106 protein-coding genes (1 of these 106 cut by a window edge) are annotated in these 111,643 nt (G+C 64.9%); 54 read left to right on the top strand and 52 right to left on the bottom strand.

Features of this window, described 5'->3' with window-relative positions:
• Positions 1-8, top strand: partial view of a Crp/Fnr family transcriptional regulator gene (locus tag ACFW0B_RS12975; RefSeq protein WP_449148717.1) — the final stretch only. It extends 637 nt beyond the left edge of the window; the window shows 8 of its 645 coding nt (coding positions 638-645); its start codon lies beyond the left edge, outside the window; the stop codon is at positions 6-8.
• A 133-nt stretch (positions 9-141) separates the two neighbouring features.
• On the opposite strand, the gene ACFW0B_RS12970 is transcribed toward ACFW0B_RS12975, so the two are convergent.
• Together ACFW0B_RS12970 and ACFW0B_RS12965 are read right to left on the bottom strand one after the other, a co-directional pair.
• A complete protein-coding gene (locus ACFW0B_RS12970; protein WP_190827933.1) occupies positions 142-318 on the bottom strand; it encodes a hypothetical protein in 177 nt (58 codons plus the stop codon).
• Positions 311-1,321, bottom strand: coding sequence for a TerC family protein (locus ACFW0B_RS12965; protein ID WP_449148715.1), 1,011 nt, complete (start codon positions 1,319-1,321; stop codon positions 311-313). Before ACFW0B_RS12965 ends, ACFW0B_RS12970 begins: the two co-directional genes overlap by 8 nt.
• 421 nt (positions 1,322-1,742) lie before the next feature.
• Here ACFW0B_RS12965 and ACFW0B_RS12960 point away from each other — a divergent pair, with 421 nt between their 5' ends.
• Entirely contained in the window at positions 1,743-2,072 is a 330-nt protein-coding gene (locus ACFW0B_RS12960; protein WP_449148713.1) for a YegP family protein, read from the top strand.
• 76 nt (positions 2,073-2,148) lie between these two features.
• Here ACFW0B_RS12960 and xthA read toward each other — a convergent pair whose 3' ends face one another.
• The gene (gene xthA, locus ACFW0B_RS12955; protein ID WP_449148711.1) at positions 2,149-2,961 is read right to left on the bottom strand and encodes an exodeoxyribonuclease III; all 813 of its coding nucleotides are present in this window, start codon (positions 2,959-2,961) and stop codon (positions 2,149-2,151) included.
• 132 nt (positions 2,962-3,093) lie between these two features.
• Here xthA and ACFW0B_RS12950 point away from each other — a divergent pair, with 132 nt between their 5' ends.
• The 4 genes from ACFW0B_RS12950 to ACFW0B_RS12935 all read left to right on the top strand — a co-directional run bounded on the left by ACFW0B_RS12950 (position 3,094) and on the right by ACFW0B_RS12935 (position 9,922).
• Entirely contained in the window at positions 3,094-3,747 is a 654-nt protein-coding gene (locus ACFW0B_RS12950) for a GNAT family N-acetyltransferase (RefSeq protein WP_449148709.1), read from the top strand.
• A 48-nt stretch (positions 3,748-3,795) separates the two neighbouring features.
• Entirely contained in the window at positions 3,796-5,526 is a 1,731-nt protein-coding gene (locus ACFW0B_RS12945; RefSeq protein ID WP_449148707.1) for an autotransporter assembly complex protein TamA, read from the top strand.
• Positions 5,523-9,170: a translocation/assembly module TamB domain-containing protein gene (locus tag ACFW0B_RS12940; protein WP_449148705.1), complete on the top strand. Its 3,648-nt coding sequence runs from the start codon at positions 5,523-5,525 to the stop codon at positions 9,168-9,170. The genes ACFW0B_RS12945 and ACFW0B_RS12940 overlap by 4 nt, the downstream gene beginning before the upstream one ends.
• A 299-nt stretch (positions 9,171-9,469) precedes the next feature.
• Positions 9,470-9,922: a hypothetical protein gene (locus ACFW0B_RS12935; protein ID WP_449148703.1), complete on the top strand. Its 453-nt coding sequence runs from the start codon at positions 9,470-9,472 to the stop codon at positions 9,920-9,922.
• 205 nt (positions 9,923-10,127) lie between these two features.
• Here the strand turns inward: ACFW0B_RS12935 and ACFW0B_RS12930 are convergent, their stop codons facing one another.
• The gene (locus tag ACFW0B_RS12930; protein WP_459251709.1) at positions 10,128-15,650 is read right to left on the bottom strand and encodes a peroxidase family protein; all 5,523 of its coding nucleotides are present in this window, start codon (positions 15,648-15,650) and stop codon (positions 10,128-10,130) included.
• A gap of 1,037 nt (positions 15,651-16,687) precedes the next feature.
• On the opposite strand from ACFW0B_RS12930, the gene ACFW0B_RS12925 reads away from it, so the two are divergent.
• Both ACFW0B_RS12925 and tpx read left to right on the top strand, forming a co-directional pair.
• Positions 16,688-16,930, top strand: coding sequence for a hypothetical protein (locus ACFW0B_RS12925; protein WP_449148701.1), 243 nt, complete (start codon positions 16,688-16,690; stop codon positions 16,928-16,930).
• A gap of 150 nt (positions 16,931-17,080) precedes the next feature.
• Positions 17,081-17,578, top strand: a complete 498-nt coding sequence (tpx, locus tag ACFW0B_RS12920; protein ID WP_449148699.1) for a thiol peroxidase — start codon at positions 17,081-17,083, stop codon at positions 17,576-17,578.
• 116 nt (positions 17,579-17,694) lie between these two features.
• Here tpx and ACFW0B_RS12915 read toward each other — a convergent pair whose 3' ends face one another.
• Genes ACFW0B_RS12915 through ACFW0B_RS12895 form a run of 5 tightly spaced genes read right to left on the bottom strand, consistent with a single transcriptional unit; the run spans position 17,695 to position 21,101 of the window.
• Positions 17,695-18,222, bottom strand: coding sequence for a cytochrome C (locus ACFW0B_RS12915; RefSeq protein WP_449148697.1), 528 nt, complete (start codon positions 18,220-18,222; stop codon positions 17,695-17,697).
• Positions 18,223-18,239: 17 nt separating this feature from the next.
• Positions 18,240-18,761: a methylamine dehydrogenase light chain gene (locus ACFW0B_RS12910; RefSeq protein WP_449148695.1), complete on the bottom strand. Its 522-nt coding sequence runs from the start codon at positions 18,759-18,761 to the stop codon at positions 18,240-18,242.
• Positions 18,762-18,779: 18 nt separating this feature from the next.
• Entirely contained in the window at positions 18,780-19,391 is a 612-nt protein-coding gene (gene mauD, locus ACFW0B_RS12905) for a methylamine dehydrogenase accessory protein MauD (protein ID WP_449148693.1), read from the bottom strand.
• A gap of 3 nt (positions 19,392-19,394) precedes the next feature.
• A complete protein-coding gene (locus ACFW0B_RS12900) occupies positions 19,395-19,934 on the bottom strand; it encodes a MauE/DoxX family redox-associated membrane protein (protein ID WP_449148691.1) in 540 nt (179 codons plus the stop codon).
• A 12-nt stretch (positions 19,935-19,946) separates the two neighbouring features.
• Positions 19,947-21,101, bottom strand: coding sequence for an amine dehydrogenase large subunit (locus ACFW0B_RS12895; protein ID WP_449148689.1), 1,155 nt, complete (start codon positions 21,099-21,101; stop codon positions 19,947-19,949).
• Between the two features lie 262 nt (positions 21,102-21,363).
• On the opposite strand from ACFW0B_RS12895, the gene ACFW0B_RS12890 reads away from it, so the two are divergent.
• From ACFW0B_RS12890 to ACFW0B_RS12880, 3 genes are read left to right on the top strand one after another with little or no spacing between them, the layout of a single operon-like run.
• Positions 21,364-22,434, top strand: coding sequence for an HlyD family secretion protein (locus tag ACFW0B_RS12890; protein WP_449148687.1), 1,071 nt, complete (start codon positions 21,364-21,366; stop codon positions 22,432-22,434).
• Complete coding sequence (gene rbbA / locus ACFW0B_RS12885) at positions 22,431-25,154, top strand: ribosome-associated ATPase/putative transporter RbbA (protein ID WP_449148685.1); 2,724 nt, start codon at positions 22,431-22,433, stop codon at positions 25,152-25,154. Before ACFW0B_RS12890 ends, rbbA begins: the two co-directional genes overlap by 4 nt.
• A gap of 3 nt (positions 25,155-25,157) precedes the next feature.
• Positions 25,158-26,282 carry an ABC transporter permease gene (locus ACFW0B_RS12880; protein ID WP_449148683.1) on the top strand — a complete coding sequence of 375 codons (1,125 nt, stop codon included), beginning with the start codon at positions 25,158-25,160 and terminating at the stop codon, positions 26,280-26,282.
• A gap of 59 nt (positions 26,283-26,341) precedes the next feature.
• Here the strand turns inward: ACFW0B_RS12880 and ACFW0B_RS12875 are convergent, their stop codons facing one another.
• Positions 26,342-26,962, bottom strand: coding sequence for a LysE family translocator (locus tag ACFW0B_RS12875; RefSeq protein ID WP_449148681.1), 621 nt, complete (start codon positions 26,960-26,962; stop codon positions 26,342-26,344).
• A 133-nt stretch (positions 26,963-27,095) separates the two neighbouring features.
• Between ACFW0B_RS12875 and ACFW0B_RS12870 the strand changes: the two genes are divergently transcribed.
• From ACFW0B_RS12870 to ACFW0B_RS12810, 13 genes are all read left to right on the top strand, one after another.
• Entirely contained in the window at positions 27,096-27,542 is a 447-nt protein-coding gene (locus ACFW0B_RS12870) for an Lrp/AsnC family transcriptional regulator (protein WP_449148679.1), read from the top strand.
• Positions 27,543-27,736: 194 nt separating this feature from the next.
• Positions 27,737-27,973: a type II toxin-antitoxin system ParD family antitoxin gene (locus ACFW0B_RS12865; protein ID WP_449148677.1), complete on the top strand. Its 237-nt coding sequence runs from the start codon at positions 27,737-27,739 to the stop codon at positions 27,971-27,973.
• Positions 27,970-28,299 (top strand): type II toxin-antitoxin system RelE/ParE family toxin, encoded by a 330-nt coding sequence (locus ACFW0B_RS12860; RefSeq protein ID WP_449148675.1) that lies wholly within the window; start codon positions 27,970-27,972, stop codon positions 28,297-28,299. The genes ACFW0B_RS12865 and ACFW0B_RS12860 overlap by 4 nt, the downstream gene beginning before the upstream one ends.
• A gap of 132 nt (positions 28,300-28,431) precedes the next feature.
• Positions 28,432-29,295 (top strand): MBL fold metallo-hydrolase, encoded by an 864-nt coding sequence (locus ACFW0B_RS12855; RefSeq protein ID WP_449148673.1) that lies wholly within the window; start codon positions 28,432-28,434, stop codon positions 29,293-29,295.
• Positions 29,296-29,391: 96 nt separating this feature from the next.
• On the top strand, positions 29,392-29,775 hold the full coding sequence (locus tag ACFW0B_RS12850) for a DUF2946 domain-containing protein (protein ID WP_449148671.1): 384 nt from the start codon (positions 29,392-29,394) through the stop codon (positions 29,773-29,775).
• Positions 29,776-29,882: 107 nt separating this feature from the next.
• Positions 29,883-30,296 (top strand): DUF2946 domain-containing protein, encoded by a 414-nt coding sequence (locus ACFW0B_RS12845; RefSeq protein ID WP_449148669.1) that lies wholly within the window; start codon positions 29,883-29,885, stop codon positions 30,294-30,296.
• A 54-nt stretch (positions 30,297-30,350) separates the two neighbouring features.
• Positions 30,351-32,438, top strand: coding sequence for a TonB-dependent copper receptor (locus ACFW0B_RS12840; RefSeq protein WP_449148667.1), 2,088 nt, complete (start codon positions 30,351-30,353; stop codon positions 32,436-32,438).
• 445 nt (positions 32,439-32,883) lie between these two features.
• Positions 32,884-33,507, top strand: coding sequence for a hypothetical protein (locus ACFW0B_RS12835; RefSeq protein WP_449148665.1), 624 nt, complete (start codon positions 32,884-32,886; stop codon positions 33,505-33,507).
• A 503-nt stretch (positions 33,508-34,010) separates the two neighbouring features.
• A complete protein-coding gene (locus ACFW0B_RS12830) occupies positions 34,011-36,068 on the top strand; it encodes a carbon starvation CstA family protein (RefSeq protein WP_449148663.1) in 2,058 nt (685 codons plus the stop codon).
• 13 nt (positions 36,069-36,081) lie between these two features.
• Positions 36,082-36,285, top strand: coding sequence for a YbdD/YjiX family protein (locus tag ACFW0B_RS12825; protein ID WP_280371970.1), 204 nt, complete (start codon positions 36,082-36,084; stop codon positions 36,283-36,285).
• 162 nt (positions 36,286-36,447) lie between these two features.
• Positions 36,448-37,422, top strand: a complete 975-nt coding sequence (gene yjiA, locus ACFW0B_RS12820) for a GTPase (RefSeq protein WP_449148660.1) — start codon at positions 36,448-36,450, stop codon at positions 37,420-37,422.
• A gap of 144 nt (positions 37,423-37,566) precedes the next feature.
• The gene (locus tag ACFW0B_RS12815; protein ID WP_449148658.1) at positions 37,567-38,913 is read left to right on the top strand and encodes a cache domain-containing protein; all 1,347 of its coding nucleotides are present in this window, start codon (positions 37,567-37,569) and stop codon (positions 38,911-38,913) included.
• Between the two features lie 30 nt (positions 38,914-38,943).
• Positions 38,944-39,576, top strand: coding sequence for a response regulator (locus tag ACFW0B_RS12810; protein WP_449148656.1), 633 nt, complete (start codon positions 38,944-38,946; stop codon positions 39,574-39,576).
• A gap of 161 nt (positions 39,577-39,737) precedes the next feature.
• Here the strand turns inward: ACFW0B_RS12810 and ACFW0B_RS12805 are convergent, their stop codons facing one another.
• Complete coding sequence (locus tag ACFW0B_RS12805; protein WP_449148654.1) at positions 39,738-42,101, bottom strand: DNA polymerase II; 2,364 nt, start codon at positions 42,099-42,101, stop codon at positions 39,738-39,740.
• A 225-nt stretch (positions 42,102-42,326) separates the two neighbouring features.
• Between ACFW0B_RS12805 and ACFW0B_RS12800 the strand changes: the two genes are divergently transcribed.
• Both ACFW0B_RS12800 and ACFW0B_RS12795 read left to right on the top strand, forming a co-directional pair.
• Positions 42,327-42,563 carry a hypothetical protein gene (locus ACFW0B_RS12800; RefSeq protein WP_449148652.1) on the top strand — a complete coding sequence of 79 codons (237 nt, stop codon included), beginning with the start codon at positions 42,327-42,329 and terminating at the stop codon, positions 42,561-42,563.
• On the top strand, positions 42,560-42,859 hold the full coding sequence (locus ACFW0B_RS12795) for a cell division protein ZapA (protein ID WP_449148650.1): 300 nt from the start codon (positions 42,560-42,562) through the stop codon (positions 42,857-42,859). Before ACFW0B_RS12800 ends, ACFW0B_RS12795 begins: the two co-directional genes overlap by 4 nt.
• 259 nt (positions 42,860-43,118) lie before the next feature.
• Here the strand turns inward: ACFW0B_RS12795 and ACFW0B_RS12790 are convergent, their stop codons facing one another.
• Together ACFW0B_RS12790 and ACFW0B_RS12785 are read right to left on the bottom strand one after the other, a co-directional pair.
• Positions 43,119-44,069, bottom strand: a complete 951-nt coding sequence (locus ACFW0B_RS12790; protein WP_449148648.1) for a phospholipase D family protein — start codon at positions 44,067-44,069, stop codon at positions 43,119-43,121.
• A gap of 163 nt (positions 44,070-44,232) precedes the next feature.
• The gene (locus ACFW0B_RS12785; RefSeq protein ID WP_449148646.1) at positions 44,233-44,718 is read right to left on the bottom strand and encodes a GNAT family N-acetyltransferase; all 486 of its coding nucleotides are present in this window, start codon (positions 44,716-44,718) and stop codon (positions 44,233-44,235) included.
• Positions 44,719-44,843: 125 nt separating this feature from the next.
• On the opposite strand from ACFW0B_RS12785, the gene ACFW0B_RS12780 reads away from it, so the two are divergent.
• Positions 44,844-45,821 carry a YeeE/YedE thiosulfate transporter family protein gene (locus ACFW0B_RS12780; protein ID WP_449148644.1) on the top strand — a complete coding sequence of 326 codons (978 nt, stop codon included), beginning with the start codon at positions 44,844-44,846 and terminating at the stop codon, positions 45,819-45,821.
• Between the two features lie 99 nt (positions 45,822-45,920).
• Here the strand turns inward: ACFW0B_RS12780 and ACFW0B_RS12775 are convergent, their stop codons facing one another.
• Positions 45,921-46,736, bottom strand: coding sequence for a gamma-glutamyl-gamma-aminobutyrate hydrolase family protein (locus ACFW0B_RS12775; RefSeq protein ID WP_449148642.1), 816 nt, complete (start codon positions 46,734-46,736; stop codon positions 45,921-45,923).
• Positions 46,737-47,059: 323 nt separating this feature from the next.
• Positions 47,060-47,974 (bottom strand): LysR family transcriptional regulator, encoded by a 915-nt coding sequence (locus tag ACFW0B_RS12770; protein ID WP_449148640.1) that lies wholly within the window; start codon positions 47,972-47,974, stop codon positions 47,060-47,062.
• Positions 47,975-48,131: 157 nt separating this feature from the next.
• On the opposite strand from ACFW0B_RS12770, the gene ACFW0B_RS12765 reads away from it, so the two are divergent.
• The 4 genes from ACFW0B_RS12765 (at position 48,132) to ACFW0B_RS12750 (ending at position 51,777) form a co-directional block, all read left to right on the top strand.
• Positions 48,132-49,457 carry a nucleobase:cation symporter-2 family protein gene (locus ACFW0B_RS12765; protein ID WP_449148638.1) on the top strand — a complete coding sequence of 442 codons (1,326 nt, stop codon included), beginning with the start codon at positions 48,132-48,134 and terminating at the stop codon, positions 49,455-49,457.
• 37 nt (positions 49,458-49,494) lie between these two features.
• Complete coding sequence (locus ACFW0B_RS12760; RefSeq protein ID WP_449148636.1) at positions 49,495-50,001, top strand: nucleoside deaminase; 507 nt, start codon at positions 49,495-49,497, stop codon at positions 49,999-50,001.
• A complete protein-coding gene (locus tag ACFW0B_RS12755; protein ID WP_449148634.1) occupies positions 49,998-50,357 on the top strand; it encodes a hydroxyisourate hydrolase in 360 nt (119 codons plus the stop codon). Before ACFW0B_RS12760 ends, ACFW0B_RS12755 begins: the two co-directional genes overlap by 4 nt.
• 322 nt (positions 50,358-50,679) lie before the next feature.
• Entirely contained in the window at positions 50,680-51,777 is a 1,098-nt protein-coding gene (locus ACFW0B_RS12750) for a DUF1615 domain-containing protein (protein ID WP_449148632.1), read from the top strand.
• 8 nt (positions 51,778-51,785) lie between these two features.
• Here ACFW0B_RS12750 and ACFW0B_RS12745 read toward each other — a convergent pair whose 3' ends face one another.
• A complete protein-coding gene (locus ACFW0B_RS12745; protein ID WP_449148630.1) occupies positions 51,786-52,142 on the bottom strand; it encodes a 5-carboxymethyl-2-hydroxymuconate Delta-isomerase in 357 nt (118 codons plus the stop codon).
• Positions 52,143-52,200: 58 nt separating this feature from the next.
• The gene (locus ACFW0B_RS12740; RefSeq protein ID WP_449148628.1) at positions 52,201-53,142 is read right to left on the bottom strand and encodes a LysR family transcriptional regulator; all 942 of its coding nucleotides are present in this window, start codon (positions 53,140-53,142) and stop codon (positions 52,201-52,203) included.
• Between the two features lie 105 nt (positions 53,143-53,247).
• On the opposite strand from ACFW0B_RS12740, the gene araD1 reads away from it, so the two are divergent.
• A complete protein-coding gene (gene araD1, locus ACFW0B_RS12735) occupies positions 53,248-54,243 on the top strand; it encodes an AraD1 family protein (RefSeq protein ID WP_449148626.1) in 996 nt (331 codons plus the stop codon).
• 145 nt (positions 54,244-54,388) lie between these two features.
• Positions 54,389-55,969, top strand: coding sequence for an aldehyde dehydrogenase (NADP(+)) (locus ACFW0B_RS12730; RefSeq protein ID WP_449148624.1), 1,581 nt, complete (start codon positions 54,389-54,391; stop codon positions 55,967-55,969).
• Between the two features lie 121 nt (positions 55,970-56,090).
• Here the strand turns inward: ACFW0B_RS12730 and ACFW0B_RS12725 are convergent, their stop codons facing one another.
• The 3 genes from ACFW0B_RS12725 to pdxR form a co-directional block, all read right to left on the bottom strand.
• Entirely contained in the window at positions 56,091-57,350 is a 1,260-nt protein-coding gene (locus ACFW0B_RS12725; protein ID WP_449148622.1) for an MFS transporter, read from the bottom strand.
• A 51-nt stretch (positions 57,351-57,401) separates the two neighbouring features.
• Positions 57,402-58,469 (bottom strand): sugar phosphate isomerase/epimerase family protein, encoded by a 1,068-nt coding sequence (locus tag ACFW0B_RS12720; protein ID WP_449148620.1) that lies wholly within the window; start codon positions 58,467-58,469, stop codon positions 57,402-57,404.
• Between the two features lie 126 nt (positions 58,470-58,595).
• Positions 58,596-60,092: a MocR-like pyridoxine biosynthesis transcription factor PdxR gene (pdxR, locus tag ACFW0B_RS12715; RefSeq protein ID WP_449148618.1), complete on the bottom strand. Its 1,497-nt coding sequence runs from the start codon at positions 60,090-60,092 to the stop codon at positions 58,596-58,598.
• 256 nt (positions 60,093-60,348) lie between these two features.
• Here pdxR and ACFW0B_RS12710 point away from each other — a divergent pair, with 256 nt between their 5' ends.
• The 6 genes from ACFW0B_RS12710 (at position 60,349) to ACFW0B_RS12685 (ending at position 66,284) form a co-directional block, all read left to right on the top strand.
• Positions 60,349-61,548, top strand: a complete 1,200-nt coding sequence (locus ACFW0B_RS12710) for an NAD(P)/FAD-dependent oxidoreductase (RefSeq protein ID WP_449148616.1) — start codon at positions 60,349-60,351, stop codon at positions 61,546-61,548.
• A 234-nt stretch (positions 61,549-61,782) separates the two neighbouring features.
• Positions 61,783-63,219: a sensor histidine kinase gene (locus ACFW0B_RS12705; RefSeq protein ID WP_449148614.1), complete on the top strand. Its 1,437-nt coding sequence runs from the start codon at positions 61,783-61,785 to the stop codon at positions 63,217-63,219.
• Positions 63,216-63,842 carry a response regulator transcription factor gene (locus ACFW0B_RS12700; RefSeq protein WP_449148612.1) on the top strand — a complete coding sequence of 209 codons (627 nt, stop codon included), beginning with the start codon at positions 63,216-63,218 and terminating at the stop codon, positions 63,840-63,842. The genes ACFW0B_RS12705 and ACFW0B_RS12700 overlap by 4 nt, the downstream gene beginning before the upstream one ends.
• 98 nt (positions 63,843-63,940) lie before the next feature.
• Positions 63,941-64,429 carry a GlcG/HbpS family heme-binding protein gene (locus ACFW0B_RS12695; RefSeq protein WP_449148610.1) on the top strand — a complete coding sequence of 163 codons (489 nt, stop codon included), beginning with the start codon at positions 63,941-63,943 and terminating at the stop codon, positions 64,427-64,429.
• Positions 64,430-64,877: 448 nt separating this feature from the next.
• Positions 64,878-65,771, top strand: coding sequence for a hypothetical protein (locus tag ACFW0B_RS12690; protein WP_449148608.1), 894 nt, complete (start codon positions 64,878-64,880; stop codon positions 65,769-65,771).
• Positions 65,772-66,059: 288 nt separating this feature from the next.
• The gene (locus ACFW0B_RS12685; RefSeq protein WP_449148606.1) at positions 66,060-66,284 is read left to right on the top strand and encodes a VF530 family protein; all 225 of its coding nucleotides are present in this window, start codon (positions 66,060-66,062) and stop codon (positions 66,282-66,284) included.
• A 31-nt stretch (positions 66,285-66,315) separates the two neighbouring features.
• On the opposite strand, the gene ACFW0B_RS12680 is transcribed toward ACFW0B_RS12685, so the two are convergent.
• The 4 genes from ACFW0B_RS12680 to ACFW0B_RS12665 all read right to left on the bottom strand — a co-directional run bounded on the left by ACFW0B_RS12680 (position 66,316) and on the right by ACFW0B_RS12665 (position 71,345).
• A complete protein-coding gene (locus ACFW0B_RS12680) occupies positions 66,316-68,109 on the bottom strand; it encodes an alpha/beta fold hydrolase (RefSeq protein ID WP_449148604.1) in 1,794 nt (597 codons plus the stop codon).
• 311 nt (positions 68,110-68,420) lie between these two features.
• Positions 68,421-68,774, bottom strand: a complete 354-nt coding sequence (locus ACFW0B_RS12675; protein ID WP_449148602.1) for a YkgJ family cysteine cluster protein — start codon at positions 68,772-68,774, stop codon at positions 68,421-68,423.
• A 29-nt stretch (positions 68,775-68,803) separates the two neighbouring features.
• A complete protein-coding gene (locus ACFW0B_RS12670) occupies positions 68,804-69,526 on the bottom strand; it encodes a FadR/GntR family transcriptional regulator (RefSeq protein ID WP_449148600.1) in 723 nt (240 codons plus the stop codon).
• A 79-nt stretch (positions 69,527-69,605) separates the two neighbouring features.
• A complete protein-coding gene (locus ACFW0B_RS12665) occupies positions 69,606-71,345 on the bottom strand; it encodes an IlvD/Edd family dehydratase (protein ID WP_449148598.1) in 1,740 nt (579 codons plus the stop codon).
• Positions 71,346-71,539: 194 nt separating this feature from the next.
• Here ACFW0B_RS12665 and ACFW0B_RS12660 point away from each other — a divergent pair, with 194 nt between their 5' ends.
• Entirely contained in the window at positions 71,540-72,847 is a 1,308-nt protein-coding gene (locus ACFW0B_RS12660; protein ID WP_449148596.1) for an MFS transporter, read from the top strand.
• Positions 72,848-73,121: 274 nt separating this feature from the next.
• Here ACFW0B_RS12660 and ACFW0B_RS12655 read toward each other — a convergent pair whose 3' ends face one another.
• The 3 genes from ACFW0B_RS12655 to ACFW0B_RS12645 form a co-directional block, all read right to left on the bottom strand.
• Positions 73,122-75,047: a UvrD-helicase domain-containing protein gene (locus tag ACFW0B_RS12655; RefSeq protein ID WP_449148594.1), complete on the bottom strand. Its 1,926-nt coding sequence runs from the start codon at positions 75,045-75,047 to the stop codon at positions 73,122-73,124.
• Between the two features lie 79 nt (positions 75,048-75,126).
• Positions 75,127-75,648, bottom strand: coding sequence for a gluconokinase (locus ACFW0B_RS12650; RefSeq protein WP_449148592.1), 522 nt, complete (start codon positions 75,646-75,648; stop codon positions 75,127-75,129).
• A gap of 344 nt (positions 75,649-75,992) precedes the next feature.
• Entirely contained in the window at positions 75,993-76,586 is a 594-nt protein-coding gene (locus ACFW0B_RS12645) for a TetR/AcrR family transcriptional regulator (protein WP_449148590.1), read from the bottom strand.
• Between the two features lie 215 nt (positions 76,587-76,801).
• On the opposite strand from ACFW0B_RS12645, the gene ACFW0B_RS12640 reads away from it, so the two are divergent.
• Together ACFW0B_RS12640 and ACFW0B_RS12635 are read left to right on the top strand one after the other, a co-directional pair.
• Positions 76,802-77,203, top strand: coding sequence for an MbcA/ParS/Xre antitoxin family protein (locus ACFW0B_RS12640; protein ID WP_449148588.1), 402 nt, complete (start codon positions 76,802-76,804; stop codon positions 77,201-77,203).
• Positions 77,203-77,889 carry an RES family NAD+ phosphorylase gene (locus ACFW0B_RS12635; protein WP_449148586.1) on the top strand — a complete coding sequence of 229 codons (687 nt, stop codon included), beginning with the start codon at positions 77,203-77,205 and terminating at the stop codon, positions 77,887-77,889. The genes ACFW0B_RS12640 and ACFW0B_RS12635 overlap by 1 nt, the downstream gene beginning before the upstream one ends.
• Here the strand turns inward: ACFW0B_RS12635 and ACFW0B_RS12630 are convergent.
• Positions 77,886-79,025, bottom strand: coding sequence for a carboxylate-amine ligase (locus ACFW0B_RS12630; protein WP_449148584.1), 1,140 nt, complete (start codon positions 79,023-79,025; stop codon positions 77,886-77,888). The genes ACFW0B_RS12635 and ACFW0B_RS12630 overlap by 4 nt on opposite strands.
• Positions 79,026-79,231: 206 nt before the next feature.
• Here ACFW0B_RS12630 and ACFW0B_RS12625 point away from each other — a divergent pair, with 206 nt between their 5' ends.
• Positions 79,232-79,462 (top strand): hypothetical protein, encoded by a 231-nt coding sequence (locus ACFW0B_RS12625; RefSeq protein ID WP_449148582.1) that lies wholly within the window; start codon positions 79,232-79,234, stop codon positions 79,460-79,462.
• Complete coding sequence (locus ACFW0B_RS12620) at positions 79,462-79,752, top strand: hypothetical protein (RefSeq protein WP_449148580.1); 291 nt, start codon at positions 79,462-79,464, stop codon at positions 79,750-79,752. Before ACFW0B_RS12625 ends, ACFW0B_RS12620 begins: the two co-directional genes overlap by 1 nt.
• A gap of 150 nt (positions 79,753-79,902) precedes the next feature.
• On the opposite strand, the gene ACFW0B_RS12615 is transcribed toward ACFW0B_RS12620, so the two are convergent.
• From ACFW0B_RS12615 to ACFW0B_RS12590, 6 genes are all read right to left on the bottom strand, one after another.
• A complete protein-coding gene (locus ACFW0B_RS12615; RefSeq protein WP_449148578.1) occupies positions 79,903-80,613 on the bottom strand; it encodes an rRNA pseudouridine synthase in 711 nt (236 codons plus the stop codon).
• Positions 80,614-80,720: 107 nt separating this feature from the next.
• Positions 80,721-81,638 carry a 5-oxoprolinase subunit C family protein gene (locus ACFW0B_RS12610; protein ID WP_449148576.1) on the bottom strand — a complete coding sequence of 306 codons (918 nt, stop codon included), beginning with the start codon at positions 81,636-81,638 and terminating at the stop codon, positions 80,721-80,723.
• A complete protein-coding gene (locus tag ACFW0B_RS12605; protein WP_449148574.1) occupies positions 81,635-82,348 on the bottom strand; it encodes a 5-oxoprolinase subunit B family protein in 714 nt (237 codons plus the stop codon). Before ACFW0B_RS12605 ends, ACFW0B_RS12610 begins: the two co-directional genes overlap by 4 nt.
• Positions 82,345-83,088, bottom strand: a complete 744-nt coding sequence (locus ACFW0B_RS12600; RefSeq protein WP_449148572.1) for a 5-oxoprolinase subunit PxpA — start codon at positions 83,086-83,088, stop codon at positions 82,345-82,347. The genes ACFW0B_RS12605 and ACFW0B_RS12600 overlap by 4 nt, the downstream gene beginning before the upstream one ends.
• A 26-nt stretch (positions 83,089-83,114) precedes the next feature.
• Positions 83,115-84,341, bottom strand: a complete 1,227-nt coding sequence (locus ACFW0B_RS12595; RefSeq protein WP_449148570.1) for an OprD family porin — start codon at positions 84,339-84,341, stop codon at positions 83,115-83,117.
• Between the two features lie 29 nt (positions 84,342-84,370).
• Positions 84,371-85,654: an MFS transporter gene (locus ACFW0B_RS12590; RefSeq protein ID WP_449148568.1), complete on the bottom strand. Its 1,284-nt coding sequence runs from the start codon at positions 85,652-85,654 to the stop codon at positions 84,371-84,373.
• 295 nt (positions 85,655-85,949) lie between these two features.
• On the opposite strand from ACFW0B_RS12590, the gene ACFW0B_RS12585 reads away from it, so the two are divergent.
• Positions 85,950-86,903 (top strand): LysR family transcriptional regulator, encoded by a 954-nt coding sequence (locus tag ACFW0B_RS12585; protein ID WP_449148566.1) that lies wholly within the window; start codon positions 85,950-85,952, stop codon positions 86,901-86,903.
• 184 nt (positions 86,904-87,087) lie between these two features.
• Positions 87,088-87,873: a putative hydro-lyase gene (locus ACFW0B_RS12580; protein WP_449148564.1), complete on the top strand. Its 786-nt coding sequence runs from the start codon at positions 87,088-87,090 to the stop codon at positions 87,871-87,873.
• 99 nt (positions 87,874-87,972) lie between these two features.
• Here the strand turns inward: ACFW0B_RS12580 and ACFW0B_RS12575 are convergent, their stop codons facing one another.
• Entirely contained in the window at positions 87,973-88,269 is a 297-nt protein-coding gene (locus tag ACFW0B_RS12575; protein ID WP_449148562.1) for a YgaP family membrane protein, read from the bottom strand.
• 75 nt (positions 88,270-88,344) lie between these two features.
• Positions 88,345-88,599, bottom strand: coding sequence for a hypothetical protein (locus ACFW0B_RS12570; protein WP_449148560.1), 255 nt, complete (start codon positions 88,597-88,599; stop codon positions 88,345-88,347).
• 296 nt (positions 88,600-88,895) lie between these two features.
• Here ACFW0B_RS12570 and ACFW0B_RS12565 point away from each other — a divergent pair, with 296 nt between their 5' ends.
• Positions 88,896-89,399, top strand: a complete 504-nt coding sequence (locus tag ACFW0B_RS12565; RefSeq protein WP_449148558.1) for an anthrone oxygenase family protein — start codon at positions 88,896-88,898, stop codon at positions 89,397-89,399.
• Positions 89,400-89,426: 27 nt separating this feature from the next.
• Here ACFW0B_RS12565 and ACFW0B_RS12560 read toward each other — a convergent pair whose 3' ends face one another.
• Both ACFW0B_RS12560 and ACFW0B_RS12555 read right to left on the bottom strand, forming a co-directional pair.
• On the bottom strand, positions 89,427-89,972 hold the full coding sequence (locus tag ACFW0B_RS12560) for a DUF4256 domain-containing protein (protein WP_449148556.1): 546 nt from the start codon (positions 89,970-89,972) through the stop codon (positions 89,427-89,429).
• Positions 89,973-90,682: 710 nt separating this feature from the next.
• Positions 90,683-90,967, bottom strand: a complete 285-nt coding sequence (locus ACFW0B_RS12555; protein WP_449148554.1) for a hypothetical protein — start codon at positions 90,965-90,967, stop codon at positions 90,683-90,685.
• 112 nt (positions 90,968-91,079) lie between these two features.
• Between ACFW0B_RS12555 and ACFW0B_RS12550 the strand changes: the two genes are divergently transcribed.
• Positions 91,080-91,463 (top strand): hypothetical protein, encoded by a 384-nt coding sequence (locus ACFW0B_RS12550; RefSeq protein ID WP_449148552.1) that lies wholly within the window; start codon positions 91,080-91,082, stop codon positions 91,461-91,463.
• 82 nt (positions 91,464-91,545) lie between these two features.
• Here ACFW0B_RS12550 and ACFW0B_RS12545 read toward each other — a convergent pair whose 3' ends face one another.
• Positions 91,546-93,255 (bottom strand): amidase, encoded by a 1,710-nt coding sequence (locus ACFW0B_RS12545; RefSeq protein ID WP_449148550.1) that lies wholly within the window; start codon positions 93,253-93,255, stop codon positions 91,546-91,548.
• A gap of 366 nt (positions 93,256-93,621) precedes the next feature.
• On the opposite strand from ACFW0B_RS12545, the gene ACFW0B_RS12540 reads away from it, so the two are divergent.
• On the top strand, positions 93,622-94,014 hold the full coding sequence (locus tag ACFW0B_RS12540; RefSeq protein WP_449148548.1) for a GFA family protein: 393 nt from the start codon (positions 93,622-93,624) through the stop codon (positions 94,012-94,014).
• 36 nt (positions 94,015-94,050) lie between these two features.
• Here the strand turns inward: ACFW0B_RS12540 and ACFW0B_RS12535 are convergent, their stop codons facing one another.
• From ACFW0B_RS12535 to ACFW0B_RS12525, 3 genes are all read right to left on the bottom strand, one after another.
• On the bottom strand, positions 94,051-94,386 hold the full coding sequence (locus ACFW0B_RS12535; RefSeq protein ID WP_449148546.1) for a DUF3703 domain-containing protein: 336 nt from the start codon (positions 94,384-94,386) through the stop codon (positions 94,051-94,053).
• A gap of 141 nt (positions 94,387-94,527) precedes the next feature.
• The gene (locus ACFW0B_RS12530; RefSeq protein ID WP_449148544.1) at positions 94,528-95,340 is read right to left on the bottom strand and encodes a class I SAM-dependent methyltransferase; all 813 of its coding nucleotides are present in this window, start codon (positions 95,338-95,340) and stop codon (positions 94,528-94,530) included.
• Positions 95,341-95,348: 8 nt separating this feature from the next.
• Positions 95,349-95,621 carry a DUF4242 domain-containing protein gene (locus ACFW0B_RS12525; RefSeq protein WP_449148542.1) on the bottom strand — a complete coding sequence of 91 codons (273 nt, stop codon included), beginning with the start codon at positions 95,619-95,621 and terminating at the stop codon, positions 95,349-95,351.
• A gap of 221 nt (positions 95,622-95,842) precedes the next feature.
• Here ACFW0B_RS12525 and ACFW0B_RS12520 point away from each other — a divergent pair, with 221 nt between their 5' ends.
• Positions 95,843-96,826, top strand: a complete 984-nt coding sequence (locus ACFW0B_RS12520) for an AraC family transcriptional regulator (protein WP_449148540.1) — start codon at positions 95,843-95,845, stop codon at positions 96,824-96,826.
• A 33-nt stretch (positions 96,827-96,859) separates the two neighbouring features.
• Here ACFW0B_RS12520 and ACFW0B_RS12515 read toward each other — a convergent pair whose 3' ends face one another.
• The 3 genes from ACFW0B_RS12515 to ACFW0B_RS12505 form a co-directional block, all read right to left on the bottom strand.
• A complete protein-coding gene (locus ACFW0B_RS12515) occupies positions 96,860-97,288 on the bottom strand; it encodes a MarR family winged helix-turn-helix transcriptional regulator (protein ID WP_449148538.1) in 429 nt (142 codons plus the stop codon).
• A gap of 236 nt (positions 97,289-97,524) precedes the next feature.
• The gene (locus ACFW0B_RS12510) at positions 97,525-97,944 is read right to left on the bottom strand and encodes a group II truncated hemoglobin (RefSeq protein WP_449148536.1); all 420 of its coding nucleotides are present in this window, start codon (positions 97,942-97,944) and stop codon (positions 97,525-97,527) included.
• Between the two features lie 177 nt (positions 97,945-98,121).
• The gene (locus tag ACFW0B_RS12505; RefSeq protein ID WP_449148534.1) at positions 98,122-99,555 is read right to left on the bottom strand and encodes an aminotransferase-like domain-containing protein; all 1,434 of its coding nucleotides are present in this window, start codon (positions 99,553-99,555) and stop codon (positions 98,122-98,124) included.
• A 97-nt stretch (positions 99,556-99,652) separates the two neighbouring features.
• On the opposite strand from ACFW0B_RS12505, the gene ACFW0B_RS12500 reads away from it, so the two are divergent.
• Positions 99,653-100,582: a DMT family transporter gene (locus ACFW0B_RS12500; protein WP_449148737.1), complete on the top strand. Its 930-nt coding sequence runs from the start codon at positions 99,653-99,655 to the stop codon at positions 100,580-100,582.
• Between the two features lie 6 nt (positions 100,583-100,588).
• Positions 100,589-100,984 carry a M67 family metallopeptidase gene (locus tag ACFW0B_RS12495; protein ID WP_449148532.1) on the top strand — a complete coding sequence of 132 codons (396 nt, stop codon included), beginning with the start codon at positions 100,589-100,591 and terminating at the stop codon, positions 100,982-100,984.
• A gap of 186 nt (positions 100,985-101,170) precedes the next feature.
• Here ACFW0B_RS12495 and ACFW0B_RS12490 read toward each other — a convergent pair whose 3' ends face one another.
• Positions 101,171-103,114, bottom strand: coding sequence for an alkaline phosphatase D family protein (locus tag ACFW0B_RS12490; protein WP_449148530.1), 1,944 nt, complete (start codon positions 103,112-103,114; stop codon positions 101,171-101,173).
• Between the two features lie 402 nt (positions 103,115-103,516).
• Here ACFW0B_RS12490 and ACFW0B_RS12485 point away from each other — a divergent pair, with 402 nt between their 5' ends.
• Both ACFW0B_RS12485 and ACFW0B_RS12480 read left to right on the top strand, forming a co-directional pair.
• Entirely contained in the window at positions 103,517-103,999 is a 483-nt protein-coding gene (locus tag ACFW0B_RS12485; protein ID WP_449148528.1) for a (2Fe-2S)-binding protein, read from the top strand.
• Positions 103,996-106,164, top strand: coding sequence for a xanthine dehydrogenase family protein molybdopterin-binding subunit (locus ACFW0B_RS12480; protein WP_449148526.1), 2,169 nt, complete (start codon positions 103,996-103,998; stop codon positions 106,162-106,164). Before ACFW0B_RS12485 ends, ACFW0B_RS12480 begins: the two co-directional genes overlap by 4 nt.
• Positions 106,165-106,269: 105 nt before the next feature.
• On the opposite strand, the gene ACFW0B_RS12475 is transcribed toward ACFW0B_RS12480, so the two are convergent.
• From ACFW0B_RS12475 to ACFW0B_RS12450, 6 genes are all read right to left on the bottom strand, one after another.
• On the bottom strand, positions 106,270-106,656 hold the full coding sequence (locus ACFW0B_RS12475) for a hypothetical protein (protein WP_449148524.1): 387 nt from the start codon (positions 106,654-106,656) through the stop codon (positions 106,270-106,272).
• Between the two features lie 344 nt (positions 106,657-107,000).
• Complete coding sequence (locus ACFW0B_RS12470) at positions 107,001-107,183, bottom strand: hypothetical protein (RefSeq protein ID WP_449148522.1); 183 nt, start codon at positions 107,181-107,183, stop codon at positions 107,001-107,003.
• A gap of 104 nt (positions 107,184-107,287) precedes the next feature.
• Positions 107,288-107,926 (bottom strand): SCO family protein, encoded by a 639-nt coding sequence (locus ACFW0B_RS12465; RefSeq protein WP_449148520.1) that lies wholly within the window; start codon positions 107,924-107,926, stop codon positions 107,288-107,290.
• A 19-nt stretch (positions 107,927-107,945) separates the two neighbouring features.
• Positions 107,946-109,670 (bottom strand): multicopper oxidase family protein, encoded by a 1,725-nt coding sequence (locus ACFW0B_RS12460; protein ID WP_449148518.1) that lies wholly within the window; start codon positions 109,668-109,670, stop codon positions 107,946-107,948.
• Between the two features lie 684 nt (positions 109,671-110,354).
• Entirely contained in the window at positions 110,355-111,473 is a 1,119-nt protein-coding gene (gene gcvT, locus ACFW0B_RS12455) for a glycine cleavage system aminomethyltransferase GcvT (protein WP_449148516.1), read from the bottom strand.
• A gap of 84 nt (positions 111,474-111,557) precedes the next feature.
• Positions 111,558-111,643 (bottom strand): hypothetical protein (locus ACFW0B_RS12450; RefSeq protein ID WP_449148735.1); only part of this gene is annotated, 86 nt, incomplete at its 5' end.

The following is a 111,643-nucleotide window of genomic DNA, read 5'->3' as shown; positions in this document are numbered from 1 at the left end:
AGTGCTAGCGGCACAAGACCGCTGATCCGACAAAAAAGGCCCGCATCCTGCGGGCCTTTTTCGTTTTTGCAGAGTGCGGCGCCTTGTTGTGGGAGCGATTTCAATCGCGAATGAATTCGCGCCCACCAACGCAATGGCCGCCTAGTCCTTCCCGGGCACCGGGTTGCGCGCCCTCCACCAGCCCATCCGCAGGTGCAGCTGGGCGGCGAAGGCACGGGCGGCAAGCTCTTCCTGGAAGGTCAGGGTGCGATGCCCCAGGCGTACCCGCCAGTAAGTGCGGCCGCTTTTCTCGAAAGGTTCGATGAGGACTTCATCCATGTTTCTCCAGGTCTCCCGTGCGTTGGGCCGGGCGGTCGCGGGTCTTCAGCAGCGACAGCAGCACACCACCGGCAAGTAGACCGAAGGTTACGCCAAGGGACAGCAGCGGGGGAATCTTGCCGATGAAGCCGTGGAGGAAAATCTTGCCGCCGATGAAAATCAGCACCAGCGCCAGGGCGTACTTCAGGTAGACGAAGCGGTGCATCAGCGCCGCCAGGGCGAAGTACAGGGCACGCAGGCCAAGGATGGCGAAGATGTTCGAGGTGTAGACGATGAACGGGTCCTGGGTGATGGCGAAGATCGCCGGGACGCTGTCCACCGCGAACACCAGGTCAGCCAACTCGATCAGCACCAGGGCGAGGAACAGCGGGGTGGCGTAGAGCAGGGCCCTGCTTTCGCCGGCCGGCTTCAGGCGTACGAAGAAGTGCGCGCCGTGCAGGTCGTCGGTCACGCGGATGTGGCGGCGGACGAACTTCAGCACCGGGTTGCTGGCCAGGTCCGGGTGGGCTTCCTGCTTCGAGAAGAGCATCTTCACGCCGGTGAACAGCAGGAAGGCACCGAACACGTAGAGGATCCAGTCGAACTCCTTCACCAGGGCGCTGCCCAGGCCGATCATGATGGCGCGCAGCACCACCACCCCGAGGATGCCCCAGAACAGCACGCGGTGCTGATAACGACGCGGGATGGCGAAAAAGCCGAAGATCATCGCCATGACGAAGACGTTGTCCATGGACAACGACTGTTCGACCAGGAAGCCGGTGTAGAACTCGATAGCGCTTTGCGCGCCCAGTTCGAACCACACCCAGACACCGAACAGCACGCCGACGCTGAAGTAGCCGCCATAGAGCAGCAGGCTTTCGCGCACCTCGATTTCGTGCTGGTCACGGTGCAGCACCCCGAGGTCGAAGACCAGCAGGGCGAGGACGATTGCGAGGAAGACGAGCCACAACCAGGTGGCGGTGCCGAGGAAGTCGGCGGTGAGAAATGCGTGTAGAGCTGCCATGAGCCCCTCCTTCTGTCGTTGATGAAACGTGACTCCGACATGGCGGCTGGCAAGCCGTCAGAGGGGCCCGGCGTCACAGAAGCAAGCCTAAGCGCTGGCCGGGGAAAGGAGGAACGGACCCGCTGTAACAATTCTTTGCCCGCTGCAGCGTGAGCCCGTAGCTGGGGGGGGCCAAGCGCCGGCTGCTGTCGAGCGCGAAATCGGTGCGCATGGTGTTCAGCCGCGTGACGGAGATACGACGGGATTGCTCTATTCTGCGCTTTTCCGCGGGCCTAGGAAATTTCCCTGCAGCGAAGGGCCTGCTGCCTTCATGGAACCAAGCCCCGGCCCATCACCTTCGCCTGTAGGGTGGCCGGCCTCTGCAAGCGCCCCCAACGAGGGCTTGCAGGGAATACCCCGAAACCTGAAGGAGTTTTGTGACATGAGTGGTTGGTATGAGCTGCGCAAGAACAGCAGCGGCACCTGGCGTCTGCGATTAAAAGCGGCCGATGCGCGGACCCTGCTGGACAGTGGCGTGTACCAGGACAGGGCTGCCGCGGAAGACGCCATGGCCCTGATGCGCGAGAACTGCACCCGTGAAGAGCGCTTCGTGCGGCGCATCGATTCGAGCGGCAAGAACTACTTCAAGCTCCGTGCTGCCAACCAGGAGGTGATCGTGCGCAGCCATCTCTACGATTCCGAGATCGCCCTGCGGCACGCCATCGAAACCATCATGCGGGTGGGTACGACCCAGCAGGTGAAGGAAGCCTGAGGCAGGTTGCGAATGAGAAAAGGCCCATCATCGATGGGCCTTTTTGGTGTTTGCCGGAACAGCGCCGGGCGGGGCGTCAGTCGAGTTCCAGCCAGATCGGCGCATGGTCCGACGGTTTTTCCATTCCGCGCAGTTCGTAGTCGATGCCGGCATCCTTGAGGCGCGCCTGCAGCGGCTGGCTGGCGAGGATCACGTCGATGCGCAGGCCACGCTTGGGCTCGTCCTCGAAGCCACGGCTGCGGTAGTCGAACCAGCTGAATCGGTCGTTCACCTCCGGGTTGAGCTGGCGGAAGCTGTCCACCAGGCCCCAGTTCTTCAGGCGCGCCAGCCATTCGCGCTCTTCCGGCAGGAAGCTGCATTTGCCTGTCTTCAGCCAGCGCTTGCGGTTCTCTTCGCCGATGCCGATGTCGCAATCTTCCGGCGAGATGTTGATGTCGCCCATCACCACCAGCGCCTGGCTGGGCTGGAACTGCTGCTCCAGCAGGAGCTGCAGGTCGGCGTAGAAGCGTTCCTTGGCCGGGAACTTGATCGGATGGTCGCGGTTTTCGCCCTGGGGGAAGTAGCCGTTCATCACGGTCACCGGGTTGCCCTGGGCATCGGCGAAGGTGCCGTAGATGAAGCGGCGCTGGGCGTCTTCGGCGTCACCGGGGAAGCCCTTCGACAGCGACAAGGGTTCCTGGCGGGAGAGCAGGGCGACGCCGTAGTGGCCCTTCTGCCCGTGGTAGTACACGTGGTAGCCGAGCCGGCGGATTTCGTCTTCCGGGAACTGCTCGTCGGCGACCTTGGTTTCCTGCAGGCCGATGACGTCCGGCTGGTGCTTGGCGATCAGCGCTTCGAGCTGGTGGGGACGTGCCCGCAGGCCATTGATATTGAAAGAAACGATCTTCATCGCGAGGCATCCTGGCAAAAAGGCGATGCTAGCCCATGGATGACTGGCCGGCCAGCCGCGTGGCTGGGCGGGAAAACTGGTGCTAAGTTCCCTTGTGGCCCGATAGAACCCATAACAAAAGAGGTGCCGTGAATGCCCGGTTACATCCCTACCGCACCGGTCGAGGTGCGCATGCTGGACGGCGGCTACGCTCGCGAAGCACGGTCGCTGCTGTATCACGCCTATCGTCACGAACCCACTTTCGCCTACCTGTTCGATGCTGAAAAACCCGGTTACGAGCAGCGGGTACGCGCCACGGTGCGCGAGCTGGTGCAGCAGCATTTCCTGGAGGAGCTGCCGGCCATTGGCCTGCTGATCGAAGAGCGTCTGGTGGGCATTGCCCTGATCGCGCCTCCGCAGCGCCGCCTGGACATCACCGAAAGCTGGGGCTGGCGCCTGCGCATGCTGCTCACCACTGGCTTCCGCTGCACGCGGCGTTACCTCGACTACCACGACGCGGTGCTCGCCTGCCTGCCGCCGGGGCCGTACCACGTGCTGCCGCTGCTGGGCATCCACCCGGAGTTCCAGGGGCGCCATCTCGGCGAGAAACTGCTGGAGGCCCTGCACAACTGGTGCGCCGAGGACGACAGTTCCCAGGGCGTGGTGCTGGATACCGGCAACGTGCGCTACCTGGAGTTCTACAAGCGCCAGGGTTACGAGGAAGTGGGGGAGGTGGCCCTGGGGCCGCTGGTGGAGCACGTGTTCTTCCATCCCAATCCGCGCCCGCTGATGCGTGCCTGCCTCTGACAGAGCTTTCTCACGGAAACTTCGGACTGCCGTGCTAGCATGCCGCGCATGAAATACCGCCAAGGATTGCGCGGCCCGCTGCTGCTGGGCCTGCTTTGCACGAGTAGTCTGGCGCTGGCCAAAGCCACGCTGGATGTGAAGATAGAACCCGCCAACGCGGCGCTGAAGGCCAATATCGAGGCCTACATCGGCGCCCTTGGCGATCGCGATGAAGAAGCCCTGCGACGCTTTCGGCGCTCCGCAGAGGATCAGGCGCGCCAGGCCGCGAAGGCGCTCGGCTATTACCAGGCCGAGATCGACAGCCGTATCGACGGCGGCAAGACCCCCTCACTGCACCTGCTGGTGGTTCCCGGCGAGCCGGTGCGGCTGCGCAATGTCGTGGTGCGGATCGAAGGCGAAGCCAGTGCCCACGAAGCTTTCCGCGTGCCGCAGAGCAAGGCGCTGAGCCAGGGAGCCCAGCTCAACCAGGGCGCCTACGAGGACGCCAAGAAGCTGATCCAGAACCAGGCCTTGCGTTACGGCTTCTTCGATGGCCGCTTCACGCGCCAGCGCCTGGACATCGACCCGCGCGCCGGCTTCGCCGATATCGAACTGGTCTACGACAGCGGACCGCGCTACAGCCTGGGGGCCGTGAGTTTCGAAGGCGATACCCCGTTCGACGCGGATTTGCTGGCGCGGCTGGTGCCATTCCCGGCCAATACGCCGTACGACTCCGACCAGGTCGCCAAGCTCAGCCAGAACCTGCAGGCCAGCGGCTATTTCGATGAAGTGCGGGTAGACGCCAGCCCGGCCAAGGATGGAGGCCGGGTGATACCGGTCAAGGTCAGGCTGGAGGCGGTGAAGCCGCGAACCATCGGCCTGGGCGTTGGCATCTCCACTGACGTGGGGCCGCGCGCCCGCGCCAACTGGACCCGCCACTGGATCAACCCCCAGGGCCATCGCCTGGGCGCAGAAACCGAGGTTTCCCCGGTGCGGCAGAACGTCGGCACCTGGTACGAGATTCCCCTGGACCCGCCGCTGACCGACACGCTGCGCTTCTCCTCCGGTCTGCAGCGGGAGAACCTGGTGGACGTGGATAGCCGCCGTTTCACCCTGGGCGCCCAGTGGCAGTCCAGGCTGCCCAGCGACTGGCAGAGGGTGGTGTCCCTGCGCTGGGAGCAGGAGACCTTCGACTTCGGCGATGGCAGCGATGATGGCCGCAGCAACTTCCTCATCCCCGGCATCAGCTACGGCGTGACCCGTAGCGACAACAAGCTCGACCCCAATCGCGGCTATTCGCTGCAGTTCGACGTACGTGGCGCCAAGCAAGGCATCCTCTCGGATACCGACTTCACCTACGCCAGCGCCATGGCCAAGGGGCTTTACACCCTGCCTGGCGGCCACCGCGTGCTGGGCCGGGTGCAGGCCGGCGGCATCGCCACCACCGATTTCGAATCCATTCCGCCGTCCCTGCGCTTCTTCGCCGGTGGTGACCAGAGCGTGCGCGGCTACGACTACCAGACCCTCTCGCCGGAAGACAGCCACGGTAAGAAGGTGGGTGGCCGCTACCTGCTGGTGGGCAGCGCGGAATACCAGTTTCCGATCACCGAGAAGTGGCGCCTGGCAACCTTCGTCGACCGCGGCAATGCCATGGACTCCCTGAATGCTGCGATGAAGACCGGCGCCGGCCTGGGCGTGCGCTGGGTTTCGCCGGTGGGGCCTATCCGCCTCGATCTGGCCAAGGCCCTGGATGATCCGGGCGGCTACCGCATCCACTTCTCCATGGGGCCGGAACTGTGAGGCGCGCGCTGAAAGTCGGCCTCGCAGGGCTGGCCGCCGTCCTGGCGGGGGTGGTGGCGATTCCGGCCGTCCTGCTGTTCACGGAAACCGGCGGCCGCTGGCTGCTGGAGCGGGTGCCGGGGCTGGCGGTGGAGGACTTCAACGGTGTACTGGGCGGACGCTGGAGCGCCAGGCGCCTGGTCTGGCAGCAGGATGGCAGCGCCTTGAGGGTGGAGGCGCCGCTGCTGGAGTGGTCCCCCGGTTGCCTGCTGCGTCGCACCCTGTGCATCGATGAACTGGCCAGCGACAGCATCGCGCTGGATCTGCCGGCAACTGCTGCCGATGGAGACTCCAGCCCCCTCAGCCTGCCTGAGTTGCGCCTGCCCCTGGCCCTGGAGATCGGACAGGTGCGTGTCGGGCACTTCGTGCTCGATGGCGACGACCAGTTGCAGCAACTGGAGCTGGTGGCGCGCTGGCAGGCAGAGGGGCTGCAACTGGAGCGGCTCAGCCTGCGTCGCGATGAGCTGGCGCTGGAACTGCACGGCACTCTGCGTCCCGAGGGCGACTGGCCGCTGACAGTGGCAGGCAGCCTGCAACTGCCGGCGCCCGGTGAGATGCCCTGGAAGCTGGCGCTGAAGGCCGACGGCGACCTGCAAGGCGTGCTCAAGCTGCAGGCCGACAGCAGCGGTTACCTCAATGGCCGTCTGGACGGCGAGCTGCGGCCCCTGGCAGACAACCTGCCGGCCAGCGCCACGCTGCGGGCCGACGGCTTCAAGGCCAGTGCCGACCTGCCGGAAACTCTGACCCTCACCCAGGTGGAGCTGAGCGCCAGGGGCGACCTCAAGGCGGGTTATGCGGTACAAGGCAAGGCCAGTCTGCCGGGGGAGGGTGGCGCGGTAATGCTGGACCTCGCGGGCCGCGTCGACGCCCGCGGTGCCGATATCAAGCAGCTTCTGCTCACCGGTGATCCGCAGCAGACCCTGGCGTTGCAGGGCCGCATCGACTGGCAGCAGGCGCTCGCCATCGACAGCCGCCTGCAATGGCGCGACTTCCCCTGGCAACGGCTGTTCCCCCAGGAGCCGCCGCCGCCGGTGGACATGCAGCAACTGGATGCCGAAGTGCGCTACGCCGAGTCCCGCTACGAAGGCCGCTTCGACGCCATGCTCAAGGGCCCGGCCGGTGATTTCAGCCTGGGCAGCCCGGTGGCGGGCGACCTGGCCAGCGTCACCCTGGCCGACCTGCAACTCAAGGCCGGGCAGGGCAAGGCCGAAGGCAAGATGAAGATCGATTTCGCCAACGGTGTCGGCTGGGACAGCCAACTGGCCCTGAGCGGACTGGATCCCTCCTTCTGGCTCGCCGAACTGCCGGGAACCCTCGCCGGAAAGCTGCAATCCAACGGCGCCTGGCGCGAGCAGAGGCTGGAGTTGAATGCCGACCTCGACCTCAAGGGCCAGCTGCGTGGCCAGCCCGCGTTGCTCCAGGCCAGGGCCGAGGGCGCAGGCGAGCGCTGGCTGCTCAATGCCCTGCACCTGCGCCTGGGGGACAACCGGATCGAAGGGCAGGGTCAGCTGGACCAGAAGCTCAGCGGCCATCTCGACCTGGCCCTGAACCGCCTCGGCCAGCTCTGGCCGAAACTGTTCGGCAAGGCCCAGGGGCGGCTCGACCTCGCGGGCACCCTGCAGGCGCCGCAAGGCAAGCTGGCGCTGACCGGCGAGCGCATGGGGCAGGGCGACACCCGCCTCGACCGCCTGAAACTGGATGCCCGGCTAGATGCCGCCCAGCGCGGCCGCGTGCAGGTTCAGGTGGATGGTCTGGCCGCCGGCGACAACGAATTCGGCACGCTCACCGCCGAGGGCTCTGGTGACCGCGTGCGCCAGCAGCTGGAGCTCAAGCTCAACGGGCCGCTGCTCGACCTGTTGCTGGCGCTGGACGGCAAGCTGGACGCCGGCAACTGGCGCGGACGGCTGGCGCGCGGCGAAGTCCAGGCCGGCGGCCAGGAGTGGCGTCTGGAAGCGCCGGCACGGCTGGAGCGGCTGGCCGATGGCAAGCTCAACTTCGGCGCCCATTGCTGGCGTGCCGGACAGGCGAGCCTGTGCGGCGGCGAGCAACGCCTGATGCCCGAACCGAAACTGGACTACCGCTTGCGCGACTTCCCCCTGGCCAGCCTGGCGCGCTGGCTGCCGGAAGACTTCGCCTGGCAGGGCGAACTGAATGCCGACCTCAGGCTGGACCTGCCGGCCAGCGGTCCCAATGGCCGCATCACCGTGGACGCCGGCAGCGGCGTACTGCGCCTGAAGGAAGAAGACCGCTGGCTCGACTTTCCCTACCGGCGGCTGTTGCTGGACAGCACCCTGCGCCCGCAACGCATCGACAGCCAATTGAGCTTCCAGGGGCAGGGGCTGGGTGAGCTGCAACTGGACGCGCGCATCGACCCGCGCCCGGCGAACAAGCCGCTGTCCGGGCAGTTCCGCCTGGACGGCCTGGACCTCTCGGTGCTGCGCCCCTTCGTGCCCAGGGTGGAAACCCTCGAAGGCCGCCTGCAGGGCGCCGGCAGCCTCAGCGGCACCCTGCAGGCGCCTTACGTGCTGGGCAACCTGCGCCTCACCGATGGCCGCATCGGTGGTGGCGACCTGCCGATGAGCTTCGACGCACTGGGCCTGGAAGCGCGTATCGCTGGTGAGAACCTGGAGCTGAGCGGGCAATGGCGCAGTGGCGAACAGGGGCAGGGCAGCCTGTCCGGCAAGCTGGCGTGGGCCGAGGGGCTGGATCTCGACCTGGCGCTGCGTGGATCGCGCCTGCCGCTGGTGGTGGAGCCCTACGCCAACCTGGAAGTGGAGCCGGACCTGCGCATCGGCCTGGCCGGCGAGCGCCTGGCGGTGACCGGCAAGGTGCAGGTGCCGCGCGGCCGGATCAAAGTCCGCGAGCTGCCGCCCCAGGCGGTCAAGGTCTCCCCGGATGCCCGCGTGGTGGGTGAGCAGGAAACGCAACAGCAGCCCCTGCAGGTGGCCATGAACGTCGACGTGGAAGTCGGCCAGGACCGCCTGCAGTTCTCCGGCTTCGGCCTGACCGCCGACCTCAAGGGCCACCTCAAGGTTGGCGACAACCTCACCGGCAACGGTGAACTGGTGCTGAAGAACGGCCGCTATCGCGCCTATGGCCAGCGCCTTGACCTGCGCCGCGCGCGGCTGCTGTTCGCCGGCCCGCTGGACCAGCCGTACCTGGATGTGGAAGCCGTGCGCAACGTGGGTGACGTCACTGCCGGCCTGCGCCTGAACGGCCGCGCCGACGAGCCGAGCAGCGAAGTTTTCTCCAATCCGGCGATGAGCCAGGAACAGGCGCTGTCCTACCTGATCCTCGGCCGACCGCTGAACAGCACTGAAGGCGACAACAATGCACTGGGCCGCGCGGCGCTGGCCATGGGCCTGTCCGGCAGCGCGCCGCTGACCGGCGAACTGGCCCAGCGCCTCGGCCTCAAGGACCTGCAGCTGGGCGATGACGGCGCGATGGGCCAGATCACCGACCGCCTGAGCATCCGCTACGGCCTCGGCGTGGTGGATTCCACCAGCGTCGTTGCGCTGCGCTACGAACTGACCAAGCGCCTCTACCTCGAAGCCGCAAGCGGCCTGGCCAGCTCCCTGGACCTGTTCTACAAGCGGGATTTCTGACGGGCACAGGACTGAAAGTCTGCACGGACAACCCCCTCTCCCGCTGCGGGGCGCAAAGCGGCGCTGGGGAGAGGGCGGTTGGATCTGGCCGCGATTCCCAGGGGCAGACCTGCGGTCTGCTTGGCGAATGAAATCTCCCCTACAGGTTTTGCATGCCCCCCTCCCGCCCGCAGCGTTATGGCCCTTTACATCCAGTGTTGCAGGTGATGGGCGGCCTAACTGGCATCCCCGGCAACGAGCAGGCCCCCGGCTGCCTGATATCCTCTTCTCTAACTCCACCCCAAGCAGAAGGCCCGGCCATGTCTGATTCGATATTCGATGGGGTCATTCGACGTATGGCTCAAAAGTTGGCGCAGCAGCACATTGCCCGTGCTATCGAGGCGCAGATCTACGGGGGCCTGTTCGATTATGAGGCGTGCAAGGCGGAGGTCAGGCAGAACTTCTGGGGGAGGACGACGAAGTTCGCCGTGTTCGATCAGGCTTACTACGGCGAATGGTACTGGCTGGGTAGCGATGATGCGCTGAAGGGCTGGCGACGATTCGAGCGGGTCGAAGGTTACCAGGATGGCTGGCGAGCCCAGGTGCTGTCCCTGGCCTGCAACGGCTGGGTGAATCCACGGGTCATCGAGCAGTTCGGCTGGGTCGATGAGGTAGTGGGGCAGCAGTACGTCAACTGCAAGCGGCATCTCGACAAGCTGAACTGGATGGACGCCCCCCAGGACCAGATGAACGCTGGCATGCAGGCGGAATGATCCGTACGGGAACTTCAGCGCCGGCCATCCGATAGGCCATGCCTGCTCAGGCAAGTGGCTGCGGTGCATGCAGGAGCTGGCTTGCCAGCGAATGCTCCTGTTTCGCCAGCAAGCTGGCTCCTGCAAGGCTCCCGGGCCGATACGCGCCAACCCAGTTGCAGCGCCACGGCGACACCAGGTGTGCGCCGTGGCGGATTTCCCGCTCTCACGCCCCCAATACAAAGTCGCTCTGGTTGATTGTGGTGACGTTGACCCCGACCAGCGTGATGCTGTCGGCGCCGATGGTTACGACGGTCTGGGCGACGGTTCCGCTGATGGACACGGCAGCGGCGAAGCTGGCGGCGCTGATGCCGAGGGCGGAGATGTCCAGCAGGTCCTGTCCTCCCGCCGGGTTGCCATCGAAGCCAATGATCTGGTCATGACCGAAACCGGCGGCGAACTGGAAGATGTCGTTTCCGGTGCCACCATTGAGGATGTCGTTGCCAGCTCCCCCCACCAGAACGTCGTTGCCCCCGTCACCCTGCAGCACGTCGGCGCCGTCGCCGCCAAGCAGCATGTCGTCACCGTTGCCGCCGGCCAGCGCATCATCGCCTTCCTGGCCTTCGAGCAGGTCGTTGCCGACACCACCTGCCAGCGAGTCATTGCCCAGCCCTCCGAACAAGGCATCGTTGCCGGTGCCGCCATCGAGTGAGTCATCGCCCTCCAGGCCGACCAGCGAGTCGTCACCGCCATTGCCCAGCAGGACATCGCCGGCAATGCCGCCGGTGATCTGGTTGGCCAGGGTGTTGCCGGTTACAGAGGTGGCGCCACTGCCGACGAAGACCAGGTTTTCCAGGTTGGCGGCCATGACGTAACTGGACAACTGGGAGTAGGCCAGGTCCACGCCACCACCTGCGGCTTCGACTATCACGTCGCCCGATACGTCCAGGTAATAGGTGTCATTGCCTGCACCGCCTACCAGGCGATCCGCCCCTGCGCCTCCGTCGAGCACATCGTCGCCGCTGCCGCCGGTGATGATATTGGCCAGTTCGTTGCCGATGCCGGTGAAGTTCCCGTTGCCGACGAAGGTGAGGTTCTCCACATTGGCGCCCAGGGTATAGCTCGCCAGGGTGGTGTCGACCCGGTCCGTACCGCCGGCGGTGCCAGAGGTTTCTTCGATGACCTGGTCGCCGGCATCGTCAACCAGATAGAGGTCGTTGCCGGCGCCGCCTTGCATCAGGTCGGCTCCGGCACCGCCGTCCAGCGTGTCGTTGCCGGCGTCGCCCTGCAGGGTGTCATTGCCTTCACCACCCAGCAGCGTGTCGTTGCCCGCACCACCCTGAAGCGTGTCATCGCCCAGCTCACCGTGAAGCGTGTCATTGCCGTTGCCGCCTGTGAGCAGATCGTCTCCGGCCAGGCCAAACAACTGGTCGTTGCCGTTGTTGCCGTGGGCGTTGTCGTCGCCCGCGGTGAAGCTGAGGATGTCGGCCGTGGCGCCCACGCCGTTCCACAGATCGCCGACCACTTGTGTGGGGGCGGAATAAATCACCTCGGCGTTACCCTGGTCATCGGTATAGCTGACCATCACCCGCAGCTCCTTGCCGACTTCAGCCTGGGTGGGGGTGAAGGTCGCGGCAATCGCGCCAAGGATGTTGACGAACGCGAGCCCGTTGAACACTTGCCATTGATAGGCAAAGGTGGCGTTGCTCGTGCCGTTCACGTCAGTGAATGCACGGCTGGCGGTGAGCAGCTGGCCTTCGGTGGGCGAGGTGTCGCTGATCTCGACCGTACCTACGGGCGCCTGATTGCCGATGTACACATCCTGATCGAGGAAGCGCAGCACCTCGATATTGCGCAGGCGATCGGTGCCGTCCAGCGCGGTCCCGCGAGCATGGACCACGGTCCAGGAACCATCGTCGTTGAGCGACCAGTCATAGTTGGCGGCGAGGTCCGAGAACAGGGCCACATCACGATCACCGGTATTGTTGGTGAAGCGGATCTCGCGAACGATCTCCAACTGGCCCGGATTCAGTGCACGGTTGAACATGCGGGTCTGCAGTTCCAGCAGGCTGTCGAAACGCAGCTCATTGCCGCTGCCATCCACCATCGGTGTGCCGTTTGCATCGAGCAGGCGCAGCTGCACGTTGAGCCAGGCGTCACCATCGATGAAGTCATCGCCGCCCCGGCCTTCGATCAGATCGCTACCACCACCGCCCAGCAGGATGTTGCCGCTGTTGAAAGCGATCACACCTTCGGGATCGACGCCGGGCGTCGGGGTGTAGTCAGCGACGAGATCGCCCAGCAAGTCACGCAGTCCATCGATTCGATCCACACCCGCCTGGGAGAGGAAGTTGTTGTTATCGAGGATGAACTCCGGCTCGGCGGTCAGGTCGTTACCCCTGTCGTCGCCGCGCAGCGTGTCGTTGAGATTCCATCCGGACAGCGCTTCCACCTGGCTGAAACGGTCGCGCAGCACTTCGATGGGCATGTTCGGGAATATCGTCTGGTTGAGGTCCGAGTCGGCCACCACCGGGCTATTGAGGTGGATCGCCCAATCGAAGCCCCACATGCCGATGTTCTTCTGGATACCGGCGCTCTGGAACATGATGTCGTCGCCCGACTCGGCGTCGTAGTCGGTATCGCCACCGCCACCATTGATCACGTCGTGGCCGACGACCTTGCTCTCGAAGAAGATGTCCCCGTTGTCCCCGGCGATATAGTCGAAGCCAGCTCCGCCTTCGATCCAGTCATCGCCTTCGTTGCCGAACAATGCATCGATGCCATCGCCGCCGTAGATGAAGTCATCACCGGTTCCGCCAAGCACCTGCTTGCCGTCGGTGCCGCCGATGATGAAATCCTTGCCCGCACCGCCAAACAGAAGGTCGATGCCATTGCCGCCGCTGATGACGTCGTTGCCGTCCTCGCCCTTGATGTTGTCGTCACCACCGATGTCGGTGATCACGTCATCGCCGCTGCCACCGTGCAGGATGTCGTTGCCGTAACCACCCTCCAGGGTGTCGTTGCCGCCATCGCCCCACAGGGTGTCATCGCCGGTGCCGGCCAGCAGCCATTCATTGCCTTCGCTGCCACCCAGCACCACGTGGTCGTCGCCGAAGTATTTCAGGACACCAGGCGCACGCTCGACCATGGGGGTGAGGGCCTCGAGGATCGGGTTGCTCCAGGTCGGGTCAGCACCGATCTGCCGCGCCTGATCGATCTCCAGGATGTAGTCCACTGCGGCGAACAGGTCGCCCGGCAAGTGCGAGGAACCGGGTGCCCCCAGGTCGGTGTTGGCCATGACCAGGGAGGCGAAGGAGTTGGCTTCCAGCTCGCTCAGCAAGTGCTGCCCCTGCAGGCGTGAGAGGTAGTAGAAGCGGTCGGCGTTCTGCAAGGTCTCCATCTGGGTTTCGAAGACGAAATTGAACGTCGAACCGAGCATGCCGCCGAACAGCATCTTGCGTTCGGCCAGCCCGCCGATCCAGAAGTCCACCAGATTCAGGCCGGTTTCCCGGTTTGCCCATTCGCCGGTGCTGTTGAGGAATTGCACCCGGTCTGCTGGACTGTCGTCACTGGCGTACACCAGCGCTTCGGCGGCTGCGCGCTTGTCGGCTACGGTGATGGCCTGCGTGATGCTGTCGTGAGTGCCGTAGGCGGCGATGAAATTGATGATCGACGCCGGATGCTTCAAGTTCAGCGTGAAATCCACCCAGCTCACATAGGGCCTGAGGTTGGCGTCGTTGGTCATTTCGAAGAACTGTTCACGGGCATGGTTCAGGGAAGGCACGCCAGTGTCGCGGCCGCGCGCGATGTTGAGGGCGGCAAGGTCCAGCGGCAGCCCCACGAGGTTGTTGCGCAGCGCCCCGGTGATGAACTCGTCGATCTCGTTGCCCACCTGCCGCGTCATGCCGCGGATGATGGCGCCGGCTGCGGCATCTGCATCCTCGGCGCTACCGAATTCCACCGGGTTGAGGAAGGCCTGGATCAGTCCGAGATCGCTGTTCTGCATGCCGATGTCGAGGCGATCCACCGTCTCGTTCAGCATGGAGTGGCCGAACCGATAAACCACATGGGCGAACTCGGCGACGATGGCCGGGTCAAGCTCCACGTTCGGCTGCACCATGAACACGTCGGTGAAAGGCTGGATCTTGCGCACGAACTCTTCGAATACCAGATGCTGGTACTGCATCTCGTTGGTGAAGCGCGCGGCCTGGAACAACCGCTCGCCGTCCCAGGCGAGGGCGTCGATCTCGGCCTGGCTGGCCGGCCAGGTAGCGACGTCGATCCTCAGCCACTGGTTCAGGAATGCGAGATCGCCGTCTTCCAGCAGGGTCGACTTGATCTGTTCGATCAGGCGGTTGTGCTCGGCATGGAAGACATGGTGCACGGCAGTCAGGCCGATGTTCTCGTTACCGCGCCCGTCGCCGGTGATGTAGTGGGCATCCAGCAATTCGTTGTCGTAGCTGGCCAGGGTCGGCAAATTGCCAGGACCGACCGGCAATTCGGGGTTGAAGTCCGGATTGGCAATGGGAGCCCCGCCGAGGCCGAGCGCGTCGTCGCTGTCGGCAACCTTCATGCTGCCGTCGCTGTTGCGCGGGGTAGCCTCGTGAGCGATGTCGTCAAGGAACGCGTGGCCGGTGCGAATGGCGGCGGCGGTGCTGATGGGCGCGGCGGGATTGCCTTCGACCAGCCCGGCGGCCGTGACGATTTGAGCGAAGCCGTTGGCGCCCCGTTCGAATTGGCCGTATTCATCGGTTGCCAGCAGTGGCAGGTTGGTGACGTCGGCATCGCTAAGGTCGATTCCCAGCTTTTCGCGGGCCTGTTGCTTGATGTCTGCCCAGGTGGCCAGGCCGCCTCCAGGACCATCGAGCATGCGCCCCGTGGCCACCGGAATCAGCAGCGGCTGGCCATTGTCGTCCAGTATCGGCTGCCCGTTGGCATCCAGCCTCGGCACCATTTCGTACTCGCGCAGAAACACCTGGTGGGACGGATGCGAGGTGTACGTCTGGTTCTGGTCGATAAAGGGCGTGGTCTGGTTGATGTGCTCGCGTACGTCGTCGGCGGTGCCGAGTATGCCGTCCGCTCCAGGCTGGTTTGTGGCGCGGGTGAGCACCATGAAGTTGGTGGGCGAGTTGGGATCGTAGAGCGGGTCATCCGTTTGAAGCGGAATGTACACGGTACCGCTGCCGCCCTTGTTCACCAGGTCGAGGCCGTGGTCGAAGAACTGGCCAAAGATCGCCATCCAGGCGTTGTAGGGCGCCGATATGCCTTCATCCGGCGCAACGTTGGCGATGAACATCAAGTCCGGTGTATCCGGGTTGCCATCATGGTCGAAGGCGAAACTGCCCTCGGTGGAATTGGCGGCCGCCACTGCCGCCGGGTTGGTGGCGGACTGGTCCGAGATCAGGTTGCTGATGGTGCGGGGTGCGGAGTCCACCACGTAGCCACTGGTTTGTTCATAGGAAGTCTGGGTGGTGCTGTCGGGGAAGCCGGGCGGGGCGCCGGGACCATCGATGCCGAAATCAGCGTCGATGAATTCGGGGGCCAGCATGCGCGGCATGAGCTGGTCCGCCGAACCGTAGTATTCGTATCCGGGGATCAGGTTGTTCCAGGTGCCGTTGACGGTTCGCAAGCCGATAGGCAGCAGCGGATTGCCCACCAGGTCGTAGAGCGACTCGCCGTCAGCATGGCGTTCGGCGACGATGATCTGGTCGAGGATGAAGGCCAGGTCTTGCTTGATCAGGGTGATCATCTTGTTTTCCTTGGGGCAAAGCGCCCCCTTGGCGGTTCGCTTGAAGTGGCGAACGGCCTGTTCTCGGGCTTCAACTTTTCTTCGGCAGACGACGTCCTCACACAGCAAAGCGGACTGCGCGTTGTCTACGAGGTTTCAAGTGGGCGAAGTTATGCGGCGGCTGCGCCAGCCGGTGGCCCATGAATCAATTTGTGCAGGTAGGGCGGTTCTATTTGCAGAACACCGGCATAAGCGCGATCCAAGATGCCTCCTGGACGCCTTGTTTCCCTGAAGGGGATTGGAATGTCGGCGGTTCAAGAACCGGGAATGGGCGTCGTGATCAATTAAATAGTGCGGCGGGAAGTGGTCAAGAAACTGCCAAAAATGGCGTCTGACTTGAGTTGCTTTCATATCCTCATGAAAACAAAAGAAATTAATGAGTGTTCGGGTTTTTCGATAAATGCCCGGGTAATTCCCCAGAGGCGGGCAAATTTTTCCCCAGTTATCCGGGTAACAAGGATGGCATGGCACTCTTACTCCCCAAAGTCGTCCCCGGGACTGGGTATTCAATCAACTGAAGTTGGCCTGAGATACCGTTTATCCAGAATGCTTAATGTTTGTTTCGAGTTGTGTCGTATTGCTGGGGAAATAAAAAATAAATTTCGTTGTTTGGGTAACTATCTGACCGTCGAAAGTTTCTGTTTGCGGCCAGGAACAGGCTCCGGGGCAGCATTTACCGCCCAATGAATGGGCAGTTATCGCTGTTGTTTTCCAGCAGGAGTCTGCGCAATGCCACTTCCCCCGGAGTTGGGGAGAGCGATGGGGTTTAACCACCCGGCAGCGGGGGATGGGGTGCGGAACGGGATCTCCCCCGTTTCTTGCATAACCGCCTGCATCCGCAGCCCGCGCCACTTCAGTCGAGCGCTGTTCCGCAACTACACATTCAGGTGCGTCCCTTGCATGGGCGCCTCGGGTTCCCGATAACCGAGCCGTAGTGCGCCGATAGGGGTAAGCCGGGCTCGACTCAGACATTCCCGTCGAAGGGCAAGAACATGGACATGGATAAGAAGACCGTGGTTCTGCTGGAAAGATTGCTTGAAAAAGCCGCTGCCGATGTGGACGCCAATGGATTCGCCAGAGCCAGCCTCCAACTCGACAACCCGACCCGAGAACGAATCCGGTACGCCGGGGAATACCTGGTGGAGCGCGCCGCGGAAAAGTTTCCGGCGCTTGATCCCTACGTTTCATCCGATGCCGATGGAACCATCGACCTGATCCTGGACCGCCTTAGAACGCGGTGAGGTGCTGCTGCGGAGCCGGCCTGGAATCGAATGAGCTGGCCTGCGGAAGGATTTTTCGACGCTGGCTGACTCGAAAGTCAGGACAATCTTCCCGGCTCGTGGTTAACTCAGCGTTTTCCTACAACACCACCTCAAACAAGGACAATTGCTATGGCTCAAGTAACCCTGAAGGGCAACCCGATCAACGTTGACGGCCAACTGCCGCAGAAGGGCCAGCAGGCTCCGGCATTCAGCCTGGTTGGCGGCGACCTGGCCGACGTGACCCTGGCCAGCCTGAGCGGCAAGCGCAAGGTGCTGAACATCTTCCCGAGCATCGACACCCCGACCTGCGCCACCTCCGTGCGCAAGTTCAACGCCGAAGCCAGCAAGCTGGCGAACACCGTGGTGCTGTGCATCTCCGCCGACCTGCCGTTTGCCCAGAAGCGCTTCTGCGGCGCTGAAGGCCTGGAGAACGTGGTGAACCTGTCCACCATGCGCGGCGCCAGCTTCCTCAAGGACTACGGCGTAGCCATCTCCAGCGGCCCGCTGACCGGCCTCGCCGCCCGTGCGGTGGTGGTGCTGGACGAGAACGACAAGGTCCTGCACAGCGAGCTGGTGAGCGAAATCGCCAACGAGCCTGACTACGCAGCTGCCCTTACCGTCCTGTAAGGGATGCGGAAATGAACAAGGGAGGCTAGCGGTCTCCCTTTTTTGGGTGCGCCAGGCCTGGCGCACCCAAAAAAAGCCCGCCATGAAGGCGGGCCACAAGCCGTCCAGCATAAAACTCAGTAGGCGTCGTCCATGCCATCGTCGATGGCGATGCCTTTTTCGCGCATCTGCCTGATCAGGCCCGCGCGGGTGTCCGGCAGGTTGAGCAGGGTGACGCTGCGGATCCTGGCGACTTCTTCCTCGGTGTAGGGCTTGTAGTCGTCCGGCACGCTGCTGCCGGCGATGCCGTCCTTGCGCATCATCCAGTTGATCAGGTCCGCCAGCTGGGCGTTGTTCAGCGCCGACTGGGACATGCCCGGCACCCGCACGAGGAACTCGCGGCCGCCTTCCACCTTGAGGAAGTTGCCGACGAAGTCCTTCATCTTCGGCGTGTCGTTGGCCCTGGAGCCGGTGCCGTCGCCCAGGTGGCAGCCAGCGCATTGCAGCTGGTAGTTCACCGGGGTGCTGTAGCCGGCTTCCGAGATGGGCGTTTGCGGCGTTTCGTTGCCCGGCGCGTGCTTCTGGTTCGGGTCCGGAATCGCGCGGGCCATGGCCAGCGGGGCCGCCATGGCGCACATCAGTCCGGCAATCAACAGGTAACGCATGGCGGCCCTCCGGCGGGTCAGATCGCGACGCCGCGGATGATGGAGACGGTGCAGTGGTAGATGTGCGACTTGGCCGCCAGGCACCAGTTGACGTCGTTGTTGTTGAACGGACGGTACGCCGGTTCCTCGCTGTCGTTGCGGGTGCAGGCGCATTGGGCGCAGCTGTGCTTACCGCAGCAGTCGTTATAGGAAATGATGTAGTCCTTGCCGTCGGCCGGGTTGCGGCAGGTGCCGATCCAGGTCACCTGGGAGGCCTCGGTGCCGGGCGGGCAGGAGGTCACCGAGCCGCCGCAGCAGGCACAGAGGAAGCCGTCCACCGAGCAGTAGCGCCAGTAGTCGCAGCTATTCGGGTCACCCGGGTCGCCGGCTTTCGGATCGTCGGCGGCGAGCGCCTTGCTGGTGCGGTCGATGGGTAGCAGCACCGGCAGGGCGGCGCCGGCCACCATCAGCGAGCCGATGCGACCGAGGAAGTTGCGCCGCGACGTGGTGTCGGCGACGTGACGCGTGGAGCGTTCGAACAGACGGTCTAGCAGTTTCATTGGGTGCTCCCTTCCTTGTCAGTGGTTATGTGCGCCGTGGGAATGCGAGTGGTTGTGCAGGTACTGCTGCAGGGTCGCGCTGCCCAGGTGCTCGGCCTCGAACAGGCTGTCCAGGTGCTCGCGGGAGTTCACCAGACCCTTGGAGCGCAGCACGCCGGCCTTGTCGATCAGCGCCGCGTAGGGAAGCTTGCCGATCTGGTAGGTCATGCCCACTTCCGGGCCGACCACGTAGGTGGCGTCTTCCAGCTTGTGTTCGGCGATCAGCGCCTGCTGGGCGTCCATGTCGCCGTCGCTGACGTAGATCACCTCGAGGCGGTCGGCCTGGTCCTTGGCGATGGACTTGATGGCCGGCAGCAGGGATTTGCAGATCGGGCAGGTGGGCGAGAGGAAGAACAGCAGTTGGGCTTTTTCGCCGGCGTAGCCGAAGTTCACCGGGCGGCCGTTACGGTCGGCAGCGGTGACTTTCGGGGCGGGTTCGTTGACGGCTACGCCTTTGTCGACCATCAGCGCGCCGGCCGGGGCCAGGCGGCCGTGGAGTACACCAATCTGACGCACCAGGCCCATGACGGCGAAGGCCAGGGCGATCAGCAGGCACCAGAGCAGGACGTTGGAAACGATAAGAGCTTCCATGATTCACCTTCCAATAAGTTTGAGCAGACGGGGAGCGTTGGCCATCAGGCCATCGGCAGCGGCGTAAAGGAGCAGGGCAGCGGCGCTGGCGGCGATCACGACGAAGATGTCGAAGGCGCCCAGCTCGCGGCTGCGGGGGGCGAGGCTGGCGACCAGCGCCAGGCTCACCAGTACGGCGTTGCGCGCCAGCAGCACCGGGCGGATCGGCTGGGCCTGTTCAGGGCCTGCGCAACCGCAGTCGATGTCGCGGCGACCACGCCACAGGTTGATGCCGATGGCCCCGGCGTAGCCGGCCAGCAGCGCGGCGGCGGCCAGTGCGGCCAGGTGGCGGCTGGCGGGCACCAGCAGGGCGAAGGCCACGGCCACTTCGATGAAGGGCACGAGACGCGACACCGGGCGCACCAGGCCGCGTGGCAGCAACTGGTAATCCTCCACCTGGTTGGCAAAGCGCGCCGGCGCACGCAGCTTGTGGGTCGCCGCGCTGGCCAGGATCACCGCGACCGCGAGGGCGGCGGCGATGACGAATATGGGATCAGCTTGCATGGCTTCACCTCGTCAGTGGCTAAGGACCTGGGTCGCGGTCTTCTGGATGTGTTCCATGGTGCCGGTGTGCTTGCCGCTCTTCAGGTCGAACACCTCCAGACCGCCGGCGATATTGGTGCCCAGCAGCAGAGGGTTGTCGTCGCTGGTGGCCTGCAGGCTCCAGATCGGGTTCGGCGCTTCCAGGGTGCCGATGCGCTTGTGGGTCTTGAGGTCATAAACCCAGATGAACGGGCTCGGGTCTTCCCACTTCATCGCCTCGTGGGCGTCGTGCATCAGCACGTAGAGACGGTTCAGCTTCGGCGCCACGGTGATCAGCTGCCAGCCGCCAGGCGCCCAGCCGGCCTTCTTCTCGGCGGCGTCGCTGACCAGGTTCCAGGCTTCGAGGACCTTCGGCTGCTTGCCGGAGAAGTCCACGCCGCGGACGGTGCCGGTGGTGGTGACGAAGTAGTAGATATCGCCCACGTTGTAGGCGCGCTCCACCAGCTTCTCGGCGTTGGGGTCGAAGAAGGCAGTGTGGGTGCGGGAGACTTCCTTGCCTTCGTCGTCCAGCGTCACCAGTTGCAGGCTGCCGTCGCCGCACAGGGAGGCGAAGGAACGCTTGCCCACCGGGTAGTTCAGCACGCAGCCGGGGATGGCGATTTCACCGGCCACGGCCCTGGCCTTGATGTCGACCACCGTCACCGAGGTGGACGGGGTGAAGTTGTAGACGTAGACGAAGCGGTCATCGGCGCTGGTGCCCAGGGAGTAGCGCTGGGTCAGTGCCTCGGCACGCTTGGTGGGAATCAGCACTTCATAGGCCGGGGACAGGGTGCTGGTGTCCCAGGCGGTGAGCACGTCGGTGCGGGTGCCACGGGTGCCACGGGAGTAGAACAGGTCGGCGGTGAACAGCGTCTTGCCGTCGCGGCTCAGGGTCGAGGGCGCGGCGAAGCCAGTGGGCACCATGCCGAGCATTTTCTTCTTCTCGGGGTCGACCACGGTCACGCGACCGGCGACGAAGCTCTCGAACTCCACGTCGACGATGTATGCGCGGTGCGGTTCCGGCGGGAAGGGCAAGGTGGTCTGGCCGATGCCCTGATCGGCCGGCAGCTCGGCACTGGCATTGCCGAGGCCGATGAGCGAGACGCTCAGGGCCAGCGTTGATTGGGCGAGGATCCTGGTTATTCGCATTGCAGCGGCTCCCTGAGTTATTGGACTTTGTTGCGGGTGCGGGGCAGAAATCTGCAGTCCTAGTCTGCCGCTGGCGGCCAGCGTGGAGCTTGTTGTCCGTGCCAACCCTTTGTGTGCCCGTGCCACTTCCTGTTTCCGGCTGCCAGAACCTCCGAAAACTCGCCAGAAAGCATAGCTCTGGCTTGAAATGACCTATATCAAGAACGATTCCTGCCTAAATTCGGAAAATTCCTACGTAACCATGGAAATAGCGGGGAATCAGATGAAGTTGCCGACCGGACGCAAGTTGACCTGGGCGCTGGCACTGCTGCTGGCGGCAGGCGCTGCCGGAGCCTGGTACGGGCTGCGGCCCGCCGGTCTGGGCGAGGGATTCGCCAGCGGTAACGGGCGCATCGAGGCCACTGAGCTGGATGTGGCCACCAAGCTGGCCGGACGCGTGGCGGAAATCAGCGTGGATGAGGGCGATTTCGTCAGCCAGGGCCAGGTCCTGGCCCGCATGGATACCCAGGTGCTGGAAGCCCAGTTGGCCCAGGCCCGCGCCGAGGTACGCCGGGCGGAGAACGCCACGGCCACCGCCCGGGCGCTGGTGGCTCAGCGGGAAAGCGAGAAGGTCACCGCCGCTGCCGTGGTCGCGCAGCGCCAGGCCGAACTCACCGCCGCGCAGAAGCGCTTCAGCCGTACCCGCACCCTGGTGGCCCGCAATGCGCTGCCGCAACAGCAGCTGGACGATGACCGCGCCGTGCTGCAGAGCGCCGAAGCCGCTCTGGCCGCCGCCCGCGCGCAGGTGCTCTCGGCCCAGGCCGGGGTGGAGGCGGCGAAGTCCCAGGTGATCGAAGCCCAGTCAGCCATCGAGGCGGCCACCGCCAGCACCGTGCGCCTGGTCGCCGATATCGACGACAGCGTGCTCCGCGCGCCCCGCGCTGGCCGGGTGCAGTACCGCATCGCCCAACCCGGCGAGGTGCTCGGCTCCGGTGGCCGGGTGCTGAACATGGTCGACCTGGTGGACGTGTACATGACCTTCTTCCTGCCGGCCAACCAGGCCGGGCGGGTGATCCTCGGCCAGGAAGCACGTCTTGTGCTGGATGCCGCTCCCCAATACGTGATTCCGGCGAAGATCAGCTATGTCGCCAGCGTCGCCCAGTTCACCCCGAAGACCGTGGAAACCGCCAGCGAGCGGGAGAAGCTGATGTTCCGGGTGAGGGCGCGCATCGACCCGGAGCTGCTGAAGAAGTACATCACGGCGGTGAAGACCGGTTTGCCCGGCATGGCCTACCTGCGGCTCGATCCGAAGGCCCCCTGGCCTGAACACCTGGATGTGAAGGTCCCGCTATGAACCAGGGTCCAGTCGCACGGCTGGACGGCATCAGTCTCCAGTACCGGGGCGTGCATGCCCTGGACGATGTGAGCCTGGAACTGCCGGCCGGGTGCATGGTGGGGCTGATCGGCCCGGACGGCGTCGGCAAGTCCAGCCTGCTGGCGTTGCTGGCCGGCGCGCGCAAGGTGCAGGGCGGAGCGCTGCATGTGCTCGGCGGCGACATGCGCGAGGCCAGCCACCGCAGCGCCATCTGCCAGCGCATCGCCTACATGCCTCAGGGGCTGGGTAAGAACCTCTACCCGACGCTCACCGTCTTCGAGAACGTCGATTTCTTCGGCCGCCTGTTCGGACACGAACGCGAGGAGCGCGAGCGGCGTATCGCCGATCTGCTGCAGAGCACGGGCCTGGCCCCCTTTCGCGAGCGGCCGGCGGGCAAGCTCTCCGGCGGCATGAAGCAGAAGCTGGGCCTGTGCTGCGCGCTGATCCATGACCCGGACCTGTTGATCCTCGACGAGCCCACCACCGGCGTCGATCCGCTGTCGCGCAACCAGTTCTGGCAACTGATCCAGCGCATCCGCTCCGGCCGTCCCGGCATGAGCGTGCTGGTGGCCACCGCTTATATGGAGGAAGCCGAGCGCTTCGACTGGCTGGTGGCGATGGACGAGGGCAGGGTGCTGGCCACCGGCTCGCCTGCGGCGCTTCGTCGGCGCACGGGCACCGACAGCCTGGAGGCGGCTTTCGTCGCCCTGCTGCCGGAAGAGAAGCGTCGTGGCCACAGGCAACTGGTGATTCCGCCGCGCCCGGCGGGCACTGGCGAGGTCGCCATCGAGGCCGAAGGGCTGACCTGCCGCTTCGGCGATTTCGTCGCGGTGGACCATGTGAGCTTCCGCATCGAGCGCGGGGAAATCTTCGGCTTCCTCGGCTCCAACGGCTGCGGCAAGTCCACCACCATGAAGATGCTCACCGGGCTGCTGCCGGCCAGCGAAGGGAGCTGCGCGCTGTTCGGCCAGCCGGTGGACGCCAGCGACATGGCGACTCGCCGTCGGGTGGGCTACATGTCCCAGGCTTTTTCCCTCTATAGCGAACTGACGGTGCGGCAGAACCTCGACCTGCACGCGCGGCTGTTCCACCTGCCGGAAGCGGAGATCGGCCCGCGCGTGGCCCAGATGCTCCAGCGCTTCCAGCTGGAGAAGGTGCAGGACGAACTGCCCGGCAGCCTGCCGCTGGGCATCCGCCAGCGCCTGTCCCTGGCGGTAGCGGTGATCCACAAACCGGAAATCCTCATCCTCGACGAACCCACCTCGGGTGTGGACCCGGTGGCCCGCGACGGTTTCTGGGAGCTGATGGTGGAACTGTCGCGTCGCGACGGGGTGACCATCTTCATCTCCACCCACTTCATGAACGAGGCCGAGCGCTGCGACCGCATTTCCCTGATGCACGCCGGCAAGGTGCTGGACAGCGATACGCCGCAAGGGCTGATGGACAAGCGCGGGCAAGCCAGCCTGGAAGCCACCTTCATCCTCTATCTGGAGGAAGCGGCAGGGCAGGGCGCCCAGCCGCCCGCCGAGGCTCCAGCGTCGTCCGCGCCCACCCATCAGGCTCCGGCCAACCCCGGCTTCAGCCCGCAGCGCCTGTTCAGCTACGCCCGGCGCGAGGCCATGGAGCTGCGCCGCGACCCCATCCGCCTGACCCTGGCGCTGCTGGGCACGGTGCTGTTGATGTTCATCATCGGCTACGGCATCAGCCTGGACGTGGAGGACCTGTCCTACGCCGTGCTCGACCGTGACCAGACCACCACCAGCCAGTCGTACGCGCTGAACATCGCCGGCTCGCGCTACTTCATCGAGAAGGCGCCGATCCGCGACTACGACGAGCTGGACCGGCGCATGCGCAGCGGCGAGCTGAGCCTGGCCATCGAGATTCCGCCGGGCTTCGGCCGTGACCTCAAGCGCGGCGCCAGCCCCCAGATCGGCGTCTGGGTGGACGGCGCCATGCCGACCCGCGCCAACACGGTGAAGGGCTATGTGCAGGGGCTGCACAGCGACTACCTGCGGGAACTGGCGCGCACCTCCAGCAGCGCCGCAATGCCGGCGACGGCGAGCGTCGAACTGCGCTACCGCTACAACCCGGACGTGGAAAGCATCCAGGCCATGGTGCCGGCGGTGATTCCGCTGCTGCTGATCATGATCCCGGCCATGCTTACGGCCCTTGGCGTGGTGCGCGAGAAGGAGCTGGGCTCGATCACCAACCTCTACGTCACGCCGGTCACGCGGCTGGAATTCCTCCTCGGCAAGCAACTGCCCTATGTGGCGATGGGAATGTTCAACTTCGTGCTGATGGCGGCCCTGGCGGTGCTGGTGTTCGGCGTGCCACTCAAGGGCAGCCTGCTGGCGCTGCTGGCCGGCGCCTTGCTCTATGTCTGCGTGGCCACCGGCATCGGCCTGCTGATGTCCACCTTCATGCGCAGCCAGATCGCCGCGGTGTTCGGCGTGGCCATCGCCACCATGGTGCCGGCCATCCAGTTCTCCGGGCTGGTGCACCCGGTGTCGTCCCTGGAGGGCGGCGCGGCGCTGATGGGCAAGCTCTATCCCACCTCGCACTTTCTGGTGATCAGTCGGGGCGTGTTTTCCAAGGCCCTGGGCTTTGCCGACCTTGCGCCGTACTTCCTCGCGCTGGCCGTGGCCATTCCGCTGCTCACCCTGCTCAGCGTGCTGGCGCTGAAGAAGCAGGAGGACTGAGCCATGCGCGCACTGGCCAATGTCTTTCACCTCGGGATCAAGGAATTCCGCAGCCTGCAGCGCGACTACGCCATGCTGCTGCTGATCGCCTGGGCCTTCAGCCTGGGCGTCTACAGCTCCGCCACCGGCCTGCCGGAAACCCTGCATAACGCCCCCATTGCGGTGGTGGACGAGGACCGTTCGCAGCTTTCCACCCAGCTTATCGATGCCTTCCAGCCGCCGTATTTCCGCCCGCCGGCGATGATCGACCAGGCCGCCATGGACCGGGGCATGGATACCGGGCAGTACACCTTCACCCTGAACATTCCGCCGGACTTCCAGCGCGACGTGCTCGCCGGCCGCAGCCCGGCGCTGCAGTTGAATGTGGACGCCACCCAGGTCGGCCAGGCGTTCAGCGGCGCGGGGTACATCCAGAGCATCGTCGCCGAGGAACTGCAGCAGTTCGTCCAGCGCTACCGGGGCGCCAGCCTGCAACCGGTGGAGCTGGCGCCGCGCATGCTGTTCAACCCCAACCTGACCCAGGCCTGGTTCGGCGGGGTGATGGAGGTGATCAATCAGATCACCATGCTGTCGATCATCCTCACCGGCGCCGCGCTGATCCGCGAGCGGGAACATGGCACGGTGGAGCACTTGCTGGTGATGCCGCTGTCGGCCTTCGAGATCATGCTGGCCAAGGTCTGGTCCATGGGGCTGGTGGTGCTGCTGGCGGCGGCGCTGTCATTGAAACTGGTGGTGCAGGGCTGGCTGGCGGTTCCCATCGGCGGCTCCATCGGCCTGTTCCTGCTGGCGGCGGGGCTGCACCTTTTCGCCACCACCTCGATAGGCATCTTCCTCGGTACAGTGGCGCGCTCCATGCCGCAACTGGGGCTGCTGACCATCCTGGTGCTGATGCCGCTGCAGATACTCTCCGGCGGCACCACGCCACGGGAGAGCATGCCGGAGCTGGTGCAGCACATCATGCTGGCGGCACCGACCACCCACTTCGTGGCATTGGCCCAGGCCATCCTCTATCGCGGCGCCGGCCTGGACATCGTCTGGCCGCAATTGCTGGCGATCATCGGCATCGGTGGTGCGTTCTTCGCCGCTGCGCTGGGGCGGTTCCGCAGGACGATCGGGCAGATGGCGTGAAGGGGCTTTCCTGTAGGGGCGACTTCAGTCTCTGAGCAGGCGATGGCCTGCCACACGACTCAGCTAGCCACCACCCGCGCCAGCTGCCAGGCCGCAAAGCCCAACAGGAAGACGCCAGCGGTACGGTCGATCCACTGCATGGCACGCACGCCCAGCCGGTGACGGATCAGGGACACGCCCAGGGTCAGGGCCAGCCACCAGAGGGCCGAGCCGCAGAACACGCCCAGCACCATCAGCAGCCCGTCCACCCCGGCCAGCGTCTCGCCGCCGGACAGGGTGGCGAAGATGGCGATGAAGGAGAGGATGGTCAGCGGGTTGCTCAAGGTCAGCAGGAACACCGAGACGAACGCTGGCAGGGCATGCACCGGGTCGCCGGCACTGGCCGCGCGCTCGGGTGGGGTTGCGCGCAGCATCTTCAGGCCCATCCAGGCCAGGAACAAGGCGCCGGCTATGGCGAGCGGGGTGGCCAGCGCCACGAAGGCGCGGGTGATGGCGCCGATGCCGAAGGCGCCCAGCGCCCCGTAGCAGGCATCGGCCGCCGCGGCGCCCAGGCCGCTGATGAATCCGATGCGCGCACCATGGCTCAGGGTGCGCTGGATGCACAGCAGGCCGATGGGGCCGACCGGCGCCGCGATGGACAGGCCGATCAGGACGGATTTGAGAAACAGCAGGGCCGCCATGATCAGGCTCCGGAGGCAGTGGACGTGGGCAATATTTTGCGCTGCACTGCCTCGATGCTGAATGCAGGGATTACGGAAGTTTCGGGTAATCGCCTGAACAATTTACGCAGTTGGCCCGGGAGGCCTGAGAAATATGGAGCTCGATGCCAAGTCCTGGAAGATCCTGCAAGTGGTGCAGCGGGAAGGGCGCATCTCCCTGACGGACCTCGCCTCGCGCGTGGCACTGTCCTTGCCGGCCACCTCCGAGCGGCTCAAACGCCTGGAGGAGGCCGGGGTGATCGAGGCCTATTGCGCCAGCGTCTCGCCGGAGAAGGCCGGGTACGGGGTGATGGCGCTGATCGGCATGACCACCCCGCAGCCGGACAAGGCGCGGCTGATCGCCCAGTTGCAACAGATGCCCGAGGTGCTGGAGTGCCTGCATGTCACCGGCCAGGACTCCTTCATCCTGCGGGTGGTGACCCGCGACATCCGGCATCTGGAGCGCTTCGTCGGCAGCATCAATCACTTCGGCGAAACGCGGACGTCCATCGTCATGTCCGCGCCCATTCCCCTGCGCGGCCTGGAGCCGCCGCGCGACTGACCGTTGGATAGGGGGCAAAACCATACCGAGGGTTGGCTGAGTCAGTCGCAGCTCTGCTCAGTTCAGGGTTTTCAGCCGTCCACCCGTGTCGATTATCGACAGTTCGTGCCTGTGATTTCGACACTTCCTCGACACCTGCCGTCAAAACCGGATGCTAAGATGGTTTGGCAAAATTTGCCAAAAGGTGGTTTCCCATGAGCACCATGAACATTTCCCTGCCCGACGCCCTCAAGCGCTTTGTCGATGACCAGGTTAGCCAGCGCGGCTTTGGCACGAGTAGCGAGTATGTCCGCGAACTGATCCGCAAGGACCAGGACCGTCAGCGCCTGCGTAACTTGCTTCTGGAGGGCGCCGCCTCCGCCCCTGCCGCCCCGGCCGATGAGACCTACTTCGCGGCGCTGCGCAACCGGGTACGGAACGCCGAGGCATGAAGGCCAAGCCCATCATCCCTCGCAAAATAGCCAATCAGGATATCGACGATGCCATCAGCTACTACCTGAGCGAGGCAACTGAGCAAGCCGCTCTCGGCTTCATCGGCGCCCTGGAGCGAGCCTACAAGCACATCAGTCGGCATCCCGAATTGGGGTCATCACGGTACGCCCACGAACTCGATCTGCCGGGACTACGTTCCTGGACGTTGAAGCGCTACCCCTATCTGGTCTTCTATATCGAGCGTGATGATCACATTGATGTGTGGCGGGTGCTGCATGGAATGAGGGATATCCCGGCCTGGATGCAGGATAACGAGAGAAATTAAGTGCGTCCCAGTTAATGCCAGGAAGGAACCCTATGAAACTTGGCTGTGACAAGTGTTCGCCTTCGACCAAGAAAACTCAGCCAAATGACGGTCCATACTTCAGATCGAGTCCAATTGCAGGAATCGACCTCCATGAATCCACAGGTGCAGGCCTTCTTCGACCCGGCCACCTGTTCCTTCAGCTATGTGGTCAGCGACCCGGACAGCGGACGTTGCGCCATCGTCGACCCGGTGCTGGATTACTGCGCCGCCAGCGGACGCACCTCCCACGCGGGGGCCGGGCGGATCGTCGCCTACGTGCGCGACCAGAGGCTGACGGTGGACTGGCTGCTGGAAACCCATGTGCATGCCGATCACCTGTCCGCGGCCGCCTGGCTCAAGCACGAACTGGGCGGGGCGCTGGCCATCGGCGGGCATATCACCCAGGTGCAGCGGCGCTTTGGCGCGCTGTTCAATGCCGGCGAGGACTTCGCCACCGACGGCCGCCAGTTCGACATTCTGTTGCAGGACGGCGATCGCCTGGCCATCGGTAATCTGGAACTCCTCGCCCTCCATACTCCGGGCCACACGCCGGCGTGCATGACCTACCTGGTCGGTGACGCTGCCTTCATCGGCGACACCCTGTTCATGCCCGACTACGGCACCGCGCGCTGCGATTTCCCCGATGGCGACGCCCGCGCCTTGTACCGCTCCATCCAGCGCCTGTTCGGCTTGCCGGGCGAAACCCGCCTGTTCCTCTGCCACGACTACAAGACGCCAGGGCGCGACGAGTTCTGCTGCGAAACCACGGTGGCCGAGCAGCGCGCGAGTAATGTCCACGTCCGCGAGGGCATCGATGAAGACAGCTTCGTCGCCATGCGTAGCGCGCGCGACGCCACCCTGAACATGCCTGCGCTGATCCTGCCGGCGGTGCAGGTGAACATGCGTGCCGGCCAGCTGCCGCCGGCCGAGTCCAATGGTATCTGCTACCTGAAGATTCCCATCGACAGCTTCTGAGGTCCGGGCGCCGTCCGGCCTGGACATCCATGTGGCAATCCACCGCATGGGCTTGCGGTTTCCTGCCCTGGAACGCCAGTGCTAGAGTCGCCGCCCATGAAATCTGCCCGCCAAGACCGCTCGCTGATTGCCTGGATGCTCTATGCCTGCGTCCTGTTCAATCTGTTCGCCTGCGGCTTGCTCCATGGCCAGGCGATGGGGCTGGAGCTGAGCGGTATTGGCGGGCAATTCTGCTCCGAGGGTTCGGCCAGCGGCCCGACCTCGGACGGTGACCTCGGCGGCAGCGCCGCCAGTGGCTGGTCCGACCTCTTCAAATGCCCGCTGTGCGCTGGGGCCATCCTCGGCGCTGTCGCGGTGGTGCTGCTGTCCTGGCTGCTCGGAGCGGGCAGGGCGCCTTTCCTTCCTCATGCCGGGGGTGACAGACACCCGCCGCGCCATACCTGGCCTTCGGCCAGTCCACGGGCCTCCCCGTTAGCCTGACATCGTTCCAGACCCGGATTCGTCCGTCTGAACCCTGCGACTGCTCGCGCCGCGCTTCGGCGTGAGGCCGTTGCCCGATCGTCCCTGCAACCGGATTCGCCGACTCCATGGCTGCCTCACGCATCCGCCATCGTCACGCCCATGCCACGGCCTTGCCCGTGCGGATGCGCGTGGGCCTGTGGTTGGGGCTGTTCGCGATGCTGGCGATCTATTTCGGCGCGCTGGCGTCCCAGGTCCGCGTGGCGCAGGCGGAGCTGCCCGGCTGGCTCACGGAGCTGGCCTGTGACCACGACCAACAGCCGCCGCCAACGTCTGCGCATCATGGGCGGCCCTCGCCCCTGGATGCCTGCGGCTACTGCGACCTGCTGGCGGCGAGCCCCGCCCTGGGCAACTCGCTGCCGGGCGCCCTTCTGGCGGTGCCCGTCGCGGCTGCGCCGGAGAGGTCCTGGCGCGTCGGCCTGCCAGCGCAGGCGCCGCTGTTCCCCGGCGCCCGATCTCGCGCGCCGCCCCGTTCTTCCTGATTCGCCGCCGCACTGCCCCGGAGGGGCAGCCTGACCATCGATTCTGGAAGACTCATGAAACAGACCAATCCACACGGCCGCGCTGTTGCGCGCCACTGCACCCGTCCTTTCACCCTGTTCCTCGGCCTGACCCTGTCCGGGCTCAGCCTGAGCGAGGAGCGAATGCCGGAAGAAATCGAGCCCACTGTCGTCACTGCCGTGCAGCAGAGTTCGCCCCTGACCGTGGTGGCGGATCCGAAGGACGCCCGTCAGCCGGTTCCCGCCAGCGACGCGGCCGACTACCTGAAAACCATTCCCGGCTTCTCCGCCATCCGCAACGGCGGCACCAATGGCGACCCAGTGTTGCGCGGCATGTTCGGCTCGCGGCTCAACCTGCTCACCAACGGCGGCCTGATGATCGGCGCCTGCCCGGGACGGATGGACGCGCCGAGTTCCTACATCTCCCCGGAAACCTTCGACCGGCTCACTGTGATCAAAGGGCCGCAGACCGTGCTCTGGGGCCCCGGCGCGTCGGCCGGCACCGTGCGTTTCGACCGCGAGCCGGAACGCTTCGGCGAACTCGGCAGTCGGCTGCGCGGCAGCGTGCTGGCGGGCTCCAGCGGCCGCTTCGACAAGGTGCTGGACGGCTCCCTGGGCAGCGAGCTCGGCTACCTGCGCGTGGTGGGCAACCAGGCCCAGGCGGACGACTACGAAGACGGCAATGGCGATACCGTGCCGTCGCGCTGGAACAAGTGGAATGGCGACCTGGCCCTGGGCTGGACGCCGGACCCAGACACCCTGGTGGAGCTCACCGCCGGCAAGGGCGACGGTGAGGCGCGCTACGCCGGCCGCGGCATGGACGGCAGCCAGTTCCTGCGCGAAAGCCTTGGCCTGCGTTTCGAGCGCGACAACCTCGGCGGCGTGCTGGACAAGCTGGAGGCGCAGCTCTACTACAACTACGCCGACCACGTGATGGACAACTTCCGCCTGCGCAGCCCCGACCCCAGCAGCTCGATGCCCATGCCGATGGCCTCGAACGTCGACCGCCGCACGGTGGGCGGACGTTTCGCGGCCACGTTAAGGTGGACCGACGTGGAGTGGGTGGCCGGGCTGGACCTGATGCGCAGCGAGCACCGCAAGCGCAGCTCGCGCTTCGACATGATGAGTGGCCGCTTCACCGACGCCGACCAGTTCCCCTGGAGCAAGGACGCGCTGTTCCACAACTACGGCCTGTTCTCCGAGACCACCTGGAACGTCGCGCCGCGCAACCGCCTGGTGGCCGGCGGTCGCCTGGACCGTGCCTCTGCCGAGGACTCGCGCGCCACCAGCGGCAAGATGGGGCGGGCCAACCCCACGTTCGGCGCAACCCGCACCGACACATTGCCCAGCGGTTTCGCGCGCTTCGAGCACGACCTGGCCGATTCGCCCACCACCCTCTACGCCGGGCTTGGCCATGTGCAGCGCTTCCCCGACTACTGGGAGCTGTTCTCGCCGGGACACGGCCCGGCCGGCTCGGCCAATGCCTTCGACGGGGTGAAGCCGGAGAAGACCACCCAGTTCGACTTCGGCGTGCAGTACCAGGGCGGCGACCTGGAAGCCTGGGCGTCGGGTTACGTCGGCCAGGTGCGCGACTACATTCTCTTCACCTACACGCCGGGGATGATGGGCGCCACCTCCCGCGCCGAGAACATCGACGCCCGCATCATGGGGGGCGAGCTGGGGGCGGCCTGGCGTCTGGATCACCACTGGAAGACCGACGCCACCCTGGCCTATGCCTGGGGCAAGAACAGCTCGGACGACGAGGCCCTGCCGCAGATGCCGCCGCTGGAGGTACGCCTCGGCCTTACCTACGAACAGGACGACTGGAGCGCCGGCGCCCTGTGGCGCGTGGTGGCCGCGCAGAACCGCGTGGCCGAAGGCAAGGGCAACGTGGTGGGGCAGGACTTCGGCAAAAGTGCCGGTTTCGGCGTGTTCTCCCTCAACGCCGCCTACCGCCTGAGCCCGCAGCTGAAGGTCAGCGCGGGTGTCGACAACCTCTTCGACAAGGCCTATGCGGAACACCTGAACCGCGCCGGGGATGCTGGTTTCGGCTTCCCGGCCGATGCGGTGGCCATCAACGAGCCAGGGCGCACCCTCTGGACCAAGGTGGACTTCAGCTTCTGATGGCCGTTGGCTGCCGACCCTCGGGTCGGCAGCCCTTGGCGGAGCGGGCAGGGCGTTTTCCCGACGAAGGGCAGTGCCAGGACGCCATCACAGGACAGGCGGGCCGGGGGGCTGGTGGCACGGGCATATATTGCTTCGTGCAATACATCCAGAGTTTCGCACCCTCGCCATCCTGTAGTTCGTGTTCGTGCCGGCTCTGACGGAAGGTGGGGCCCAGCGTTTTTCTGACGCGGCGCAAGGCCCATCCACCAACCGGAGGAGAGAGGTGGTTCGCCCGGTCCACCCCATCACGGCCAGCGACCCTGCAGCGGCTTTTTCATTTCCAGAGGCCCTCAGGTCACGAGCCCCGCTTGCCCTTGTCACAAGGGTTCATGGACTACTCCCTCTCTCCCTATTGCGGCGACCCGCCGGACATCCCGTTGGGCGCCAGAGAGGAGGTACCGACATGAAAAGAACGACAGCCCTCACCATTCCCGTCCTGCTGCTCGCTGCAGCGCTGGGGGCTACTGCCCTGGCTGCCGGTGACCCGGCTGCCGGTGATCCGGCCGCCGCAAATGCCGTGCTGCGCTTCAGGGGCGGTATCGGCGTGTTGCCGGTTTCCAGCGGGCAGGGCGTGGACGCTATCGCCACCGTGGTCAACCGCAACCTGGTGCGCGGCGTGCAGCCAGCCGGGCAGATCTGGGTGATCCGCACCTTCGATGCGCGGGTAAGCGCGGCCGGTGACCTTGTGGCATTCGGCCGTGGCCTGATCCTGGGTGGGGGCAACAACATCGGCAGGGCTACCGGACAGTCGGTATTCGCCACGCTGTTCTGCGGCGCGGCGGAGCCGTTCACGGAGCACAGTACCAACCCGGTCGGCGTGCCGCTGACCGAAGAGGGTGACTTCGTGATCCGCGATGTATTCACCCCCGCACCACCAACCCCATGCGACAGCCCCGTGCTGCTGATTCGCAATGCGGCCAATCAGAGCTGGTTCGCGGCGGGCATCCCCCGGGCCAGGAACGTTCTGCCGGACGATCAACCTCCGGTCGATAACCCGCCGCCAGCCGAACCTCCGGCCATGCCTTGAAGTCCTGGTCTTTTATCTTCCACTGATGGCTCCCTCTCTCTCCGGAGGGAGGGGGCGCCGCTTTCGGCTGCAGCGAGCGATTGAAGGGCGAACCTGCGGTTCGCTTGGCGATTGAAATCGTCCCTACAGGGTTTGTGCCGGGATTGGCTTTTCTTGTGGGGGCGAATTCATTCGCTAAAGGCAGCGAAGCTGCCCCCTACAGGGTTTCAGGGCGAACCTGCGGTCCGCTTTGCGATTGAAATGGCCCTCACAGGTGAATCCGGTGGTGAACGGCTTTTTGAAGGGGCGAATTCATTCGCCAAGGGCAGCGCAGCTGCCCCCAACAGGAAAGCCCCGTGCCCCGAGAAGGGGCATGCTGGCTACGTAGTACTACGTAGCTGTGCTTCGTAGTTGTGCGAATTCCTCCACAGGCGCCGGGCGTCGATAGTGTCGGCTGCCCCTGTCCGGGCATAAACAACAACAAGAGCCGCCGCAGGTAACCCCACGCGGCAGGAGATCATTCCATGACCCAACTGGCTTCCCGAATTGCCTGGTTCGCTGTTGCCCTGCTGGGCGCATTCGCGCTGGGCACCGTGGCACTGCGTCGGGGCGAAGCGATCAACGCCCTCTGGATCGTTACTGCTGCAACCGCGATCTACCTGATTGCCTACCGCTACTACAGCCTGTTCATCGCCAACAAGGTGATGCAGCTGGACCCCTCCCGTGCAACACCTGCGGTGTTGAACAACGACGGTCTGGACTACGTTCCGACCAACAAGCACATCCTCTTCGGTCACCACTTCGCCGCCATCGCCGGTGCCGGTCCGCTGGTGGGCCCGGTACTCGCCGCGCAGATGGGCTACCTGCCCGGCACCCTCTGGCTGATCGCCGGCGTGGTCCTGGCCGGTGCGGTGCAGGACTTCATGGTGCTGTTCCTCTCTACCCGCCGTAACGGCCGATCCCTTGGGGACATGGTCCGCGAAGAGATGGGCCGGATCCCGGGCACTATCGCGCTGTTCGGCTGCTTCCTGATCATGATCATCATCCTCGCGGTGCTGGCGCTGATCGTGGTGAAAGCCCTGGCCGAAAGCCCGTGGGGCATGTTCACGGTGATGGCGACCATCCCCATCGCGGTGTTCATGGGCGTGTACATGCGCTACATCCGCCCGGGCCGCATCGGCGAGATTTCCGTCATCGGCGTGGTCCTGCTGCTGGCCTCCATCTGGCTCGGTGGCCAGGTTGCCGCCGACCCGGTCTGGGGCCCGGCCTTCTCCTTCACCGGCGTGCAGATCACCTGGATGCTGATCGGCTACGGTTTCGTCGCTGCCGTGCTGCCGGTGTGGCTGATCCTCGCGCCGCGTGACTACCTGTCGACCTTCCTCAAGATCGGCACCATCGTTGGCCTGGCCATCGGCATCCTGATCATCGCCCCCGAGCTGAAAATGCCGGCGCTGACCCAGTTCGTCGACGGCACCGGCCCGGTGTGGAAGGGCACCCTGTTCCCGTTCCTGTTCATCACCATCGCCTGCGGCGCGGTCTCCGGCTTCCACGCGCTGATCAGCTCCGGCACCACGCCGAAGCTGCTGGCCAACGAAACCCACGCCCGCTACATCGGTTACGGCGGCATGCTGATGGAGTCCTTCGTCGCCATCATGGCCATGGTCGCCGCCTCGGTGATCGAGCCGGGCGTGTACTTCGCCATGAACAGCCCGGCCGCGCTGGTGGGCACCGACGTGAACGCCGTGGCGGCCACCGTCAGCAGCTGGGGCTTCGCCATCACCCCGGAAGTGCTGCAGCAGACCGCCACCGATATCGGTGAGCACAGCATCCTGGCCCGCGCCGGCGGTGCGCCGACCCTGGCCGTGGGTATCGCGCAGATCCTCCACCAGGTGCTGCCGGGTGAGAACACCATGGCCTTCTGGTACCACTTCGCGATCCTCTTCGAGGCGCTGTTCATCCTCACCGCGGTGGACGCCGGTACCCGTGCCGGTCGCTTCATGCTGCAGGACCTCCTGGGTAACTTCATCCCGGCCCTGAAAAAAACCGAGTCCTGGACCGCCAACCTCATCGCCACCGCCGGTTGCGTGGCCCTCTGGGGCTGGCTGCTGTACCAGGGTGTGGTCGATCCGCTGGGCGGCATCAACACCCTGTGGCCGCTGTTCGGCATCTCCAACCAGATGCTCGCCGGTATCGCCCTGATGCTGGGCTGCGTGGTGCTGATCAAGATGAAGCGCCAGCGCTACGTCTGGGTGACCCTGCTGCCGGCCCTGTGGCTGCTGATCTGCACCACCACCGCAGGCCTGATCAAACTGCTCGACCCGAACCCGGCCGTCGGCTTCCTGGCCCTGGCCCGGAAGTACAGCGATGCCGCCGCCTCTGGCCAGATCCTGGCTCCGGCCAAGGACATGGGGCAGATGCAGCATGTGATCTTCAATGCCTACACCAACGCGACCCTGACCGCGCTGTTCCTCTTCGTGGTGCTGAGCATCCTGTTCTACGCCATCAAGGTCGGCCGCAGCGCCTGGCTGAAGTCCGAGCGCACCGACAAGGAATCGCCGTTCCAGCCGGTTCCGGACGCTTGAGGAGACCACGAGCATGTTCAATGACCTCAGCCGCATGGGTAAGTACCTTGGGCAGGCCGCGCGCATGCTCGTGGGCATGCCCGACTACGACACCTACGTCGAGCACATGCAGAACAAGCACCCGGACAAGCCGGTGATGAGTTACGAGGAGTTCTTCCGCGAGCGCCAGGAGGCGCGTTATGGCGGCGGCAAGGGACGGCCCGTACGCTGCTGTTGAACCCCCCGATGCGGTAACCTGAGCGCCACGCCTAGCCGTGGCGCTCTTGTTTCCGGTCATCCCCCGGAACCACCTTTTTTGTAGGAGCGAGCTTGCTCGCGAAGAACTGTTCGCGAGCAAGCTCGCTCCTACGGGTTGAAACCTGATTTCGAGGATTGCCTGATGTCTGCCCATCTCCCCATTCCGGTCACCGTGCTCAGCGGCTTTCTCGGTGCCGGCAAGACCACCCTGCTCAAGCACATCCTCAAGGCCGAGCACGGCCTGAAGATCGCGGTGATCGAGAACGAGTTCAGCGAAACCCCCATCGACGGCCAGTTGCTGGGCGATCAGGCCGTGCAGGTGATGACCCTGGCCAACGGCTGCGTTTGCTGCTCCATCCACGTGGAGCTGGAGAAGGCGCTGTTCCTGCTGCTGGAACGCCTGGACGCCGGCGAGCTGGCCTTCGACCGGCTGGTGATCGAGTGCACCGGCCTGGCCGACCCGGCGCCGGTGGCGCAGACCTTCTTCGCTGACGAAGAACTCTGCGAGCGCTACGTGCTGGACGGCATCATCACCCTGGTGGACGCGGCGAACGCCGAACGCCACCTGCAGGAAACCATGGCCCAGGCCCAGGTGGGCTTTGCCGACCGCATCCTGGTGAGCAAGCGCGACCTGGTGGACGAGGCGCACTTCGATGCCCTTTGCCAGCGCCTGTCCCGCATCAACCGCCGCGCGCCGATCCGCGTGGTGGACCACGGCCGCATCGACCTGGCCGAGTTGCTCGACGTGCGCGGCTTCAACCTCAATGCCGACGTCGGCCCGGCACTGAGTCTGCGTCCGCTCTCGCCGGCGGCGACGCCGGATCGCATCGGCACCCTGGTGCTCAAGAGCGAGCGCCCGCTGGACATGGACAAACTCAGCAGCTTCATGGAAGGGCTGCTGGAAGAGCACGGCAATTCCCTGCTGCGCTACAAGGGCGTGCTCTGCGTCGACGGCGAGCCGCGCCGCCTGGTGTTCCAGGGCGTGCTGCGACTTTACGGTTTCGACTGGGACAGCGAGTGGCAGGACGGCGAGGCGCGCGAGAGCGTGATGGTCTTCATCGGCGACCAGCTGCCGGAAGAGAAGATCCGTGCGGGGTTCGAAGCGTCGCAGCTGTGACCTCGCCAGTACACGGGGCTTTCGCAGGGTGGATCACGCTTCACCGATCCACCAACGGCCTCGATACAGGCAGCAGCGGTGGAAGTGAAAAGCGACTTCCACGATGACGCGTGCGGTCTCAGCCAGGTTGTGAAGTGAATGGCCATGCAACTCAAACAAAAGATCGTCACCCTCAGCGTCCTGCCGCTCATCGTCTCGGTGCTGTTCATCTGCGTGCTGGTGTTCGCCCAGAGTCGCAAGCTGGAAGAGGATCAGGCCAGGCTGGTGGAAAGCAGCATCATGGCCGCCAAGAAAGCCGAGCTCAAAAACTACCTGGAGCTGGCCCTCAGCCTGATCGCGCCTCTGTACGACAGCGGCCGGGACGATGAGGAGGCCAGGCAGCAGGCGCTGCACATGCTGTCGCGGGCGAACTTCGGGCTGGACGGCTACTTCTTCGTCTACGATCGCCACGGCAAGAACCTGATGCACCCGCGGCAGGCCAACCTGGTGGGCAAGGAGCTCATCGGCATGAAGGACAAGAACGGCCTGCCGGTGATCCAGGCGCTGCTCGAAAGCGCCAGCAAGGGCGACGGTTACCAACTCTACACCTGGGATAAGCCGTCCACCGGCCAGGTGACCGAGAAGCTCTCCTACGTGGTGATGCTGGATCGCTGGGGCTGGATGCTGGGCACCGGCATCTACATCGACGACGTGGAGGTGGCCACCCGGAAGTCGCGCCAGGAGGTGGCCACGGGGGTGCTGACCACGGTGCTGGCCATCGCGTCCTTTTCGCTGATCGCTGTGCTGGTGGTGTTCACCGGCGGCCTGATGCTGAATTTCTCCGAACATCGCCTGGCCGACCGCAAGCTCTCCGCCCTCAACCAGCGCATCGTCAACCTGCAGGAAGAGGAGCGCTCGCGGGTGTCTCGCGAACTGCACGATGGCATCAGCCAGCAGCTGGTTTCCATCAAGTTCCAGTTCGAACTGGCCAGCCTGGAGCTGGAGAACGGGCAGGGCAAGGGCTTGGAGAACCTGCGCGCGGGGACTGCGCGGCTCGGTGAGGCCATCGGCGAAATCCGCCGTATCTCCCACGATCTGCGGCCATCGTTGCTGGACACCCTCGGCCTGTCGCCGGCCATCGAGCAGCTGGTGCGCGAGTTCGAGCAGCGTACGGGGGTCCGCACCCAGTATGAGCGCGGGCTGGACGACAGCAGCCTGGACATGGACGTGCGCGTCACGCTGTTCCGCATCATCCAGGAAGCCCTGGGCAACATCGAACGCCACTCCAGGGCCAGCGCCGCTATAATCTCGCTCGCCTCCAGCCAGGGTGCCATTGCTCTGCGTGTGGAGGACAACGGCGTGGGGTTCGACCCCCGCCTGATGGATCGGAGCCAGGGAATCGGGCTGCGCAATATCAGGGAGAGGGTCGACCATCACCACGGCACCTTCACTCTGTCTTCGATGAGCGGCCGCACGGAATTGCAGGTCGAGATTCCCTTGCAGCGGGCCTGACGGCCCGCTTCGTGACCCCCAGAGGCCGTGATGAGCTTGCCGCAACCCATCAGAATTGCGCTGATCGATGACCATGTGCTGGTGCGCGATGGCTTGAAATCCCTGCTCTCGGCCATGCCCCACTTCGAGGTGGTGGCCGAGGCCGAATCCGGGGAGGCGGCGCTGGAACTTGTTGCCTCCACCGAACTGGACCTGTTGCTGGTGGACGTTGGCCTCAGGGACATGAACGGCCTGGAGCTGACCCGCAGGCTGTGCAGCCTCTATCCGGGCATCAAGATCCTCATCCTCAGCATGTACGACAACCAGGAGTACGTGCGCAGCTCCATCAATGCCGGCGCCTTCGGCTACGTGCTGAAGAACGCGCCATCCCAGGAACTGATCGCCGCCATCGAGGCCATCGTCGCCGGCGGCAGCTTCTACAGCCCGGAAATCGCCCGCAAGCTGGCCACCAACATCCGCGACGAGAACGAACTCACCCCGCGCGAACTTCAGGTCCTGTCGATGCTCGCCAAGGGGCTGAACAACAAGGAAGTCGCCCGCGAGCTGGATATCAGCGTTCGCACGGTGGAGACCTACCGCCTCAGCATCCGCCGCAAGCTGAACATCGACACGCCCGCCGCCCTGGTGAAGTACGCCCTGGAGCATGGGCTGATCTCGATCTGAGAGCGGTCCACACAAGGTTCTCTCTTTTGTGTGGGGGCCAATTCATTCGCAAAGGGCGGCGCAGCTGCCCCCGAAGGGCCGAAGGGCGAACCTGCGGTCCGCTTTAGCGATTGAAATCGCCCCCACAAGATCCGGGTCAGCGGACCTTTGCGCTACTGCCCCTAGAACAACGCCATCTGCCTGTCGATCAGCGAAGCGAAGTCATCGCCTACGAAGGGCAGGATGGCGTCTGCCACCGGTTGCAGCTGGCGGGTCAGGTAGTGGTCGTAATCGATGGCAGAGCTGCGCGTCTCCAGCGGTTCCGGGCCGTTCACCGTGATCAGGTAGCTGATCCAGCCGCCGTTCTGGTACTGGCGCGGCCGGCCCTGGCGGTCGTTGAACTCGTCGGCCATGCGCGCCGCGCGGACGTGGGGCGGCACGTTGCGGGTGTAGTCGTCGAGCTGGCGGCGCAGGCGCTTGCGATAGACCAGCAGTTCGTCCAGTTCCCCGGCGAGGGTCTTCTCCACGTACTCGCGCACGTATTCCCGGTACGGCTGGTGCTTGAAAATGCGCTGGTAGAGTTCCTGCTGGAACTGCTGCGCCAGGGGCGACCAGTCGGTGCGCACGGTTTCCAGGCCCTTGAAGACCATTTCCCGGCTGCCGTCGGCGCGCTGCACCAGGCCGGCGTAGCGCTTCTTGCTGCCTTCCTCGGCACCGCGGATGGTGGGCATCAGGAAGCGTTGGTAGTGGGTTTCGAACTGCAATTCCAGGGCGCTTTCCAGGCCGTATTCCTGCATCAGGTGCTCGCGCCACCACTGGTTGACCTGCTGCACCAGGCTTCGGCCGATGCGCGCCGCGTCGTCTTCCCCGTGGGGCCGTTTGAGCCAGACGAAGGTGGAGTCGGTGTCGCCGTAGATCACGCTGTAGCCCTGGGCCTCGATCAGCTCGCGGGTGCGCCGCATGATCTCGTGGCCGCGCATGGTGATGGAGGAGGCCAGGCGCGGGTCGAAGAAGCGGCAGCCGCTGGAGCCGAGTACGCCGTAGAAAGCATTCATGATGATCTTCAGCGCCTGGGACAAGGCCTTGTTGCCCTCGCGCTTGGCTGCCTCGCGGCCCTGCCAGACCCGCTCCACGATGGCCGGCAGGCTGTGCCGGGTACGGGAGAAGCGGGCGCCGCGGAAGCCCGGCACCGAGTGTTCGTCGTCCGGCTGGCGCAGGCCTTCGATCAGCCCCACCGGGTCGATCAGGAAGCTGCGGATGATCGAGGGGTATAGGCTCTTGTAGTCCAGCACCAGGACCGATTCGTACAGGCCCGGGCGCGAATCCATGACGAAGCCGCCGGGGCTGGCTTCGGGGCGCTTCTCGCCGAGGTTGGGGGCGACGAAGCCCAGGCGGTGCATCAGCGGCATGTAGAGGTGGGTGAATGCCGCCACCGAGCCGCCGCTGCGGTCGGTGGCCAGCCCGGTGACCGTGGCGCGTTCCAGCAGGAAGTGGAGCAGCCCGGTCTTTTCGAAGATGCGCGTGACCAGCTCGCAGTCCTTGAGGTTGTAGCGCGCCAGGGCGGGCTTGTCCTCGGCGAACATGCGGTTGATCTCATCCATGCGCTGGTAGGGCGTGTCGATCGCCTTGCCTTCGCCGAGCAGGGTCTGGGCGACGCTTTCCAGGCTGAAGGAGGGGAAGCTCCAGGTGGCCGAGCGCAGCGCCTCAATGCCGTCGATGATCAGGCGCCCGCTGGCCTCGGCGAAGTAGTGGTTGTTGCCGCTGCCATGCTCGCGCCAGCCCATGGGGTCGCCGCCACGGCCCAGGAGCAGCGGTACCTTCAGTTTCTCGGCGTGGGCCTGCAGCACGCGCAGGTCGAACTGCACCAGGTTCCAGCCGATGATGGCGTCCGGGTCGTGCTCGGCCAGCCACTGGTTCAGGGCTTCCAGCAGGGCGGCGCGGCTGTCGCGGTAATCGAGCTGGAAGTCGACTTCGCTTGCGTCGCCGTTGGCCGGGCCGAGCATGTAGACCTGGCGCAGGCCGCAGCCTTCCAGGGCGATGGAGTAGAGCTCGCCACGTTCGCTGGTCTCGATGTCCAGCGATACCAGCCTGAGCGTTGGGCGGTAGTCGGGGGTCGGCTTGAGCTGGGCGTCCAGCAGGATGCCGTTGTCATCCGGTGTGCCGCCGAAGAGTACGGGGGCGGTGATGAAACGCTCCATCAGGTAGCGCTCGGGCGGGCGGATATCGGCTTCCAGCACATCCACCCCGGCCTTGCGCAGGGCCTTGTCCAGGCGCATCAGCTGGCGGTGCTGCTTGCAGTACAGGCCCAGCACCGGGCGGTGCTGGAAGTCGCACAGGGCGAGGGGGCGCAGCTCCACGTCCTTCTCGCCGCGCAGCAGGGTTTCGGCGCGCTCGCGATGCTCGGCGGGAATGAAGGCGACCGAAGTCTGCACGGGCAGGCGTACCTGGCGCGGACCGCTGTCGGTGGCCAGCCAGAATTCGACTTCCGTCCCCTCGGGCGTGTCCCGCCAATGCCGGGTCAGGACGAACCCTTGCTGTAACTCCACCGCTGCAACCTCGGAACCTTTTTCAACTGCAGGATTCTACTCGTCATCGTCCCGGCGCGCGCGTCGGGAACGGCTTGGTTCGTATTGTGAGTTCAATGTGAAGAAAACGATCTAAGCCATTGAACTGACAGCATACGTTCTGTCTGATCACCCTTATTTTCCCTGGCCAGAAAGGGGGCTTTTCATTATGCTCCGCGGCCATTTTCATCCGTCCGGGAGACAACCATGCTGGACAGCACCCTCGTACAACTCGAACAGCTCGTGAGCGAGCTCCTGCAACAGAACCAGGGCATCGCCGAAGACAACGCCCGCATCCGTGCCGAGCTGCGCAAGGTCCGCGAAGAGAACGACAGCCTGCAATTGGCGATGATGGAGCAGGAAGAGAAGAGCAACGCCACCGCCGAACGCCTGCAGGCCCTGGTCCGCCGCGTCAGCGAGGGCCGTGCCAGCACCAGCGCATGAGTACCGACAGCGTCCGTGTGCTGCGCATCCTGGGGCGCGAGTACAACATCAAGGCACCGGCCGGCGAAGAGCAGGTGCTGCAGGACGCGGCAGCGATGCTGCAGGCGGAGATCGCCGCCAACAAGAAGAAATTCCCCTATGTCACCGCCAACGAACTGATGGTGCTTTCCGCGCTGAATCTTTGCGCACGCCAGTTGAGTGCCGGCGACAAGCCGAAGGACACGGACGAGGTCACCCGCCGCCTGGTCGTGCTCAATCGGCGCATTCGTGACCAGCTGGACAGCGTCGGTTCCTGATATTCCCGGGCGGTTCATTGCTTTCCTTGTGGGGGCGATTTCCTTCGCCAAGGGCGGCGAAGCTGCCCCCTGCAAGGCCGAGGGGCCGAACCTGCGGTCCGCTTGGCGATTGAAGTCGCCCCTACAGGGTTGGTGCCGAGGCGTGGTCTTTTTCGTAGGGATGAAAATTGCCCCCACAGGGCTGGGCCGGGATGGCCATTCCTTGTGGGGGCGAATTCATTCGCGACAGGACGGCGAAGCCGTCCCCTCGGCAGCGGGATCAACGGATGACGCGCAGGATGTCGGCGCGGTTGATTTCGGTGCGGCCGTCTTCGTACCACTTCGGAATGGCTTCCTTGAGCAGTTCGCGGTCGCCCTCCAGCTTGAACGGCTGGGTGTAGCGCTTCTTGCGGTAGGCGTAGATGTAGTAGGTGCCGTCGCGGTACAGGATGCGGTCGAAGGTGTAGAAACCGATGTGCGAGCCGTTGCAGCGCGCGGTCAGCACCACGTCGCCTTCCTCGTAGGGCAGGGCGCCTTCGGCGCATTCGTAGGTGAAGAACTCGCGGACATCGTCCCAGGCCACGCCGTCGCTGCTGGACTTGAGGTAATCGCGCGCCACGTCTTCGGACTGTTGCGAGTGATCGCTGTACCAGATGAAGAGCGGAATGCTCTGGTTGATGTCGTCGCCCAGCCAGCCTTCGCTGTCCAGGTAGTCTGCGCTGCGCGCCAGGCCCGCCTGCATGCGGCGGTGGTTCTGCCGGTAGGTGTCCAGCGCATCCTCGAAGGCTTGCGAGTGGTCGCAGGCCAGCACGCCATCGATGGATTTGAGGGCCTGGACGCGGGCCAGGTAGGCCTCGTACAGGGCGGCATCGTTGATCAGGGTGCAGGTGTCGCGCACCAGGCTGACGCCTACCTGGGTGAGGTTGGCGCTGCCGACGATGACCACGTCCGGCTCGATCAGGTAGAGCTTCCAGTTCACGCTCGCCTGGTAGCGAAAGTCCACCGTCAGGGCAAGGTCCGGGTTGGCTTCATTCAGGCAGTGATCGATGAAATCGGGAGATGTGAGCGAGTTGATGGAGCCGACCAGGATGTCCAGCTGGTTGCCGTTCTCGATCAGCTGGTCGATCAGGGGCTCGGTGCCGCTGGCGAAGGCGGAAACTATCGTGATCTTCTTTCCGCTCAGTTCGCCCAGATAGGTTTCAAGGCTGTCTTCGTAATCCAGAATTTCCATACAGTCTCCAGCGACATCTTTTCTGCAATTTCGCCATTTTCGCACAGGCAAAGACAAAGGCCAGCGTCCGCGAATGCTTCGTGGGGCCGCTGCAAGGCTTTGTCGCTTCGGATGCAGCCCGAAGCACCGGGCTCCGGGGCTGGAATGTGAACAGGAGCGGGTGTCAGCCGTTGCTTTCGGCGAACTCCCGCAGGGCATCGCCATCCAGGCGGTAGCGAATCCACTCGTCCTGGGGCAGGGCACCGATGGAGCGGTAGAAGTCGATGGCGGGCTGGTTCCAGTCCAGCACGCTCCACTCCAGGCGGCCGCAGTCGTTGGCCAGGGCTTCACGGGCGATTGCGCGCAGCAGCTGGCGGCCGGCGCCGATGCCGCGCTGTTCCGGCGTGATGTAGAGGTCTTCCAGGTAGATGCCGTTGCGCCCCAGCCAGGTGGAGTAGCTGTAGAAGTACACCGCGTAGCCGATCGGCCGCTCGTCCTTCAGGCAGATCAGCGCGCGGGACGGCGCGTTCTCGGCGAACAGCGTACGGCGGATGTCTTCGACGCTGGCGATGACCTCATGACCGGCCCGCTCATAAACCGCCAGTTCGATGATGAAGTCGAGGATCTGTTGGGCGTCTTCAGGGCGGGCTGGGCGGATTTCGATGGTCACTGTGACTCTCCATGGGCAGTTGGTGCGGCCATGCTAGAGGCTTTGACGCAGTGCTAGAAGTGCATTTGCAACGATGGAAGGTGAAGACGGCGGCGGTGCGTCGCGCGCGCAAGGTCCGCTAATCTTTGCGTAAGACCCGGCCTGCGGAGGGCAAGGGCGTGATCCTGCTGGCAAGCGTGCTTCTGGCCCTGCTGATGGGCTTTGCCGTGCAGCGCGGCGGCACCTGTCTGGTGGCTGCGCTGGAAGAAGTGGTGCACAGGCGCCGCTGGGCGCGCTTTCGCGCGTTGCTGGAAACCTCCCTCTGGGTGCTGGGCGGCTTCGTCCTGCTGCGCGCCCTCGATCACCTGCCCATGGTGCCCATGGGCTTCCCGCTGCACTGGCATGCCGCGCTGGGCGGTGCCTTGCTGGGAGTCGGCGCCTTTCTCAATGGCGGCTGTGCGTTCGGCGTGGTGGCGCGGATCGGCTCCGGGCAATGGGCCTGGCTGGCGACGCCGCCGGGTTTTCTCGCCGGCTTCGGCCTGGCCGGGCACGGGCTGGGCATGATGTCGGCGATGCCGGTGGCGATTCCCGAATGGATGCAGCGGGTGCCCATCGGCCTGGTACCCCTGATCATCGCTGCCCTGGTGGCGCGGCTGGGCTGGCTGGCCTGGAACCGTTACAACGGCTCGGTCAATGTGTCCCTCTGGTCGCCCCATCACGCCACCATCGTGCTTGGCGTCAGCTTCCTGCTGCTGTTCGTCTGTGTCGGCGCCTGGGCCTACACCGACATCCTCGCCGAACTGGCCACCGGACGTTTCATGGCGCTCGGCCTGCGCGGCCTGTTGCTTCCGGCGATGTTCGCCGGTGCGCTGCTGGGCGGCTGGAGCGCCGGGTTGTGGGAGCACCGCTGGCCCAGCCTGCGCGACCTGCTGAAGTGCTTCTGCGGCGGGGCGCTGATGGGGGTGGGGGCAACCCTGGTTCCGGGCGGCAACGACAGCCTGATCCTGTTCGGCATGCCATTGCTCTGGCCCAACGCCTGGCTGGCTTTTGCCTGCATGTGCCTGATGGTGGTGCTGACGCTCTGGCTGGCGAAACTGGCAAAGGCGCAGCGCGCCGGGTCCTAGGGCGGGCTTGCAATCTGCTGGTACGCCCGATGCCCATGCATCGGTTCAGCGGAAATGAAAAAACCCGGCGTTTGCCGGGTCTTCTCATGAACGGGTGGATCAGGCTACGTGGTCGAGCGTCTTGCCCTTGGACTTGCGCTCCACCTGATTGCGGCAGGCTTCACCGAAGGCTTCGAAGATCTTCACCGAATCGGGGTTCTTCGCTGCCTGCCATTCCGGGTGCCACTGCACCGCGAAGAGGAAGGGCGAGAGGGTAGGCGCATGAATGGCTTCCACCAGACCGTCTTCGGCCCGGGCGATGGCCTCGATGCCCTTGCCGAGGGTTTTCAGACCCTGGCCGTGCAGCGAGTTGACCTGGATGGTGTCAGTGCCCAGAACCTTATGCAGCCAGCTGTTCTGCTCCACACGCACGCTGTGCGCGGGGGCGTACTGGACGTCCACCGGATTTTCCGGGTTTTCGCGATGGTCGTTGAAGCCGGCCTCGGCATAGATCTTCTGGTACAGGTCGCCGCCCAGGGCGACGTTGATTTCCTGCATGCCGCGGCAGATGCCGAAAATCGGCAGGCCGCGCTTGATGGCAGCACGAATCAGGGGCAGGTCGAAGAGGTCGCGATCCTTGTCCTGAGCCTTCTCCGGGGTCAGGTTTTCCTGGCCGTAGAGGGTCGGGTCGATGTTGCTGCCGGCACCGGTGAGGTAAACGCCGTCAGCCATATCGAGGTACTGCTCGAGGTCTTCGCTGCCGCAGCAGGTGGGCACGAGGACCGGTACACATTTGGAGAACTCTACCAGCGGCGTGATGTACTTGTGGGTCATCACCTGGTAGTCGTGGCCCTTGCGTTCCTGGGCGCCCATGGACATCAGGACGACCGGTTTACGAGTGGTCTGTTTCTTATTGCCAATGTTGCTGTTGGACATATTTCACCTTGGGACAGGCTCAGCCTATCGTTGTTGTGCAGGCGCTCCAGTGAGGTTTGGGGCTACCTGAGATCCCGAGCACTGCCGGCAATCGTCGGGGCGATTTCCGGTCGGGACCTGCCATATAGCCTGCCAGAGCCGTTTAATATGTCAAACGATGTCGGTGGAAAACGTAAAAAATAATGGCCGATTTTTATCGGTTTTTCATGGCTAACTAGTTGATAGTTATAGATTTTTATATTGATCGAAAAATATTTTTCGGTTCAGCATCTAACACGGATGTTCAGAATGCTGGACTTTTAGCCTGGACGGGGAGCCCCGTCCTAGAGCGTGGTCGCCTTGCCGTGGCTATCCAGTTCGAACACCTTGTTGCGCATCAGCCGCTCCCTGAGCCAGCGCTTGGCCTTGCCGCGACCCTGGCGGCGCGGCCAGAGCAGATCCACGCCCACCAACCAGTCCGTGTGCGGATAGGCCGCCAGTTGCAGTTCCACCAGGTCACCGCTGGCCAGCTCACGATGGATCAACTGGCGGGGCAGGGTGGCCCAGCCGAGCCCCGCCCGTACCATTTCCAGCAAAGCCATGTAGCTTTCCGCCTGCCATAGCTGCGGCGCGCGCAGGTATTCGCTGCTGGGCAGCTTGCTGGCGTGGGCGCTGAAGGCCAGGCGGCGATGGGCGTGCAGGTCGGCGAAGCTGACCTGGGGCAGCTGCGCCAGCGGGTGGGTGGGGTGGGTGACGTGCGCCATGATCAGCTTGCCCAGTTGCTGGAACTCCAGTTCCCGTGGGTACTCCGGCTGGGAGAAGGCGATGCCCATTTCCACTTCGCCCTTCTGCACCATGCTGGCGACGTCGCCATACACCGGGTGGCGGATGATCAGGTCCACATAAGGAAAGGCCCGTTCGAACTCACAGAGCACCGGCATCACTGTGTTGTAGGGCACCTCGATGGCCAGGGTCAGGCTCGGTTCGGTTTCCTCCGTCAGGCTGTCGGCGTGGCCTTCCAGGGCCAGGCAGCGTTCCAGCACCGCTTCGGCCTCCAGCAGCAGCTTCTGTCCGGCCGTGGTCAGCGCGGGGATACGCGTGGAGCGGTCGAACAGCTCCACCCCCAGGTCCGCCTCCAGATTGGCGATGGCGGCGCTGATGGTGGATTGGGTTCGCCCCAGGCGCCGCGCGGCTGCGGAGAAGGAGCCCGCCTGGGCAACGGTGACCAGCATCTGCAGCTGGTCCAGTGAAAACCTCATGGTGCTACTCCTCTGATCCATCGATGGGGGCGATGGTTATTCATTTGTTCCATCGGTATCAAGCGGGAAATATTTCGCCCAACCAGCACTGCCTCCTCGAATCGCTGGGCAACCCACACCGAAAAACAAGAACACGTTGCTTTGCAGGAGAACTTCCATGAGCCATCCCCATCCGGTGGACCAGCTACTTCCCGCTCGCCAACTCGTCACCTACGGCCTTCAACACGTGCTGGTGCTCTATGCCGGCGCCGTGGCCGTGCCCCTGATCCTCGGCAGCGCCCTGGGCCTTTCCACGGCCGAAGTGGTGCTGCTGATCAACGCCAACCTGCTCACCTCCGGCATCGCCACCCTGATCCAGACCCTCGGCTTCTGGCGCTTCGGTGCCCGCCTGCCGCTGGTACAGGCCTGCTCCTTCATCGCCCTGGCGCCGATGATCATGATCGGCAAGGCCTACGGGCTGACCAACGTGTTCGGCGCGGTGATCGCCGCCGGGGCCATCACCCTTTTCCTGGCGCCGGTGTTCAGCCGCTTGCTGCGCTTCTTCCCGCCGGTGGTGATCGGCAGCCTGATCACCATCATCGGCATTTCGCTGATGCCGGCAGCGGCCATCTGGCTGGGAGGCGGCAACCCCGACGCGGCGGATTTCGGCAAACCGGCGAACCTGTTGCTGGGTCTGGCGACGGTGGCGATCACTCTGGTGATCCATGCGCGCTTCTCCGGTTTCGTCGGCAACCTCAGCGTGCTGATCGGGTTGGTCGCGGGCAGCCTGATCGCCGCCGCCTTCGGCATGACCGACTTCAGCCGGGTCGGGGAGGCGGCCTGGTTCGAGCTGTCCGCGCCCATGGCCTTCGGCGTGCCGCAGTTCTCCCTGACGCCCATCCTCATCATGACCCTGGCGATGCTGGTGATCATGGCCGAGACCACCGGCAACTGCCTGGCCATCGGCAAGCTCACCGGCCGCGCCATCACCCAGCGCACCCTGGGCGATGCGTTCCGCGCCGATGGCCTGTCCACCATGATCGGCGGCCTGTTCAACAGCTTCCCCTACAACGCTTTCACCCAGAACACCGGCCTCATCGCCCTTTCCAACATCAAGAGCCGCTTCGTGGTGGCTGCCGCCGGTGGCCTGATGATCCTCATGGGGCTGTTCCCCAAGCTGGGCGCGCTGATAGCCGCCGTACCCACCCCGGTGCTGGGCGGCTGCGCCATCGTGATGTTCGGCATGACCACGGTGGCCGGCATCCAGGAGCTGTCCCGGGTGCGCTTCGAAGGCACCCGCAATGCCCTGGTGGTGGCCGTGTCGGTGAGCATCGGCGTACTGCCCATGTCCTTCCTGGCGCTGTTCGAGCACTTCCACGGTGCCCTGCGCCTGGTTCTGGAGAGCGGCATCTTCCTCGGCGCGCTCAGCGCCATCGTCCTCAACCTCCTGCTCAACCGGGAGGAACCGGCCAGCCGGGGCGAAGCTGCCGAGCTGGCCGACTGATTCGCGCATTCGCGCCTTTAATCTCAAGGAGCTATCCATGACTTTCAGCAACCTCGTACCTGCCGGCGTCAGCGAACTCGACCTGGAACTGCTGCGCCTGTCCATCCGCCTTTCCGAGGAGTCCCGCGAGCGCGGCCGCCATCCCTTCGCCGCGCTGGTGGCTGACCGCAGCGGCAAGGTGATCGCCCAGGCAGGCAACAATTCCATGCCGCCCGAAGGCGACCCGACCCAGCACGCCGAGCTGGTTGCCGCCGCCCTTGCCGCCAAGGTGTTGAGCCCTGAAGAGTTGGCCCGGTGCACCCTCTACACCAGCGCCGAACCCTGCTGCATGTGCGCCGGCGCGGTGTACTGGACCGGCATTGGCCGGGTGGTCTACGCGCTGTCGGAGCATGCGCTGCTAGGCCTGACCGGTGCCCATCCGGAGAACCCCACTTTCTCCCTGCCATGCCGCGAGGTGTTCGCCCGTGGCCAGCGTGAGATTGCGGTATTGGGGCCGATGCTGGAGTCCGAAGCCGCTGCCGCCCATGAAGGCTTCTGGTCATGAATGGCGGCATCTCCATCCATGTGGTGGACGTCGCCAGCGGCCGCGTGGCCGAAGGGCTGGAAGTACGCCTGGAGCGGCTGGAGGGTGAGGATCGCGAGCTGATCTGCGCAGGCCGCATCAAGTCTGACGGCCTGCTCGGTGAACTGGCGGGGCTGGCCGAACGCTGCCCTCCGGGTGTCTACGAAGCCCGCCTGCAAGTGGCGGACTTCTACCGTGCCCGGGGAATGCAACTGCCGGAGCCGCCGTTCCTCGATGAGCTGGTCTACCGATTCGGCACCAGTGATGCCGCCCAGCATTACCACCTGCCGTTCAAGCTCACCGCCTGGGGTGTTTCCTGCTTCCGTGGCGGTGCCTGATCGATTTCTGTAGAAGGGGCGATTTCAATCGCCAGGGGCGGCAACGCTGCCCCGGCAGCCCCGACGGACAGACCTTCGGTCTGCTAGTCGCTGTTGCTAGGAAGTCCCGGTCGGTCCTCGGAGCCTGGTAGAGTGGGCTTTAGCCCACGCTGACCTACGATGGTGGGCTGAAGCCCACCCTACAGCCGACCGCTTGTTCTTTGTGGGGGAGAGGGGGAACGTATCTTGCGGGCCCCGCCGAATCGCAAGCTGAAATCAATTCGCGCGCCAGCTGTCTTTCATGCCATGTTTCGCCGGCATGAACCGCAAGGCAGCCCCTTTCATGAACAACCTCGCCATACGCTTCTTCACACTTTCCACGCTTCTGACCCTCGCGGCTTGCGGCACTCAGCGCCCGCAGGAGCCGGTGCTGCGGCCAGCCGAGGTGCGTGCCAAGGTGGTCAAGCTGATGCCGGCCAAGGTGCCGGATCGCCAGGGCTGGGCCACGGACATCCAGGCTGCTTTCGCCGCCCAGGACATCAGCCCCAGCGACAGCAACCTGTGCGCCGTGCTGGCGGTCACCGAGCAGGAGTCCACCTACCAGGTGGACCCGCCCGTACCGGGGCTGGCGAAGATCGCCCGGCAGGAAATCCTGCGTCGTGCCGGCAGCCTGCATGTGCCGGCCTTCGTGGTGAATAGCGCCCTGAAGATCGACTCACCCACCGGCAAGACCTACGACCAGCGCCTGAGTCGCGCGCGTACGGAAAAGGAACTGAGCGCCATCTTCGACGACTTCATCGACATGGTGCCGCTTGGCCGCAAGCTGTTCGGCAACTTCAACCCGGTGCACACCGGTGGCCCGATGCAGGTCAGCATCGCCTTCGCCGAAGCCAACGCGAAGGACTACCCGTACCCGCTCAAGGGCTCCATTCGCGAGGAGGTCTTCACCCGGCGCGGCGGCATGTACTTCGGCATCGCTCATCTGTTGGGCTACCCGGCTCATTATTCGAAGCCGCTATACCGTTTCGCCGATTTCAACGCCGGTTGGTATGCCAGCCGCAATGCCGCCTTCCAGAATGCCGTGAGCCTGGCCTCGGGCATTCCCCTGGAACTGGATGGCGATCTGGTGATCCACGGTTCCAGCAAGGCGGGTTCCACCGAACTCGCGGTGCGCGCCCTGAAGAAACACCTGGACCTCAGCGACTCGGCCATCCGCCGCGCGCTGCTCAAGGGCGACAGCCTGGCGTTCGAGGAAACCGACCTTTATGAGCGTGTCTTCGCTCTGGCCGAGAAGATCGAGCGGCGCAAACTGCCCCGTGAAGTGATGCCGGGCATCGACCTGAAGAGCCCGAAGATCACCCGCAAGCTCACCACCGAGTGGTTCGCCAAGCGGGTGGACGGCCGCTACCAGAGCTGCATGAAGCGCGCTGCCGGCAAGTGACCGGCGGCCTAGAGGAAGGCCTTGGCGTAGGTGCTGCGCTCCATGTCCTGCAGCTGCACGCTCAGCTGCACGTCCAGCCCGTCGGGCTTGATGAAGGTCGCCTCCAGGGCTTCCAGCACGCCCCGGCCCAGCGCCTGCTTGACGTTTTCCGGCCTGCCCGAAAGCAACCACAGGGTGGCGTGCACGAAGGCGCGGCCGTCGCCGGCGGTGCCCACCAGGAAGTGCTCGTGGCGCACCGCGCGGCTCTTGATGTCGGCCTCGGCGAAATGCCCGGTGCCGGCGAGGAAGTCGTTGCAGGCGGCGAGGGTGGCAGCGGCGTCGAAGCCGGGGAGGTTGGCGCTGTACTCGATGACGAGATGGGGCATCGGGGGAGTCCTCTGGGTGACGTTGAAATCGTGTAGCGGAGCGATTGGCGCACTGGCCTCAGGCTCCGGGTCGGGAAGTGCTTTCGGCCTCCAGTGCCTGCCACAGCAAGCGTGCCGGCGCCGATAACGGCGCGCCCCGGCGCATCACCACCGAGAAGGGTTCGCTGCGCGAACGCAATTCCAGCGGCAGGCAGGCGAGGCTGCCGAGCTGGATGGCCTCGTCTGCCACTTCCCCGGGCATCAGGGCAATCAGCTGCGGGTTCTGCCGCAGCAGCATCAGCGTGGCCAGGGTCGATGCGGTTTCCAGCGGGTAGCGCGGGAATTCCAGGCCCGCCTGGCTGAACTCGCGCTCCAGCACCAGGCGCATGGGCATGTTCGCCGGGAAGACCACCCAGGGGAAGGCGGCCAGCTCCTTCAGTTCCAGCGACTCGGCGCCGGCCAGCGGGTGGGCGGGGTTGGCCATGACCCGCAGTATCTCCCCATAGAGCACCTGCGCCTCGTAAGCGTCCGGCCGGGGACTGACGCTGGTGCGGCAGACGGCCAGGTCCAGGCGGCCCTGATCGATCAACGCCAGTAGACGCGCGCTGGTGTCTTCCACCACCTCCACGGAGAGTTCCGGCTGGGTTTCCCGCAGTCGTTCCAGGCTGCGCGCCAGCAGTGGCACGGCGCCCATCACCGCGCCCACGGAAATACGCCCGCCCTGGCCCTGGAGAATGCCGATCATCTCTTCCCGCAGGTGCGCCAGGTCGGTGTGGATCAGCCGCGCGTAACGAATCGCGCAACGGCCCAGGTCGTTGGCCTCCAGGCCCTGGCTGGTGCGATTGAACAGGCGCATGCCGAAGGCGGCCTCTATCTCGTTCAGCGCCTTGGTGGCGCCGGGCTGGGTGATGGCCACCTGCTCGGCGGCCTTGTGCAGCGAGCCCTGTTCGTCCAGGGCGATGAGCAGACGCAGTTGCTTCAGGCGCAGTCGGGAAACCAGGGCGGGGAGGGAAGCGATCATAGGGGGGATGAGCAAAAGTTATCGCGGGATCAGAAGCTCTCATTAGGCAGGCCCGTGGTGGATTCGTAAAGTCCCGGCCAACACCCTGCAACGAGAATCATCGCCATGAGACTGATCCAGTTCGAGAATGCCGCCGGCCAGCGCCAGGTGGGTGTGATCGAGGGCGAACAGGTCCAAGTGGTCCGAGGCGTCGCCACCACCCGCGCCCTGGCCCTTGCCGCCATCGCCGCAAGCCGCAGCCTGCAAGACGAAGTCCTGGCCCGTGGCACCGAGCCCGGCCCGAGCTACCGCGAACTGCTGGATGCCCGCCGCGTGCTGCCACCGCTGGACCACGAAGACCCGGCCCATTGCCTGGTCAGCGGCACCGGCCTGACTCATCTGGGCAGCGCCTCCACCCGCGACAAGATGCACCAGCAGAAGGCCCAGGACGAGGCCGCCATGACCGACACCATGCGCATGTTCAAGTGGGGCGTAGAGGGCGGAAAGCCGGGCGCCGGCAAGGTCGGTGCGCAGCCGGAATGGTTCTACAAGGGCGATGGCGGCATCGTCGTGCGCCCGGGCGCCGACTTCCCGCTGCCGGCATTCGCCGAAGACGCGGGCGAAGAGCCCGAGCTGGTGGGCCTTTACGTGGTGGGGGAGGATGGCAAGCCGTACCGCCTGGGCTACGCCCTCGGCAACGAGTTTTCCGACCATGTTCTGGAGCGCCGCAGCTACCTCTACCTGGCGCATTCCAAACTGCGTTTCTGCGCCTACGGCCCGGAGCTCCGGGTGGGCGAACTGCCGGCGCATCTGGCGGGTACCAGCCGCATTCGCCGCGAAGGTGAGGTGATCTGGGAGAAGGAATTCCTCTCCGGCGAGGACAATATGTGCCACAGCCTGGAAAACCTTGAGTACCACCACTTCAAGTACGCGCAGTTCCTGCGCCCGGGCGATGTCCACGTGCATTACTTCGGCACCGCCACCCTGTCGTTCGCTGACGGCATCCAGGCCCGTCCGGGCGATTGCTTCGAGATCGAGATGGCCGAGTTCGGTGCGCCCCTGATCAACGGCATAGCACCCGAGCAGGAACACCTGGCTGCCGGCGCCGTCCGCTCGCTTTAGCACCCGGCCGCCGCCGGCCCGGCCGGTGGCAGCCCCTCGCGCCTGTCAGTCACGTGCCCACGAGGTGCGTGCCTGGCGCGATTCATCCATTTCCGGCCACCGCTCGCGGCGGCCACCCTCAACCCACGAGGTCAGGGAGACGAACATGACCGTCATCACCGGTTTCAACTTCATCGCCGGCGGCCGCAGCGCCGCCGGCAGCATCACCGTGCAGAGCGTCGATGCCAGCAGCGGCGAAAGGCTGCCCTACAGCTTCCACCAGGCCACCGAGGCCGAAGTGGACGCCGCTGCCCGCGCCGCCGAAGCGGCCTATCCGGTTTTCCGCAACCTGCCCGCCAGCCGCCGCGCCGAGTTCCTCGACGCCATCGCCGATGAACTGGACGCCCTGGGCGATGACTTCGTCGCCGTCGTCTGCCGCGAAACCGCGCTCCCCGCCGCCCGTATCCAGGGCGAACGCGGCCGTACCAGCGGCCAGATGCGCCTGTTCGCCAGCGTGCTGCGTCGTGGCGATTTCTACGCTGCCCGCATCGACCGTGCGCTGCCCGAGCGCAAGCCGCTGCCGCGCCCGGACCTGCGCCAGTACCGCATCGGCGTCGGCCCGGTAGCCGTGTTCGGTGCCAGCAACTTCCCGCTGGCCTTCTCCACCGCCGGGGGTGACACCGCCGCCGCCCTGGCCGCCGGCTGCCCGGTGGTATTCAAGGCCCACAGCGGTCATATGGCCACTGCCGAATGGGTGGCCGACGCCATCGTCCGCGCCGCGGAAAAAACCGCCATGCCGGCGGGCGTGTTCAACATGATCTACGGTGGCGGCGTCGGCGAGTGGCTGGTCAAGCACCCGGCCATCCAGGCGGTGGGCTTCACCGGCTCCCTGCACGGTGGCCGCGCCCTGTGCGACATGGCGGCCGCGCGTCCGCAGCCGATCCCGGTATTCGCGGAAATGAGCAGCATCAACCCTGTGCTGCTGCTGCCCGAAGCCCTCAAGGCCCGTGGCGAGCAGGTGGCCGCCGAACTGGCTGCCTCCGTGGTGCTGGGGGCGGGGCAGTTCTGCACCAATCCGGGCCTGGTGATCGGCATCCGCTCGCCGGAGTTCAGCGCCTTCCTCGAACGCTTCGCCGCCCTCATGGGCGACCAGCCGGCCCAGACCATGCTCAACGCCGGTGGCCTGAAGAGTTACTGCCACGGACTCGACAACCTCCATCGGCACCCTGGCGTCAGCCATCTGGCCGGCGCTGTGCAGGAAGGCAGCCAGGCCCGTGCCCAGCTGTTCAAGGCCGACGTTAGCCTGCTGCTGGAAGGTGATGAACTGCTGCAGGAAGAAGTCTTCGGCCCCACCACCGTGGTCGTCGAAGTGGCCGACAAGGCTGAACTCACCCGCGCGCTCCAGGGCCTGCGCGGCCAGCTCACCGCCACCCTGATCGCCGAGCCGGCGGACCTCGCCAGCTTCGGAGAACTGACCAGCCTGCTGGAACAGAAGGCCGGGCGCCTGCTGCTCAACGGCTACCCGACCGGTGTGGAGGTCTGCGACGCCATGGTCCACGGCGGCCCGTACCCGGCCACCTCCGATGCCCGCGGAACCTCGGTCGGCTCCCTGGCCATCGACCGCTTCCTGCGCCCGGTGTGCTACCAGAACTACCCCGACGCGCTGCTGCCGGATGCGCTGAAGAACGCCAATCCGCTGGGTATCCAGCGACTGGTGGACGGTGTAGGGACGCGGGACGCGATCTGACGGTTGGCTGTGGCTGCATCACCTGTAGGAGCTGGCTTGCCAGCGAATGACCTCTCTTCGCGAGCAAGCTCGCTCCTACAACAACAGCGACACCCCGTTGGCGGTGCCTGGATGAACAGCATCAGGCCAGGGATTCACCGGCAGCGCTGGCGACGCGCCTGTTCACCGAGCGTTGCAGCAGGCTGGAAACCAGGAAGCCGATTACCGCCAGCACGCTCATCAGGGTGAACACGTAGGTGTAGCCCTGTTCGCCCGGGTACTGGTCGAGCAGTGCACCGTAGATGATGTAGGCGAACATGCCGGGCGCGTAGCCGATCAGGCAGCCGATGCCGAAAGCCGAGCCGCTGATTCGCGAGGGGATTCCGACTTCGCTCATCGGCGCCCAGAACACGCCGCGCATGGTGAACACGACCAGGGCGAAGGACAGCGTGGCGGCCATGCCTGCATAGATGTAGCTCTCGCCCTTGGGGATGCTGAGGATCACCGCCATCAGCGGCAGCAGCGCGAGGAATGCCCACTTCAGGTAGCGGCTGGGGCTCTTCAGCCCCTTGTCGGCGATGAAGCCGCCAGCCGGGCCGCCCAGCACCTTGAGGAAGTACTGGTTGATGATGCCGTAGGCGCCGACCAGGGCGACCGGCAGCTGGTACATCTCCTTCAGGTAGGGGATGAAGTAGGTCAGGCCGCAATAGACGATGTAGACCATGAACACGTTCAGGCTGACCAGCCAGATGCCGGGCATGCGCACCGCTTCCATCAGGCCGGCGAGGCCGATGGGCTCACGGTTGCCGTTCGCCTGGCGGGAGTCCCTGAGCAGGAACAGTGTGAGCAGGCCGACGACGATATCGATCCCCGAATAGAACAGGATGGCGGCTTTCAGTCCGGCGGCGCCGGAGCCCAGGGCGACGAAAACCCCCAGGGCGGAGAAGGCGACGAGCGTATCCACTACGCCACGGCCACCTTCTAGAAAGCCGAACATGCGCCCCTGTTCGCCGTCATCGCCGAGGTTGCGGATGGCCTTGAGCAGGGATGGCCAGAAGATGCAGTCGGCGCACACGGCCAGCAGCGCGAAGACGATCAGCAGCTGGCTGAAGCCGGGGAAGCTGGCCAGGTAGAGGCCCAGGGCGCCGGTGCCGACCAGCCCGAGGGGGATCAGCTTGCGTGTCTCGAAACGGTCAGCCAGGAAGCCGCCCACCACGAACAACGCGGTGGCGATGATGGCATTCGCGCTGAGCAGGGTGCCGATCTCGGTATGGGTCAGCCCCATGTGTTCCTGCATCGGGATGTAGAAGGCGTCCTTGAGGTTCGCCAGTTTGTAGATGGTCCCGCCACCGAGGACGAGGACCAGGAAACGGAGCCATTTGGCTTTGGCCTGTGCTGTCATTGTTGTTCTCCACAGCTTCCAGAGTTATCGAAGGGCCGATTGCGCGGCCGGTCAGATGCGTTCGGCGTCGTCCAGCGCCATTTCGGCCAGCAGGCGCAGCTCGGCCAGCAGGCCGCGCATGTAACGCACCTGGTTGTTGGCCCAGCGATGCTCGTCGGCGAGCATGCGTTCCAGGCTGTAGCCCGCAGGCAGCGGTGTTTCGCTCATTTCGCGGTAGGGGATGAAGGGGTCGCGGTCTTCGTCGGTCTGGCGGAACGCCGGGGCGATGTAGTGGTTTTCCTGTTCGAGGATGAAGGCGACCACCTGCGGGGTGCTTTCGCCCAACAGCAGCAGTTCCAGCAGCATGCGCGCCCCGGGCAACTGGTCGTCGGCGCTACCCTGGAGCACGCCGTAGTGGCCGAAGCCGTTCTGTTCCGGCACCACGCGCACACCCTTGAGATGCACCTGGCGGATGAACGGGGCGAGGTTGGCCAGGGCCGGCAATGGCTGTTCGCAGGCGTTGATCATGTTGCCGAAGTCGAACAGGGCATTCAGCCGTGGGTGGCCCACCCGGCCGAGCAGGGTGGCGATCTCGTCGCTCTTGAGTTCCTCGTGCTGTTCGAAGTCGAAGTTGAGGTCGTGCTCGTCGGCCAGCCGCGCCAGGCGCCGCAGGTCGTCTTCGATCAGGTCCATCACGCGCGAGAGGTGCCCCTCGTAACGGGAGTAGACGCGGATGTTGCGGCTGCCGATGGCCCGGGCCACGGCCACCGCCTGGTCGACGTCTTCAGGCAGGGTGCTGCTGATCTCGACATGCACGTCCAGCTCCAGCGCGCGGGCCTTGTCGGCGAAGGCCTCGAGGCGCTTGGCGGACATGCGCGAAAGGCTGTTGTGCTCGCCGTCCAGCAGGTGCAGCGAGAGGCCGTCTAGCTCGTGCCGGTAGGCAAAATCGAGCATGTCTTCGGGGGTGACGCGTCCCTGGGTGAGGTTGGTCAGCAGCGGATAGCCGTGGGCGAACAGGCGCATGCTGTCCAGGCGTTCCAGGAGGCGGCGGGCAAGTTCGGGGGTGAGTAGCGGGGGGGCGCTGTCCGCCTCGGCGTTATGGCTCAGCAGGGCGGCGAATCGGGCTTGGATAGCGTTCATTATTGTCATTCCTGATAACGGCGCCGGGGTGGCCGGCAGTGCCTTTATCGCTCCGGAATGGCGCTATACCTATAGCCATTATTGTTTAGTTCATATAGCCACTTTGGTCGTCCGTGCGGCGTGGGTTCAGACCCCCACGCCGATGGCGCGCAGGGCCTGCACGAACTCCCGCACACGCTGTTCAGCCTGGGTTTCCGGTATGGCGCCGAAGCCCAGCAACAACCCCGGTGGCAGGTAGCGGTGGATGCAATAATCGCGCAGGGCGTAGGTGTACACCTGCTGGTCGGCGAGCCCGCGAGCCAGGGCATCGTCATCCATCTCCTCGGGCAACCAGCCCATGAGGTGCAGGCCGGCTTCCACCGGCGTGACCGACAGGAAACCGCCCAGATGGCGTTGCAAGGCTTCTACCAGGCAGGCCTGGCGCGCCTGGTAGAGGTTGCGCATGCGCCGGATATGGCCCAGGAAGTGGCCGTCCAGCATGAAGTCGGCGGTGGTGGCCTGGTGCAGCGTGGAAGGGCTGCGGTCCATGACCGCCCGGATTGCGCAGAACGGCTCCACCAGATCCTCCGGGAGGATCACGTAGCCCAGGCGCAGCGAAGGGTAGAGCACCTTGCTGAAGGTGCCGACGTAGATGACTTTGTCCCACTGGTCCATGGCGTAGAGCGCCGGCAGGGGGCGGCCGACGTAGCGGAACTCGCTGTCGCAGTCGTCTTCGATGATCCAGCCCTGGCTGCGTCCGGCCCAGTCGATCAGCTCCTGGCGCCGCGCGTAGCTCATGGTGGTGCCCAACGGGTGCTGGCGCGAGGGCGTGGTGAACGCCAGGCGCGCCTCCGGGCATTCGCGCAGCCCCTGCGACACGTCCAGGCCCTGCTCGTCGATGCGCAGGGGCACCAGTTGGCAGCCCATGGCCTGGAAGGCGATGCGCGCGGCGATATGGCCGGGGTCCTCCATCCACACGTTGTCACCGGGGTTGAGCAGAAGCATGCCGAGCAGGTTGAAGGCCTGCTGGGCTCCCGAGGTGATGATCACCTGGTCCACGCTGCACTCGATGCCACGGGCGTCGGCCACATACTCGACGATCGCCTCGCGCAGGCGCAGCAGGCCTTTCAGTTCGCCGTAGCCGAGATCAGCCTTGCCCGGTTTGCGCAGGTGGCGGTTCATCATGCGCTTCCACACCAGCATGGGAAACGCGTCGTAGGCGGGGTGGCTGGGCAGGAAGGAGGTCGGGCAGTCCGGCGCCCAGGCGTTATAGGACACGCCGCTGAAATGGTCGCTGCGCAGGGAATGCACCGCCTGGCTCATGCTGGACAGGCGCGGCGGCTTGCGCGGCTTGTCGGCCGCCGCATTGCGTCCTTCCCACTCATCGCCGACGTAGGAGCCGGCGCCTGTCCGGGTTGCCAGGAAGCCTTCGGCGGTCAGCTGGTCAAAGGCATTGAGCAGGGTGATGCGCGACAACCCCAGCTCCTTGCACAGGGTGCGCGTCGAGGGCAGGCGGGTTCCGCCGGGTAGCCGGCCGGAGAGAATCTGCTTGCGCACCTGCAAGTAAAGCTGGCGATAGAGCGGTACCGGACTGGAGCGGTCCAGTTCGATGCCGGTCAGCAACATGCCGCCGGGGGTTTTCATCCAGGGTCTGCCTTTTAGCGGAAAGCGCGAGGGGAAATGCGCTTGCGTATTCTGCGCCGAGCAGGGTTGGAGAGGGAGCCTCCGGGTGAACAATGAGGCTCGCCAGACCTCGCCCCATAGCACCTGTCGCAAGCCGCACCATCATTCCGCCCAAGAGCAGCTATCGATCGAAGTGAGTATTCGGCTCCCCGCACCGGACTGACTATCTGTCCGGCTGAACATCCGTCGTTACCTGACCTTGTCTTCGGAGCAGACCATGAAAAACATTCTGATCGTCGGTGCGGGATTCGCTGGAGTCTGGAGCGCTTTGAGCGCCGCTCGCCTGTTGGACCAATGCGATTGTGACTACGTGCATATCACCCTGCTGGCGCCCCAGCCAGAGTTGCGGATACGTCCGCGTTTCTACGAGCCGGACGTGCAGCGGATGTTCGCGCCGCTGGACGACTTGTTCGATTCGGTGGGCATCCGCTTCGTCATGGGCACGGCCAATCGCATCGATGAACAGGCGCAGGCCGTCGGCTACATCGACGAGAATGGGCAGCAGGCCGAGCTGCACTACGACCGCCTGGTGCTGGCAACCGGCAGCCAGCTCGTGCGTCCGAATGTGCCTGGCCTGGACGCCCATGCCTTCGATGTCGACCAGATCGAATCGGCAGTGCGCCTGGAGAACCACCTTCACTCCCTCAAGGAGCGGCCCCACAGCGCCGCACGCAATACGGTGGTGGTGGCCGGTGGCGGTTTCACCGGCATCGAAACCGCCACCGAGATGCCGGCGCGCCTGAAGGCCGTGCTCGGCCATGACCAGGACATCCAGGTGATAGTCGTCGACCGTGGCCCGCAGATCGGTGCCGCCCTGGGCGACGGGATTCGCCCGTCGATCATCGAGGCGTCCCGCCACCTGGGCATCGAATGGGTAGTCAACGCCAGCGTGGCGGCGGTGGACGCGAACGGCGTGACCCTGGCCGATGGCCGGCGCATCGAGGCGGCGACGGTGATCTGGACCGTCGGTTTCCGCGCCAGTCCGCTGACCGAGCAGATGACCAGCGTGCGCGATGCGCAGGGGCGGCTGCACGTCGATGAGCACCTCAAGGTGTCAGGCCAGGACAAGGTCTTCGCCGCCGGCGACGTTGCCTATGCCGCCACCGACGACCTCGGCAATTTCGCGGCGATGTCCTGCCAGCACGCGATTTCCCTCGGCCGGCATGCGGGCAACAATGCCGCCGCCGACCTGCTCGGGGTTTTGCCGACACCGTATCGCCAGCCCAAGTACGTGACCTGCCTGGACCTCGGCGCCTGGGGCGCAGTGTTCACCGAAGGCTGGGACCGCCAGCTCAAGCTGGTTAGGCAGGAAGCCAAGGAGCTCAAGATGCAGATCAATACCCAGTGGATCTACCCGCCGGCAGCCGACCGCGCCACCGCCCTGGCCGCCGCCGACCCGAGGATTCCCGTGGCCTAGGCTGTTTTCATACTCACCTCGATTGGCGGTTCGTTGTGGGGGCGAATTCATTCGCGATTGAAATCGCCCCCACAACGAAGCCGGGTTGGCCATTGCGCACGGGTGCGTCCATGCTCACTGCGGTCATGAAACAATGGCGCATTTGCGCAACCGGACTGAATGGATGCCAGCAATCGACATTTCACTTCCTGCCTCCGTAGCCGTACGGATGGTCGATTTTCGAGGCGGCAGGGCATGATGCCGCTGGTGAAACCCCTGACGCTTCCCCGCACCTTCGTCCTCTGGCTGGTCCTGTTCTGGCCCATCGCTGCCTGGATCGGCTGGCAGGACTACGCCGACCGCTACGAGCGTTTTTTCCAGGACACCAGCATCGCCCAGCGCATGCTCAGCCAGAAGACCGTGCAGCACGAAGCGGTGCTGGCCACCCTGGCCGCGCTGTCGCATCCGCCGATTCCCGAGCGCCTGCTGCCGAGTCTGCAACCGTCCATGCCGCAGTTGCTGGGGCTGGGCTACCTGCGCGACGGCGCCTGGGCGGGAAGCACCGACTCTCCGCCAGGGCTGGCGGCCAGGGTCGAGCAGGCGAAACAACTGGGGCGACCGGTCACGCTGGCGCTTGACGAGGCCCGCTACTGGCTGGTGGCCCCGTCGGGCTGGAGCCTGTTGCTGGACGCCCGGCAGCTTATTCCCGCCGCGGATTTCCCGCCTTCGCTGGCCATGCTGACGCTGGACGTGGGGGCAGGGCCGCTCACCTTGCTGGCGCGTCAGTCCACCCGCTCAGCGGGCTTGAAGATCGACCTGCACAAACCGCTGGGCGCGGTCAGTCAACCCTTTCCCGTACACAGCTGGCGTACGCTGACGCTCTCCGACTGGCCCTGGGCCGCGTGGTTGGCCTGGGCCGCCGCCAGTTGCCTGCTGGCAGCCGGCACCACGGCCTGGCAGCAGTCGCGCGCTGAAGCCAGGCGGCAGCAGGAGGCGGTTCGCCTGGCGGCCATGACGCGCCTTGGCACCCTGGGTGAAATGGCGGCGGGTATCGCCCACGAATTGAACCAGCCGTTGACCGCCATCCTCGCCCAGGTGCGCGCCGCCGAACGCCTGCTCGATGACGAAGATGAGCGCCCGGCGGTCCGTCAGGCCTTGCTCGCCAGCGCCGGCCAGGCCCGCCGCGCGGCCGATATCATCAGCCGCATGCGCGAACTGGTGAAACCCAGTTCGCCTTCGCCACGCAGGGCGGTGGATCCCGACGCGCTGGCGGCTTCGCTGCTGTTCCTGCGTCAAGGCGAACTGGCCCGTCGCGGCATCCGCCTCAGTTGGCGCAACGCAAGCGCCGGCGCCCGTCCGCTGGGTGACCCGGTAGCGCTCGAACAGATCCTGCACAACCTGGTGCAGAATGCCGCCGACGCTGCGGGCACGCGGAGCATCGTCCTCGTCGGCGCTGTCGAAGGCCGCGAGTACGTATTCAGCGTCAGCGACGACGGCCCCGGCATCGATGCCGAAGCCCTGCCGCGGCTGTTCGAGCCGTTCTACACCACGCGGCCCCAAGGCATGGGGCTGGGCCTGGCCCTGTGCGAGACGCTGGCCGGCGCGATGGACGGGCGCATGAGCGTCCGCAACCTCGAACCCCGGGGGGCCTGCTTCAGCGTGCGCCTGCCCCTTGCCGGAGCCGATGCATGAGCCTTCCCGCCCATTCCCCGCTCGTATACCTGGTGGACGACGACGATGCCGTGCGCGAAGGGCTGGCGCTGTTGCTGCGTAGCGTCGGTCTGCGCAGCGAGGGTCATGGCGATCCCCAGGCCTTCCTCGCCGCGCTGTCGCCGCAGGCCATCGGTTGCGTGGTGCTGGACATCCGCATGCCGGGCATCGGCGGGCTGGATGTGCTGGCACGGCTGGCGGAGGTGTCCGATCTGCCGGTGGTGATGCTGACCGGTCACGGCAACGTCGACCTGTGCCGCCGGGCTTTCAAGGGCGGCGCCATGGAGTTTCTGCAAAAACCGGTGGATGACGATGTGTTCCTGGATGCGGTGCAGGCCGCAGTGCGCAGCCATGTCGCCAGCCGCGAGCGCCAGGCGGTGACCCAGGCGGCCGTCGACCGCCTGGCGCGCCTGTCCGGGCGCGAGCGCGACGTGCTGGTGCGCATCGTCCAGGGCATGAGCAACAAGGAAATCGCGCGCGAGTTCGACCTGTCGCCGCGCACCGTGGAAACCTACAGGGCCAACGTCTTCGCCAAGCTTGAGGCTGACTCTCTGGCGCAGCTCATCCGCCAGTACGCGACTCTGCTGGACTCACCGTCTCCGTAGCGCTACGGAGGCGGCAGCGTAATCGGGCGAATACCGCCCCCGGCGCGCGCTCGCCACACTGGCTACTCCTGAAATCGACTCCCGAAAAGGACGTAGCCATGTCTCGTTATTCCCTTGCCGCGCTGCTCTGCACCCTGACCTTCGCGGGCGCCGCCAATGCCGCCGTGCTGAAAGAAAGCAATCTCTCGACGGTCGATGCCCAGAAGCTGGCCGCCGCCACCGTCGCCGCCTGCCAGGCCAAGGGTTACAACGTGAGTGCCGCAGTGGTGGACCGCGCCGGCCTGCTGAAAGCCTTCTCCCGCGCCGACAATGCCGGCCCGCACACCATCGAAGCCACCCAGACCAAGGCCTTTACCGCCGCCTCCGCCAAGACCCCGACCCTGACTATCATGGAAAACGCCCAGAAGAACCCGGGCGCTGCCAACCTCACCGACATTCCCGGCTTCCTGCTGCTGGGCGGAGGCGTGCCGGTGAAGGCTGGCGATGCCGTGATCGGCGCCATCGGCGTGGCCGGCGCGCCGGGCGGCCACCTCGATGCGCAGTGCGCGGAGGAAGTCCTGGCGGCCAACGCCGAACTGTTCAAGTAATCGCTGGGGAAGGGCGGGCGACCCAGTCGCCCACCCGTTGCCCGTCTCCCGCGGCTGGACGCTTGCGCTCAGCCGGACGGCGGAACTCAGAACGGCAACGGCAGCCACGACGGGGAGCGCCCATTCGTCGGAAGCCATCCAGCGCGATAGCGGCCCGCTGCGAATTGTTTCCGACACCGATATTCGGTCGTTGACTCTCCGGCACATAGGACTAGCGTTACGAGGCGTGGGAAAATTTCCCACATATGTTGCTAACTGGTTCTGAAGGAACGAGCGGATTCACCGCTGTTGCATTTCAAGCTGAAGTCAGATGCCCGCGCCGGTTGGCCGGCCGCTCCTGTGAGCGGTGAGGAAATCAAAGACTCATCCGACAAGAGGTGACGAAATGAACTCCCGAACTGTTTCATCTGACGCTGCGACCGCCTTCGTTCCCACGAAGGCCTTTCCCTTGCGTGCTCCACTGGCCGCTTTCCTGGCGCTTTCCCTCGGCCTAATCGGCCAGCAGGCCCAGGCGGCGAAGAGTGCCGGCTGTGAGGGCGGCGGATTCTCGGTCCTGCTTCCCAGCGGAACGCTTTCCGGCTCAACGGAAACCGTGGTGCCCGCCAACGCGGTGGGCGCCAGCTTCCTGGTCCAGGGCAAGTACGTGACCTTCGAGGTCGATGCGGCCACCCTGGGCGTTCGCAACTACACCCTGACCGGTGCGCCGAATCCGCTGGATATGACCGGTGGCGTACCGACCACCTTGTTCGCCAGCAAGACGCCCAACCTCGGTGCTGTGGCCCTGAATGGCAATCTGGAGGTCGAGGTGGACGACACCGAAGTGGAGCTGCAACGGAGCGGCCCCGGCGTCAGCATGAAGATCCAGGCCAAGGATTGCGCCCAGGGCGGCATCTTCCAGATGGAGCCGGAACGTGCCGACGGTCTCCCGACGGACATCACCCATATCCTGGCGGACGGGGTGTTCTACTTCGACAACCCCAACTTCAGGAACCCGCCGCCACTGCCGCTGTGCACGCCGCCCAACTTCACCCCGCAGTGCTACCCGGTACCGGTGACGCCACGGGTCAATTTCGCCAATGACCTGTCGCCCAAACTGGTCGGACGCGACAGCCCGCAGGTTGCCACCCGCCTCAGTCAATTTGGTGGCCTGACCGTTTGGCGTGTGGCCAGCGGTGGCCGGATGGGGGGTGTACTGGGTGAAGACTCGGTCGAGGTTGGCTTGCCGCCGACGAACTGCACCCAGAATTGCCAGGCGCAGAACCGGGTACGCGGCAAGTTCCCGGTGCTCGGCTTCCCGTTCCCGGTGCCTCAAGACAGCCGGCTGACACCGCGCCTCCCTTGAGCGGTTTGGCGACCGGCAGGAGTGATTGAAGGGGAAGAAAGGTCACCACGGACCTGGGCACGGAGAAGGTGCCTGAGACGGAGGCGGTGATCCGTGGTGACCAAGCCTTGTCCTCTCCCGGACTTTGTTGAGCGTACCTGCCGGGCGCAATCGCATCGCTGTTGGCGATGAATGGATGGTCCGGGTTCACCGGCAGGCCTTGCCCCGGCCCGGCGCAGCGGCGGGAGTGGCCAACGGCGAGGCGTGGCCCTAAGCTCCAGCGCTTTCGCAGACTGAACGAGGCCCGCCATGACCCACACCCCGAACAATCCGCTGCATGGGGTCACGCTGGAAAAGCTGCTCAACGAACTGGTGGAGCACTACGGATGGGACGGCCTGGCCAGGCGCATCGATATCCGCTGCTTCAAGAGCGACCCGAGCATCAAGTCCAGCCTGAATTTCCTGCGCAAGACGCCTTGGGCGCGGGAAAAGGTCGAAGGCCTGTTTATCGAGCTGCGGCAACGCCGGGGCTGATCTCGCCCCGGCGTTGCTTCACTTCGCGGCCTCAGCGTTCCATCACGTAGAGGCCGGGGGCGGGGCAGAGTGGCGGGTACTTGCGCGAGCCGGCTTTCTTCGGCGCCTTGACGCTGTCGCCCGAACGTTGCTGGATCCACTCGCGCCAATGGGGCCACCAACTGCCCTCGTGGCGCTCCCCGGCGTTCTGCAGCCAGGTTTCCGGATCGTCGGCGTTGGCCGGCGCCGAATAGAAGTACGACTTAGGGTTGCCGGGCGGGTTGACCAGGCTCTGCAGGTGGCCGGCGTTGGACAGCACGAAGGTGGCGTCCTCGCCGAACAGGCGGGCGGTGCCGTAGCAGCCCTGCCAGGGCGTGATGTGGTCGGTGGTGCCGCCGATCACGTAGGCGCCCACCTGGACCTGGGTCATGTCGATGGACTCGCCGGCGATCGAAAGAGTGCCCGGGTTGCTGTAGGGGTTCTGTTGCACCAGGTCGAGGTAGTCCGCGTGCAGCTGTGCCGGAAGGCGCGTGGTGTCGTTGTTCCAGGCCAGGATGTCGAACGCCGGCGGCTTGTTGCCCAGCAGGTAGTTGTTCACCCAGTAGTTCCAGATGAGGTCGTTGGGCCGCATCCAGGCGAACATCCGTGCCATGTCCTGGCCGCTCAGCACGCCCTTGTGCCGTGAGCTGGCCTTGGCCGCGCGCAGGGCGGACGGCGTGGTGAACAGGCCGAGGGTGGTGTCGCCCAGCGCCGAAGGCATGTCGAGCACGCATACGGCCCAGCAGGTGTTGGCCACCTTGTGGCCTTCGCCGCGCGCCGCCAGCCAGCCCAGGTAGGCCGCCAGGGTGATGCCGCCGGAGCAGGAGCCCCACATGTTCACGTCCGGGCTGCCGGTGATCTGGCGCGCCACGTCCACGGCCTGGTCCAGGCACAGGGCGTAGTCGGACAGCGACCAGTCGCGGTGCTTGGCCGTGGGGTTGCGCCAACTGATGACGAACAGGTTCACACCGCTGTCCTGCACCCACTTGATCAGGCTCTTTTCCGGCGACAGGTCGATGGCGTAGTACTTGTTGATCTGCGGCGGCGACATCACCAGGGGCCGCGCAAACATGTCCGCCGTGGTCGGCGCGAATTGCAGCAGCTCGAACATCTTGTTGCGATACACCACCTCGCCCTTGGCCGTGGCGATGTTTTCCCCGACCTTGAACGGCGTGCTGTCGACCTGCGCCGGCAGACCGCGATTGTTCAGCATGTCATGGGTGAAGTGGCGAACGCCCCGGGCCAGGCTCATGCCGCCGGTGTCCAGCATCTTGCGCAGGGCGGCAGGGTTGGTCAGCGGCGAGTTGCTGGGCGCCACCGCATCGGCCAGGAGCGAAGCGACGAACTGCGCACGGCTCTTTTCCAGGGGCGGCAGATCGGCCGATTCGATGAAGCGGCTGAACTCGCTCTGGCCGGCCAGGTAGCTCTGCAGCAGGCCGCGCAGGAAGACGTTGGATTGCCAGGCCGGATCGGCGAAGCGCTTGTCCCTGGGGTCTGGCGCGATGCTGGACTTGCCCCGGACGATGGCGCCCATCTCCTTCAGGTAGCCGCCAAGGTGATAGCCGGCCTTGAGGGGCGATTTGCCCACGGCTTTGAGCAGGTAGCCGGCGGAGCTGGCCAGGTCGGCGGCGCGTACGCTGACCAGCGGGTTGCCAGCCAGGGTCTGGTTGGTGGCGGTACCGATCAGCTCGTGCTGCTCGGCGTCTCCCGGGAGATCGGCATCCTTGCGGCTGCGGCGGGTTCGGCCGGCGGCCGGACGTCGCTTGGTCGTTGTTCTGTTCTGGGACGTTGGATTGGATTTGCTCATGGCGACTCTCGAGTTTCCGGGCCCTCGGCCCTGCCTGCGGTGAATGGCGGGCACTCTAGGGTGAAGGGAAACCCGGGCACCGTGCATCCGGCGACAGCGGTTTCTCATTTCATGACAGCGGCCCCGTTCGCCGACGGAGGGTGGGTAGGCCCGCGATTCCGAAGGCCCAGGTCGAGCCGCCTTCCACGGAAGCGGCCCTGATCAGTGTGGGCGATTTCAATCGCGAAAGCGGACCGCAGGTTCGCCTTTCGGCACCGACGCTTGGCGCCGGGATTGGCAGCGCCACCAGCGAGGTTTTCATGGTTTCGCGGCTAGACCAGTACCTGGCGGGTGCTGGCGATCAGCTCGTGAACCTGCTGAACGACCTGAGGCTCGGTCGGTGTATCCGGGCCTCGGCCTCGCGGGCAGGGCAGGCTCGGGGTCGTTCCGAACAGGCGGCAGATCAGCGGGCGCTGGTCATAGACTTCGCAGCCCTGCGGGCCGAGGTGCACGCAGTTCCAGTGTGCAAGGGCGGCGTCATGTTCCGCGTCGCTCTTCACCGGCAGTCGCGACATTTCCTCCGACGAGGCCGTCACCGGCCCGCAGCAGTCGTGACAGCCGGGCACGCAGGCGAAATTCGGGATCTGCCGGCGCAGCTGGTCGATCTTTCGGCTGGTGCAGCTCATTTGCCAGGCCTGGACATGTCAGCACTCCCTCAGAGCGGCGTCAGCTCGTTCATCACCGTATCGAGGGCGACGCGGGTGTCATCGAGCTGCACCAGTGATGCATGGCGCGCGCCGAGGGCGTCGCGGTTCTTGATCGCGGTGAGGATGGCCTTGTGGCGGGGCAGGGCGAGTTGCTGGATGTTGGGGCGCAGGTTGGTCACGGTGATCGATTCGCGCAGCGGCAGCGAGAGCATGTTGCACATGTAGGCGAGCAGATCGTTGTGGGTGGCCTCGGCGATGGCGCGGTGGAAATCCAGGTCCGGCTGCAGCAGCTGCTCGCGGGTCTGGGCGGCCTCCATGCGCCGGTAGGCGTCTTCGATGGCGGCGATGTCGTCATCGGTGGCGGTGGTGGCGGCCAGGGCGGCGATTTCCGGTTCGAGGATGCGCCGCACCGCCACCAGGGTATTGAAGAACTCGCTCTGCGGCGTGCTCTGCACCAGCCAGTAGAGAACGTCCGGGTCCAGCAGGTGCCATTCGTTGCGCGGGCGCACCACGGTGCCGACGCGGGGCTTCGAATAGACCAGGCCCTTGGCGCTGAGCACGCGGGTCGCCTCGCGCAGCACCGGGCGGCTGACCTGGTATTCCTCGCAGAGCGTGGCTTCCAGGGGCAGCTTTTCCTCGGGCTTGAAGCGGCCGGAAACGATGTGCATGCCCAGTTCCTGGACAATGCGGGCATGCATGCTCTTGCGGGGTTTGGGGGTCTGGTAGTCCATGTAAGACGCGCGGCTTTGAAATGATGCGGCGCATGATAACGGCGAGGGGAGAGGGGGCGCCAGAACGGCGCCCCGGCTTTCAGTGGGAGTGGCGCGGCACGGGCGCGCCCCGGCAGCCCACGAGGAAGTCGAAGTCGCAGCCCTGGTCGGCCTGCAGCACGTGGTCGACATACAGCCGCGCATAGCCGCTGCTGAAGATATTGGCGCTGGTGTCCGGCTTCAGGTCGGCCAGGCGACCGGCCAGTTCTTCGTCGCTTATGTCCAGGTGCAGGCGGCCGCTGGCGCAGTCCAGTTCGATGTAGTCACCATTGCGCACCGCCGCCAGGGGGCCGCCGGCAGCGGCTTCCGGTGCCACGTGCAGTACCACGGTGCCGTAGGCGGTGCCGCTCATTCGAGCGTCGGAGATCCGCACCATGTCGGTGACGCCCTTGGCCAGCACCTTCGGCGGCAGGCCCATGTTGCCCACCTCGGCCATGCCCGGATAACCCTTGGGCCCGGCATTCTTCAGCACCAGCACGCAGGTTTCGTCGACGTCCAGGTCCGGATCGGCGATGCGCGCCTTGTAGTCGTCGAAGTTCTCGAACACCACGGCGCGGCCCCGGTGCTGCATCAGCGCCGGGGTGGCGGCGGAAGGCTTGAGCACGGCACCACGGGGCGCCAGGTTGCCGCGCAGGATGCACAAGCCGCCGTCGGCCACCAGGGGCTTGTCCAGCGGACGGATCACTTCATCGTTGTACTGGGGGGCCGCCTGGCAGTTGCTCCAGAGGCTCTTGCCGTTGGCGGTCAGCGCCTCCGGGTTCGGCAGCAGGCCGGCTTCGCCGAGACGGCGGATCACTGCTGGCAGTCCGCCCGCGTAATAGAACTCTTCCATCAGGAAGCGCCCGGAGGGTTGCAGGTCGACGATGGTCGGGGTGCCCTTGCCGACGCGGGTCCAGTCTTCCAGGTCCAGCTCGACGCCGATGCGGCCGGCGATGGCCTTCAGGTGGATCACCGCATTGGTGGAGCCGCCGATGGCGGCATTGACGCGGATGGCGTTTTCGAAAGCCTCACGGGTGAGGATCTTCGACAGGCGAAGGTCTTCGGCAACCATCTCGACGATGCGCATGCCGGACAGGTGCGCCAGCACGTAGCGGCGCGAGTCCACCGCCGGAATCGCCGCGTTGTGCGGCAGGGAAGTGCCCAGCGCCTCGGCCATGCAGGCCATGGTGGAAGCGGTGCCCATGGTGTTGCAGGTACCCGCCGAGCGGGACATGCCGGCCTCGGCGGAGAGGAATTCGTTGAGGTCGATTTCACCGGCCTTATAGGCCTCGTGCATCTGCCAGACGATGGTGCCGGCGCCGATGTCCTTGCCCTTGTGCTTGCCGTTGAGCATCGGCCCGCCGGTAACGACGATGGCCGGCACGTCGCAACTGGCCGCGCCCATCAGTAGCGCCGGCGTGGTCTTGTCGCAGCCGGCCAGCAGTACCACGGCGTCCACCGGGTTGCCACGAATGGCTTCTTCCACGTCCATGCTGGCCAGGTTGCGGGTGAGCATGGCGGTGGGGCGCAGGTTGGACTCGCCATTGGAGAACACCGGGAACTCCACCGGGTAGCCACCCGCCTCCAGCACGCCCTTCTTCACGTGTTCGGCGATCTTGCGGAAGTGGGCATTGCAGGGCGTCAGTTCGGACCAGGTGTTACAGATGCCGATGATAGGTTTGCCCTGGAATTCGTGGTCGGGAATGCCCTGGTTCTTCATCCAGCTGCGGTACATGAAGCCGTTCTTGTCGGCGGTGCCGAACCACTGGGCAGAGCGGAGGGTGGGTTTCTTCTCAGTCATGTCGCGGTCACTCTTATTGTATGACTAATTAGTAAAAACGCTGACGAATCTACCCGATTAAAAGCTTTTTTGAAATCGTTGATCGACAAAAAGTATTACTATATTGTTTCTCCACCTGGCCGAGACGGGAACCTGCCATGCTCCCGCCGGGCCGAGGCAACCGACCCATAAAAACAACAAGCTGGAGACCCGCCATGAATCCGGACGCACGGATCATTCGCACGCTCACGCTCAGGTTGATTCCCTTCCTGATCCTGCTTTACCTCGTCGCCTACATCGACCGCTCCGCGGTGGGCTTCGCCAAGCTGCACATGAACGCCGATCTCGGCATCAGTGACCTGGCGTACGGTTTCGGCGCGGGGCTGTTCTTCATCGGCTATTTCATCTTCGAAGTGCCCAGCAACCTGTTGCTGGAACGCTACGGCGCCCGGCGCTGGTTCGCGCGCATCCTGATCACCTGGGGCGCGATCACCGTGGGCATGTCGCTGGTGCAGGGCGCCCACAGTTTCTACCTGATGCGCTTCCTGCTGGGGGCGGCGGAGGCGGGCTTCTTCCCGGGCGTGCTGTACTACATCACCCGCTGGTACCCGGTGCGCCATCGCGGCAAGGTGCTGGGCCTGTTCATCCTGTCCCAGCCCATCGCCCTGATGGTTACCGGCCCGCTGTCGGGCGCGCTGCTCGGCCTCGATGGCCTGGGCGGCCTGAACGGCTGGCAGTGGTTGTTCATCCTGATCGGCGTTCCGGCCATCCTGCTGGCCTGGCCGACCCTGAAGTACCTGCCCGATGCGCCGAAGGACGCCCGCTGGCTCGCCGAGGCGGATCGCCAATGGTTGAGCAGCGAGCTGGAAAAGGACCGCCGGGAATATGGCCAGACCGAGCACGCCAATCCGCTGCGCGCCCTGACCGACCGCCGCGTGCTGCTGCTGGCGCTGCTGTACCTGCCGGGCACCCTGAGCATCTATGGCCTCGGCCTGTGGCTGCCGACCCTGGTGCATCAGTTCAGCGGGAGTGACCTGGCCACCGGTTTCATCACCTCGGTGCCCTATCTGTTCGGGGTGATCGGCCTGCTGGTGGTGCCGCGCAGCTCGGACCGTCTGAATGATCGCTACGGCCACCTCATCGTGCTTTACATCCTCGGCGCACTGGGCCTGTTCTTCAGCGCCTGGCTGAACTCGCCGGTGCTGCAACTGGCCGCCTTGAGCATGACTGCGTTCAGCCTGTTCTCCACCACCGCGATCTTCTGGGTGCTGCCGGGGCGCTTTCTCACCGGTGCCAGTGCGGCGGCGGGCATTGCGCTGATCAACTCGTTCGGCAACCTGGGGGGCTACATCGGCCCGTTCGGCATCGGCGCGCTCAAGGCGTACACCGGCAGCCTCGCGTCCGGCCTGTACTTCCTCTCGGCAGTGCTGGCGTGCGGCGTGCTGCTGACCTGGCTCGTCTACACCAAGCTGGAAAAGAACGCCGTCGCGCCCAGTGGTGCGCTTGAGCAACAACCTTCCTGATCGTTCATACAGTAAGCGGCGGGCCACAGGCCCGCCTTTGCGCTTTTCTGGGGCGAATTCATTTGAACTTGGGAAACCACGTCCTGTGACGATTCGAATGCTCGGGCTGGCAGGATGAGGCCGATCGGGTAGGGTGCGCCGTGCGCACCGGCGGTTTGGCCCGGTGCCGCGGTGAGGCCTGAAATCGGTGCGCACAGCGCACCCTACGGTTCAGACCGAGCGAAAGAGATCGACCTTTTTCAATGGAGGGATTCGCCCCTTCCAGGGGCTTGCCTCAACCCCGTCGCGCCAATACCTCGACCGCTCCCTGCACCTTGCTCGAATACCAGATGACCCGGCTCACGCCCCGCGTGATGGCCACGTAGGCCAGGCGCAGGCTTTCGTCCTGCATCGCCTGGTCGTAGCTGTTGCGGAAGAAGCCGGAGTAGGCATAGAGCGCATTGCGCAGCGGGTGTTTCTCCGCTGGTGCGCAGTCGTCGACGATGATCGCCACCTCCGCCTGCAAGCCCTTGGCGCGGTGGATGCTGTAGGCCCGCACCGGTAGCGCCGGGTCGAGCTGGGCCTGGATCTGGCGAAGCGGCTCATTGCGCCGGGAAAGCAGCAGCACCGGGTTGCGATCGGCGTTCGCACGGCTGGCCACATGGGCGCACTTGGCCTGGATTTCCTGCACCAGCTCCGGCAGGCGGGTCTTGAGGTCGAAGCGCGATACCAGCTTCACCCCGTGGTCGCCGGGCTGCACCGTCTTGAACGCCTTGCTGGCCTTGGCCTGCTTGAAGGCCACGCCTTCCAGCACCGCCTCGCCGTCGCGCAGGATGGGTTCGATGGAGCGGTAGTTGGTGGCCAGGGTCAGCACGGTGCTCTTCTTCGTCTTGCCCTTGCTGGGGAAGTGCCGGTCGAAGTCCATGAACAGCTCCGGCGAGCTGCCGCGCCAACCGTAGATGGATTGCCAGTCATCGCCGATTGCCATCAGGCTCACCGCCTCGCCCTGGCGTGCCAGGCCGCGATGCAGGGCCTGCAGCCACTGGACGATCTGCGGCGAAATGTCCTGGAACTCATCGATCAGCAAATGACTGAAAGGCGCCAGGGCGTCGGCGGGCAGGCCGTTACCCTTGGCCAGCATCTGGCCCAGGCGCTGGAAGGCAGCGTTGAAGGTCATCAGCCCCTGCTGTTGCAGCAGCGCCTCGAAGTGCTTCCAGAACTGTACCAAGGCTTCGACGAAGGTGCGTTCCCGCACCGAACAGGCCAGGGCACGGGGCTTCAGCCGATCGACGCGGATACCGATGCTCTCCATGAAACCGGCCTGCACGTAGAACGCCTCGAACAGCGGCAGCGGGGTGAACTCGCCGGCCAGCTTGAAGCCATCCAGGGGCGCCTTGGGGATACGTGCTGGCTGGCCTTCGTCCGCCGCGGGCAAGGGCGGCAGGCCCAGCAAGTCGTGGACCTGCTCGCGGAAACTCGCGTCCGCGGCATAGCAATCCTGGTAGGCCTGTTGCAGCAGGCGTTGCTGGGCCGGGCGCAGGCGGCCGGCCAGCAGTGGATTGTCCAGCTCGCCAGCGCCGGCGTCGTCCAGTTGTTCGAACCAGCGCGGGTTGCCCAGCAGCTCCTTGGCCAGGGTGCCCATGGCCGAATGGAAGGTGCGCACGCACTGGCGCGCCTGGGCCGCGTCGAAGGGGAATTGCCAGAAGGCCAGGACCTTCAGCAACTGCTCGCGCAGTTGGGCGCAGGAGGCATTGGTAAAGGAAATGACCGTGAGACGCTCCGGTGCCACGCCCATGTGGCAAAGCATGAACACCACCCGCAGCACCAGGGTGGTGGACTTGCCGGAACCGGCGCCAGCGAAGATGCGGGTGAGCGGGGCGCGGCCGAGGATCATCGCCCACTGCTCATCGGACGGCGGACTGACCACCCCGGCGGCGACGGCCTGGGCCACCCGTTCGCGCATGGCCTGCAGCTGGGCATCGGTGGCCTTCATCCGCGCGCCGGGGTAGATGCCGTCGTCGGCAGGCTTTTCCGGTTTGCCGGGGCCATCGCCGGAGGCGGCCTTCCTGTTGCCGGCGACCTTGGCCTTGCCGCCATTGGCAGGCTTCTTCGCCCGCGGCGTGGGCTTGCGCAGCTGGGCTGCGGCCTCTCTCTCGGCGCGCAGGTATTCGGTGGTTCGCGGGAAGTAACGCGCGAGGGCGCGTTTCATGGCAGACAGCATTGGATCGATCCCTGTAACCACGGCAAAGCGCGGGATTCTAAGCGTTTTTCCCGGAAGACTGGATGATGGCGGATTGGCCTCAGGCCGGCGCGTGCTGCTGCCACCACTGGTGAATGGCGTTGGCCAGTTCGCCCACCGACAGGGTGCCGTCGAGTATCAGGGTCAGCGGCTCGTCCAGCGGTTCTTCCAGGTCGGCGAACTGGCTATCGAGCAGGCTGCACGGCATGAAGTGCCCTTGGCGCCGGGCCATCCGCTCGGCAGCGGCGGCGGGGGAGAGTTGCAGATAGGCGAATCCCACGCCGGGCATGGCGTGGCGCAGACCGTCGCGGTAACTGCGCTTGAGTGCCGAGCAGGTGAGGATCGGATGCTCGCCATCGACCCCGGCCCGCTGCAGTTGCTTTTCCAGTGCGCGCAGCCAGCTGGCGCGGTCCTTGTCGGTCAAGGGCTGCCCGCTGCTCATCTTCTGGATGTTGCGGTCGGGGTGGAACGCATCACCCTCGATCAGCCTGGCTCCGGTCCGTACCTCCAGTGCCCGCGCCACGGCTGACTTCCCGCTACCGGCAACACCCATGACTACGACTGCATTGATGGGTTCGTACATCGCGATTTCTCTGCTGCTGGTACTTAAACAGTAGGCAATGTGAGCGACAAGGGGGTTGCAGCGGGTGAATTTGGTGAAGTCGCAGGGGGGGATTTCAATGGATATGTCTGCGTTAACTGTTGCTGGTATCGCCGAGTCTGGCTGATTGCCGAGTTCTGCGGACGTTTCTGGTTTCGCCTTCCCAGGCGAGTTTCTTTCTCAAACGCCAGAAAGGAACCAGAACGCTTGCCTTCGCGCGGAGTTCGGGAGGATGTAGCGAGCTCTGCTCGCGATGCGCTGCGTGGGACATTCGCGAGCAGAGCTCGCTCCTACGCAGACATAGCTAATGAATCCGCTCCAGCGGCTCAGGGCAGGCGCAATGCCCCGTGCACCGTCCCCAGGATCATCCGCTGCATCAGTTCCTGCCCTTGCTCCGCTGGCAGTCCGCTGGCATCGAGCCAGGTCGGCAGCTGGTTGAGCAGGGAGACGATGCCGGCCACCGCGCAGCGTCCCGCGGCGTCCAGGGGCTGGCCGGCGAGTTCCTGCAGGGGCTCCAGCAAGGCTTGCTCATAGGCCGCGCGCAGATCGCGTGCCTGTTCCAGGCGCTCTCCGGACAGGCAGCGCGCCTCCAGCTCGGCCAGGCGGAAGTGCAGGCCCATGGGCTCGTGCAGGGCCAGGTGCGCGTCGATCAACGCGGTCAGGCGCGCCGTAGGCTCGCGATGCAGGCGGGCGGCCTGGGCGGCGTTCTCCAGCAACTGCTCGTAGAGCTCCTCGATGAACTCGAACAGCAGCGCTTCCTTGCTTTCCACGTGGTGATAGATGGAGCCGGCCTTGATGCCGAGCTGCGCCGCCAGGTCACGCATGCTCACCTGGCCGTAGCCCTGCTCGGCGAACAGGGCCAGTGCCAGGTGGCGGTTCTCCATGTAGCGGGAGCGGCGTGCGGTGGTGGCATCGAGCATGGCGGGGCCTCGCGTGTGGCGTGCGTCGGCACTCTAGCCAGCACGGCTGTCGGGGCCTATGTCGAAAGCGCTCGGGCACATTGGCGCTTTTTTCCATTGATTGCCCGAGGGGCCGCCCAGGAGGGAGGGTGAATACTACTTATATGAATTGAATTATTGAAAAAATTCGGATCAGGAGTAGATTTGCAAGCAAGACACTTGCTCGAGGAAACGCCATGAGCATTCCCGCCAGCCATGCCAGCCCGGATATCCAGGGTGGCGAAGCGGGCCGCGTGGCCCTGAAGTTCTTCTTCAACCTGATGGACAAGTGGGGTTGCACCAAGGAGCAACAGCGCATCCTGCTGGGTTCCATCGGCAATACCACCTATTTCAGCTACAAGAAGCTGCCCAGCGTGCGCCTGCCCCACGACACCCTGGAGCGCATTTCCTACCTGATGGGCATCCACAAGTCCCTGCGCATCCTGTTCAGCAACCAGGAAGCACGGGCTTATGAATGGGTGCACAAGCCCAACAGCGCCGCGCCCTTCAACGGCCGCAGCGCGCTGGACTACATGCTGGGTGGCCAGGTGGTGGATGTGGCCGATGTGCGTCGCTATCTCGATGGAGTGCGTGGCTGATGACACAGGAGCTTCTGGTCGAACGGATTCCCGAATGGAACAAGGCCTACCGCCTGATCAACAGCTGCTTTCCGCCCATCTCCGTGTTCGAGGACACCCTCGACCCCGAGGACCTGGAAATCGCCTACGCCATCGAGTCCATGACCAACGACCGGCTGCGCGACCAGGCGGGCGAGATTTCCCGCGTGGCACCCGAGGATCGCGTCAGCGGTGCCGGCGCCACAGTGGTGATGGCCGTGTTCACCCACATCGGCCGCGCCAGCCGTTTTTCCGATGGTTCCTTCGGCGTCTATTACTGCGCCAGCTCGGTCGACGCCGCCATCGCTGAAACCCGCTACCACCAAGAGCGCTTCTGGCGTGCGACCCAGGAGGCGAGCATCGAGATCACCCTGCGCGCCTATGTGAACAGGGTGGTCCAGCCCATGCTTGACGTGCGTGATCGTGTCGAGCTGCACGACCCGGACCCGGCCAGCTATGGCACCAGCCAGGCTTTTGCCGGGCAGCACCGCAATGCCGGCAAGTGGGGGCTGCTGTACAACAGCGTGCGCCTGCCGGGCCACGAGTGCGTGGCCGCCTTCCGCCCGCCGGCGGTGACGCTGCCGGTACAGGGCGCGCACTTCCGCTACATCTGGGATGGCCGCACGCAGAGTATTTCGCATGTGCTCAAGATGAGCCCGGTAGGCTAATCACCGCAGGTCTCGGCAATCAGTGCATCCACCACCGAAACCAGCGCCTGCTGCCTGGGCAGGCCCGCCTGCAGGGCCTCGCGGTAACGCTGCAACTGGCGGTCAGCGCTGCTGCCATAGCGCAGGATGTGGCGGCCACGGGTGAAGGCCAGGTCGTCCCCTTCGGCTTCTGCCCGTTCCCCGAAGCAGGCATGGGCGCGTGCCAGCCAGGCCCCGGCCGACAGGCTGGCCTCGCCCGAGGTGTCGAGGTACAGGCCGTGGATGCCAAAGCGCATGGCGCGCCAGTGGTTCTCCTTGAGTATCAGGCGTTGCAGCAGAGGGTCGCGCGGTACATCTTCGGTCTGCTCCATGCACCAGGCGACGAGGGCGCGGAACAGTGAAACCACGCACAGGGCGTCTTCCACCGATGGGCAGGCGTCGATGCCCAGCAACTCCAGGGCCGGGAAGCGTGGAGAAGGGCGGATGCGCCAGCTGAGGTCGCACTCCCGCCGGATCGACCCCGATGCAATCAGCCACTGCATATAGGCGGCAAAAGCCTGTTCGTCCGGGAAGTGTTCGGGGATGCCCTTGTGCGGCCATTCCGCGCAGAGTGCCTGGCGATAACTCATCAGCCCGGTCGGGCGCCCACCCCACAAGGGCGATGAGGTACTCAGGGCCAGCAGAAGGGGCAGCCAGTCCAGCACCCGGTTCATCACCAGGATGCGGTCGACGTTCTCGGGCACGACGACCTGGACACGCATGCCGCAGGATAGGCTGCGGTGGGCGATCATCCGGTGCTCTTCGAAGACCGACTGGTAATGCGGGTCATCCAACGGTGCCTGCGAGTGCCAGTCAGCGAAGGGATGGGTGCCCGCGCAGACCGGCGCCAGCTGAAACTCCTGGGCGACGGCTGCCAGGCGGGTGCGCCGTTCCAGCAGGCTGGCGCGGGCTTCGGCGATTTCCAGCAGGCTGGGCTGGACCATGTCCAGGCGCACCACGCTCTGGAACATCTCCTGGCTGAAGCCGTCCTTGAATGCCTTCCGGGCGGCCTGGAGGAAACCATCCGGCAGCTGCGTGGGGATATTGCGGCTGCTCCTGTCCACCAGGAAGAAGGTTTCCTCGACGCCGAATCCGGGTGCGAGATGATCGTTGGGCATGCGGCCCCCCTCGATCTGGCCTTAGTGCAAGTGACGTACCCGTTGGGGAAGGTTGCAAGGACCGTTTGTCTGCAAAGGCTCTGCGACGGGAGTGTCATGGCGCCGAGGGATGCTTTCCGATGAATAGCCGCCCGATGACATTTACGTGTAGTTTTTCCCTGCTAGGTTTTTCAGTCCGGCCACTCGATTGGTGGGGAGGACTGAGAATGAATAATTTGATGCTTCGCCAGGTTGAGGACACCTTGAACAAGATGAGCGTCACGTTTCAGTTCGAGTGCTTGTGGGAACCCGATGGCAGTTGCTCCATTACCCTCAGCAACCACCATCTCGCCATACCGCGAACCAAGGTGGCCGGCATCAGCCGGCGTAAGCTGCGGGATGAATCCAGCACCCGGCTACTGGGGCTGGAACTGATGGACCGGGTCCTGGACGACTGATGATGCGGCGGTCCCATTCGCCGAAGTTGCAGGTGTTGCACCAGCCCTCCGGCAAGAATCCCAGGTCGGTCGAGCGTATCGCCATCTTCATGGTGATCGGCATGTTCATGCTGGGGGTCTACGGCCAGTACTCGGGTCGCGGCCCGGGCAGCGCCCCCGCGCAGAGCAGGCCGTCCACAACGCCGGTGTTCGAGTTCCAGCGCCTGAGCGCCAATCCCGCGGAGCGGACGGCTTCGTCCGATCAGCGGACCAGGCAGGACGATCACCGCCGGCAGGAACAACAACTGTAAAAGGGGCGAATTCATTCGCCATGCAGGCCGAAGGACTGCCCTTGGGGGGCGGGGATGCTTCGCATCCCTTGGCGAATGGATTGGCCCCCACAAGAGCGTTGGGAGATTCAATCGCGAATGAATTCGCACACCGAATTGCCAGTCCGGCTCCTAGAATTTCTCCGCTGACCCCAGATACCGCCACTGTCCAACCGGCACCTTGCCCATGGGTACGCCGCCGATGCGGATGCGCTTCATGCTGACCGCCTTCAGGCCGACTGCCTCGCAATAGGTCGCGATGAGGCCGGCGCGGGGATTCTTCAGGGCGAAGCGCAGGTGGGTTTCGTTCTGCCAGCTGGCTTTCACCGGCGGCAGTTCGCCGGACTTCACGCGGACACCGCGCTTGAGCTTGTCCAGCCCGTTTTCGGCGATCGTTCCGCTGACCTCGACCACATACTCCTGCTCCAGCTTGCCGGCGTCTTCGTTGAGCTTGCGCAGGGCGCGCCAGTCCTGGGTCAGGACCAGCAGGCCGCTGGCGCCTGGTTGCAGGGGCAGGGCGGTGGACAGGCGGGAGAAGTGGCTGCGCAGCAGGCGCACATTGGCGCGGTCGTCCGGCCAGCGGCTCTCGGGGCTGAGCACGCGCTGGGCGGCTTCGAAGCTCAGCCCTGCAGGCTGGTTGAGCAGCAGGGTCATCGGCTCCAGCTGTTCAGGCGTGGCACCGGGCAGCAGGGCTACCGTCTGCTCCGCCACCTTGAACTGCGGCTGTTCCACCACCTCGCCATCCACCGTCACCCAGCCGCCCTCGATGTACAGCTCGGCTTCCCGGCGCGAGCAGCCGGTGAGTTCGATAACGCGTTTGGACAGGCGGATGGGGTCGGTCATGGAGGCAGCCAGAAGAGGGGAAAGGGCGCAATGGTAAACCCTTTGCGAGGTGTTGGCGCAGGTTGGCGGCGCATTCCCGACTGGATTCGCCCTCACAAGAGGAGCGTTCAGCTCCACCATCCAGACAGGGCCTTGCGGTGTTCCTGATGTGCCGCTTCCTGCACCGTCGGCACCAGGCGCAGCGTGGCGCCGGGCAGGCACTGCGCCAGGCGCGCCACGGCCAGAGGAGTCAAGGCACCGAGGCGGGGGTAGCCGCCGATTGTCTGGCGGTCGTTGAGCAGGGCGATGGGCTGGCCATCCGGCGGGACCTGCACAGCGCCGAGGGCGATGCCTTCGGAGATCATCGACTGGGTCCGGCATTCCAGTTTCGGACCCAGCAGGCGCACGCCCATGCGGTCGGCACGAGTGTCCACCGTCCACTGGCTGTTGAAGGCATCGAACAGGCTCTGGCCGGAGAAGTCGCCGATTTGCGCGCCAAGGATCAGATCCAGGCGGGCCTCCCCACTGAGATCGGGAATCCGCTCGCGAGGCATTGTGCGTACCTGTCGGGCTTCGCCCTGCCAATGGAGCTGGTCACCCTTGGTCAGAGCCTTGCCATTGGCGTTCAGCCCGCCGAGTTCCTCGCGGGCTACCGTTGCCAGGCTGCCCAGTTGGCGCTCACCCTGGAAACCACCGGGCGCCGCCAGATAGGCGCGGGCGCCCTGACGCGGGTGAGCGAAGGCGAGACGCTGGCCGCAGCGCACCTTGAACGCGCCCCAGGCTGGCAGCGGCTGGCCGTCCAGCGTGGCGCCCAGGTCCGCGCCGGCAATGGCCAGCGCGCCGTCCCGTTGGCAGGTCAGGCTGAATGCGCCCAGGCCGACTTCCACCACGGCGGCATCCAGATCGTTACCGAGCAACCAGTTGGCCCAGCCCATGGACAGCCCGTCCAGTGCGCCGCCCTGGGTCACGCCGAGGTGGCGGCAGCCGAAGCGGCCCCTGTCCTGGAGGAGAATGAATGGCGTGCTGGTGTCGATCACGAGGCTCATTGCAGGCTCTCCAGTGGTGTGTCGTCGCCGCCCAGGCGGATGAACTCGGCGTGGTCGATGGGCTCGAAACGCACCCGATCGCCGGCCTGCAGCAGGCTGTAGCCGGGGAGGTCCAGGTCGAACAGGCGGACCGGTGTGCGTCCCAGCAGGTTCCAGCCGCCGGGGCTTTCCACCGGGTAGATCGCCGTCTGCCGTTCGGCGATGCCGACGCTGCCGGGGGCGATGCGTTTGCGCGGGGTGGTCAGGCGCGGCGCAGCGAGGGCTTCCTCTACCAGCCCCATGAAGGCGAAACCGGGGGTGAAGCCCAGGGCGAACACCTGGTACTCGCGCTGGCAGTGTCGCTGTACCAGTTCAGCAACGCTGAGCTGCTTGCGCTGGGCCAGGGGCTCCAGGTCCGGTCCGACGCTCGGGTCATACCAGGTGGGAATGATGTGGCTGCGGCCGCTGACGCGGGTTTCCGGGCTGAGGTCGGACAGGGCTCCGGCAATCAGCTCGCGGGCCTGGCGTGGATCCAGTCGCTCCAGGTCGTAGTGCAGCAGCAGGGTGGTGTAGGAGGGCACCAGGTCCACCAGTGCATCGCCGAAGGTCTCCCGCAGGCGGGTGCCGGCGGCCAGCATCCAGGGCATGTTGGCTTCGTCGATGTGGTCGAACAGGCGCAGGATGAAGGCGTCGATGGACGCCACTTCGACGCGCAATTGCGGGGTGCTCATTGGGCCTCCAGCGCTTCGCGTATGCGTTTGACCGCGGCGATCGAGCCGGGGTTGTCGCCATGCACGCAGAGGGTGTGGGCCCTCAACGGCAGGTCGCTGCCATCGCTGGCGCGCAGGGACTCGCCACGGGCGAGGGTGATGGCCTGGGCCACCACCTGTTCCGGATCGTGGTGTACCGCACCGGGCAGGCTGCGCGACACGAGGTAGCCATTGCCGTCATAGGCGCGGTCGGCGAAGGCTTCGAACCACAGGCTCACGCCATGCTCGTCGCCGATGGCCTGGGCGGCGCTGTTGTCGCGGGTGCTCATCAGCATCAGTGGCAGTTGTGCGTCGTAGGCGGCCACGGCACGCATCACGGCAGCGAGGATGGCCGGGTCGCGCATCATGTCCTGGTACAGCGCGCCGTGGGGCTTCACGTAGCTGACGCGGGCACCCTGGGCGCGGCACAGGCCGTCGAGGGCGCCAATCTGGTAGAGCATCAGGTCTTCCACCTCGGCGGGCGAGCAGGCCAGGGAGCGGCGGCCGAAGCCCACCAGGTCGGGGTAGCCGGGGTGGGCGCCGATGCTCACCCGGTGCTTGACCGCCAGGCCGATGGTGCGGCGCATGGTGCCAGGGTCGCCGGCGTGGAAGCCGCAGGCGATGTTGGCGCAGTCGATCAGGGGCATCACTTCGGCATCCAGGCCCATGGTCCAGGCACCGAAGCTTTCGCCGATATCGCAGTTCAGCAGCAGTCTGCTCATGGTCTGTCCTTCAGGCAGGCCCGGTCTTACCACAGCGCCAGGCTGTAGCTGAGGATCAGGCGGTTTTCGTCGAGGTCGTTGGCGAAGTTGGAGCGCACCGTGGCGTTGCGCCATTTCATGCCGAGGTTCTTCAGCGGACCGCTCTGGATCACATAGGCGATGTCGGTGTTGCGTTCCCACTCTTCACCGTCGCTGCCGCCGGCGCGCTCCACGTGGTCGCCACTGATGTAGCGGCTCATGAAGGTCAGGCCGGGCATGCCGAGGGCGGCGAAGTCGTAGTCGTAGCGCAGTTGCCAGGAGCGTTCGCCGGCGTTGGCGAAGTCGCCGATCTGCACGAAGTTCACCAGGAAGGGGTCACTGCCGGCGATGTAGGGGAAGGGGTCGTCGCCCGACATGCGCTGGTAGCCCGCGCCCAGGGCATGGCTGCCGGCCTTGAGGGTGAACAGGGCGCCGCTGGCCTGGTTGTCCAGGTCACGGAAGCTGCCATCCTCGCGGGAGCTGGCGTAGCGCAGGTCGCTCTTCAGCGACAGTTGCTCGCCCAGGGCCAGGTTGTGCACCAGTCCGGCGAAGGTCTGCCGATAGATGTCTTCCAGCTGGCCGTAATGCAGGCTGGCGGTCAGTGCCGGGCTGACACGGTAGTCCCCGCCACCAAAATTGAAGGCGTCGCTCTGTCCGCCGATGCGGTTGGCGGTGAAGTCCTGGTAGTCGCTGGAGTTGTTCAGCTTGATGCGGTCGAGATGCCCGCCCTGCAGGGTCAGGTTGTCGATCTCCTGCACGTTGAGCAGCGCGCCACGGAACAGTTGCGGCAGCAGGCGCGAGTCGTTGGCCGAGACGATGGGGCTCTTGAAGTGCTGGGCGCCGATCTTGAGCACGCTGTTGGAAGCCTTCAGCTTGCCGGTCAGGCCGAGCTTGGAGTAGTCGTCCTGGGAGCCTCCGGACTGGTCGGTCGGCAGCAGGCCGGTGCCGGCGGTGCCGTCGCCGGAGTCCAGCTTGACCCCGAGCAGGCCGATGGCATCGGCGCCGACACCCACGGTGCCCTCGGTGTAGCCGGATTCCATGCGCAGCAAGAAGCCCTGGGCCCATTCCTCGGCCTTGTCTCGGGCGCCGCTCTGGCGGAAGTCGCGGTTGAAGTAGAAGTTGCGCAGTTCAAGGCTGGCGTGACTGTCTTCGAGCAGTTCCGACTGGGCAAGCAGGGGCCAGCCCAGTCCGCTGCCGGCTATCAGCACGGCAGCCAGATGGGTGTTCGGGTGCATGGGGGAGTCCTGGGAGGAATGGGGCTCGGTCAGATTTCCAGTTGCTTGCCGCAGGTTTCCGGCAGGCTGAGGGCGGCGAGGATGACCACCCCGTAGGACACCGCTGCGAAGGCGCCGATACCCAGGCCCAAGGGCACGTGTTGGCTGAGAATGCCGATCAGCATCGGGAAGAGCGCAGCGACGGCGCGGCCGATGTTGTAGCAGAAGCCCTGGCCCGACCCACGGATGCGTGTGGGGAACAGCTCGGTGAGGAACGAGCCCATGCCGCTGAAGATGCCCGAGGCGAAGAAGCCCAGGGGGAAGCCCAGCCAGAGCATGGCGGTGTTGCTTACCGGCAGGTTGGTGTAGAGCAGCACCACTACGAAGGAACCGACGGCAAAGAGGATGAAGTTCTTCTTGCGGCCGATCAGGTCGGTGAGGAAGGCGCTGATCACGTAGCCCACGTAGGAACCGAGGATCACCATCGCCAGGTAGCCGCCGGTGCCCAGCACGGTCAGCCCGCGCTCGGCCTTGAGGAAGGTCGGCAACCAGGACGTGATGGCGTAGTAGCCACCCAGGGCGCCAGTGGTCAGCAGGGATGCGCGCAGGGTAATGCTGAGCATGCCGGGGGCGAAGATCTCGTAGAAATTGACCTTCTCGGCGCCCTGGTTGTGCTTGCGGGCTTCCTTGTAGATTTCCGGCTCTTTCACCAGGCGGCGGACGATGATCACGAAGATCGCCGGCAGCAGGCCCAGCATGAACAACGCGCGCCAGGCGTCTTCCGGTGCCAGGAGGCTGAACATCAGCGAGTAGAGGATGGCGGTCATGCCCCAGCCGAGAGCCCAGCCGGACTGTACAAGACCCACGGCCTTGCCACGGTCCTTGGCCTTGATGACTTCGCCGATCAGTACCGCGCCAGCGGTCCATTCACCGCCGAAGCCGAAACCCATCAGGGTACGGGCGATCAGCAGTTGTTCGTAGCTTTGTGCAAGGCCACAGAGGAAGGTGAAGAGGGCGAACCAGAGCACCGTCAATTGCAGGGTCAGCACGCGGCCGATGCGGTCGGAGAGGATGCCGGCCACCCAGCCGCCAGCGGCGGAGGCGAGCAGGGTGAGGGTGTGGATGAGGCCGGCTTCACCGGTGGTGATGCCCCAGATGGCGATCAGCGTGGGGATGACGAAGCTGAGCATCTGGGTATCCATGCCGTCCAGGCCGTAGCCTATCTTGCAGCTCCAGAAGGTCCGGCGCTCCTGCTTGCTGAGGGCCCGGTACCAGCCGAAATGGCCGTCCTGGTCGATGTCCAGGCCGCCTATCTGGGTCGCTTGTTTTTCCATGGGGTTCTCCGATCGCTGTTCTTGGCGTTGTTTAAGCATTCGGCGGATGCGGAGTCGGCGCCCGCAGCCAGTGGGCGGATTCTTGTGCCGGGGTTGCGGGACCGTCCAACTAATTAAAACGGACGCAGGGGATAAGAATTTCCGATACCTGATCAACGGTGCCAGGGTCGAAGATGCCATCCCGCCTGATGGGCGGCGTTCGTCGTTCCGGAACCGCTCTGGCACAGGAAGTGCTTGAATCTACTGTATGTTTTCGCCTTTGCCGCGTTTGGCCCCTTGTTGGTTGGTAATCGCCATGAACCTGAAGTTCCTCGAAACCTTTGTCTGGGTCGCCCGCCTGAAAAGCTTCCGCCTGACCGCCGAGAAGCTGTTCAGCACCCAGGCTTCCATCTCCAGTCGCATTGCTGTTCTGGAGGATGAACTGGGCGTGAAGCTGTTCGTGCGGGACTCCCGGGGCGTGACGCTGACGCCCGAGGGGCACAAGGTGCTGGAGTACGCCGAGCAGATGATGGACACCATGCATGCCCTGCGGCAGGCCATCGACACCAGCGCCGCCACCCATGGGCGCATCCGTATCGGTGCCATGGACACGGTGATCCACACCTGGCTGAGCCCCCTGGTCTCGAAGGTGAACGAGTTGTATCCGGCGGTGGAGATCGAGCTGATGGCCGATACCGCGCGCAACCTCTCCGAGCAGCTGCAGAAGGGTTACCTGGACCTGATCTTCCAGACCGATCCGCTGCGCCACGAGTCAGTGCTCAACCTGGAACTGGGCAGCTATCCGCTGTGCTGGATCGTTTCCACCGGGTCCATTTATCACCGCGACTACGCCTCCCTGGCCGAACTCGCCCGCGAGCGCATCGTGACCTTCTCCAAGCACTCGCGGCCCCACCAGGATGTGCTTGGCCTGCTGCACGCCAACGGTGTGATGACCCCGCACCTGAGTTGCGTGAACTCGGTGGCGGCCATGACCCGGTTGCTGCGCGACGGATTCGGCATCGGCGCCTTGCCTCCTGCCCTTGTCGCCCAGGAGCTGGAGCGTGGCGAGCTGACCCGGCTGAGCATCGGCACAATGCCGCCGGGTCTGCCGCTGGTGATGTCCTGGCGCGGCGGGACCGGCCTGGAACTGGTGGACCAGATCGCGGACGTCAGCAAGGCCGTGGTGGCGCACTATGCCGAGAACGTGGGCAAGGACTGCTTCGTACCGGCCGAGCTGAAGACGGGCGACGGGCACCCGCGCAGCCTCTGAGCTTGTATCCCTGTTCTGACGCCGAGGCGGTGCGCATGGCGCACCCTACGATCGGGCAGGGTGCGGAGCCAGGTTCTTCCAGCGTGGATGTTCAATTTTCCCGATGCCCGGTCACGGAAAATTCTTGCTGGACGGCTCGACCGCGGCGCCCCTACAAAACGCTCAGAACAACAGGAGCCGCCCGATGAATGCCGACCTCGCCCAGCTTTCCCCTCGCGAATTGCGCCGACTGATCCGCCGTGGCGACTACGGCGGCCATACCAGCGGCCTCGGCCAGCGCCATCTGCAGGCCAACATCGTGATCCTGCAGAAGTCATGGGCAGACGAGTTCCTGCGCTTCTGCGTCCTCAATCCGCGTTCCTGTCCGCTGCTGGACGTCACCGAAACGGGTTCCCCGTACTTCGAGAAGCTCGGCACCGACGTCGATGTGCGCAGCGACGTGCCGCGTTATCGCATCCACCGCCGTGGGCGGGCGTTCGAGGAAGTGACCGATATCGGCGAGTTCTGGGAGGCGGACTTCGTCGCCTTCGCCATCGGCTGCTCCTTCTCCTTCGAACAGGCGCTGCTGGATGCCGGCATTCAGCTTCGCCACATCGAGATGGGGCGCAACGTCGCCATGTACCGCACCGCCATCGATACTCATCCGGCGGGACGCCTGGCGGGCAAGACGGTGGTGTCCATGCGCCCGATGAAAGCGGCCGACGCCGTGCGTGCCATCGAAATTACCGCGCGCTTCCCCATGACCCACGGTACGCCGGTGCATATCGGGGATCCTGCGCTGATCGGCATCGCTGACCTTTCCGCTCCGGACTACGGCGACCCGGTGCCGGTGCATGCCGACGAGATTCCGCTGTTCTGGGCCTGTGGCGTTACCCCTCAGGCGGTGCTGGCCGAAGCCGAGCCCGAGCTCTACATCACCCATGCGCCGGGCCACATGCTGGTGAGCGACAAGCTCTACGGCGAGGTGTAGCTGTGCCCAGAGGGAGCCAGTTCAATCGCCAATGAATTCGCCCCTGCAGAGGTCGCGCCAGTTGCAGAACCAGTCTGGCGCGCTGACCCTGGAACGGCCCTAGGTCCTGCCTTCCCTTGCCAGCCTGTCCACGGCGCGCTGCAGGCGCTCCAGGTCGCTGCGCAGGCGATGCAGCGCCTCGCGGCGGTCGTGGAGCACCTCCTTCACATAGCAGTGGCCGGTCAGCCCGCGCAGCAGCAGGGCAGTGCCGAGGCCAACGTCCCAGATGCCCAGTACGCCGCCACGATGGAGGCCGTGACGGGCCAGGAGCAGGCCGGAGATGACGGAACCCACCCGCTCCAGGCCATGGACGTTCTGTTCGTAGGCCGGGCCGTGGATCTGCCATTGGTTGTCCATGGTGCGAATCCTCCCGTGTTGGTTTGAATCCTGACCGGCCGACCCGCCGACACGTTCAGCTGCCGTGATGAGCGGTCAGCTCCGCGTCTGACCTTTCCTGGCCTTCTTGTCGGGGCTCTTCGGGTACAGGGCGAAAATGAACCGGGCCGGAATCAGCGACAGCAGCCCGAGGATGCCGAACGCGACGATCAGGGGAACGCCCCCAGGCGCGGAGGTGACTTCGGTGAACAGGGCCAGGCCGATGGCCAGCAGGCACATCACGCTTCCGAACCATTGCAGCCCCTGGGCCCAGCGAAAGACCGGTGACTTGGGTTCGTTTTCTACAGCCATGCGTCTGTCCTCTTGGGATTGCCTTGACCGCCGGGCAGTGAAAAAAGCCCGGCAATTTTCAGCATGTATCGCATGGGGCAGCGCGGGTGATTGGATGACGAACGGATTCGTTGGTGTACCCGCCGTGCAGGTTCGCGGCCCTGTGCTATATACCCAGCGCATCCCGGGAACCCATCAGCCGGTCGCGGCAATGCGCAGTGGCCGCCTTGCGAGGCAGCCCTGGAATTCCACTTCAGATCGCATAACCCATGGACCCGGGCAACGCCCCAGGTGGATGGACTCCGGAGAGACCGACCATGCCCTTCATCGATGACCTGGCTTTCCTGCTCGCCTTTCTCGCCGTGATCAGCTGCGGTCTGATGGGCGGGCTGTTCTTCGCCTTCTCCAACTTCGTCATGCACGCCCTCGCGCGCATCTCGCCGGATGCCGGCATCGCCGCCATGCAGGCGATCAACCGCACGGTGCTCAACCGCATCTTCCTCGGCGCCTTCCTCGGCACTACGGTTGCCTGTGCGCTGCTCACGCTGTACGCCTTCGTACACTGGGAGGTGTCCGGCACCTTCTTCCTGTTGCTCGGCAGCCTGCTGTACCTGGTAGGCAACTTCGGCGTGACCCTGTTCTGCAATGTCCCGCGCAACAATGCCCTGGCGAAGCTGGATGCGGGCAATCCGGATTCCTCAGTGCCCTGGCGCACCTACCTGGATGAGTGGACGCGCTGGAACCATGTGCGCACCGGCACCGCCCTGGCCGCGTCGGCGATGCTGATGATCGGGCTGTTCCTGATGCTGGCGATGGACTAGGAGCCGCTCGCCGTCACTGCTGTAGCGCTAGACGCTCAGCGCTCCGCGGAATCCCCGCGCGGCATAGTAGGACTGCGCACCGTTGTGATAGAGGAAAACGCAGTCGTAGCGACGGTCGCAAAAGAGCGCGCCGCCGAGCTTTCTGATGGCCGGAGGCGTTTGTACCCAGCTGGAGGTTTTGCTGTCGAAGGTCCCCAGTTCCTGCAGCGCGCGGTACTGCTGCTCAGTGAGGATCTCGATGCCCATCGCCGCGGCCAGCTCCGTGGCGCAGCCGGTGGGCTTGTTCTCCTTTCTCGAATCCAGGCTCTCCCGGTCGAAGCACAGGCTCCTGCGCCCGGCAGGACTCTCGGCGGAGCAGTCGACAAAGATGAACTCGCCGCTGTCCGGATCGTGAAGCACCACATCCGGCTCACCGCCGGTGCGCTCCATCTCGCTGAGGGAGCGCAGCTTCTCCGGTGAGGATTCCAGCCTTGCCTGCACCTTCGACCACTCGACGTCCTTGTGCCGCCCCATGTTCTTTTCGAACCGGGCCTTCAATGTGCCCAGCAATGCCTCGCGTTGCTTTGCGTCCACGCTGCAATCTCCCCTGGAGGTTCTACCTTGATTTCGGCTCGTCCGAGGGCAGTGCCTCGACGGCCTTCAACCTTAGTAGACGGCGAACGAGGTGCAAGGTTTGCTGCGCCGACGTGAATCAGGGAACGCTTCGATCTCGTCGCTCCGGCGGGTAGGTTGGGATTTGCACTTCCTGTGCGAATTCATTCGCGAATAAATTCGCTCCCACATTGAGTCCCTCAGCGACGCAGTGGTGGATTCCCCGACGCGAACTCGACGGCATCAACGACATGCCGTGTGGCTGTTTCTCATGACAGGCGCCTACCGTTCGTCACCTGCATGGCTGGATGTAAAGCCTCGATCGGGTTTTTGAAATCCGTCGTGAAAAATCCTCGTCTGTTTCCCTGGTGATTCAATGTGGGAAATTTTCCCGCGAATTTGCTCGCCGTTAGAAAAGCCTGCTCTAAACGGACATTCCCGTTATTGCCTGACGCACCAAAAAATTCCTCGCAGTCTTGATGCCGCAAGGTTCCCGTCCGTCCAAAACACCGTAGCCAGCCATGCAAAGGGGCTTACTGGAAGTTCAAACGAAATGAGTTTTCGTCGGGGAGGGGAATCAAGAAAAGCAAGACGGAGGCCTGATCATGTCTTTCAAAAAGTGCCTACTCGCGCTAGCGATTGGTGGTGTTCTCTCGGCGTCCAGCGTGCTGGTGCCTGACTACATTTCGACTTCATCCAGTGCCCATGCCCAAGACGGAGGCGGTGGCAGTGGTGGTGGAGGCGGCGGCCACGGTGGTGGCGGCAGCGGTGGTGGAGGTGGAGGCGGCCACGGTGGTGGCGGCAGCGGTAGTGGAGGTGGAGGCGGCCACGGTGGCGGTGGTCATGGTGGAGATGGCGGTGGTGGCCACGGTGGCGGCGGTCACGGACATGGTGGTGACGGCGGCGGTCACGCCGGCAATGGCCATGGCGGTTCGGGACACGGTGACGCCGGCAATGGCCATGGTGGTCCGGGACACGGTGACGCCGACAACGGCGGCATGGCCGGCAATCAGGGACCGGGCCGAGGCAACGACAATGACGCCGGCGATAACGACAATGACGCCAGGGACGCAGCCAGGAATGAGGCCGATGCAGCCCGGGACGCTGCAAGAGCCGAAGCGGACGCCGCCCGGGATGCCGCAAGAGCCGAAGCGGATGCGGCTCGCGATGCCGCCAGGGCGGCTGGCGTGCCGAAGGCCGAAGCGGATGCGACCAGAGACGCTGCCAGGGCAGCTGCGGATGCAGCCCGAGACGCTGCGAGAGCTGAAGCGGATGCAGCCAGGGATGCCGCAAAAGCGGATGCGGATGCGGATGACGACGCCGCAGATGCTGCCAGAGAGGCTGCTGAAGACGCAGCCGATGCCGCTCGTGAAGCAGCAGAAGACGCTGCAGATGCGGCCCGAGAAGCTGCCGAGGACGCTCCTGGCGCCCCGGTGGTCGCTGGTCCGACTCCATAAGGAGTTCGTCGTGTGAAGAGTCGTGTTCCTCGGAGTTCCCGGTTAGTGGTTAGCCGACCGGGGCTCCGATTTCTTTTATTTCTACAGCCGGTTCCCGGTTAGCCGCGCGACAGCGGCGGCGTGCGCGGGGGGATCATGCGCTTCGAACCGGTCGACTCATAGGCCGAGGCGAATCGCAGCAGCGCCGAGTCGTCGTAGGCGCGGCCGGCGAAGGTCAGGCCCACCGGCATGCCGATATCCGCCATCACGCCCATTGGCACGGTGACCGTGGGGACGCCCAGGTGGCGGATGGCAAGGTTACCGTTGGCGACCCAGATGCCATTGCTCCAGGCGATGTCGGCGGACTCGGGATTGACGTCCGCATCCGCCGGGCCGACGTCGGCCACGGTGGGGAACAGCACGGCGTCGAGGCCGAGCTTGTCCATCCAGTCTTCCAGATCGAGCTTGCGGGTCTTCTCCAGGCCGCGCAGGCCGTCCGGCAGGGTTTCGATCTGGTCCCAGGACTTCAGGCCGCGCTTGGCCATGTTCACGTACTCGTCCATGCCGGCGGCGAGGTCACCCTCACGGTTCGGCAGGGTGCCGGGGTCGTGGGGGAAGATTTGCGGGCCGTCGACATCGGCCAGCCGGTTCAATTTGGGATCGCCGTTGGCCCGCAGGAAGTCGTCGAAGGCCCAGCCCGAAAGCTCCCAGAGTTCGTCGTGGAGGAATTCCCTGGAGACGATGCCGCGGTTGAACACGGTCGGCGCGCCTGGGCGGTCGCCCTCGCAGTTGGAAACCAGCGGGAAGTCGGTTTCGATGACTTCGGCGCCGGCCGCTTCCAGGGCCTTGCGGGCAGCTTCCCAGAGGGCGATCACCGAGGCGCGGGTGTTGATGCGTTGGCCGGTCGGGCCGCCGATGCCGGGGTTCTCGCTGGTGCCGGCTTCGTCATCCTTGTTGATGAACATGCGTGGTACGCCGAAGCGCTTGCCTTTGAGGGCATCGGCCGTGGCGGCAAGATCCAGGTAGGAGGCCGGGCGCACCGAGGCGACGCTGGGGATCGGCACCCAGGGCTGCAGACGCCACAGGTCGCCGCGCTTGTCCGGGTCCTCGGCCACCACCACGTCCAGGATTTCCAGCAGGTCGGCCATGGTTCGGGCATAGGGCACCACCACGTCCATGGTCGGGGTCAGCGGCCAGTTGCCGCGCACCGAAATCACGCCGCGCGACGGGGTGTAGGCGCACAGGCCGTTGTTCGAGGCCGGGCCGCGGCCGCTGGACCAGGTCTCTTCCGCCAGGCCGAAGGCGGCGAAGCTGGCAGCGGTCGCCGTGCCGGCGCCGTTGGACGAGCCGGAGGCGAAGGGCGCGGTGAGGTAGTTGGCGCTGTAGGGGCTTTCTGCGCGGCCATACACGCCGCGCTGCATGCCGCCGTTGGCCATGGGCGGCATGTTGGTCTTGCCCAGGCAGATGGCGCCGGCGGCGCGCAGGCGTTCGATGGTGAAGGCGTCGCGATAGGCGACCAGATCCTTGAAGGCAGGGCTGCCGGAGGCAGCGGTGAGACCCTTGACCAGGTAGCTGTCCTTGGCGGTGTAGGGGATGCCATCCAGCGGGCCGAGGGTTTCGCCACGGGCGCGACGGGCGTCGGAAGCCTCGGCTTCCTTGAGCGCGTCGGAGTTGCGCACCACCACCGCGTTGAGCCGGGTTGCGCTGTCGGGGCTGTCGTAGGCATCGATGCGAGCGAGATAGGCCTTGACCAGCTCGACCGATGTGGTGCGGCCGGACTCCAGTGCATCGCGCAGTTCGGCGATGGAAACCTCGGTTACTTCGATCATGCTGTCACCACCGGCTGTTGTTGGCTGATGCCGCGACTGTTCGCATCACGCTGCACCTTGGGTTCAAGGAAATCGCTCATCTCGGAATGGGCTCTCATATCGGTCCTCGTTACCCTGCGTCAGGCGGCAGGGGCTGTACTTGGCGACCTGGCCTGGCCAGGTTTCAGACCGCCAATTTTTGCACCAAGCCGGGGCCGGGGGAATCCGTGGCGTGGTTCGGCCGGCGTTCTGCCAGAGCCAGGTGAACTGGCAAAGCGTAGCCCGTATGAAATCCGCGAGCGGCGGTGGGATTTTCCCCGGATATCATCCGGGCTGCGGAACTATCATGATCGCGTCGGCACGTCACACCGGAAGAGGAGATGCAGGATGGACCAATTCACCGGCGGTTGCCTGTGCGGCAAGGTTCGCTTCGTGGCGTCGGGGCGCCCGTACCGGGTTGGCATTTGCCATTGCCAGGACTGCCGCAAGTTTCACGGGGCGCTGTTTCATGCGTCCGCGGTGTTCCCCCAGGAGGCGGTGACGATCGAGGGCGAAACGCGTGACTACGCCGGGCGGTTTTTCTGTCCCCACTGCGGCTCGTCGGTGTTCTCGCGCAGCGCTGACGAAATCGAAGTGAACCTCGGGTCCCTGGATGCCCCTGACCAGCTGAGACCGACCTACGAACTCTTTACCATCCGCCGCGAGTCCTGGTTACCGCCGTTTCTGCACACGCGGCGTTACCTGCGTGATCGCGAAAATACGGGGCGCAGCGAGGATTGAGCAAGGCACGCGATGCGGGCGCTTGCGTCCCCGGCCTTAGTCCAGCAGCTGGCGCAGCTCCTCCGAGATCGGCATCGGCCGGAAGGCGCTGACCCTGGCGCGGCCTGTGTTGCCCAGCGGAACCCAGATGCGCGAGAAGAGCAGGGCGGCCGGCATGCGCATTGCCTGGCCCAACACCTCCCGGTAATCCCCTTGTTGCCAGCCGGCCTGGAGCAAAAGCCAGTGGCTGCGGGTGTGAAGCACGGGCATGCACTGGGTGAGGATATGGGCGCGCTCCAGCCAGGGCCAGGCCCGTTGCGGATCACCGGCGGCAAGGGCCTGGTCGGCCTGCAGGAAGGCGTGGTCGATGGCATTGCGAAGGGCGGTTTTCATCGGGTGTTCATCCATGCGAGGGAGATGCGCGGAAGTGAACACCCTGTAGCTACTTCAGGGTCAAGGGCGTGGTGGGCTTAAGCCCACGCGAGTTTCTTGTGGGGGCGAATTCATTCGCCAAGGAGCCCGTCAGCCTTCACCTCAGCGACGGGTAATTACCACTTCCAGGTATTCGCTGGGCACGATGAGCGACTCGGGCCCGGCGCGGTTGTAGCGCTCCAGCAGCTCGGTCAGGTCCCGTTCGAGGGCGCCGGCGGCATCAGGAGGGAGGGCGGCGAAGGCCTTGTGCACCGGTCCGTACCAGGTGCGGAACACTTCGATGAAATGCGCTGGCGACTGGTAGCGGAAGTTGAACAGGCGCCGTGCCACGGAGATTTCGCGGGCGCTGTCGTCGAACAGTTCGCGCAGGTGGCTCTCCACGCCCCAGAGCGACGGAGGCTGCACGCCGGGTGGCGGGGGCAGCTGGCGGCCGAGGGTCTTGAACACCTGGCCGATGAAGCCCTCCGGCGTCCAGTTGGCCAGGCCGATGCGTCCACCGGGACGGCAGACCCTGGCCAGTTCGGCGGCGGCCTTTGCCTGGTCAGGGGTGAACATCACCCCGAAGGTGGACAGCACGACGTCGAAGCTGGCCGCGGGGAAGGGCAGGTTCTCGGCATCGGCGACCTGGAAGGTCACGTCCAGACGCTCGGCGCGGGCGCGCTCCTTGCCACGCTCCAGCAGGGCCTCTACATAGTCGGTCGAAGTCACCCGCCCACCTCGGCGTGCAGCAGCCAGGGTGGCGTTGCCGTTTCCGGCCGCGACATCCAGCACGGCCTCGCCGTGGCGCAGGTCGCAGGCTTCGGCGAGCAGTTCGCCGACCAGTTGCAGGGTGGTACCGATGACGGCGTAGTCGCCGCTGGCCCAGGAGGCCATCTGCTTGCTTTTCAGTGTGTTCAGATCAATAGCGGGAGTCATTTCGGGGCTCATTCGGCGGTGGTCGGGTCGATGATCGAGCTGATGCGGGAGATGCGGTTGACCGGGAATCCGCCCTGTTGGGCGTGCTCCCTGACCTGCTCCTCGCTGGTGGCGATGTAGACGCAGTACAGCTTGTCGTCGGTGACGTAGCTCTGTATCCACTGCACCTCTGGTCCGAGCTCTCTGAGCACCCGGCAGGACTTCTGTGAAATGGCCTTGAGGTCTCGATCCGTGAGTTTTCCAGCTTCCGGTATCTCTCTTTCGATGAGGAACTTGGGCATGGTGACCTCGTTTTCTTGGCTTTCTGGGTGGTGCGGACACGCCGTTGTTCGATTGGGCAGAAGCGGCGTGCAGGGGAACTATCCGCCTGTTTCGGCATGCCGTCCTGTCCGAGCGTCGGCAAGGGCTGCCCGATCGTCCGCGCACCACCACTTGTCAGGCGATCCGTTGCGAGATGCAGAGGCTGCCCAGAATTTCAGCAATGCGCCGGAGGTGAGGGCTGATGGACGCTTTGTCGGAAACCTTGCGAGTCGTTCGCCTTGTCGGGGCGATCTTCATCAACGCGCGTTTCAGTGCCCCCTGGTGCTACCAGTCGCCCCGCGCCGATTCGGTGGCGCCCCTGCTGGAGCCGGGGGCCGAGCGCGTGGTGATCTTCCACCTCATCACCCAGGGCGAGTGTTTCGTCGAACTCGGCCGTGACCGGCCCGTGCACCTGGTAGCGGGGGACGTGGTGATCTTTCCCCAGGGCGATGCCCATCGCATGACGTCCCAACCCGGCTTGCCGCCGGCCAAGGGCGGACGCCTGGAAGAGGTCCTGTCGCGCCGGCCCCGGCAACTGGCCTATGGCGGCGGCGGGGCGATCACCCGCCTGGTCTGCGGCTACCTGGCCTGTGATGCGCGGCTGGCAGATATGTTGCTGGCGGGGCTGCCGCCGCTGGTGCGGGTCAATGTGCGCGACTCCAGCGCGGGGCCCTGGCTGGAAGCCTCGGTGCGCTACGCCCTGTCCGAGGCTAAGTCGCCCCGGCCGGGCGGCGAGGGAGTGCTCGCCAAACTGGCCGAGGTGCTCTTCATCGAGGTGCTGCGCCTGTATATGAACGAACAGGCCGAGGGGCGTACCGGCTGGCTGGCGGGACTGGGGGACCGGATCGTCGGTTCCGCGCTCAATGCCCTGCACCGGTGTCCGGCCCAGGCCTGGACGCTGGAGGAACTGGCGCGCACCGCCGGTACCTCGCGTTCGGTACTGGCCGAGCGTTTCCAGCAACTGGTGGGGAGTTCGCCCATGCAGTACCTGACCCAGTGGCGCATGCTGCTGGCGGCCAACCTGCTGTGCCGCAGCAACGCGCCGCTGGCGCGCATCGCCGAAGACGTCGGCTACCAGACCGATACCGCGTTCAGCCGCGCCTTTCGCCGTGAGTTCGGCGCACCGCCGGCGGCTTGGCGGCGCAACCAGCTGCGGCGCCAACCGGCGGGCCAGTTCAGTCCGTGACCCCGTGGGAGTCCGGCGCGAAAGGCGGGAAATTCAGTGTGAGGAAAGATTCGCGCGCATCTTGCGCAAGGCGCTGGTCAGCGCGGCTTTCTCTTGCTCGCTGATGCCTTGCAGGGCTTCGGCGACCATGGCGTCCCCGGCGGCGCGGATGTCTGCCAGGGCATGGTCGGCCTCGGCACGCAGATAGAGGCGGTAGGCACGGCGGTCGTCGGGATCCGGGCGACGCTCCACCAGTCCGGCCTGCTCCAGCTGGTCCAGCAGGCGGGCGAGGGTGATGGGCCTGACTTCCAGCTGCTCGGCCAGCTCTACCTGACGGCATCCCTCATGGCGTGACACATGGGCCAGCGCACGGGCCTGGCTGAGGGTCAGGCTGGTGCCGCTGATCTGCCGCTCGAACGCGCGTCGCATCAGGCGCGAGGCGTCGGCGAGGAGAAAGCCGAAGTTTTCTTCAGGGAGGGTCATGGTCAGGCGTCCGGATAATAAGCGGTGCCTACTATGTGGTCGTGACTGGCCAGTCGTCAAAACTGGATAAGCGGTATGCCGTCCTAATAAGGCACGCGAGCCGCTTCTATTTCTGTGGGGGCGAATTCATTCGCGAAGGGCGGCGCAGCTGCCCCAATCGGACCTGCAAGGCGAACCTGCGGTCCGCATGGCGATTGAAATCGCCCCCACAAAGGTTGGGACCCGATCTATGGGGCTCAACCGTGCCGGGCGCGGCTGGCCTGCACCACCCGGTGGGCCGGAACCCGCAGTTGCGTCAGCAGGTATTCGGCGAACTCCGGCGAGAAAGGCTGCAGGGCGATGGCGCGCTCCATGCACTCCAGCCAGGCGCCGCTGAGGGCTTCGTCGATGGGCCATTGGGCGTGGAAGGAGGGAATGGCAATGGAACCGTACTTCTCGCTGAACAGCTTGGGCCCACCCAGCCAGCCGCTGAGGAAACAGGCCAGCTTGTCACGGGATTGCTCCAGGCTTTCCGGATGCAGGTGGCGCAGCTCGGCGGCTTCGGGCAGTTCGTCCATCAGCCGGTAGAAGTCATCCACCAATCGGCGCAGGCCGTCGATGCCACCGGCGGCCTGATAGGACGCGTCGCCGGTACCGAAGGGAGGCAATTCAGTCATTGAGGAACCAGCAGAAATAAGGGTGGCTCATCATAACCGTAGCGCCACGGGTCATGCAGCTGCCCGGATGCGCAATTCAAGAAACTTCATCGACGAGATCGAGGTCCAGCCCAGAGATGTGGTTGACCTATCTCGGGCACTTCGGCGCAAGCACGCTGGATGCGAGTCTTGCCGGTCTTAGGCCCGCATGACCGGCAACGCTTCAACGCCATGACGCAACAGGTTGGCCAAGGTCGCAAAGCCCTCGCGCAGCAGTTGGTCTCCGCCCGGGGCGTTACTTACGCTTATCCGTACGCGCTGTGGCAACGTACCGCGTCCCACACTGAAGGCGTCGGCAGTGGAAATCAGATGCTGCCGTTGACGAAGGCTCTGTTCGATTTCAGCAGCACGCCAGGGAGCCGGTACTTCGACCCAGAAATGCGGACAGCAAGGGTGAGTGCGATAGTTCAGGCCCTGGAGCAGGTCTACAACCAGCGTCTGGCGCCGCGCGATCTCCGCCGTTTGCTGCTCCAGCAGTGCTTGCGCAGTGCCGTCCTCGATCCACTGGCTCGCAATCTCCAGTGTCAGCGGCGTCGCCATCCAGCATGAGTTGCGTACTGCAGCCGTCATGCGACTGACCATCGGTGCAGGGGCATAGACATAGCCGGCACGCAGACCAGCGGCTACAGCCTTGCTCAAACCGCCGATCAAGATGCCGCGCTCGGGCAGTAGATGGCTGATGGGCAGTGGTCTTTGTTGCATCAGCACTGCGTGGGTTTCGTCCTCGATCACCAGTAGATTGTGCTCGCGGCAAATACGCGCGATCTCCTGCCTGCGGGCAAGGGGCATCACTGCTGTGGTGGGATTCTGGATGGTTGGCGTGCAGTAAAGAGCTGTGATCCGGTTGGTGCGGCAGAGTTCTTCCAGCGATTCCGGCAGCAAGCCGTCCTCGTCCATCTCCAGGCCTAGAACCTTGATGCCCAACAGCCGTGCAGCGCTGATCAGTCCTGGATAGGAGAGCTGCTCCGCCACCAAGGTATCGCCTGCGCGCAGCATGGCCATAAGCACGGCCAGCAGTCCGTGCTGGCTACCATTGACGCAGACGACCTGATCGGCCAGCGGCTTGAATTCGTCGTGCGCCAACCATTTTGCACCAGCCTGACGATGATTCCGTGCGCCGGCGTCGGGTGCGTAGAGCATCATTTCCTGGAGTCGCGTCGGGTTTCCTGACAATTGCGACAGCGTGCGCCCCAGCAACTCGGCCTCAATATTGGGAATGTGCATGTTCCGGCTCATGTCGTTGCACATGTCGCCGGCGTCCACGAAGTTGCGAAAGCCCGCGTCATGGGAACGTTCCTGGCCGCGGTCGCCAACGAAGGTACCGTCCCCCACGCGTGCCACCACCCAGCCCATGCGATTGAGCTCGCCATACGCCCGGCTGACGGTGCCAGCAGTTACGCCCAACTTGTCCGCCAAGATGCGATGGGGCGGCAGTTTCATTCCACTTCTGATGACGCCGTTGCGGATTGCCTCCTCAATGCCTTGGGCTAACCGTTTGTACTTAAGGCCGGTACCTTCCTGTAGGAGAGATCTGATAATTGATATGATGTCAATATTTGTTTTGACTGGCATATTGAATCCGCATTAGCCTTTTTTTCTGTGTAATAAAGTTCAATAAATGTAGTTATTTGGAAAAATGCTACATAATTATGCGGAATTAATCATGTCAATGTGTATTGCCACTCGTGAAGCGCAGCACCCGCTCAGACCAAGGTTGGTGACCGCGCTTCTGTTTCTGGTGGTGTGCCTCAGCTGGGGGACCACCTGGCTTGGCATCAATATCGCCGTGGAAAGTGTGCCGCCACTGACCTCCGCCGGCCCGCGTTTCCTCATTGCGTTTCCGCTCTTTCTGCTCTTTGCGCGGATACGCCGCGAGCCGATCGTCTTCCCTCGCCGGTACTTCACCTTTTTCCTCTTTGTCACGCTCGGCTACTTCAGCGTGCCGTACTACTTGCTGAACTATGGTGAGCAATATGTATCGTCGGGATTGACCGCGCTTCTCTTCAGTACGATGCCCGTATTCATTCTGATCTTCTCTTCGCTGTTTCTCCGGGAGCGCATCTACCTTTCGCAGGCACTCGGCATCGCAATAGGGTTTGGCAGCCTGCTCATGATTATCAGGTCACAGGGCCTGCATCTGGATTACTCGGAGATTTTGGGGGTGATTGCCATCTTGGTGGCTGCGGTAATGCACGCGCTCAGCTACGTCATCACCAAACTACGTGGCAGCGACATCGGGGTCATCACCTTCAATACGCTTCCCATCGGCATTGCGGGCTTGGGGCTCTTCGTGGCCGGGATACTTGTGGAGAGCCCTGATCTTGCCGCCATCACTCCTCAGTCCTGGGCCGCCCTTGCTTATCTCGGCATCGTGGCTTCGGTCGGCGGCTTCATCGTCTACTTCTTCTTGCTCAAACGGCTAAGCCCGGTGGTGCTTTCGTTTGTCTTCATCATCTTTCCTGTCTTCGCCGTGGTCATCGGCGCCATGTACGAAGGCTCGGCGATATCCCGAGAGATGGGTGCCTACACGCTGCTGCTGCTGGCTGGCTTCTCCATCACCAAGCTGCCAATCGAAAAACTATTTACCAAGGTGGGGTGACCGAACATGGATGTTTTTACTAAACGTGTGCTCAGCGCGATCTACCAACATGCCAGTCGCTGCTATCCGAAGGAGTGCTGCGGATTCGTACTCTCCGACGCAAGTGTGCGCGAGGGTACGAATATCCAGGACCAGTTGCATGCCACCGATCCCCAGAGGTATCGGCGCACGGCGGCCAACGGCTACACGTTCTCGGTGGCTGATACCGTGTTTCTGAACAGCAGCTTTCGTTCGCAGAACCCTGTGTCGGTCATCTATCACTCGCATCCCGACGTCGGCGCGTACTTCAGCCGGGAGGACATCGAAAAAGCACTCTACGCCGGTGGCCCTATTTTCCCGGTTGACTACCTCGTCGTAGATGTGACGCCCGATAGCGTGCGTGGCGCAAAGCTATTTGCCTGAAGAAGACGGCGCGGACACGCTGGGTCGTGTTGTCGCTCGGTTGCCGCAGCCAATAAGATCCGTGCCGACCGAGTTTTGCGGCGGTGATGAGACTCTAGCCCTTCGACAAACGCAACGGCACGATTTCTGCCTCAAGGGGACACCCATTAGCCGGCCTGGCATCAAGATCCAAAAGGCACTTGTTGCTTATGTGTCCCGCACCACAGGATGTCCGGCCGGTTGGTCGTCCCGTTCTTCGAGGAATTCCGTGGGTTCGGAGCCATCGGCGTTGAGCTGGAAGATGCGCGACGGCCGTCCTTCGGTGTCGAAGAACACCAGGCCGAGGCCGGCGGAGTTCCACAGGCGTTCACCGGCCTTGCTGTGTTCCGGCGTGCGCGGCACCACCTTCATCGAGTGGCGCTTGGTAAACCAGTTCAGCGGCGAGCGCGGCGAGTACAGCCAGCGGTTGAGGCGGTCGAACACATCCAGCAGGCGCCGGGGGAACTCGTTCTTGATGCCGCTGCTGGTGATCTGCCAGATCTTCGGCCCTTGCTGGCGGTGGCGGATCAGCACCTCGTAGACGAAGGAGTAGTGCACGTCGCCGGAGAGAATCACGTAGGAGCCCGGCGTGCGCGAGTGGCGGAAGATGTTGAGGATCACCTGGGCCGCGCCGCGGTGGGCCATCCAGTTCTCCGCATCCACCAGCAGCGGATGGCCGAAGGCGCTGAACACCCGTTGCACGGTTTCGATCAGCTTCACTCCGAACACCGGTGCCGGGGAAACGATGATGGCCGAGGGATGGTCCAGCAGTTCCTGTTGCAGCTCGCTCAGCGCCTCCCAGTCCAGCAGGCCGGAGGGGCGCTTGAGGTTGATCTCGCTGCGCCAGCGGCGGGTGCGGGTGTCCAGCACCACCAGTGCCGGGGTGGTGGGCAGTACGTATTGCCAACGATTGAAGGCGATCAGGCGGTCGATCAGCCGGTCCAGGGCCGGGCTGTCGAGGTGGTTGTCGGCGGTTGCGCTGGCGGTCAGCGCCTCGACCTGCGTCAGCACTTCGCCGAAGGCATCGGGGTCGTTGCCCCAGCCCTGGCAGAGCATGTAGGCCAGCAGGGCGTTGCCGATGATGCGCTTGGAGAACGGATGGCCGTAGGCGGTCAGCTCCCACTGGGCGGAGAGGTTCCAGTCGTCGGTGATGTCATGGTCATCGAAGATCATCAGCGTCGGCAGGTGGGCGAATACCCGCGCGGCGCCCGGCAGTCCTTCACGGAAACTCTGCAGGCGCGCCTCTTCCAGGCGGTAGCGCGCGGCCTGGTTCGGCCCCAGCGGCGGCATCTGCGGTGCCACCAGCGTCCAGGGCAGCGGCGACCAGACCAACAGGTACATGGCCATGACTTCGGCCAGGGTCACCAGGTGGTTCTCCGCATTGCTGCTGGTGAAGATGGGTTTGCGCGCACCGCCGAAGAAGCGTTCGCGCAGGGTCTCGTTGCTTTCCAGGGCGGGCAGCAGTTCAGCCCGGCGGTAGTAGCCGGCTGGATGCGTGTACAGCGTGGCGCTGTCGCTTACCACCGCGCCTTCCAGGCGCTCGTCGAACAGGCCGAGCAGGCCGATCAACTGGTGGATGGCGCGCAACATGGGGCCGGCCACGTCGTCAGCGTAGACCTGGTCGCCGCTCAGCATCAGCAGTGCCGGGCGTTGTTCCGGCGCGGGATTGGCGGCCAGCAGGCGGTCGGCGCAGAGCAGGCCATCATTGGCTGGAAAGTGCGGCTTGCGGCAGGAGCCATGCAGCATCTGGTCGATGCGCGAGCGCAGGACGAAGCTGGGGCAGGTCGCGTGGGCGTGGATCAGGTGCGGCGCCCATTGGGCGATGCCTCCGCCGTCGACCAGCAGGTCGTAGTCGATCTGCTGGTCGAGGGGGAGGGAGGTTTTAAGGCGCAGGTCGATCAGGTGCAGGAAGGCATGGCGGCCGAAGGGAATTACCCGGCAGCTGTCCTCGTCCAGGGCATAGTCGACGCCACCGTCCAGCGACAGCCGCAGCACTGGCGCGAGCCTGCGCGAACCCACCAGCCAGAACACCAGGCGGCGGGATTCGATGCGGCGCAGCATGGGGCCGGCGAGAACGGCGGGAAGGCTTTGCTGGGAAGCGGCAACGGACATCGGGACAACGGGCCTGTGGAAATGAGCGCAACAGGATAACGCGCGCGCTGCGCCGGGCTCAGCAAAGGCTTGAAAAAAACTCAGCCGAGTAGTGCGTTCAATTCGATTGGCAGACTTCGCCGGTGGCTTCTAGCATCCATTCTCTGACTTCGCGCTGGTGTCTGGAGCCGCCGGCCGCCCAGCCCTGATGGAACGTCTTGCCCGAGGAGGCAACCATGCTTCAGGTTCCGCTCGATGGCCCCAGCGCATTTTCGCCGGGCACACCTGCCGAAGCCCATTCCTGTTCGCCCTGAACCTTTCCTTTTACTGCCTTCGATTCCGGGGCCGCCGTATCGCCCTGGCCATCCGTGAAGTGTCCGCGCCGGCGGGCACCCGTCCTGATGAAACCTCCCGGGAGGCGATATGACTCTCACCCTGAAGATCAACGGCGCCGAGCACAGCGTCGATGTGGACCCCGACACGCCGCTGCTCTGGGTATTGCGCGACGTGCTGGGCATGACCGGCACCAAGTTCGGTTGCGGCATGGCCCTGTGCGGTGCCTGCACCGTGCACATGAATGGCGCCGCCGTGCGTTCCTGCGTGATGCCGGTGAGCAGCATGGTCGGCGCGGAAATCACCACCATCGAAGGTATTGGCGATACCGAAGTCGGCAAGCGCGTGCAGGACGCCTGGCTGGCCCGGGAAGTGGTGCAGTGCGGTTACTGCCAGTCCGGGCAGATCATGTCCGCCAGCGCGTTGCTGGCCAGCAACAGCAATCCCAGCGATGCCGAGATAGACGGTGCCATGTCCGGCAATATCTGCCGTTGCGGCACCTACCTGCGCATCCGCGAGGCCATCAAGGTGGCGGCCGAGGCGCAGTCGGCCAAAGGGGAGGGCGCGGCATGAACGACATGACCTCGCTCGCCGGAACCGCGCTCAGCCGCCGGGGCTTTCTCAAGGCCAGCGCCGCCGTGGGGGGCGGCCTGCTGATCAGCTTCACCCTGCCGAGCCTGATGGGCGACGCCCAGGCCGCCGAGGGTGAATTCAACCCCAACGCCTATATCCGCATCGATCGCAGCGGCAAGGTGTTCTTCATCATTCAGCCGGTGGAGATGGGCCAGGCCACCTACACCTCGATGCCGGCGCTGATCGCCGAGGAACTGGAAGTATCCCTCGATCAGGTGGTGATCGAGCACGCTCCAGCCGACGACACGCGCTATGCCAACCCCATGCTGGGCTTCCAGGTCACCGGCGGTTCGACCTCGGTGCCGGCCTACTGGAAACCCCTGCGCCAGGCCGGCGCCGCCGCGCGCACCCTGCTGGTGACGGCTGCCGCGCAACAGTGGTCGGTGCCGGTGGAAAGCTGCAAGGCCGAGAACGGCGTGGTGCTGCATACGGAAAGCGGTCGCAAGCTCGGTTACGGCGAACTGGTGGATGCTGCCGCCAGGCTGCCCGCGCCCGCTGAGGCGGAGCTGAAAGACCCGTCCCGGTTCAAGCTGATTGGCACTCCGGCCAAACGCACCGACGGCCCCGACAAGGTGCGCGGCAAGGCCATGTTCGGTATCGATGCCCGCCCCGAGGGCGTGAAGGTCGCGGCGATCACCATCTGCCCGGTCATCGGCGGCACCTTCGACTCGGTGGACGAGGCACCGGCCATGGTGGTCAAGGGCGTGCACAAAGTGGTGCACACCCGGGACGCGGTGGCGGTGATCGCCGACCACATGGGAGCCGCGCGCAAGGGGCTGGCAGCGCTCTCGATCAAGTGGAACGAGGGGGAGAACGCCAAGGTTTCCAGCGCCAGCATGCTGGAAGCCATCAAGCAGGCGTCCATGGCCGATGGCGTCCAGGCCCGCGCCGAGGGTGACGTCGCGGCGGCCATGGCCAGGGCGGCGAAGAAGGTCGAGGTGACTTATCAGGTTCCGTTCCTGGCTCACGCCTGCATGGAGCCGGTCAACTGCACCGCCCATGTGCGCACGGACGGCTGCGACCTGTGGCTCGGCATCCAGGTGCCGTCACGGGCCAAGACCCTTGCCGCGCAGCTCACCGGCCTGCCGGAAGACAAGGTGGTGGTGCACAACCAGCTGCTCGGCGGCGGTTTCGGCCGGCGCCTGGAAACGGACTTCGTCGGCCATGCGGTGGAAATTGCCAAACAGGTGGATTACCCGGTGAAGGTCATCTACTCCCGCGAGGAGGATACCCGCCACAGCAGCTTGCGACCGTTCCACTACAACCACCTGGCCGCCGGCCTGGACGAGCAGGGCCGGCCTATCGCCTGGACCCACAAGGTCACCGGCGGCTCCATCATCGCGCGCTGGGCGCCGAACCGATTCACCAACGGCATCGATGGCGATGCCGTGCGCGATGCCTGCGGGCCCTACGGTTTTCCCAACCTGGCGGTGCACTACGTGCGCCACGAACCGCCGAAGGGTATTTCCCCGGCCTTCTGGCGTGGCGTCGGGCACACCCAGAATGCCTTCATGGTGGAAGGCTTCATGGATGAGCTGGCGGTTATGAACAAGGTCGATCCCTTCGCTTATCGCGCGCCGTTGCTGGAGAAACACCCCCGCGCGCTGAAGGTGCTGGAGACGCTACGGGAGAAATCCGCCTGGGATTCGCCGCTGCCAGCCGGGCATGGTCGTGGCCTGGCGCTGACCTACTGCTTCGGCACCTACGCGGCGCAGGTGGCCGAGGTCAGCGTGGATGCCGGCGGTGCGGTGAAGGTGCACAAGGTCACTTGCGTGGTGGACTGCGGCATTCCCGTCAATCCGGACTCGGTGGTGGCGCAGATGCAGGGCGGCACCCTTTTCGGCCTGACGGCGACGTTGTTCGGCAACATCACCTTCAAGGACGGCCGGGTCGAGCAGGCCAACTTCGACAGCTACCGACTGCTGCGCCTGAACGAAGTCCCGCCCATCGAGACCCACATCATCAACAGCGGCGAATCTCCTGGCGGCCTGGGCGAAGTGTCCACCGTGATCATCGCCCCGGCGGTGGTCAACGCGATCTTCGCCGCCAGCGGCAAGCGCCTGCGCAGCCTGCCCATCGATCCGGCGGAGCTGAAACAGGCCTGAGGCAAAGTTCTTCCCAAAAAGAGAGAAGGCGCCACAAGTGGCGCCTTCTGCCTTTCGAGGGATTGCATACATCGTGATTGCCTGCCTCTGAACGTTGCTCCGGGATCAGCCGATGCGGTTGGCGCCAGTGCGGTCGGCACCGCCTTCGGCGACGCGGAAGCCGTTGGTGCGATCAGAACCGCCTTCAGCGACACGCAGGGATTGGGAGCGCTCGGAACCACCTTCGGCCACGTCGAAGGCCTTGGTGCGATCAGAACCGCCTTCAGCGACGCGCAGGGACTGGGAGCGCTCGGAACCGTTTTCAGCGATGCGATTGGCGCCAGTGCGGTCGGCACCACCTTCAGCAACGCGGTGGGCAGCGCTACGGTCGGCGCCGCCTTCGGCTACGCGGTAGATGCTGGTGCGATCAGCGCCACCCTCAGCGACGGACAGTGCGAAAGCGGAAGCGGACAGGCTGGCGATGAACAGGCTGGCAAGGATTTGCTTTTTCATTTTCGGGCACCTCGGTGAGGGTTGGAATTCGTCTACGGGGCCCATGTTACTGATGTGATTTCGATGAAGAAGTGATGCCGCGTGATGGTTGCCATCGATGCCGATGATAGTTGTGTGAGTGGCAATAAAAACAAATGGTTAGGCGTTTTTATGGGCGTTGTCATGCCAGATGGAAAGGTTCTCTATCGATGTTTAAATAATCGAAATATTCGATGATTTGGTCAAAAAACGACTGGAGAAACGCCCGGAAAGCGGCTGCTGGGGTATTTCAGGGGAGAGGAATTGGGCTGCAGGCCGGAGCGAATGTGCTCGCTCCAGTCTGCCGATGGCGATGTCGCCAGGAATCAGCGCTTGCCCATGGAGCGGCGGGAACCGCGGGGCGGCGGATGCAGGCGCGAACCGCGATCGTGCGCCTTGATGGTCTGGTAGTAAGGGATGTTCTGCTTCTTCGGCTTGCCGGACGTGGCCGGAGTAGCCGCGGCTTCCTGGGGTTGGGCTTCGGCCTGGTCGAGGTCTTCGCTGTTCATGGTGCTTTTGCTCTGTGCGGGCTTGGCCCGCTAACGGGTCGGAGGCGCGCATCATACACCAACTGCCCGCAGGCCGGCCGCTGACCGGGCCTGCGGGTATCGCTTCAACTGGGCTGTTCCACCTGCCAACCGGTGAGCTGCACGCGATGGTCCACGTGGTTGATCGCAGCCAGGATGTGCTCGGGGTCGGTCAGCGCCGGCGACATGGTCCAGCGTCCAATGGGCTCGTTGCCGATCCGCACCATGCCGGTATGGGTGAGCTGGTTGCTGTCCACTAGCGGGTCCACGTCATAGAAGCCCAGGGCGTAGCGCAGGTCGAGAATGTCATGCGGATCGCCGGTGAGGTATTCCCAGCCGGGGCCGATGTCGAACTTGTCGACGTATTCCTGCAGGTGGCGGGGATGGTCCAGCTCCGGCTGCAGGGTGATGGAGTACATGAAAACGTCCTGGCCCACGCGCTCGCCGAGCATCCGCTGCACCTTGCGCAGGTTGGCGGTGGCGGTTGGGCAGGTGCGGCCGCAGCTCGCGTACATCATGTTCAGCACCACCACCTTGCCGCGCAGCAGGTCGTCGTAGAAGCGGACCTTCCTGCCCTGATGGGTCACGAGTTCCGGGTTGGGAAAACGGTTATCGCCTTGGTGGGCGTTTGTCCGGCGTTCCGCGGCGGCGCCCAGCGCACCCAGGGCGGCCAGCCCCAGCACGCCGGCGCCGAGGCCGCCGATCAGGTTTCTGCGTGTATTCATGGCAAACCTCCGGCCGGCGTCATTCGACGTCGAAGCGCAGCATCATCGCGTGGTCTTCGTGGATCAGGTTGTGGCAGTGCATCACGTACTTGCCGACGTAATCGCGGAAGCGAACGAGCACGCGCACGGTTTCGGCTTCGTTGATCACGAACACATCCTTGCGCCCCTGCTCATGGGGCGGGACGGGGATCGAAACGCCATTCTTGATCCGCGCGATGATGCGGCCTTCCTCCAGGTGGATGTGGATGGGGTGCGACCAGCCGTTGTCGATGTTCATCAGCTCCCAGATTTCGTAGCGCCCCTTGGGAACCTTGAAGCGTGGGGAATTGACGTTCACGAACTGGCCGTTGATGGACCACATGTTGTTGGAGCGCTCGAAGACAAAGCGGCGCACGGGGGCGCTGGCGATCACCGCAGGGTCTATCGGCGGGAGCGGGCGCAGGTTGGCCGGCACCTGACTGAGGTCCTGGCTGCTGGGCCAGCGGTTCACCACTATCTTCAGCACGCGCACGCCGGGGTCCTTGATGTCCTTGGGACGGCGGGTGCTCTCCTGGCGCATGCGGTTGACCAGATAGAGCGTGGTGCCCACCACGTACTTGGAGAAATCCACCACTATATCGGCGCGTTCGGCCATGCCCAGGGTCACGCTCTGCTGGTTGAGCAGGGGCTTGGGCAGCAGGTTTCCGTCATTGGCGATGTAGGTGAACTTCTGCTTCACGTTGTTGGGGTTCACCAGCGCGAAGTCATAGAACCGGCCCGGCCCGGCGTTGAGCAGACGGAAGCGATAGCGCCGCGCGGCCACCTTCAGCACCGGTTCGATCATGCCGTTGACCAGCACCTTGTCGCCCAGCACCCCCTCGGGGTTGATCTCGTCATAGTAGAGCTTGCCGGCAGCGTCGAAACGGCGGTCGGCGAACGCCAGCGGGTAGTCGTAGGGATGGCTCGGCAGACGCAGCGCCCCCGGGGTCGGATCGGCCTCGTTACCGGAGTCCAGGTGGTCATACAGCAGGTAGAAACCCACCAGCCCGCGATAGAGGTTGGGTGATGTGAAGTCCAGTGTGTGGTCGTGGTAGAAGAGCGTGCCCAAGGCCTCGCGATAGTCGCCGACGTTGTTCTGCAAGTCCTCGAATCCGGCACAGACGTTAGGATACAGATGATCCTTGAAGTGGCCCGGGGCGGTCAGGTTGGGGCCGGCCTTGGTCTTGCTGTAGTAGTCGCCCGGGAAGCCATCGCTCTCCGAGCCAACGTGCAGGTTGTGCAGGTGGGTGGAGATTTCCGGTGTCCCGAAGCCGGTGTGGTTGCTTGGCAGATCGTTGTAGATGCGGCAGATCATCGGATGGCCATAGTGGGCCATTACCGTGGCGCTGAACTCCTTGGCCGGCGTGTTGGCGGCGCGGTAGCTCCAGATCTTCTGCTGCGGATAGGCCGGGTTGAATACCCAGTTGTGCTCCATTGCCCGCAGCTCGTAGTACTCGGCATTGGGACGGAACTGCGCCCAGCGCTGGTGGCGGCCACGTCCGGCCTCGCCGCCGGCCACATTGGCCAGTTCGGTGGGCGCGGGGGACAGATAGGGGACGCTGTTGGCGGGCTCTATCTGTGTGGGTAGCTCCATCACCCAGGGTGTGGTGGGCGGGCTCGGGGGCAGTGTCGGCTCCTTGGCCTGGCTGTCCGTGGCGCGCAAAAGTGCAGGTGCAGCCACGGCGGCCGCCGAGAGCTTGAGAAAGTCCCGACGTGCCGAATTCACCTGCCTGTCTTTTTTGTTCTTGGCGGTTCGAGGGTTATTGCCTTTCATGGATGTACTCCATCTCCCCACAGCGAACTCGCGCCAACGCCCCGCCCTGGATGCCATGCTCCAGGGCTTGTAGTCCCCATACGTTCGCGCGAAGGTGCAGGCCGCCAATGAATCTGCTCGCGCGGCCAATGCGCCAATAAAACGACTAAAGACTTCTCACTTAGCGAGTGCAATTGGCTAAAAGCCAAAAAATTGCCACGGCTGCTGGCCAGTTGCCTCTGGCTCTAGGTACGGCGCAGAGTATTTCAAAATGTGTCACGAAGACGGGCGGCAGAGAAAGGAGGGCAGGCGGTAGAGCGGTTGGAGAGGGGTGGAGGTGGCTTTGATTTTCAGGAAGAAGCAGGTTGACTTCCGTAGCCTGATGGCATCCGGGGAAAGTTCCTCCGCCGCTGCCGGATTTCATCCTGACTCCGACGTTCCTGTTGGAAATTTCATGTCAATCAGTCCCGTAGGTTGGTCCGAGGAACGAGGCCCAACACTGCTGGAAATCTCCGCTGTGTGGGGTTCGCAGGCTCTCGGAGCGCCGCCCGACCCAATCTGCGAAAGCCTCCCACGGTCTCAAAAAAGAAAAGGGTGAAGACTCGCGTCTTCACCCTGCAAGGCCCCGCCGGAGCAGGGCAGTCGAGGGACCTTGTATCAGCCGCGGTAGTAACGCTGCGGCACGAAGGGGGTCTTGGCCACTTTCATGGTGACGCGCTTGCCGCGCACCAGGGCCCAGACCTCGGTGTCCAGGGCGGCGTGGCTTGCGCTCACGTAGCCCATGGCCACCGGGGCGCCGAGGCTGGGGCCGAAGCCGCCGCTGGAGACGCGGCCGATCACCGCGCCGTCGGCATCGACGATCTCCGCGCCTTCGCGCACCGGCACGCGCTCCTGTGGCAGCAGGCCGACGCGCTTGCTCGGCACGCCGTCGCGCTGCTGGGCGAAGATCTGGCCGGCGCCGGGGAAGTTGCCGGCGCGCAGGCCATCGACGCGGCGGGCCTTGGAGATGGCCCAGGCCAGGCTGGCCTCGATCGGCGTGGTGGCGGTGCTCATGTCGTGGCCGTAGAGGCACAGGCCGGCTTCCAGGCGCAGCGAATCGCGCGCGCCGAGGCCGATCGGCTGGACTTCCGGCTGGGCCAGCAGGGCGCGGGCCAGGGCTTCGGCGTGTTCAACCGGGACGGAGATCTCGTAGCCGTCCTCGCCGGTGTAGCCGGAGCGGCTGACGTAGCAGGCCACACCCTGCAGGGTCACGCTGGCGAACTGCATGAAGGTCATTGCCTGCACCTCGGGGGCGAGGCGGCCGAGCACCGCGGCGGCGGCCGGGCCTTGCAGGGCGAGCAGGGCGCGGGACTCGAACAGCGATTCGATTTCGCACTGCTCGCCGAGGTGTTTGCGCAGGTGCGCCAGGTCCTGCTCCTTGCAGGCGGCGTTGACCACCAGGAACAGCGTGTCGTCCGCCAGGCGGGCGACCATCAGGTCGTCGAGGATGCCGCCGTTCTCGTCGGTGAACAGTGCATAGCGCTGCATGCCCACCGGCAGATCGAGGATGTCCACCGGCACCAGGCTTTCCAGGGCGCGCGCGGCGTTCTCACCCCGCAGGATGATCTGGCCCATGTGGGATACGTCGAACAGGCCGGCTTGCTCGCGTGTGTGCAGGTGCTCCTTGAGCACGCCCAGCGGGTACTGCACCGGCATGTCGTAGCCGGCGAAGGGCACCATGCGGGCACCGAGTTCGAGATGCAGGGCGTGCAGCGGGGTTTTGGCGAGGTCAGTCATGTAGAACTCCAAAGTGAAAGTCGGTCCGGGGCGGGTTTCCCTTACCCCCGAGCCCTCTCCCAAAGGGAGAGGGGAGAAAAAGCATCAGCATTCGATGATGTTCACGGCGAGGCCGCCGCGGGCGGTTTCCTTGTACTTGCTCTTCATGTCGGCGCCGGTCTGGCGCATGG

It is taken from the genome of Metapseudomonas phytobenefica, assembly GCF_043392685.1.
Lineage (GTDB): Bacteria > Pseudomonadota > Gammaproteobacteria > Pseudomonadales > Pseudomonadaceae > Metapseudomonas.
This window is presented reverse-complemented; position numbering and strand designations above follow the sequence as displayed.

Coding starts and splice junctions, on each gene's coding strand:
- ACFW0B_RS12545 (WP_449148550.1), bottom strand. CDS start 93,255: ATGATCGAAGTAACCGAGGTTTCCATCGCCGAACTGCGCGATGCACTG.
- ACFW0B_RS12765 (WP_449148638.1), top strand. CDS start 48,132: ATGAGCCATCCCCATCCGGTGGACCAGCTACTTCCCGCTCGCCAACTC.
- ACFW0B_RS12875 (WP_449148681.1), bottom strand. CDS start 26,962: ATGGCGGCCCTGCTGTTTCTCAAATCCGTCCTGATCGGCCTGTCCATC.
- rbbA (WP_449148685.1), top strand. CDS start 22,431: ATGAACCAGGGTCCAGTCGCACGGCTGGACGGCATCAGTCTCCAGTAC.
- ACFW0B_RS12750 (WP_449148632.1), top strand. CDS start 50,680: ATGAACAACCTCGCCATACGCTTCTTCACACTTTCCACGCTTCTGACC.
- ACFW0B_RS12515 (WP_449148538.1), bottom strand. CDS start 97,288: ATGACCCTCCCTGAAGAAAACTTCGGCTTTCTCCTCGCCGACGCCTCG.
- ACFW0B_RS12935 (WP_449148703.1), top strand. CDS start 9,470: ATGTCTGATTCGATATTCGATGGGGTCATTCGACGTATGGCTCAAAAG.
- ACFW0B_RS12605 (WP_449148574.1), bottom strand. CDS start 82,348: ATGAGCACCCCGCAATTGCGCGTCGAAGTGGCGTCCATCGACGCCTTC.
- ACFW0B_RS12640 (WP_449148588.1), top strand. CDS start 76,802: ATGAGCATTCCCGCCAGCCATGCCAGCCCGGATATCCAGGGTGGCGAA.
- ACFW0B_RS12550 (WP_449148552.1), top strand. CDS start 91,080: ATGCAGCCCGGGACGCTGCAAGAGCCGAAGCGGACGCCGCCCGGGATG.
- ACFW0B_RS12575 (WP_449148562.1), bottom strand. CDS start 88,269: ATGGACAACCAATGGCAGATCCACGGCCCGGCCTACGAACAGAACGTC.
- ACFW0B_RS12655 (WP_449148594.1), bottom strand. CDS start 75,047: ATGCTGTCTGCCATGAAACGCGCCCTCGCGCGTTACTTCCCGCGAACC.
- ACFW0B_RS12880 (WP_449148683.1), top strand. CDS start 25,158: ATGCGCGCACTGGCCAATGTCTTTCACCTCGGGATCAAGGAATTCCGC.
- ACFW0B_RS12775 (WP_449148642.1), bottom strand. CDS start 46,736: ATGTCCAACAGCAACATTGGCAATAAGAAACAGACCACTCGTAAACCG.
- ACFW0B_RS12960 (WP_449148713.1), top strand. CDS start 1,743: ATGAGTGGTTGGTATGAGCTGCGCAAGAACAGCAGCGGCACCTGGCGT.
- ACFW0B_RS12480 (WP_449148526.1), top strand. CDS start 103,996: ATGAACGACATGACCTCGCTCGCCGGAACCGCGCTCAGCCGCCGGGGC.
- ACFW0B_RS12675 (WP_449148602.1), bottom strand. CDS start 68,774: ATGAGCTGCACCAGCCGAAAGATCGACCAGCTGCGCCGGCAGATCCCG.
- ACFW0B_RS12855 (WP_449148673.1), top strand. CDS start 28,432: ATGAATCCACAGGTGCAGGCCTTCTTCGACCCGGCCACCTGTTCCTTC.
- ACFW0B_RS12925 (WP_449148701.1), top strand. CDS start 16,688: ATGGATAAGAAGACCGTGGTTCTGCTGGAAAGATTGCTTGAAAAAGCC.
- ACFW0B_RS12745 (WP_449148630.1), bottom strand. CDS start 52,142: ATGCCCCATCTCGTCATCGAGTACAGCGCCAACCTCCCCGGCTTCGAC.
- ACFW0B_RS12870 (WP_449148679.1), top strand. CDS start 27,096: ATGGAGCTCGATGCCAAGTCCTGGAAGATCCTGCAAGTGGTGCAGCGG.
- ACFW0B_RS12695 (WP_449148610.1), top strand. CDS start 63,941: ATGTCTCGTTATTCCCTTGCCGCGCTGCTCTGCACCCTGACCTTCGCG.
- ACFW0B_RS12950 (WP_449148709.1), top strand. CDS start 3,094: ATGCCCGGTTACATCCCTACCGCACCGGTCGAGGTGCGCATGCTGGAC.
- ACFW0B_RS12510 (WP_449148536.1), bottom strand. CDS start 97,944: ATGACTGAATTGCCTCCCTTCGGTACCGGCGACGCGTCCTATCAGGCC.
- ACFW0B_RS12790 (WP_449148648.1), bottom strand. CDS start 44,069: ATGGAAATTCTGGATTACGAAGACAGCCTTGAAACCTATCTGGGCGAA.
- ACFW0B_RS12965 (WP_449148715.1), bottom strand. CDS start 1,321: ATGGCAGCTCTACACGCATTTCTCACCGCCGACTTCCTCGGCACCGCC.
- ACFW0B_RS12615 (WP_449148578.1), bottom strand. CDS start 80,613: ATGACCGACCCCATCCGCCTGTCCAAACGCGTTATCGAACTCACCGGC.
- gcvT (WP_449148516.1), bottom strand. CDS start 111,473: ATGACTGACCTCGCCAAAACCCCGCTGCACGCCCTGCATCTCGAACTC.
- ACFW0B_RS12825 (WP_280371970.1), top strand. CDS start 36,082: ATGTTCAATGACCTCAGCCGCATGGGTAAGTACCTTGGGCAGGCCGCG.
- xthA (WP_449148711.1), bottom strand. CDS start 2,961: ATGAAGATCGTTTCTTTCAATATCAATGGCCTGCGGGCACGTCCCCAC.
- ACFW0B_RS12725 (WP_449148622.1), bottom strand. CDS start 57,350: ATGACAGCACAGGCCAAAGCCAAATGGCTCCGTTTCCTGGTCCTCGTC.
- ACFW0B_RS12865 (WP_449148677.1), top strand. CDS start 27,737: ATGAGCACCATGAACATTTCCCTGCCCGACGCCCTCAAGCGCTTTGTC.
- ACFW0B_RS12525 (WP_449148542.1), bottom strand. CDS start 95,621: ATGCCCAAGTTCCTCATCGAAAGAGAGATACCGGAAGCTGGAAAACTC.
- ACFW0B_RS12530 (WP_449148544.1), bottom strand. CDS start 95,340: ATGACTCCCGCTATTGATCTGAACACACTGAAAAGCAAGCAGATGGCC.
- ACFW0B_RS12740 (WP_449148628.1), bottom strand. CDS start 53,142: ATGATCGCTTCCCTCCCCGCCCTGGTTTCCCGACTGCGCCTGAAGCAA.
- ACFW0B_RS12520 (WP_449148540.1), top strand. CDS start 95,843: ATGGACGCTTTGTCGGAAACCTTGCGAGTCGTTCGCCTTGTCGGGGCG.
- ACFW0B_RS12475 (WP_449148524.1), bottom strand. CDS start 106,656: ATGAAAAAGCAAATCCTTGCCAGCCTGTTCATCGCCAGCCTGTCCGCT.
- ACFW0B_RS12795 (WP_449148650.1), top strand. CDS start 42,560: ATGAGTACCGACAGCGTCCGTGTGCTGCGCATCCTGGGGCGCGAGTAC.
- ACFW0B_RS12945 (WP_449148707.1), top strand. CDS start 3,796: ATGAAATACCGCCAAGGATTGCGCGGCCCGCTGCTGCTGGGCCTGCTT.
- ACFW0B_RS12705 (WP_449148614.1), top strand. CDS start 61,783: ATGATGCCGCTGGTGAAACCCCTGACGCTTCCCCGCACCTTCGTCCTC.
- ACFW0B_RS12755 (WP_449148634.1), top strand. CDS start 49,998: ATGAATGGCGGCATCTCCATCCATGTGGTGGACGTCGCCAGCGGCCGC.
- ACFW0B_RS12465 (WP_449148520.1), bottom strand. CDS start 107,926: ATGAATACACGCAGAAACCTGATCGGCGGCCTCGGCGCCGGCGTGCTG.
- ACFW0B_RS12630 (WP_449148584.1), bottom strand. CDS start 79,025: ATGCCCAACGATCATCTCGCACCCGGATTCGGCGTCGAGGAAACCTTC.
- pdxR (WP_449148618.1), bottom strand. CDS start 60,092: ATGAAAACCCCCGGCGGCATGTTGCTGACCGGCATCGAACTGGACCGC.
- ACFW0B_RS12910 (WP_449148695.1), bottom strand. CDS start 18,761: ATGAAACTGCTAGACCGTCTGTTCGAACGCTCCACGCGTCACGTCGCC.
- ACFW0B_RS12760 (WP_449148636.1), top strand. CDS start 49,495: ATGACTTTCAGCAACCTCGTACCTGCCGGCGTCAGCGAACTCGACCTG.
- ACFW0B_RS12595 (WP_449148570.1), bottom strand. CDS start 84,341: ATGCACCCGAACACCCATCTGGCTGCCGTGCTGATAGCCGGCAGCGGA.
- ACFW0B_RS12845 (WP_449148669.1), top strand. CDS start 29,883: ATGGCTGCCTCACGCATCCGCCATCGTCACGCCCATGCCACGGCCTTG.
- yjiA (WP_449148660.1), top strand. CDS start 36,448: ATGTCTGCCCATCTCCCCATTCCGGTCACCGTGCTCAGCGGCTTTCTC.
- ACFW0B_RS12495 (WP_449148532.1), top strand. CDS start 100,589: ATGGATGTTTTTACTAAACGTGTGCTCAGCGCGATCTACCAACATGCC.
- ACFW0B_RS12565 (WP_449148558.1), top strand. CDS start 88,896: ATGCCCTTCATCGATGACCTGGCTTTCCTGCTCGCCTTTCTCGCCGTG.
- ACFW0B_RS12770 (WP_449148640.1), bottom strand. CDS start 47,974: ATGAGGTTTTCACTGGACCAGCTGCAGATGCTGGTCACCGTTGCCCAG.
- ACFW0B_RS12835 (WP_449148665.1), top strand. CDS start 32,884: ATGAAAAGAACGACAGCCCTCACCATTCCCGTCCTGCTGCTCGCTGCA.
- ACFW0B_RS12645 (WP_449148590.1), bottom strand. CDS start 76,586: ATGCTCGATGCCACCACCGCACGCCGCTCCCGCTACATGGAGAACCGC.
- ACFW0B_RS12900 (WP_449148691.1), bottom strand. CDS start 19,934: ATGCAAGCTGATCCCATATTCGTCATCGCCGCCGCCCTCGCGGTCGCG.
- ACFW0B_RS12815 (WP_449148658.1), top strand. CDS start 37,567: ATGCAACTCAAACAAAAGATCGTCACCCTCAGCGTCCTGCCGCTCATC.
- ACFW0B_RS12685 (WP_449148606.1), top strand. CDS start 66,060: ATGACCCACACCCCGAACAATCCGCTGCATGGGGTCACGCTGGAAAAG.
- ACFW0B_RS12930 (WP_459251709.1), bottom strand. CDS start 15,650: ATGATCACCCTGATCAAGCAAGACCTGGCCTTCATCCTCGACCAGATC.
- ACFW0B_RS12720 (WP_449148620.1), bottom strand. CDS start 58,469: ATGAACGCTATCCAAGCCCGATTCGCCGCCCTGCTGAGCCATAACGCC.
- ACFW0B_RS12710 (WP_449148616.1), top strand. CDS start 60,349: ATGAAAAACATTCTGATCGTCGGTGCGGGATTCGCTGGAGTCTGGAGC.
- ACFW0B_RS12850 (WP_449148671.1), top strand. CDS start 29,392: ATGAAATCTGCCCGCCAAGACCGCTCGCTGATTGCCTGGATGCTCTAT.
- ACFW0B_RS12535 (WP_449148546.1), bottom strand. CDS start 94,386: ATGAAAACCGCCCTTCGCAATGCCATCGACCACGCCTTCCTGCAGGCC.
- ACFW0B_RS12600 (WP_449148572.1), bottom strand. CDS start 83,088: ATGAGCAGACTGCTGCTGAACTGCGATATCGGCGAAAGCTTCGGTGCC.
- ACFW0B_RS12800 (WP_449148652.1), top strand. CDS start 42,327: ATGCTGGACAGCACCCTCGTACAACTCGAACAGCTCGTGAGCGAGCTC.
- ACFW0B_RS12485 (WP_449148528.1), top strand. CDS start 103,517: ATGACTCTCACCCTGAAGATCAACGGCGCCGAGCACAGCGTCGATGTG.
- ACFW0B_RS12540 (WP_449148548.1), top strand. CDS start 93,622: ATGGACCAATTCACCGGCGGTTGCCTGTGCGGCAAGGTTCGCTTCGTG.
- ACFW0B_RS12660 (WP_449148596.1), top strand. CDS start 71,540: ATGAATCCGGACGCACGGATCATTCGCACGCTCACGCTCAGGTTGATT.
- ACFW0B_RS12665 (WP_449148598.1), bottom strand. CDS start 71,345: ATGACTGAGAAGAAACCCACCCTCCGCTCTGCCCAGTGGTTCGGCACC.
- ACFW0B_RS12570 (WP_449148560.1), bottom strand. CDS start 88,599: ATGGCTGTAGAAAACGAACCCAAGTCACCGGTCTTTCGCTGGGCCCAG.
- ACFW0B_RS12810 (WP_449148656.1), top strand. CDS start 38,944: ATGAGCTTGCCGCAACCCATCAGAATTGCGCTGATCGATGACCATGTG.
- ACFW0B_RS12635 (WP_449148586.1), top strand. CDS start 77,203: ATGACACAGGAGCTTCTGGTCGAACGGATTCCCGAATGGAACAAGGCC.
- ACFW0B_RS12470 (WP_449148522.1), bottom strand. CDS start 107,183: ATGAACAGCGAAGACCTCGACCAGGCCGAAGCCCAACCCCAGGAAGCC.
- ACFW0B_RS12890 (WP_449148687.1), top strand. CDS start 21,364: ATGAAGTTGCCGACCGGACGCAAGTTGACCTGGGCGCTGGCACTGCTG.
- ACFW0B_RS12830 (WP_449148663.1), top strand. CDS start 34,011: ATGACCCAACTGGCTTCCCGAATTGCCTGGTTCGCTGTTGCCCTGCTG.
- ACFW0B_RS12610 (WP_449148576.1), bottom strand. CDS start 81,638: ATGAGCCTCGTGATCGACACCAGCACGCCATTCATTCTCCTCCAGGAC.
- ACFW0B_RS12670 (WP_449148600.1), bottom strand. CDS start 69,526: ATGGACTACCAGACCCCCAAACCCCGCAAGAGCATGCATGCCCGCATT.
- ACFW0B_RS12895 (WP_449148689.1), bottom strand. CDS start 21,101: ATGCGAATAACCAGGATCCTCGCCCAATCAACGCTGGCCCTGAGCGTC.
- ACFW0B_RS12590 (WP_449148568.1), bottom strand. CDS start 85,654: ATGGAAAAACAAGCGACCCAGATAGGCGGCCTGGACATCGACCAGGAC.
- ACFW0B_RS12700 (WP_449148612.1), top strand. CDS start 63,216: ATGAGCCTTCCCGCCCATTCCCCGCTCGTATACCTGGTGGACGACGAC.
- ACFW0B_RS12505 (WP_449148534.1), bottom strand. CDS start 99,555: ATGCCAGTCAAAACAAATATTGACATCATATCAATTATCAGATCTCTC.
- ACFW0B_RS12585 (WP_449148566.1), top strand. CDS start 85,950: ATGAACCTGAAGTTCCTCGAAACCTTTGTCTGGGTCGCCCGCCTGAAA.
- ACFW0B_RS12840 (WP_449148667.1), top strand. CDS start 30,351: ATGAAACAGACCAATCCACACGGCCGCGCTGTTGCGCGCCACTGCACC.
- ACFW0B_RS12860 (WP_449148675.1), top strand. CDS start 27,970: ATGAAGGCCAAGCCCATCATCCCTCGCAAAATAGCCAATCAGGATATC.
- tpx (WP_449148699.1), top strand. CDS start 17,081: ATGGCTCAAGTAACCCTGAAGGGCAACCCGATCAACGTTGACGGCCAA.
- ACFW0B_RS12650 (WP_449148592.1), bottom strand. CDS start 75,648: ATGTACGAACCCATCAATGCAGTCGTAGTCATGGGTGTTGCCGGTAGC.
- ACFW0B_RS12970 (WP_190827933.1), bottom strand. CDS start 318: ATGGATGAAGTCCTCATCGAACCTTTCGAGAAAAGCGGCCGCACTTAC.
- ACFW0B_RS12500 (WP_449148737.1), top strand. CDS start 99,653: ATGTGTATTGCCACTCGTGAAGCGCAGCACCCGCTCAGACCAAGGTTG.
- araD1 (WP_449148626.1), top strand. CDS start 53,248: ATGAGACTGATCCAGTTCGAGAATGCCGCCGGCCAGCGCCAGGTGGGT.
- ACFW0B_RS12680 (WP_449148604.1), bottom strand. CDS start 68,109: ATGAGCAAATCCAATCCAACGTCCCAGAACAGAACAACGACCAAGCGA.
- ACFW0B_RS12490 (WP_449148530.1), bottom strand. CDS start 103,114: ATGTCCGTTGCCGCTTCCCAGCAAAGCCTTCCCGCCGTTCTCGCCGGC.
- mauD (WP_449148693.1), bottom strand. CDS start 19,391: ATGGAAGCTCTTATCGTTTCCAACGTCCTGCTCTGGTGCCTGCTGATC.
- ACFW0B_RS12620 (WP_449148580.1), top strand. CDS start 79,462: ATGATGCGGCGGTCCCATTCGCCGAAGTTGCAGGTGTTGCACCAGCCC.
- ACFW0B_RS12625 (WP_449148582.1), top strand. CDS start 79,232: ATGAATAATTTGATGCTTCGCCAGGTTGAGGACACCTTGAACAAGATG.
- ACFW0B_RS12915 (WP_449148697.1), bottom strand. CDS start 18,222: ATGCGTTACCTGTTGATTGCCGGACTGATGTGCGCCATGGCGGCCCCG.
- ACFW0B_RS12730 (WP_449148624.1), top strand. CDS start 54,389: ATGACCGTCATCACCGGTTTCAACTTCATCGCCGGCGGCCGCAGCGCC.
- ACFW0B_RS12580 (WP_449148564.1), top strand. CDS start 87,088: ATGAATGCCGACCTCGCCCAGCTTTCCCCTCGCGAATTGCGCCGACTG.